The sequence below is a fragment of the Flavonifractor sp. An91 genome (assembly GCF_002159225.1).
Taxonomy (GTDB): Bacteria; Bacillota; Clostridia; order Oscillospirales; family Oscillospiraceae; genus Flavonifractor; species Flavonifractor avicola.
This window is the reverse complement of sequence record NZ_NFHA01000002.1, coordinates 1-112504: the sequence shown is the minus strand read 5'-3', so window position 1 is coordinate 112504 and position 112504 is coordinate 1. Positions and strand designations below refer to the sequence as shown.

Here is a 112504-nt window from a genome sequence, read left to right as displayed (position 1 = left end):
TGGAGGAACTGGGCTACCTGAACGACGAGGCCTATGCCCGTACGGTGGCTGACCACTATGCTGCCAAAGGCTGGGGCCCGGCCCGCATCCGGGACGAACTCTACCGCCGGGGTGTGCCCCGGGACTATTGGGACGAAGCCCTGGAGGATCTGGAGGCTCCTGACGACGCTATTGACGCTTTTTTGCAGAAAAAACTCCGTGGGGCGGATCTCGCCGACCCCAAAAGTTATCAACGGGCGGCCAACGTCCTGGCCCGCCGGGGGTTCCGGTGGGAGGATATCAAAGAGGGCCTGCGCCGGTACGGCGGGGCACTGGAGGAGGAATTCTGATGGATACCCGCGAAGCCCTGATGACCCGCCGCAGCATCCGCCGCTATAAGGCCGACCCCATTCCGGAGGCCGATTTGAAGGACATCCTGGAGGCCGGTTTGGCTGCCCCGTCCGCTATCAACCTGCAGCACTGGTACTTTGTAGCCGTTCAGAGCCCCGAAGCTCTGGAGGAGGTCAAGACCATCATGGGCGGGGTAGTGGAGAAGTTCACCCCGGTGCTGGAGCAGCGCTTTGCCCGCAACCCGGAGCAGGTGGGTATCACCAACAAGTTCCTGTCCACCCTGGGAGGGGCGCCGGTGTGTGTACTGGTGTTCTTCCTGAAACCTGACTATCCAGACCGGGACGGCGCCATGCAGAGCGTGTCCGCCGCCATTGAAAATGTACTGCTGGCTGCCTGGGACAAGGGGATCGGCTCCTGCTGGCTGTCCGCGCCCCAGCGGATGGGCTTCGGCCCTGCCTTTCAGGAGCGGTTCGCTCCTGACAAGGGAGAATTCGTGGCGGCCATTACCCTGGGCTATCCCGACCAGCAGCCCAAAATGCCTCCCCGCCGGGAGGGCAGATATACCATCGTATAAGGAGGCAGTCTCTTGAAGATTGCATTTGTATCCCTTGGCTGTGCCAAGAATTTGGTGAATACCGAGCAGATGATGGCCCTGGTGAAGGCTGCCGGCCATACCGTTACCGGCGACCCCGAGGGGGCCGATGTGGCGGTACTCAACACCTGTGGTTTTATTGACTCCGCCAAGAGCGAGGCTATCCAGAATATTTTGGAGCTGGCTGCCCTGAAAGACCAGGGTAAGCTGGGCAAGCTGCTGGTGGCGGGCTGTCTGACCCAGCGCTACCGGGATGAGATCCTGGAGGAACTGCCCGAGATCGACGGCATTCTGGGTACCGGCAGTTATACCGACATCGTGCCCGCTATCGAGTCTGTCATGGAAGGGGATACCCCCACCTACTTCGGGGATATCGACCATACCATCGAGGACGGTGCGCGCATCGTCTCCACGCCCCCCTATACCGCGTTCCTGAAGATTGCCGAGGGGTGCGACAACCGGTGTGCCTACTGTGTCATCCCCTCCCTCCGGGGCCGGTACCGCAGCCGTACCATGGAGTCACTGCTGGCTGAGGCCAAGAAGCTGGCCGACGACGGGGTGAAGGAGCTCATCGTCATCGCTCAGGACATCACCCGGTACGGCACCGATCTGTACCGTAAGCGGATGCTGCCGGAACTGCTGACCGAGCTGTGCAAGCTGCCCTTCCACTGGGTGCGGCTCCACTACCTGTACCCCGATGAGCTGGATGACGCCCTCATCGACGTCATTGCCCGGGAGCATAAGATCCTCAAGTATATTGACATCCCCCTCCAGCATATCAATGACCGTATCCTCAAGGCCATGAACCGGCGCTCCACCAAGGCGGAAATCATCGCCCTGCTGAAGAAGCTGCGGGAGCGGCTGCCCGGTCTGGTGCTGCGTACCTCCCTCATCTGCGGCCTGCCCGGCGAGACGGAGGAGGAGTTTGAGGAGCTGTGTGACTTCCTGCGGGAGAGCGGTATTGAGCGGGCGGGTATCTTCCAGTTCTCTCCTGAGGAGGGGACCCCCGCCGCCGTCATGCCTGATCAGGTGGACCCGGATACCGCCAAGCGGCGTGTGGAGCTGCTGGTGGAGCTCCAGAGCCGGGTGATGGACGCCTGGAACGAGAGTCGCCTGGGGGAGACCCTGGAGGTGCTGTGCGAGGGCTTTGACCAGGAGATGGGTTGCTACGCTGGCCGCTCCTATGCCGATTCCCCCGACGTGGACGGCAAGGTGTTCTTTACCGCCGCCGGTCTGGTGCCTGCGGGGACCTTTGTCAACGTGCGTATTACCGGTACCAGCGATGGTGACCTGACCGGGGAAATAGAGGAGTGACGTGTTTTGAATACCGCCAATAAGCTGACTTTGCTTCGGGTACTGCTCATCCCCGTCTTTCTGGTGGTGCTCTACCTCCAGTTCCCCTTCCATATGTACTATGCCCTGGCTGTGTTCATCCTGGCCAGCGTCACTGATTTTGTGGACGGCTATATTGCCCGTCACTACAACATGATTACCGATTTCGGCAAGTTCATGGACCCTCTGGCGGACAAGATGCTGGTCATGGCCGCCCTGCTGTGGTTCGTGGAGATGAACCGTTTCCCCGCTTGGGCTCTGCTCATTGTGGTGGTGCGGGAGTTTGCCGTTACCGGCCTGCGGCTGATCGCCGTGGAGCGGGGAAGGGTCATTGCCGCTGCCTGGTCGGGCAAGATCAAGACCGCCTCCACCATGGTGTGCATCTGCATTATGCTGGTGTTCCACAACCTGACCCTGGATGTGGTATGCGTGGCCATTATTTTGGCTACCACCATCTATTCCGGTATCGAGTATTTTGTAAAAAATAAGGACGTTATCGACTGGAGTAAGGTATAATGCTGGACTTTACCAGAACTTTGGAGGAGGACCGGCCCCTCATCCATCCCACCTGTGTGGTGAAAAACTGCACTTTTGGCCGCTATGTGGAGCTGGGGGACCACTGTATCGTGGAGGAGACCCATGTGGGGGACTACACCTACCTCTTCGGGTCCAACGATGTGATCTACTCCCACATCGGTAAGTTCAACTCCATTGCCACAGGGGTACGCATCAACCCGGTACAGCACCCGGCCAAGACTCGGGCGGCAGCCCACCATTTCACCTACCGCTGCGCCCACTACGGCTTCGGGCCGGATGATCAGGCTCTGCTCCAATGGCGGCGGGACAACCACCATGTGACCACGGGCAACGACGTGTGGATCGGCCACAACGCCGTCATCATGGCGGGGGTCACCCTGGGCCATGGCGCGGTGGTGGGGGCAGGGGCTGTGGTCACCCACGATGTGGCCCCCTATGAGATCGTGGGGGGCGTGCCCGCCCGCCACATCGGCTGGCGGTACGATGAGGACACCATTGCCGCCCTTCTGCGCATCCAGTGGTGGGACTGGAACCATAAGGAGTTGCAGGAGCGACTGCGGGACTTTGACGACGTGGCTTCCTTCTGTGCCAAGTATGACACGGGTGTTCGTTGACTTGACACCAAATGGGAAACGTGGTAGTATACTATGGTAATGGAATAGCGCGAGGAACGGAAATAGTATCCAGCGAGTACCCGCCAGAGAGGGAACGTCACCGGCTGAGAGCGGTCCCAGGGAGTAACTGGAGAATGTGCGTCCGGGAGCGCGGGGGATGTGGATGCCCCCCGGCTGGCCCCGTTATCGGCCTTCGAGTGAGAAATGAGAGTGGAACCGCGATTTTATCGCCTCTTATGCGTATGCGTAAGAGGCGTTTTTCTTTGGAGGTGTTTTCCCTGACCCGACTTGGCGAGACCCTGCGGGCCTATCAGGCCCGCGACCCGGCGGCACGGAGCCGTCTGGAAATCTTTTTGCTCTATCCTGGCGTACACGCCATCATCTATCACCGGCTGGCCCATTTCCTCTACCGGCACCACCTGAAGTTCCTGGCCCGGTTTGTCAGCCAGTGGAGCCGGTTCTGGACCGGTATTGAGATCCACCCCGGGGCCAAAATCGGCCGCCGGTTCGTCATTGACCACGGCATGGGCATCGTTATCGGCGAGACCGCCGAGATCGGCGACGACTGCCTCATCTACCACGGCGTCACCTTGGGCGGTACCGGCAAGGACCAGGGCAAGCGCCACCCCACCCTGGGCAACAACGTGCTGGTGTCCACCGGCGCTAAGGTGCTGGGCCCCTTTAAGGTGGGAGACAACTCCCGCATTGCCGCCAACGCGGTGGTGCTCAGCGAGATCCCGCCCAACGCCACCGCCGTGGGTGTGCCCGCCCGGGTGGTGCGTATTGCCGGGGAGAAGGTGGACTACGCCTCCTCCGTGGACCAGATCCACGTTACCGACCCGGTACAGAAAGAATTGCAGGCCATCAGTTCCCGGCTCGAGTGGCTGGAAAAGCTGATGGATGAACAGGCCAGAAGCCAAAATCAATAAGGAGCGAATTGCCATGAAACTGTATAACTCCGCAAGCCACAAAAAGGAAGAGTTTGTCCCCCACGAGCCGGGCAAGGTGACCATGTATACCTGCGGCCCCACGGTGTACCACTTCGCCCATATCGGCAACCTGCGCAGCTACCTGATGGAGGACGTGCTGGAGAAATTCCTCCGCTACGACGGCTATGATGTGAAGCGGATTATGAACATTACCGACGTGGGCCATTTGGCCTCCGACGCCGACACCGGCGAGGACAAGATGGTGAAGGGCGCCAAGCGGGAACACAAGAGCGTCATGGAGATTGCCCAGTTCTACACCGACTCCTTCTTTGCCGACTGCAAGAAGCTGAACATCAAGTACCCCGACGTGGTGCAGCCCGCCACCGGCATGATCGACGATTATATCAAGGTTATCACCAAGCTGCTGGACACCGGCTACGCCTATGTGGCGGGGGGCAACGTGTATTTTGACACCTCCAAGCTGGAGAAATACTATGTATTCAACGACCACGACGAGGAGGACCTGGCGGTGGGCGTCCGTGAGGGCGTGGAGGAGGATACCAACAAGCGCAACAAGAACGACTTTGTACTGTGGTTCACCAAGTCCAAGTTTGAGGATCAGGCCCTGAAGTGGGACTCCCCCTGGGGCGTGGGCTATCCCGGCTGGCACATCGAGTGCTCCTGCATCTCCATGAAGTATGCCGGTGAGTATCTGGACATCCACTGCGGCGGCATCGACAACGCCTTCCCCCACCACACCAATGAGATCGCCCAGTCTGAGGCCTATCTGGGCCATCCCTGGTGCAAATACTGGATGCACGTCCACCATCTGAATACCAACGACGGCAAGATGAGCAAGTCCAAAGGCGAGTTCCTTACCGTCTCTCTGCTGGAGGAGAAGGGGTACGATCCTCTGGTCTACCGCTTCTTCTGCCTCCAGTCCCACTACCGCAAGAGCCTGGTGTTCTCCTGGGAGAACCTGGACAACGCCAAGGTGGCCTACGATAAGCTGGTGGCCCGGGTGGCCGCTCTGTCCGACGACCCCGCCCCGGTGGACGAGGAGGCCGCAGCCAAATACAAGGCCGCCTTCATCGAGGCGGTGGGCAACGACCTGAACACCTCCCTGGGGGTCACCGCCCTGTACGATGTGCTCAAGGCCAACACCAACGACGCCACCAAGCGGGTCCTCATCGACAGCTTTGACCAGGTGCTGGGTCTGGACCTGCTGAAAAAGGCCGCCGCCCTGAACGAGAAGGCGTCCGCTCCGGTGGAGGGTGCCGAGGAGATCGAGGCCCTCATCGCCAAGCGGCTGGAGGCCAAGAAGGCCAAAGATTGGGCCACCGCCGACGCCATCCGGGATCAGCTCAAGGAGATGGGCGTGGAGATCAAGGACAGTAAGGAAGGGACCACCTGGACCCGGGTATAAGTTATGGAATCAGCGCCCGCCGGCATTGCCGGCGGGCGCTTCTGTTTTGTAAATCTGACCTTATAAAATAGAATAAAATTGACACTTTTAAAAAGATCAGATTAGAACTATACTGGAGGCACAGAAGAAAAACAGAAGGAAGGCGTTCCGGTATGGTAAATCAAAAAACCAGACGTATGGTCATGGCGGCGCTGCTTGCAGCACTGACCACCGCGGCTACCATGGTGATCCGGATCCCCACCCCGACCCTGGGGTACGTCCATCTGGGCGACAGCATGGTGCTGCTCTGCGGCATCCTGCTGGGGCCGGGACTGGGCGCGGCGGCGGCCGGAATCGGGTCTATGCTGGCCGATCTGTTCGGCGGCTTCACGGCATGGGCGCCGGGGACCTTTGCCATCAAGGCCCTGACGGCGCTGGTGGGCGGGAGCCTGTACCGCCTTTGCCTGAAGCGGGAGCACATCTCCCTGCCGCTGCGTGTGATTCTGTGCGGCATTCCCGCCGAAGCGGTGATGGTTGCCGGCTATTTCCTCTATGAAGTGGGAATGATGGCGCTGGCAGGCAGTGATTTGACTGCCGCCGCAACAGCGGTGCTGGCGGGCGTGCCCTTCAACGTGGTGCAGGGGCTGAGCGGTATCGTTGTGGGTGTTGTGCTGCTGCCGGTGCTCAGCCATGCCGGGGCCGGAGCGGAGATGCCGTCCCGCAAAAGGAAGAGCCACAATTTCTGATAAAAAAGGTGCCCTCCTATGGAGGGCACCTTTTTGGTTTATCCGCGCAGGTAGGCCAGAATATCGGCGGCGTTGGTGTCCGGCTTCACCTTGGGCATCACCTTTTCGATGACGCCGTCGGGGCTGATAACGAAGGTGGAGCGGACCACCCCCATGGACACCTTGCCGTAGTTCTTCTTCTCCTGCCATACGCCGTAGGCCTGAATGGCGGTCAGCTCCGGATCGGACAGCAGGATGAAGGGCAGCTCGTGCTTCTGGGCGAACTTCTGGTGGGAGGCCACCGAGTCCTTGCTGATGCCAATGACTACCGTGTCAAGGGCCTGAAATTGGTCGTAGGCGGCGGCATAGCCGCAGGCCTGACGGGTGCAGCCGGGGGTGTTGTCCCGGGGATAGAAATAGACTACCACCCGCTTGCCCCGGAACTGAGACAGGGTGACGGGGTTGCCCTCCTTGTCGGGGAGGGTGAAGTCGGGGGCGACGGTACCCACTTCCAGCATATCAGGGTTCCTCCTTCAGGAAAACATAGTGTTGGGGATCGGAATGGGCGGGGGAGAAGGTGTAGCCCAGCCGGTCAAAATCTCGCAGCTCCTCCGCCTGTTGGACGTGATGCTCCGCCATCCAGCGGACCATCTCACCCCGGGCCATCTTGCACATAGTGCCTTTCTCCACCACCTTGCCGTTCTTTTCCTCCCCGAAGGTGCAGGTGAGGAAGGCGACAGCGGAGGGCAGGTGGGGGGAGACAGCTTTGCTGTATTCCTTGGAGGCCAGATTGACCACCAGATCGGTCTGGGCGGCCAGTGCCTCTGCCAGCTTGTTCCCCCAGAAGGCATACAGATCCTTGTGCCCGTCCACCTTCAGGGGGGCAGCCATCTCCAGCCGGTAGGGAGTTACCCCGTCGAAGGGGCCCAGAAGCCCATAGAAGCCGGAGAGGATACGCAGGTGCTCCTTCACATAGTCCAGCTGTTCCCGGTCAAAGACGCCGGGGGCCATGTACTGGTACTGGATGCCCTCATAGGATAGCAGGGCAGGGGTGAGGTTTTTCTCCAGGTCCATATGGGCCAGCCGTTCCAGATTGAGGGCGGCAATGGAGTCGTTGCACTTCCACAGCTTTTGCAGGGCGGGGCCGTCCATGGCCTTCAACGCCGCCAGCAGCCGCCCGGTCTCGGGCAGAAAGGTGGGCAGGCCCTCGGGGGCAAAGCTGTCGGTGTCCACCCGCATTTTCTTGGCGGGGGAGATGATGATGCGCATGGGTCCCTCCCGGCTCAGGCCATTTTCTCCTTGATGTGGGACAGACGGTCCAGGGCCTCCAGCAGCGTCTCGTCCTTCTTGGCGAAGTGGAGGCGGACAATGTTGGGCACGTCCTCCATGAAGAAGGAGGTGCCGGGTACGGCGGCCACGCCCACCTTCTGGGTCAGCTCCTCACAGAACTCCACGTCGGTCTGGCCCTTCTTCAGGTAGGGACCGATGTCGGCCAGCACGAAGTAGGTGCCCTGAGGATCGGTATAGGGGATGCCGATGTTGTCCAGGCCCTTGGTGAAGAGCTCCTTCATGTGGGCGTAGTGGGCTCCGAACTCCTCATAGTAGCTGTCGGGCATCTCCAGGCCGGCAATGGCGGCCTCCATCAGGGGGGAGGGGGCGCCCACGGCGTTGAAGTCGTGGAACTGCTTGATCTTGTCCATGATCTCCTTGGGGGCGATGGCGTAGCCCAGCCGCCAGCCGGTGATGGAGTAGGTCTTGGACAGGGAGGAGCAGGACACGGTGCGCTCCCACATACCGGGGATGGAGTTCATGTAGATATGCTTGTGGGGGGCGTAGACGATGTGCTCGTACACCTCGTCCATAATGGCGTACACGTCGTACTTGATGCACAGCTCCGCGATGAGCTTCAGCTCAGCCTCGGTGAACACCTTGCCGCTGGGGTTGGAGGGGTTGCAGATGAGGATGGCCTTGGGGCGCTGCTTGAAGGCGTCCTCCAGCACGTTGGGGTCGAAGCCGAAGGCGGGGGGCACCAGAGGCACATAGATGGGCTGGCAGTCGGCAAAGAGGGCCTGGGCGTGGTAGTTTTCAAAGTAGGGGGAGAAGAGAATGATCTTGTCCCCGGGATTGGTGAGGGCGAAGATGGTGTCCACCATGGCCTCGGTGGAGCCGATGGTCACCACCATCTCGGTCTCCGGGTCCAGGGTGCGGCCCATGAAGCGGCCGCACTTCTTGGCCAGGGCCCGGCGGAAGTTGGGGGCGCCCATGGTGATGGGGTACTGGTGGGGCCCCTCGTAGGCCACCTGGGCCAGCCGGTCCAGCAGGGCCTTGGGGGGGTCGAAGTCGGGGAACCCCTGGGCCAGATTGATGGCGTTGTTGGCAATGGCGATACGGGTCATCCGCCGGATGACCGAATCGGTAAAGAATTGGGTTTTCTTGCTCAGCGGCTGCATAACGATCTAACCTCGCTTTTCAAGTTAATGGACGCCCAGCGCCTCGCCCCGGGCGGGGGGCATTCCGTTGGCCTGGAGCAGGTTGGCCAGCCCCACGGCGTCGGCCACCCGGAAGATCATGCAGGCCTGGCCGCCCACCTGACCGAAGACGGAGTAGACATACTCCACGTCAATGTGTTCCCTGGCCAGCAGGGTGAGGATCTTGCCCAGGCCGCCGGGCTCGTCGGGCACCAGCACCGCCACCACCGGGGTCATGGACACCACAAAGCCGTGCTCCAGCAGCAGGGAGGCCGCCCGCTGGGGCTGGTCCACGATCATGCGCAGCACACCGTAGTCGCTGGTCTCGGCGATGTGGAGGGCCCGCATATTGATCTGATGTTCGGACAGGATGGCGGTGATCTCCGCCAGCTGCCCCGCCCGGTTTTCCAGAAAGACAGAAATCTGTTGGATGGTCATAACCTTGCTCCTCTCTTAGATCTTCCGCTTGTCGATGACGCGGACCGCCTTGCCCTCGGAGCGCTGGATGGACTTGGGGGCCACCAGACGGACCTTGGCGTAGATGCCCAGCATGGCCTTGAGGGCGGCCACAACCTGCTTCTCCTTTTCGGCCACCTGGCTCAGCTGGTCGGAGAACATCTCCGGGGTCATCTCCACCAGCACCTCCATGGTGTCGGTGTTGTTTACCCGGTCCACGATGATCTGATAGTTGGGGGCGAAGCTCTGGCCCATGAGCACCGTCTCGATCTGGGACGGGAACACGTTGACGCCCTTGATGATGAGCATATCGTCGCTGCGGCCCATGGGCTTGCTCATCTTGATGTGGGTGCGGCCGCAGGGGCAGTCCTCATGGTGAAGCACACAGATGTCCCGGGTGCGATAGCGCAGCAGGGGGAAGGCCTCCTTGGTAATGGAGGTGAACACCAGCTCGCCCTTGGACCCCTCGGGAAGGACCTCCCCGGTCTCGGGATCGATGATCTCGGCGATGAAATGGTCCTCGTTGATGTGCATTCCGCTCTGGGCGGAGCACTCAAAGGCCACGCCGGGGCCGGACAGCTCGGTGAGGCCGTAGATGTCATAGGCCTTGATGCCCAGGGTTTCCTCGATGTTCTGCCGCATCTCCTGGCTCCAGGCCTCGGCGCCGAAGATACCTGCCTTCAGGGGGATCTGGTCGGGGGTGAGGCCCATCTCCTTCATGCTCTCAGCCAGATAGGCGGCATAGGAAGGGGTGCAGCACAGGATGGTGGCGTTCAGGTCCCGGATGAACATGATCTGCCGCTCGGTGTTGCCCGAGGAGGTGGGGATGGTAAGACAGCCCACCTTGTGGGAGCCGCCGTTGAGGCCGGGGCCACCGGTGAACAGGCCGTAGCCGTAGCTCACCTGACACACGTCCTCGTTGGTGCCGCCGGCGGCCGTGATGGCCCGGGCGCAGCAGTCCTCCCACAGGTCGATGTCGTGCTGGGTGTAGAAAGCCACCACACGCTTGCCGGTGGTGCCGGAAGTGGACTGGATGCGCACACAGTCCTTCAGGGGACGGGCCACCAGGCCGTAGGGATAGGCCTCCCGCAGGTCGGCCTTGGTGACGAAGGGCAGCTTGTGCAGGTCGTCCACACCCTTGATGTCCTCGGGGGTCAGGCCCTTGTCCTCCATCTTCTTGCGGTAGTAGGGCACGTTGTCCCATACATTGCGCACCTGCTTGACCAGACGCTCATCCTGCCAGGCGCGGATCTGCTCCCGGCTGGCGCACTCAATGTCTTTTTGGTAGTAACGCTCCATGCTTCTCTCTCCTCGTGGTTCAGGAATTTCTGCCCAGGTGGAAGGCTTTGCGGTTAAGTTCCAGGAATTTCTCCGGTACGCTGCGGGTCAGAGCCTGCTGCCAGGCCTCCTCCGGCAGGTCAAAGTACCGGGACAGACGGCCCATGAGCACCAGGTTCACCGCCTTGGGAGAACCGGCCTCCTCGGCCAGAGCCAGGGCGTCCATGGCGTCCACCAGCACTCCGGCCTCCTTCATCTGGCCCACCAGGTCCTGGGGATAGGCGGCGGCGCCGGTGATAACAGGCATGGGGTTGATCTGCTGGGTGTTGGTGATAATATGCCCGCCGCTCTTGAGGAAGGCGGTGTAGCGGGCGGCCTCCAGCAGCTCAAAGGAGACGATGAAATCGGCCTCCCCCTGGTCGATGATGGGGGAGTATACCTTGTCGCCGAAGCGGACATAGGTAACCACGCTGCCGCCCCGCTGGCTCATACCGTGGACCTCGGATACCTTCACGTCATAGCCCTGGTCCAGCAGCAGACGGCCCAGCAGCTTGCTGGCCAGCAGGGAACCCTGGCCGCCCACGCCTACGATCATAATATTTTTCGTATCCATGTTCACACCTCCTCACCCGTCTGGAGGGCGTCAAACTTACACAGCTGCTGGCACACGCCGCAGCCCACGCACAGGGTGGCGTCCACCCCGGCCTTGCCGTCCGTCACCGAAATGGCGGGGCATCCGATCTTCATGCAGGCCTTGCAGCCCACGCACTTGCCGGTGTCCACCGTCAGGGGCGCCTTGTGCTTGACATACTTCAGCAGGGCGCAGGGACGGCGGGAGATGACCACCGACGCCTCGGGAGCAGCCAGCTCTTCCTTGATAACGGCCTCGCACTGGCTCAGGTCGTAGGGGTCCACCACCCGCACCCGGCGGATACCCACGGCCTTGCACAGGGACTCCAGGTCGATCTTGGTGCAGGGGTCTCCCTTCAGGTTGAAGCCGGTGGTGGGGTTCTGTTGATGGCCGGTCATGCCGGTGATGGAGTTGTCCAGAATGATAACGGTGGCGTTGGACTCGTTGTAGGCGATGTTGACCAGGCCGGTGATGCCCGAGTGCATGAAGGTGGAGTCGCCGATGACCGCCACCGTCTTGCCGTCCATCTGGCCGCCGGAGGCCTTCAGGAAGCCGTGGATGCCGGACACCGAGGCCCCCATGCAGATGGTGGAGTCAATGGCGGACAGGGGAGCCACCGCGCCCAGAGTATAGCAGCCGATGTCGCCCAGCACGGTGAGCTTCATCTTGTTGAGGGTGTAAAACAGACCACGGTGGGGGCAGCCGGCGCACATGACGGGGGGACGGTTGGGGATGTCGGTCTCCAGGGTTTTGCCCGCCTCAGGTTCGGTACCCAGCTTGGCGGCCACCTTATTTTGGCTGAGCTCGTCGATGAGGGAGAAGGAGGCCTTGCCCTCTACCTCCAGGCCCAGCTCCCGGCACCAGGTCTCCAGGAAGCCGTCCAGCTCCTCCACCACCACCAGCTTGTCCACGCCGGCGGCGAAGTCCCGGATTAGCTTGGAGGGCAGGGGCCACACCATGCCCAGCTTGAGGACGGGGTACTTGTCTCCCACCACTTCCTTTACATACTGGTAGCTGGTAGAGGAGGTGAGGATACCCATGCTGTGGTCGGCGCCTGCCTCGACCCGGTTGAAGGGGCAGCTCTCCGCCCAGTCGGCCAGGGCCTGGGTGCGCTGCTCCACCACCGGGTGGCGCAGCTTGGCATAGCCGGGCATCATGATGTACTTGGCGGGGGTCTTCTCGTAGGGCCGGGCGGGAGGCTCTACCCGCTCTCCGGTCTCCACCACGCTCTGGGAGTGGGACACACGGGTGCACATCTTGAGGAGCACCGGGGTGTCGAACCGCTCGGACAGCTCATAGGCCGCCTTGGTGAAGGCCAGAGCCTCGGCAGAGTCGGCGGGCTCCAGCATGGGCAGCTTGGCCGAGCGGGCGTAGTGGCGGGAGTCCTGCTCATTCTGGGAGGAGTGCATCCCGGCGTCGTCGGCCACGGCGATAATCATACCGGCGTTGACGCCGGTATAGGCGATGGTGAACAGGGGATCGGCGGCCACGTTGAGGCCAACGTGCTTCATGCCGCAGAAGGACCGCTTGCCCGCCAGACAGGCGCCGAAGGCGGTCTCCATGGCCACCTTCTCGTTGGGGGCCCATTCGGCGTACACCTCGGGGAACTTGGCTACCGCCTCGGTGATTTCGGTGCTGGGGGTGCCTGGGTAGCTGGAGACAACGGCGCAGCCTGCCTCATAGAGGCCCCGGGCCACGGCTTCGTTGCCGAGCATCAGGGTTTTCATGGTGCATTTCTCCTTTTCCAGAGGCTATCGGAAAATAAAAAACGTCCTCTGCATCGGATGCAGAGGACGAAGATTTTCCGGCGAAACGGCCTCTACCTGGTTCCGTTCTCGCAAATTTGAACGGTATTACTTTATCACTTTTTGTCGGTAAAGTCAAATCTTTTTTACAGGACCTTCCTCTGCCAGATCGTCCCTGGGACCGATGGAGTCGGTGACTGCCACGGTGACGGTGCGCTCATAGCAGGAGAAGATCTCCTTCACCCGGCCGGAGCCGGGGGCGGGGGTAAACAGGCTGACCACCGGCACGATGATCAGGCCTGCCAGCATACAGAAGGCGCCGCAGTTGATGGGGGACTGAAGTACCGGCGGGAACCAGGCCCCGGCGAAGATGTTGGCCAGCATGACCACGGTAGAGAAGAGGAAACATACGGCGCAGGCGGCCTTGGTGGTGCGCTTCCAGTACAGTCCGTAGAGGAAGGGAGCCAGGAAGGCCCCGGCCAGTGCGCCCCAGGACACGCCCATAAGCTGGGCAATGAAGGTCAGGTTGGACCGGTACTGAACAATGGCCAGTACCACGGAAATGGCGATGAACACCACCACCAGGGCCCGCATCCAGCGGACCTGCCGCTTCTCATCCATGTCCTTGATGAGGTTGTCCTTGATGAAGTCCAGGGTGAGGGTGGAGCTGGAGGCCAGCACCAGGGAGGACAGGGTGGACATGGAGGCTGAGAGAACCAGAATGACCACCACCGCAATGAGGATGGAGGGCAGACCGGAGAGCATGGCGGGGATGATGGAGTCGTAGCCTTGGGCAGCCACCGTCTCCGGGGTGGAGAAGAGCCGCCCGAAGCCACCCAGGAAGTAGCAGCCTCCCGCCACCACCAGGGCAAAGGCCGTAGAGATCACGGTACCCTTGGTGATGGCCGACTCGCTTTTAATGGCGTAGAACTTCTGCACCATCTGGGGCAGGCCCCAGGTGCCCAGGCTGGTGAGCACCACCACGCCCATGAGGCTGGGCAGGTCGGGGCCGAAGAAGGAGGCGAACACGCCGGGGGTATCGGACACGGCAGGGTCGCTGACCCGGGCCAGGGCGTCCAGGGCTCCGGTCAGACCGCCCTGGGTGTTGAGCACCGCGGCAATGACGGCGATGATGCCGAAGATCATGATAATGCCCTGGATGAAGTCGTTGATGGCGGTGGCCATATAGCCTCCGGCGATGACGTACACCCCGGTGAGCACCGCCATTACTACCACGCACACGGCGTAGTCGATGTCGAAGGCCATGGCGAAGAGCCGGGACAGGCCGTTGTACAGGCTGGCGGTGTAGGGGATAAGGAAGATGAAGATGATGACGGAGGCGGTGATCTTCAGCCTGCTGCTGTCAAAGCGGCGGCCGAAGAACTCGGGCATGGTGGCGCTGTCCAGGTGCTGGGTCATGATGCGGGTGCGGCGGCCCAGCACCACCCAGGCCAGCAGGGAGCCCAGAAAGGCGTTGCCCAGGCCTGCCCAGGTGGCGGCGATGCCGAAACGCCAGCCGAACTGACCGGCGTAGCCCACAAAGACCACAGCGGAGAAGTAGCTGGTGCCGTAGGCAAAGGCGGTGAGCCAGGGGCCCACCGACCGGCCCCCCAGCACGAAGCCGTTGACGTTGGTGGTGTGGCGGCGGCAGTACAGCCCGATGCCCACCATGACGGCGAAAAACAGGACAAGTAGAGATACTTTGATGAGCATATCGGTCACAGGGGAACACTCCTTGTTGCCCGGCTGACTGGATCAGTTGGAGATCTGAGCCTCCACCAGACGGCCGTGGCAGTATTTCTCCCGCAGCACCGGCTTTTCGATCTTGCCGGTGGGGTTGCGGGGCACATGGTCGAAGATGATCTTCCGGGGCCGCTTGTACCGGGGCAGCTCCTGACAGAAAGCGTTGATCTCCTCCTCGGTGCAGGAGACACCCTCCTTCACCTCCACAATGGCGGCGGCGATCTCGCCCAGCCGGGGATCGGGCAGGCCGATGACCGCCACGTCCTTCAGCTTGTCAAACTTCCGCAAAAAGTCCTCGATCTGGACGGGGTAGAGGTTCTCGCCGCCGGAGATGACCACGTCCTTCTTGCGGTCCACCAGATAGATAAAGCCGTCCTCATCCACCTCGGCCATGTCGCCGGTGTACAACCAGTCTCCCTTGAGAACCTCGGCGGTGGCTTCCGGGTTTTTGTAGTAGCACTGCATCACGCCGGGGCCGCAGACGATAAGCTCGCCCACCTGGCCCTGGGGCACCTCCACACCGTGCTCGTCCACCACCTTGGCGGCCCACAGATAGCCCGGCTTGCCGATGGCGCCCACCTTGTCGATGTTCTCCACCCCCAGATGGACGCAGCCGGGACCGATGGACTCGGACAGACCGTAGTTGGTGTCGTACTGGTGGTGGGGGAAGAACTTCTTCCACCGGTGGATCAGGCTGGGCGGTACCGGCTGAGCGCCGATGTGCATGAGCCGCCACTGGTCCAGCAGGTAGTCGTCCAGATTGACCCGGCCGCTGTCGATGGCATCCAGGATGTCCTGGGCCCAGGGTACCAGCAGCCACACGATGGTACACTTTTCCTCGGTGACCGTTCGGAGGATCCACTCCGGGGACACCCCTCGCAGCAATACCGCCTTGCCGCCGCTGGCCAGGGAGCCGAACCAGTGCATCTTGGCGCCGGTGTGGTACAGGGGCGGAATGCACAGGAATACGTCCTCATGGGTCTGGCCGTGGTGGTGCTGCTCGGTGAGGCAGGAGGAGAGCAGGGCCTTGTGATTATGTAGAATGGCCTTGGGGAAGCCGGTGGTACCCGAGGAGAAGTAGATGGCCGCCAGATCGCTCAGCTCCAGATGGACCGGAGGGGGCTCAATGGTGCAGTACATGACAAGCTCCCGATAACTTTCAGCGAAGGCGGGGGTGTGGTTGCCCACATAGAACCACTGGCGCACCCGGCCCAGGTCGGGAAGGATGGGCTCCAGCCGGTCGATGAACTCAGGGCCGAACACCAGCGCCTCCACATCGGCCAGATCCAGACAGTAGCGGATCTCGTCGGAGGAATAGCGGAAGTTCATAGGAACGGCCAGACAGCCCGCCTTCAGGATGCCGAAATACACCGGCAGCCACTCCAGGCAGTTCATCAGCAGGATACCCACTTTGGTGCCCCGCTTCAGCCCGCGGCTGAGCAGCAGGTTGGCAAAGCGGTTGGCCTTCTTATCAAACTGGCCCCAGGTGATCTCCCGGCGGTAGGGCTCGTCGGGACGGTTGCGCTCGATGAGGCTGAACTCCCGCCAGGTGGTGGCCTTATCCCGCTCCTCCGAGGGGTTGATCTCCACCAGGGCGGGCTCGTCCCGGTACAGCCGGGCGTTGCGCTCCAGAAAGTCTGTGATAACCATGACAGCTGACTCCTTTGCGCCTCCCGGTTCCGCACAGCGGGGGAGGGGAGGCGGATGTTTTTCCAACTGGAAATTGTATCGTTGTGTATTTTACTGCTTTAAAGCGAAAAAGTCAAGAGGGAACCGGACAGTTTGCTCCGGTTGAAAAAGAGGGGCGGCTATGTTATATTGTGAGGGAAATCAAATCCAGGCCCCACCTGGAGGTGGGGAGAAAGGAGCATGAGTATGTCTCAGTTTTTGGATGGGATCGGCAAGCGGCTGTCCGACGCAGGGCAGGGCGTGGCCAAGCACACCAAGAACTTTACGGAGGTGACCCGGCTCAACGGAGCCATTGCCGAGCAGGAGCGGCAGGCAGCAGCCCTGCTGCGGGAGCTGGGGCAGGCCTGCTATGACCGGCACCAGAACGACCCGGACTATGAATATGCCGCTCAAATTGAAGGAATCCGGGCCGCCTATGCCCAGATTGCCCAGTATCAGGCCCAGATCCGTCAGATCAAGGGCATCCGCATCTGCCCGGAGTGCGGGGCAGAGGTGGGACCGGATTCTGCCTTCTGCGGCGGCTGCGGTGCCAAGATGGAGCCGCCTGCCGCCGAAAGCGGACGGGTATGTCCCAAGTGCGGCAGCCCGGTAGATGGGGACAGCCTGTTCTGCGCCACCTGTGGGACACGGCTGGAGTAATGCCGCCGGACCGGTGATCAAAGAGAGAGGTGAGTCTGATGCGGAATGCGGTGATTTCCCGGGACGAGATCCTGGAGGCCAGCCGCCTGATGCTTCAGGAGAAGGGATGGTCAGCCATCCATATGCGCTCGGTAGCGGTACGCTGTGGTGTGTCCGTGGGATCGCTGTACAACTATTTTCCCTCCAAGACAGAGCTGGTGGCGGCCACGGTGGAGAGCGTATGGCAGGAACTTTTCCATGTACCGGAGGATCTGACGGGGGAGGAGCGTTTTTGCAAGGTAATCCAGTGGCTGCATGACAGTATACAGGAGGGAAACCGCCGTTATCAGGGATTTCTGACCCTCCATGCCATGGGCTTTACCACCGGGGAAGGCAAGGTGGAAGGCCGGCGGATGATGGAACGGATCCAGGGCCAGCTGCGGAAGTCCCTGTGCCGGATGCTCCGGGAGGATGAACAGGTTAACCAGTCGGTATTTGACAGCCGCCTGACCCCGGAAGGATTTGTAGAGCTGGTATTTTCCATGCTGATTACCGCCCTGCTGCGGGGGGAGGAGGATTGCGAACCCCTGCTGGCGGTGGTCCGCCGGGTACTCTATTAAAGAAAAAGCCGGATGGCCATGCCATCCGGCTTTTTTGGTACAAATCAGTTGACGAACAGGGAAGCGCGCTTTTTGAAGTAGATGTTGTTCACCACGATCATCACGATAGAAACCACGATGATCAGCAGATACTGGCCCATGACTTCTCCGGTAAGCACCATATCGCCTACGATAATGGTGACCAGGATCAGGTAGATCACGGAAGCGGCCATATTGATGACGTAGAGCATCAGCAGATAGGTGGGGCCGTCCTTCCGGAACTGGGCCAGCTTCTGCCGGGTCAGAATCGCCAGAACAGCCATAGCCGCCATAACGAGGCCGTACAGGATATCCACGATCCGCAGGCCACCGAAGATGGCATACACCAGACCGCTTGCGTCACCATAAATCATACCGGAAAACATACCGATGGCGCTGCAGGCGTTGAGTACACAGGACGCAAACAGGGCGAAGTAAATCAGGAATTTGTACCAGCCCATAGGATAGCCGCTGAAATTGGCGGCATTGTTGGGGCTCTGGTAACCGCCGTTGGGACGGTAGCCGCCGGCAGGCGGGGGCGTAGTGGGGGTGTAGTTGGGGTAGCTACCGGGCTGGCTGGGGGGCGTCTGCTGGGTAGGGGGAGTCTGTTCCTGCGCGGAATCCAGGCGATTTCCGCAGCCAGGGCAAAACAGACTGCCGTCTGCGATCTGACGACCGCAATACTTACAGAACATGATATGACCTCCTGTTCTCTCTCTTAGTCCTCCCAATGGGAGTATCCTTATTTTAAACACTTTGACGAATTTTGTAAATAGCTAGAAGAAGATTTGCAGAAAGACCGTGCCGGAAGAATGTGCGTTGCCACAGGCGAGCGGGTGCGGTATAATAAAAAATAACTCTGTACCAAGAGAGAACAACCTTCTGAATGAAGGGTGAAGAGAAGGCAGGAGAAGAGACACCATGGCCAACATTATTGAGATCACCGACTATTCCGATCCTCAGCTGGACTGCTACGCCCGGCTTACCGAGGCCCAGCTGCGCAACCGGCTGGAGCCGGAGAAGGGCATCTTCATCGCCGAGAGCCCCAAGGTGATCCTGCGGGCCCTGGACGCCGGGTATGAGCCCCTGTCTCTGCTGATGGAGCGCAAGAAGATCGACGGGTCCGCCAAAGAGGTGGTGGCCCGGTGCGGTGACCTGCCCCTCTACACCGCCGACCGGGAAGTGTTGGAGGGTCTCACCGGCTATGAGGTGACCCGGGGTGTGCTGTGCGCCATGCGGCGGCCGGTGCTGCCCACAGTGGAGGAGCTGTGCGCAGGTGCCCGGCGGGTGGCGGTGCTGGAGGGTATTGTGGATTCCACCAACGTGGGGGCCATCTTCCGTTCCGCTGCCGCCCTCCACATGGACGCGGTGCTGGTTACCCCTACCTGCTGCGACCCCCTGTACCGCCGGGCGGCCCGTGTGAGTATGGGCACCGTATTCCAGATCCCCTGGACCCGCATCGGGGACGACCCCTCCCAGTGGCCCCAGCCGGGGCTGAGCCGCCTGAATGCTCTGGGCTTTAAGACAGTGGCCATGGCCCTCAGCGATACTGCCATCAGCATTGAGGACCCACGCCTGCGGCAGGAGGACAAGCTGGCCATCGTGCTGGGTACCGAGGGGGACGGCCTGTCGGATCACACAATCGCCGCCTGCGACTACACCGTGTGTATCCCCATGTCCCACGGGGTGGACTCCCTCAACGTGGCGGCGGCTAGTGCCGTAGCTTTCTGGGAGCTGCGAGCCAGGTAAGGATCAAAAACGCCTGTGACGCTTGTCACAGGCGTTTTTTCAGGCCCTGAGGGTCCGGTAGGTGGACCGGGTGAGTACGACTGCAATGAGAAAAGTCAGCAGGTCAGATACCGGCATGGAGTAGAGCACACCGTCCAGGCCGAAAAAGCGGGGAAGCAGCAGGGCGAAGCCCATGCCGAATACCACCTCACGGATCATGGAGAGGGCAGTGGAGGCCAGGGCCTTGCCCAGGGACTGGAGGTAGATGAAGGTGCCCTTGTTGACGCAGGCCAAGATCATCATGCACAGGTAGATGCGGAAGGACTTAACGGCAAATTCGGTGTAATAGCTGCTCTCATTGGCGGCACCGAAGATGGCGATGAGCTGGGTAGGGAGGAGCTCCACAATGAGCAGGGCTACCGCGCCTACTGCCGCCTCGGCCAGCAGCAGGTGGGTAAAGAGGTTCCTGGCCCGGTCCTTCCGCCCGGCGCCGATGTTGTAGCCCACAATGGGGATGCACCCGGCGGCAAGCCCCACGGCGATGGAGATGACGATCTGGAAGAACTTCATGACGATACCAACCACTGCCATGGGGATCTGGGCGTACTGGGTCTGGCCGAAGATGGGGTCCAGGGCACCGTATTGCCGGATCATGTTGTTAATAGCAGCCATGGCTGCCACCAGAGAGATCTGGGACAGCAGGCTGCATACCCCCAGGGAGAGAAACTTTGCGATGACGTTCCACTGGAGGGCGAAGCAGCTTCGGTTCAGGGATACCGCCTTCATATGGCACAGGTACCACACAGCCAGAGCGGCGGTGAGGATCTGGCCCAGTACGGTAGCCACGGCGGCTCCCATCATGCCCCACTGAAAGCCGAAGATGAACACCGGGTCCAGAATCAGGTTGACCACCGCTCCCGCCAGGGTGGAGGCCATGGCAAACCGGGGGCTGCCGTCGGAGCGGATGATGGGGTTCATGGCCTGACCGAACAGATAGAACGGTACGCCCAGGGTGATGTAGAAGAAATACTCCTTGGAGTGGAGGAAGGTCTCCTCGTTGACCCGCCCGCCGAACATGGTGAGGATAGGGTCCTGGAAGAGGAGGTAGAGGGCGGTGAGGATCAGACCGGCGGCCAGGCTGAGTACCACGGCGTTGCCGACGCTGCTGCCCGCCCGCTTGTGCTCGCCGGCCCCCAGGCAGATGCTAACCAGAGCACAGCAGCCGTCGCCGATGAGCACGGCAATGGCCAGAGCTACCACGGTCAGGGGAAACACCACCGTGTTGGCGGCGTTACCGTAGGAGCCCAGATAGGACGCGTTGGCGATGAAGATCTGGTCCACGATGTTGTACAGGGCTGCTACCAGCAAGGATATGACGCAGGGCACGGCGTACCGGGCCATCAGTCTGCTGATGGAGTCGGTGACCAGAAAGCTGTTTGCACGTTGTTCCATTTCCATAGACCTCCCAAACAAAAAACGTGCAGCGATCAACCGGATTTACGCGGTTGATCGCTACACGTTGTATCTTTATTATAGCGGAAGAAGGAACAGAGGGGCAAAGGCGTTTTTGCACAAAATTCAGCCCCGGTTTTTTCCGCCTCCAAGGGACATTTTGACGGTGCTACAGATCTACCCGCCGGAAGCGTCGGACGGACAGCTGCCGGGTCAGGGCAAGGGCGGCGACAAAGAGAAGGGCCCCAAAGGCCGTCACAGGCAGCTGCCGGAGCAGGTCGGCAGGGGCGCTACTGTCCAGAAAGGACAGGCCGGGCAGGCGGAAGGACAGCTCCGCCGCCCCCATGACTGCCAGCAGAGGCGGGAGGGCCAGCAGAAAGGCCCGGCCCGTCCGGAAGCCGGAGCCGAACCAGACCGGGAAGAACACCAGGTCGAAGGCGGCATAGGCCATCAGGCCGAAGCCGAACCAGGCGGCGGTGGGGTCCAGCCCCACTGGGTTGTTGGCCGCGCCCAAGGCGTGGCGCAGCAGGGCCCAGGGCAGGGTGAGCGCCAGCTGGCTCAGCTGGGCGGCGGCTGTCAGGGTTAGCTTTCCAACCGCCACCTGAGCTTTGGTTACTGGCAGCAGGGCAGTGTACCACAGGTCGTTGGTTTCCCGTGCGTAGGTACAGGTGAAATAGGGCCCCAGGCAGCCGAAGAAAAAGACCATGCTGTAGGGGTAGGAGGGTACCAGCACCAGTGCCCCAAACAGGATAAACAGGAATAAGGTCGGGTGGGCGGCCAGGGTGATCTCCTTACAGAGCAGTTTCATCCCAATCCCTCCTTTCCGTGCGCAGCATGATCTCTTCCAGAGTGAGGGGCTCCTGCTCCTCCGGGGTTCTCAGCTGATCAAAGGCACGCTGGAAGGCGTCCTTTGGGGCGCTGGCCAGCACCTGCCCGTTGTGGAGGTAGGTGATGTCATGGGCGCAACGGTCCAGGTCGGAGGTGATATGGGTGGAGAAGAGGATGGAGCAGCTGCCGTCGGAGACGATGCGGGTGAAGAGATGGAGAATCTCGTCCCGCGATACCGGGTCCAGGCCAGAGGTGGGTTCATCCAGCAGAAGCAGCCTGGCGTGGTGGGAGAGGGCCAGGGCCAGCAGATATTTGACTTTCATGCCGTTGGAGAGAGCCTTGAATGGCTTTTCTTCCTCCAGGCCGAACCGGTGCAGGCAAGTCTCATAGCGGTCCTGATCCCACTGGGAATAGAACCGCCGGGTAGCCCGGGTGATGGCCGACAGCCGTTTGAGTGGATAGTAGTCCAGACCGCCGAACACCACCCCCACCTGGGCCTTGCAGGTCAGTTCCCGCTCCCGGACGTCCTGGTCCAGCAGGGTGACGCTGCCGCCGTCGGTGGGGATGAGATTCAGGATGGCCTTGAGGGTGGTGCTCTTGCCTGCGCCGTTTTTGCCGATCAGGCCCATGATCCGGCCGGGCGCCACCGAGAAGGACACGCTGTCCAGGGTAAAGCCGGGGTAGCGCTTGGTCAGGCCCCGGACGGAGAGCAGCTCGTTCATGGCGCATCCTCCTCATCCACCGCCCGCAGGGCCCGGCGCAGCAGGTCCGTGCTCTGAAGGATGGTCTCTCCTTTGACCAAAGCGATACCCGCCATCTCCGGGTTTTCATCCCCCAGCACCACAATGATGTCGCCGGGCTGGATGTGAAACACCTCTCTGGCCCGCTTGGGCAGTACAATCTGGCCCCGCTCACCCACCTTGACCGCCCCGAACATATGCTTTCCCTTGGGCGGGATGGACATGGAGGTCTTGCGGTCGTCGTAGTGGATCAGATTGTCCAGGGAGACCTGATAGAGCTGGGCCAGGGCGTCGCAGTTGACAATATCCGGGGCGCTCTCGCCGCTCTCCCACTTGGCCACCGCCTGCCGGGATACCCCGACGGCCTCGGCCACCTCCTCCTGGGAAAGCTTATGCAGCTGCCGCAGGACGGTGAGGTTGCGGGCCAGGAAGCTGGTTTGCTTTTTCATGTTTTTCACACCTCCTTGCTCTCTATGATAGCACGGCCGGGCGGGATTACCACCAACCGGAGGTGACAGAAACGGTTCGTTTCAGTTGCGCCGCCTCACCCCGGCAGACGGTGGCCCTCCAGAACAAACTGCCCCATGCCCAGGGCGGTTGGGAGAGAGAAGGGCTTTACCGTGCCGTCGTCAAAGCGGACGGTGATCCGGTCCCCGTCCCGGGTGGTGAGCAGGCCGGGACCGTAGCGGGCGTGGCGTACCTGGGTGCCGGGGATATAGTCCTTAGCGGCGGCAGTAAGCTGGGCGGACAGGATCGCCGGATCGGGACTTTTACGGACAGGAGCCTTTCTTTTTGGGGGTTCTTTCTGCGGAAAGAGAAAGGAAGAAAAAGTGGAGGCCAGCTCGGGACGGCGGAAGGTCATGACCCACAATTCCTGGCGGGCCCGGGTCATGCCTACGTAAAAGAGCCGCCGCTCCTCCTCCCGCTGGTTAATCTCCTCCTCGGTTTCGTCCTCCTTGGGGGTGGGAGGCAGCTTGGGCAGTAGTCCATCGGCCACGTCCATTAAAATCACCCGGTCGTACTCCAGGCCTTTGCTGGAGTGGATGGTAGACAGAATGAAGGGACAGTCCGGGTGGGCTGAGCCCCGGCGCACCACCTCCTCCAGCACCTCCAGCCGGGCCAGCAGCCCGGCAGGGGTGGATTCGCCCGCCCCCAGGGCCTCCAGAATGGGCAGCTTGCTGTTGTCCGCCCCCCGCTCCTCCAGGTATGCCCCGTAGCCCATGAAGTGGACAATGCGGTACACCGCCTTGTCCGCCCGCTCCTCCAGCAGGTTGTTCATGTGAGCCTGAAGGGCTTTACACTGCCTGCGGCTCCAGGGGGAGAGGGTGGAGCAGCCCGCCAGATATTCCAGCAGGGTCTCCCCGGTGGGGGAGCACTGACTGACGGCCTCCTGGGCGGCGGCCCGGCTGATGCCCGCCCCCAGCTTGTAATAGAGGTCCAGGAACAGCCCCCCGTTCCAGGGGTTCTGGGCCAGCCGGATAATGTTGGTCACGTCCCGCACCACCCGGTGGGTGAAAAAGCTGCTGTCCACCTGGCGGCAGCGGTAGGGGGTGCCGGAGCGCTCCAGCAGGTCCATGAGGGGGAGGGCGCTGTCGTTGTCCCGGTAGAGCACCGCCGTCTCCTTGTCGCAGTTTTCCGCCACCTTGGCCAGATACTGATACTGCCGCTGCCGGTCGTACACCTCCACCTGCCGGAGGGCGGGGCCGTCGCCCCCGGCGGCGTGCATGGTCTTGGGGCGGCGCTGGGTGTTGAGCCGGATAAATTTGTCCGCCGCCGCCACGATCTGGCGGGTGGAGCGGTAGTTCTGCCCCATCAGCAGCACACGGGCGCCGGGGTAGGTGGCCTCAAAGGAGTGGAGGGCCTGGGGGCAGGCGGCCCGGAAGCCGTAGATGCTCTGGTCCTCGTCCCCCACCATGAAGAGCTGGACCTGCTTTCCCGCCAGCAGGCGGATGATGGCGTGCTGGATCTGGGAGGTGTCCTGGGCCTCGTCCACACACAGGTAGGGGTAGCGCCTCTGCCACTCCTGAAGTATGGTCGGGTAGCGGCGCAGGATCTGATAGGCGTAGCCCAGCTGGTCGTCGTAGTCCATGAGTCGCCGCTGCCGCAGGGCTTGGTTGTAGGCCTTATAGACAGCGGGAAATTCCACCCCCTCCACCTCAACGTCGTTCAGATCGATCTGGCCGGGAAGATGGTTTTTTACATAGGTGATGGCAGTTTGAATGGCCTTGATGGTGGCCTCCGGGGCGTACTCCTGGGTGAGATTGCGGCAGATCTCCCCGATGAGGGCGGCCTGCCGCCCGGTGTCGTCCAGCAGATCGAAGGCCTTCTGGCCCACCAGCTGCTCACACCGGCGGATGACGGAGGAGCACACCCCGTTGATGGTGCGGAAAGCAAGCCCCTCCGCCAGCTCCTGGCCGAAGAGGGCGGCAAAGCGGGCCTTCATGTCCCGGGCGGCGGAGACGGTGTAGGTCATGGTGAGGATGCGCCGGGGGTCCACTCCCAGGCCCAGCACCAGGTAGCCGATGCGGCTGACCAGCACGGTGGTCTTGCCGCTGCCCGGTACCGCCAGCAGCAGCACCGGGCCGTCCACCGCCTGGACGGCGGCCTCCTGCTGTTTGTCCAGACACAGGCCGTAGGCCTTTTTGAATTGGGCGAAGTTCATCATGGTTTCTCCTGTGGCAGGTAAGGGATTCCCACGAAAAATGGCCGCCATCGGCGGCCATTTTCTCGGAGTGACAGGGTGTGGGGGGCTCAGGGCTGGGAGACCCCGCCCTTGCCCAGGGCGTGCTCCTTGATCTTCTGGAAGGTCTCGTCGCTGAGGTCGTGCTCCACCTTGCAGGCGTCGGCGGCGGCCACCTCGGGGCCCACCCCCAGATGGATGAAAAACTGGGTGAGCAGCTGGTGGCGCTCGTAGATCCGCCTGGCGATCTCCTCCCCGGCGGGGAGGAGGGAAATGAGCCCGTCCTTGTCCATCTCGATATAGCCGCTCTCCCGCAGCTTCTTCATGGCCACGCTGACGCTGGGCTTGGAGAAGTGGAGCTGATTGGCGATGTCGATGGAGCGAACCATGCCGTGCTCTTCCCGCAGGCTGAGGATGGCCTCCAGATAGTTTTCCGAGGATTCATAAATATTCATCGCTTCATCATTCCCATCTATGCCTTTTTTCTAAAATAACACAGAACGGCGGGCTTGGCAAGGTCAACCGATTCCCTTGCCGTCGTTCCACTTCCAGTCCCGGATCTCAGGCATATCCTGGCCGTGGGCGGTGATGTACTGCCGGTGCTCCACCAGCTTGTCCTTCATGAGCTGGATGAGGAAGGCCCCCCGGTTGCCCAGCTGGGGTAGACGTTTGACGGTGTCGATCACCAGGTCGAACCGGTCGATGTTGTTCTGCACCCGCATATCGAAGGGGGTGGTGAGGCCGCCCTCCTCCTTATAGCCCCTGACGTGGAGGTTCTTGTTGTGCCGCCGGTAGGTCAGCTCGTGGACCAGGGAGGCATAGCCGTGGAAGGCGAAGATGATGGGTTTGTCGGTGGTGAAGAGCACGTCGTAGTCCTCGTCGGTGAGGCCGTGGGGGTGCTCGGTGTGGGGCTGCAGCTTCATCAGGTCCACCACGTTGACCACCCGTACTTTTAGCTCGGGCAGGTAGCGCCGCAGAATGGTGACGGCGGCCAGAGTCTCCAGTGTGGGGGTCTCGCCGCAGCAGGCCAGCACCGCGTCGGGCTCGGCCCCCTGGTCGTTGGAGGCCCACTGCCAGATACCGATGCCGTGGGTGCAGTGCTTGATGGCCTCGTCCATAGTGAGCCACTGGGGCCGGGGGTGCTTGGAGGTCACCAGCACGTTGATGTAGTTGCGGCTTTTGATGCAGTGGTCGAAGCAGGACAGCAGGCAGTTGGCGTCGGGGGGCAGGTAGAGCCGCACCACGTCGGCCTTCTTGTTGGCCACGTGGTCCAGAAAACCCGGGTCCTGGTGGGTGAAGCCGTTCTGGTCCTGCTGCCACACGTTGGAGGAGAGGACGTAGTTGAGGGAGGCGATGTCCTGCCGCCAGGGCAGCTGGCCCGCCACCTTGAGCCACTTGGCGTACTGGCTCACCATGGAGTCCACAATGCGGATGAAGGCCTCATAGCTGTTGAGGAAGCCGTGGCGGCCGGTGAGCAGGTAGCCCTCCAGCCAGCCCTGGCACATATGCTCGGACAGCATCCCGTCCAGAATGCGCCCGCTGGGGGACAGTCCCTCATCGGAGGGCAGCCGGTCGGCATTCCACCGGCGGTCGCTGGCCTCCAGGGCGGCCCACAGCTTGTTGCTCATGGTTTCGTCCGGGGAGAAGATACGGAAGTTTTTGGCCTTCTGGTTCAGCTTGAGCACGTCTTTGACATACTTGCCCAGCTCGGCCATGTCCTCGGCCTCCGCCTCACCGGGGGCGGGGACCTCCACCGCGTATTTGGAGAAATCGGGGGTGCGCAGGTCACGCAGCAGCAGACCGCCGTTAGCGTGGGGGTTGGAGCCCATTCGCCGTTCTCCCTGGGGAGCCATAGCCCGCAGAGCAGGGATGGGTGCCCCTGCTTCATCGAAGAGTTCCTCCGGATGATAGGAGCGCAGCCACTCCTCCAGAATCGGCAAGCGCTCCGGGTGGGCATCGTCCACCGCCAGGGGCAGCTGGTGGACCCGGCTGGTGCCCTCCAGGGCTACCCCATCCGCCTCTTTGGGACAGGTCCAGCCCTTGGGAGAACGAAACACCACCATGGGCCAACGGGGACGCTCGGTCTCTCCAAAGGAACGGGCGCTCTCCTGGATGCGCTGGATCTCACGCACTGCCCAGTCCAGGGCGGCCGCCATCTTCTGGTGCATTTGGGCCGGGTCGTCCCCCTCCACGAAACGGGGGGTCCAGCCGCAGCCCTTGAAGAAGTCCTCCACCTCCTCGGCGGAGATACGGGCGAAGAGGGAGGGGGTGGCGTTCTTGTAGCCGTTGAGGTGCAGAATGGGGAGCACCGCCCCGTCTCCCACCGGGTCCAGGAACTTGTTGCCGTGCCAGGCGGCAGCCAGAGGGGCGGTCTCGGCCTCGCCGTCGCCCACCACGCAGGCGGCGATCAGGTCCGGGTTGTCCATGACAGCGCCAAAGGCGTGGGCCAGAGAGTAACCCAGCTCGCCGCCCTCGTTGATGGAGCCGGGGGTGTCGGGGGCACAGTGGCTGCCCACGCCGCCAGGGAAGGAGAACTGCTGGAAGAGCTTGCGCATTCCCTCCTCATCCTGGCTTACGTTGGGGTAGACTTCGCTGTAGGTCCCCTCCAGATAGGTCTGGGCCAGCACGGCGGAACCACCGTGGCCGGGGCCGCAGACGTAGATCATGTTCAGATCGTACTTGGTGATGACCCGGTTGAGGTGAGTATAGATAAAGTTCTGGCCTGGTACTGTGCCCCAGTGTCCCACCGGGGTGTGCTTCAGGTGCTCCGGCTTCAGAGGAGTACGGAGCAGGGGGTTGTCCCGCAGATAGAGCTGGCCGGCGGCCAGGTAATTGGAAGCCCGCCACCAGGCGTCCAGTTTCCGCAGAGCCTCAGGGCTGAGCGGACCTTTTTTGGACATACGGGCCGATGTTTTGACTGTAACTTTGGTGCGGGGTCCGGAGGATTTTGCCAAAGGGATGCACTCCTTCCACAAAAAACAGACTGACGCCGCCGGACAACAGAAGGGGCTGTTGCAGCAGACTGCAACAGCCCCCATGCCCGCGCGGCGGGGTTTTTATTTCTCGTCCAGGGGCAGGGGCGCGGGGGGCGCAAATTGATCCGCGCAGTCCTGAGCCAGCTTGCGCAGGTGCTCGTCCTGACTGCTGAAGTTGGAGGACAGCTGCTCCAGCATCTGGTGCAGCTTGTCCAGCTCCTGACCGGTGCGGGAGATGGCCCCGTCCATATCCGAGCGCAGCAGGTCATAGCCTGCCTGCACCTTATGGAGCCACTGAGTGACCTCGGTGTGGGCCCGACGGACCTTTTCCTCCGCCTCCTGTTGCACCTCCTGAGCCCGGCAGTGGGCCTCAAGCTCGATGCCGGCGGTGCGGTCCTTTACCTGCTGGTAGGCGGCGGCGTCGCGCTCGGCCTGAGCCAGGCGGGCATTGGCGTCAGTCAGCTGGGCGGCGGTCTGCTCGGCCTCTCCACGGACCTGAGTCAGCTGGGCCCGCAGCGCGTCCGCTTCTTTGCGTGCCTCATCCAGCTGGGCAGTCAGGGCCTCCTTTTCTTTGGCCAGCGTCTCAGCCTGCTCTTTGGCCTGCCCGGCCTGCGCCGCCAGCTCCTCCTTTTCGGCCGCCAGCTCATCCCGCTCCCGCTGAAGCTGGGCCAGCTTTTCCAAGTGGGTCTGGTTGGAGGATTCAATATAACTCAGCACATCCTGCTTCTGGAAACCGCCGAAGGTGGCGGTACGAAACTGAAGCTCTGTGGCGCTCATAGGGGACACCTCATTTCCACAAATTCATGCCTATTATAATGCGTATGGAACAAAGCCTAACGCCTTGAAGGCCCCGGCCTTCAAGGCAAATCAGCTTTGTTCATGTGCAAGGTTTTGGGTAGTTTGCGCCCAAAACCTTGCACCTTTCGCTGGCGCGTTCAGACGCACCAGCGAAAATACGCATTGTAACAATGGCTGAATTCCATAAAACGGCCATTTTGAGCCGTTTTTATGGAATGGCGCGGCTATCCGCCGCGGGAATAAACCGCCATGCGGTTTATTCAGTAGACATTATTTTAACACAGTTTTCTCCATAACACAATCCGCTCTTTTCGTTGACTCGACAGGGGTAGAATGATATAATAGGATGATTATGACAACAATGACCGGGAGGATGACTATGTGGGTCTCTGACGGATGGAAAGATTATGAGCTGCTGGACTGCGGCGGGGGAGAGCGTCTGGAGCGCTGGGGCAAGTTTACTCTGGTGCGCCCGGATCCCCAGGCTATTTGGCGCCCCGAAGGGCGGCATCCCGGCTGGAACCGGTACGACGCCCGGTACCAGCGGTCCTCCACCGGCGGCGGGCGCTGGGTGAAAAAGGCCCTGCCCGAGCGGTGGACGCTGGGCTATAAGGAGCTTACCTTTAATATTAAGCCCATGAACTTCAAGCACACTGGCCTGTTCCCCGAGCAGGCTGCCAACTGGGACTTTGCCATGGAGCGTATCCGCTCCGCCGGCCGGCCGGTGAATGTGCTCAACCTATTTGCCTACACCGGCGGAGCCACCGTGGCCTGTGCCGCGGCGGGCGCCAGTGTGTGCCATGTGGACGCTGCCAAGGGTATGGTAAGCTGGGCCCGGGAGAACGCTGCCTCTTCCGGCCTCACCGACGCCCCCATCCGCTGGATCGTGGATGACTGCGGCAAATTTGTGGAGCGGGAGATCCGCCGGGGACGGAAGTACGATGCCGTCATTATGGACCCGCCCTCCTACGGACGGGGCCCCTCCGGCGAGATCTGGAAGCTGGAGGAGAACCTGTTCCCCTTTGTGGAACTGGTGACCGGGGTGCTGTCGGACAACCCCCTGTTCTTCCTCATCAACTCTTACACCACCGGCCTTGCCCCCTCGGTACTCACCTACCTGCTGGAGACACTGGTGGCCCGGAAATACGGCGGCCATACTGAGAGCCAGGAGCTGGGCCTGCCGGTGACCGCTACCGGCCTGGCGCTGCCCTGCGGTGCTACCGGACGATGGATCTGCGACTAAGAAGGAGACGCTATGGGACAAGCCATTCTTGAAACAAAGGACCTGCGCTTCCGCTATGACGAGGAGGAGGGACCATCCCCGGTGGTGCTGGACGGGGTGGACCTCCAGATCCAGGCGGGCACCTTCGTGGCGGTGCTGGGCCACAACGGCTCGGGGAAATCCACCCTGGCCAAGCATATGAATGCCATTTTGCTGCCCACCGGCGGCAAGGTTTATGTGGACGGTATGGATACCGCCGACGAGGAAAAACTGATGGATATCCGGCGTACCGTGGGCATGGTGTTCCAGAACCCGGACAACCAGATCGTTGCCAACGTGGTGGAGGAGGACGTGGCCTTCGCTCCGGAGAATCTTGGAGTCCCCCCGGAGGAGATCCGCCGCCGGGTGGACGACGCCCTGAAGGCGGTGGGGATGTATGAGTATCGGGAGTACGCCCCCCATCTGCTCTCCGGCGGTCAGAAGCAGCGGGTGGCCATTGCCGGCGTCATCGCCATGCAGCCCCGGTGCATCGTGCTGGACGAGCCCACCGCCATGCTGGACCCCATTGGCCGTTCCGAGGTACTGAAAACCATCAAGGAACTCAACCGCACTTCCGGGGTGACGGTGGTACTCATCACCCACCACATGGACGAGGCCGCTCAGGCCGACCGTCTGGTGGTTATGTCCAAGGGCAAGGTCATTGCCGACGGTGCCCCCCGTGAGGTATTCAAGCAGGTGGAGGCGCTGAAGGAAGTGGGCCTCACCGTCCCCGAGACCACCGAGCTTCTGTGGGAGCTGCGAAAGGCAGGGGTGGACGTCTCCCTGGACGCCCTCAGCGACGAGGAGTGCGCCCAGGAGTTGTATCAGCTGCTGAACCAGGGCGTTACCCCGTAAGGGGAATGCACCATTGTGATAAAGGACTGAAGCAAATTGGAACCGATTATTCAGACGGAGCGCCTGAGTCATATCTATTCCGCCGGCACCCCCTTTGAGCACGGGGCCCTGGTGGATGTGGACTTCACCGCCTACCGCGGGGAGTACCTGGGCATCATCGGCCACACCGGCTCGGGCAAATCTACCCTGATCCAGCACCTCAACGGCCTGTTGAAGCCCACCTCGGGCAGAGTGCTCTTTGAGGGCAAGGACATCTGGGAGAGCAAGGAGCGTACCCGCCAGACCCGCTTCCAGGTGGGCCTGGTGTTCCAGTATCCCGAGTATCAGCTCTTTGAGGAGACCGTTTATAAGGATATTGCCTTCGGCCCCGGCAACATGGGGCTGGAGCCAGACGAGATCGACCGCCGGGTGCGGCAGGCCGCCCAGTTCGTGGGCCTGAAGGAGGAGACTCTGGAGAAGTCTCCCTTTGAACTCTCCGGCGGTCAGAAGCGCCGGGTTGCCATTGCCGGCGTCATTGCCATGGAACCCTCGGTGCTCATTTTGGACGAGCCCACCGCCGGCCTGGACCCGGTGGGCGTGGAGTCCATTCTGGGCAACATCCACGACTACCATGTGGCCAAGAATGCCACCATCATCATCGTCTCCCACTCCATGGAGGAGATGGCCCGGACGGTGGACCGCATCGTGGTGGTCAACGACGGCAAGATTCCCTTCTCCGGCGCTCCCCGGGAGGTATTCGCCCACGGGGACGAGCTGGAGCGCATGGGACTGGGTGTGCCCGCCATGACCCGGGTGTTCCACCGGCTGCGTGCCATGGGGGTGGACATCGACCCCTCGGTGTACACCATCCAGCAGGCCAGAGACGCGATTCTGGCCAAACTCAATGGGGCCCCCCGCAAAGCCGGGCAGCGGCTTTGCGGGGAGAGGAAGAAGGAGCCTGTGGATATGGAATTTTCAGCCGGTCTGGCTGGAAATGGAATGGAGCAGGCTGCTTCTGACGAGAAGGGGGTGGTGTAAATGGCGCTGAAAGACATTACCCTGGGCCAGTACTTCCCGGGCAAGACCATCATTCACCGGCTGGATCCCCGCACCAAGCTGATTGGCACCATTGCCTATATCGTAGCCCTGTTTCTGGCTGCCAATGTGGTGACCTACGCCATTCTACTGGTGCTGCTGGCCGCCCTCATCGCCATTTCCAAAGTGGGGCTCAAGAGCATTCTTCGGGGCATGAAGCCCATCTTCATCATCATCCTCATCACCGCCATTCTGAACCTGTTCTTTACCCCCGGTGAGGGGGAACCGCTGGTGTCCTGGTGGGTGTTTACCATCTACGCGGAGGGCATCCGGGCAGCTGTGTTCATGATCCTGCGGATTATGATGCTCATCACCTGCACCTTCCTGCTGACCTACACCACCTCGCCCATTATGCTCACCGACGGCCTGGAGAAACTGCTCAGCCCCCTGAAGGTGATCCGGGTGCCCATCCATGAGCTGGCCATGATGATGTCCATTGCCCTGCGGTTCATCCCCACCCTCATTGAGGAGACCGACAAGATCATGTCCGCTCAGAAGGCCAGAGGCGCCGATTTTGACAGCGGCAACCTGATCCGCAAGGCCCGCGCCCTGGTGCCCCTGCTGGTGCCCCTGTTTATTTCCGCTTTCCGCCGGGCCGACGAGCTGGCGGTAGCCATGGAGTGCCGGTGCTACCACGGCGGCAGCGGACGCACTCGCCTGCGCCAGCTGAAGATGAAGGGTGTGGACATTCTCTCCCTGCTGCTGTCGGTGGCTCTGTGCGTGGGTATCGGCGTGCTGGCTCACTACGGTTGGTAAGGGACCACAATTTTTACCAAAATTTAAGGTTTACTGAAGGACTTATGAGAAATATTGCGTTAAGATTGATGTATGTGGGCACGGCCTACCACGGCTGGCAGGTCCAGAAGAACGCCGTTACCGTGGCTGAAACTCTGGAAAAGGCCCTGGCCACGGTGGTGGGCCATCCGGTGAAGTGTGCCGGCGCAGGCCGTACCGACGCCGGGGTCCACGCCGAGACCTATGTGGCCAACTTCCGCACCACCTCCCGCATCCCCTGCGACCGGCTGCCCCTGGCGGTGAATACCCGGCTGCCCGATGACATCGTAGTGGTGAAGGCCACCGAGGCGCCGGATGAGTTCAATGCCATCGGCTCCTGCCTGAAGAAGGAGTATACCTACCGGATCTACAACTCCCACATCCGCAACGCCTTCTATGTAGACCGGGCCTGGTTTTATCCCAAGCATCTGGACGAGGGGATTATGCAGCGGGCGGCCTCCCACTTTGTGGGTACCCATGACTTCGCCGCTGTCCGCAGCGTAGGTACCGAGACCCGCACCACCGTGCGGACGGTCCACTACTTCAATATCACCCGCAGCGGTCTGATGATCGAATGCAAGGTGTGTGCAGACGGTTTCCTGTACAACATGGTGCGGGCCATGGTGGGCACCTGCGTCTATGCCGCCGAGGGCAAGTTCTCTCCCGATGACGTGCCCGCCATCCTGGAGGGCAGGAACCGCACCGCCGCAGGCCCCACGGTGCCCGCCGGCGGCCTGTATATGACAAAGCTATGGTACCATGAGGATGTGTTGTAATGCCTCGCCACATAATTTCCAAGAAGGCGCATAGACTGAACGAGGACAAGGACGCCAATCCCTCCCGCAAGAAGGAGAAGCGGCCCAATCCAGTGCTGCGGCTGCTGGCCTTTCTGCTGACCGTAGTCATGGTGCTGGGCGCCATCTTCCTCATCGTCAACTATGATAAATTGAATTTTGACTCCATCAAGCGGTGGTTTGCCTACCGGGATCTGGAGCGGGGAGACAGCGGACAGGCTGAATCTTTCCCATTTGACGGGGACAGCAGCAGCACCTTTGCCAGCCTGGACGGCGATCTGCTGGTGTGTTCCACTACCGGTGTGCGGCTCTATTCAGCCAGTGGTCAGGTGTATGTGGACCGCACGGTCACCATGGAAAACCCGGTTGCGGTAGCTGCCGGGTCCACCGCTCTGGCCTACGATGCCGGCGGCCAGACTCTGTTGGCCTGCCGGAACCGGGAGGAGGCCTTTACCCTGGAGCTGGCGGAGGACGAAGAGGTGCTCTCCGCCGATGTAAACGGGAAGGGCTGGATGGTGACGGTGACCCAGGAGAGCGGTTATAAGGGCGTGGTTACGGTGTACGACAGTCAGTTCCAGCCCCAGATGCAGGTGAGCCTGTCCAGCCGCTTTATCATGGATGCAGCCCTGTCGCCGGACAACAGTACGGTGGCGGTGCTCACCATGGGCCTCACCGACGGCACCTTCACCAGTCAGGTGGAGCTCTATCCCACCGCCGGCGCCGCTTCCGATGCCTCTCCCCAGACTACCTGCACGGTGGGCGGCCAGGTGATCCTGGACATGACCTGGGACGACAGCGGAATCTGGGCCCTGGGTGAGGATGAGATCTATCATCTGGATGATTCCGCCGCCCTGACGGGCAGCTATTCCTATTCCGATCGCTATCTGAAGGGCTTTTCCCTGGCAGGAGACGGTACCGCCGTTCTGCTGCTGGGCAAGTACCGGGCAGGCAGTACCGCTGAGCTAGTGGTGGTGGACACCCAGGGCGAGGCCCGGGCCACCATGGCTCTGGACGAGCAGGTGCTGTCCATCTCGGCGGCCGGGCGGTATATCAGCCTGCTCACCGCCGACCAGCTGAACATCTATGACCAGGATCTGTCGGTCTATCATTCCCTGGAAGAGACCCAAAGCGCACGCAAGGTGCTCCAGCGCTCCGACGGCAGTGTGCTGCTCATCGGCAACGACACCGCGCGGGTCTATTTGCCCCAGTAATCACGGAGGAACCCTATGGCAATCGTATTTGAACTGATCGTTGTGGCCATCCTGGCGGCCTTTGTGCTGCTGGGTATCAAGCGGGGACTGGTTTTGTCCCTGTGCGGCCTGGTGGGCGTGCTCATCGCCTTTGGCGGCGCCGGCGTGCTGGCCCGTACCCTGTCTCCCATGGTGGCAGACGCCCTGGAGCCCAAGTTTGCTGCCGCCATTGAGGAGCAGCTGGACCAGCAGATCCAGGCCAGCCTGGAGGAGAACGGCCAGACAGGGGAGGAGGCCCCCACACCGGATACCCTGCCTCTTCAGGACGTGCTCAACGCCCTGCGGGACATGGGTTTCTATGAGCCTCTGATCAACAGCGTCAACCAGGCGGTAGAGAACGGTATGACCGAGGTGGCCGCCAGTGCCGCAGCTAAGGTGGCGGCGGCCATCGCCCAGTCAGCGGCCTATCTCATCCTGTTCCTGGTAGGTTTTGTGGTTATTCTCATTCTGTGGAAGCTTGTAAGCCGGGCTTTGGATTTGGTGGCCCGCCTGCCGGTGCTCCACTTCCTCAATAAGACTCTGGGCGGCGTGTTTGGCCTGCTTCAGGGCTGCCTGATCCTGTTTATCGCCGCCTGGGCCATCCAGTTCATGGGTAATCTGATCCCGGCGGAGACGGTGGAGCACACGGTACTGCTGAAATTCTTCATGACCACCAATCCTATGAGCCTGCTTTCCGGCGTGTAACCGGCAGCGATCTGAGAAAAAGAGAGAAATTCAGGTGAATCGACATGACAGTCCCCAATATTCTGTCCCTGTTCCGGCTGTTTCTGGTGCCGGTGTTCGCAGTGGTGTTTTTCCAGCCCATGCCGGACGCCCATACCTGGGCGGCCCTCATCTATCTGGTGGCCTTCCTCACCGATATTGCCGACGGCTGGATCGCACGCCACTTCAATCAGGTCAGCAAGCTGGGCCGTATCTTGGACCCTGCAGCTGACAAGTGGATGACCTTTACGGTCATTATCTGTATTACAGTGGACGGCATTATCCCCCTGTGGGCAGTGATCGTGTTCTTCTGCAAGGAGCTGTGCATGGCCATCGGCGGTTATCTCATGTATCGCCGTCTGGGGGATGTGATCCCCTCCAACTGGCTGGGTAAGCTGTCTACCGGCGTGTTCTTTGTGGTGTGTGTGGCCCTGATGCTGTTCCCCGCCATCCCCAGAGTGGGGCGTACCGCCATGATCGGCGGAGCTCTGGCACTGACGCTGCTGGCGCTGGCAGGGTATGTGTACCAGTATTGCAAGACCATGCGGGAAAGAAAGCCGGCCTGATTCATACCCAGTTCATAATTTCGGATTAGAATCATCTCTCCGGGGAGAGGGCCCGTACGGCCGTCCCCGTCAAAGGAGCTGAACATATATGCAACCCACACTTTGTTCCAGATGTCATAAGAATGTAGCCGTCATCTTCATTCAGAAGATGGAGGGCGGCACCACCAAGAGTGAGGGGCTGTGCCTCAAGTGCGCCAAGGAAATGGGCATCAAGCCCGTGGAAGATATGATGCAGAAGATGGGCATCACCGATGAGGACCTGGAGGGACTGACCAACGAGATGATGTCCGCCTTCGGGGGAGCCGAGGGCATGGAGGGCCTGGTGCCCAGCGACGACGGCGAGCAGGATGAGGAGGACGAGGGCAAGACCGCCACATTCCCCTTCCTGAACAAGCTGTTCGGCGGCGGGGCCCAGAACCCCCAGAACCAGCCTCCCGAGCGGGAGAATAACCGCTCTGAACGGGCTGATAAGGACAAGAAAGGCGACAAGCCCCCCAAGCGGAAGTTTTTGGAGAACTACTGTATCTCTCTGACCCAGAAGGCCGCCGAGGGCAAGCTGGACAAGATCATCGGCCGGGACGAGGAGATCCAGCGCACCATTCAGATCCTCAACCGCCGGCAGAAGAACAACCCCTGTCTCATCGGCGAGCCCGGCGTGGGCAAGACTGCCATTGCCGAGGGCCTGGCCCAGAAAATCTGGGCGCGGGACGTACCCTATAAGCTGCTGGACAAGGAGGTCTATCTGCTGGACCTGACCGCCTTGGTGGCAGGCACCCAGTTCCGCGGCCAGTTTGAGAGCCGCATGAAGGGCCTGATTGAGGAGATCAAGAAGCTGGGCAACATCATCCTGGTCATCGACGAGGTCCACAACATTGTGGGCGCCGGCGATGCCGAGGGGTCTATGAACGCCGCCAACATCCTCAAGCCCGCCCTCAGCCGGGGGGAGATCCAGGTCATCGGCGCCACTACCCTCACCGAGTACCGCAAGTACATCGAGAAGGACTCCGCCCTGGAGCGGCGGTTCCAGCCGGTGATGGTGGAGGAGCCCTCCATTGAGGACAGCATTAAGATCATCAAGGGCATCGCCCCTTATTATGAGAAGTACCACTTTGTCTCCATCTCTCCCGAGATGTGCCGCCTGGCGGTGACCATGAGCGAGCGGTATATCACCGACCGGTTCCTGCCTGACAAGGCCATCGACCTCATCGACGAGGCCTGCTCCGACGTGAACCTCCACAACAAGGCTCTGGCCCGTGAGGTGGAGGTGAAGAAGGAACTGGAGCAGCTGGGTCAGGAGCGGGAGAACCTGATGGTGGAGGCCAACGACCGGGACTACAAGCGCCAGACCGCCCTCAAGAACAACGAGAGCCGTCAGGGCGAGATCCGCCGGGAGCTGAACAAGCTTACCGCCGAGCACGACTCCCTCATGGGCAACCCTGCCACCACTGAGGCCCTGGGGGCCAACGAACGCCGTCAGGCCAATTTCCGCAAGGAACTGGACAACCTGGCCGCCGAGCGGGAGAAGCTGATGGCCGACCAGGGCAGCAGCAAGGACTACGAGCGGCTGGCCTCGATCAAGAGCCGGGAGATCCAGCTCCAGGACGAGCTGAGCAAGCTGGACGCCCAGAGCGCCCCGCCCCTGACGGTGGAGCACCTGGCCCGGGTCATTGAGCTGTGGACCAAGATCCCCGCCAGCCAGATCCAGGAGGCCGAGTACGAGCGCCTGGCCAAGCTGGAAGACCGGCTGAAAGAGCACCTCATCGGCCAAGACGAGGCGGTCCACGCCGTGGCCGCCGCCGTCCGCAGGGGCCGGGTGGGCATCGCCTCCAAGCGCAAGCCCGTGTCCTTCATCTTTGTGGGCTCCACCGGCGTGGGCAAGACCGAGCTGGTCAAGCGGCTGGCCATGGATATGTTCCATTCTCCCGAGTCCCTTATCCGGTTGGATATGTCGGAGTTTATGGAGAAATTCGCTGTTTCCCGCATCATCGGCTCCCCTCCGGGCTATGTGGGCTATGACGAAGCCGGCCAGCTCACCGAGAAGGTGCGCCGCAAGCCCTACTGCGTCATTCTCTTTGACGAGATCGAGAAAGCCCACCCCGATGTGCTTAATATTCTGCTGCAGATCCTGGACGACGGACACATTACCGACGCCCAGGGCCGCAACGTGAACTTCGAGAATACCGTCATCGTTATGACCTCCAACGCGGGCAGCGACGCCCGCACCTCCGCCGGCAGCGTGGGCTTTGGCCGTACCGCCGACCAGCAGGGAAGGGAGCGGGCCATGAAGGCCCTGGAGTCCTTCCTGCGGCCTGAGTTTATCAACCGGGTGGACGAGATCGTCTACTTCAACAAGCTCACCGAGGACAACTTCAAGTCTATCGCTGCCATCATGCTGGGCGAGCTGCGGGATACCCTCAAGGAGAAGGGCATCACCTTCACCTGGGACGACGCTCTGCTGGACCACCTGGTCCGCAAGTCCTACTCCCAGACCTACGGCGCCCGCAACCTGCGCCGCCAGATCCAGAAGGACCTGGAGGACGACATTGCTACCAAGCTCATCGACAGCTATCTCCATCCCATCTCCGCCATCCACGCCACGTCGGACGGGGAGAAGGCGGTTATCACAGCGGAATAAGCGTAAAAAACCAGGGTGTGCCCTACGGCACACCCTGGTTTTCTGTTTGTGGGGTTATTACACTTTTCCCAGATCCACCGTCTTATGGTAGGCAGCCTCCACCGCCTCAATGGCGGCAGAGCGGAAGGCCCGGGCCTCCAGGGCGGCAACACCGGCGATGGTAGAGCCGCCGGGGGAGCACACCTCATCCTTCAGCTGGCCGGGGTGCTTGCCGCTCTCCAGCACCATAGCGGCGGAGCCCAGCACCATCTGGGCGGCGTATACCATGGCCTGCTGCCGGGGCAGACCCACCTTCACCGCACCGTCGGCCAGAGCCTCGATGAAGGGATAGACAAAGGCAGGGCCGCAGCCCGCCACGGCGGAGAAGGCGTCGATCTGGCCCTCCGTCAGCCGTTCCACACGGCCAGCCTTGGCCAGAATGGCCTCCACGGCCTGATAGTGTTCCTCACGGGCATCGGGCTCGCCGGTGAGGGCCAGCATTCCCATACCGATGGAGGCGGGGGTGTTGGGCATGATCCGCAGGATGGCGGGGGAGCAGTCTCCCAGCCAGCCCCGCAGGGTGGCGATCTGAATACCGGCGGCAATGGTCACCAGTACGGTGTCCGGCTTCTCCCGCAGAGCGGGAACCAGGGCCTTCACCACCCCCTCCATCACCTGGGGCTTGACGCACAGAAAGACGTACTCGGCCTGCCGAAGGGCGTCCCCGTTGTCCTGAACCGCGGTACAGCCCAGCTTTCCGGCCAGTTCCTCCGCCTTGGCGTAGGCGTGGTCGGTAATGACCACCTGGTCCGCTCCCAAAGCCTCACAGGCCGACTGAATGAGGGCGCCGCCCATGTTGCCTGCGCCGATAAATGCCGCTTTTTTCATAAAAGATCCCAGCTTTCTTTGATAATCTGCGATGAGCGCCAGCTTGTCCCGCCGGCGCAGCTGCTTGATGGCGTATTCCCGCCGGAGGGCCGCCCCCTTGTCAGGACAGGCCTCCCGGTAGACCACCTCCACCGGCAGGCGGGAGCGGGTGTATTTGGCCCCTCTGCCGGAGTTGTGGACCGCCACCCGCTTGTTTACGTCGGCGGCGGTGCCGGTGTACAGGCTGCCGTCGGCACACCGGAGGATGTAGACCCAGTATTCCATGGCCCTCACCAGTCGGGCCGGAGCACGGGGGAGAGTTCCAGGTCCGAAAAGACGGAGCGTACCGCAGACTCGTAGTCCAGCGGGTCCCGGGCCTTCTTGATGGCCTTGGACAGCTTGTCCCCCTCCAGAAACAGGCGGATCAGGTAAAACCAGACCTCCTTCATACGCAGCATGGCGTTGCGGCGGCTGCCAAAGGCTTCCGCATAGCTCTCATACACCTGGTCCACAAACCCGGCCAGTTCCATCTTGCTGGCGGCGGAACCGCCCTTGAGGCGGCGGGCCAGGGCGGGGTCTCCGGCTAGCCCCCGGCCCAGCATGAGCCGTTCTGCCGCTGGAAAAGCGGCCTGGAGCCTGGCGGCGTCATCAGGGGTGTAGATGTCTCCATTGTAGCAAACCGGGAAGGGGGAGTTCTCCAGCGCCGCCCCGAAGCAATCCCATCTAGGGGTATTTTTATACATATCCGTCCGTACCCGAGGGTGGACGATCAGCTCCGCCAGAGGATATTTTCGGTAGATGGCCAGCAGAGCGGCAAATTCCTCCGGATCCTTCAGGCCGATCCGGGTCTTGATGGAGAGGGCACAGGGGGCCTTTGAAAAAATCTCCTCCAGAAAGGCATCCAGTTCCGCCGGATGGCCCAGAAAGCCGGAGCCCTTGCCCTTGGCCACCACCGTGCCTGAGGGACAGCCCAAGTTCAGGTTGACCTCCTGGTAGCCCATGGCGGCCAGTTCTCCCGCCGCCCAAAGAAAGTCCTCTGCGTTTCGGGTGAGCAGCTGGGGCACCGTGGGAAGGCCGCCGTTGTGCTCCTGCAGGATCTCCCGTAATTCCCGTTTGGTAAAGCGGTGGTCCTGAGTGGGAGTCAGAAAGGGAGTGAAGTACCGGTCCACCCCGCCGAACCAGCGGGCCAGGGCCTGCCGGTAGTAAACTGTGGTCAGCCCCTCCATGGGGGCGAGGGATACCATCAAACAACTCGCTCCTTTTGTCATGCTAAAGAAAATTGTAGCAGGACGGGCCGCCGCCGTCAAGCGGCGGGAAACGCAAAAAGGGGTTGACAGGGAAGAGGAAGTATGGTATTTTTATGACGTGGTTAGCAATGGCTAACCAAAAATAAAGCAAAGTAGTTAGCTAAAACTAACCTCGAAAGGAGTACCAATGATGTCCCTGCAAGCCGCACTTGTTGAGCATGGCGCTCCCACCCTGGCGGGGCTGAAGCCCGCCAGTCTGTTTCGATTCCAGCCCCAGGAGGGGGGAGACTTTGCCGGGGAATTTCTTGCCTGCCGGAGGGCGCTGGAGGGGCGGGGACTGGTACTCACCCTGTTGAAGGGCTGCCGGAGGACGGGGGCCTATCTGGTCTACCTCTACCGGAAGGAGGCCCTGGCGGGGCTGCTGGATCAGCCGGATCACCGGGCCTTTCTCCGGGAGATGGGGTATGAGCCCTGGACGGAGAGCCGGGGTTGTCTGCGTCAGCTGGCCGCCCGTTTGTGCCTGGAGGGGGAGTTCCCCCATGAGATCGGGGTGTTCCTGGGCTATCCGCTCTCCGATGTGAAGGGCTTTATCCGCCACAAGGGGAAGAACTTCACCCTCTGCGGCTGCTGGAAGTGCTACGGCGATCCCAGAGAGGCCCAGCGGCAGTTCCGCCGGTTCAAGGAGTGTACCAATGTTTACCGCCGCCGGTTTGCGGCAGGGGCGACCCTGAGACAGCTGACCGTGGCGGCCTGAATACAGATCCATCATAGATGAAAGGATGATTGACATGAGCAAGATCGCAGTAGTTTATTGGAGCGGCACCGGCAACACCGAGGCCATGGCCAAGCTGGTGGAGGAGGGCATCGTGGCTGCCGGCGGTCAGGCCGACCTGCTGCCTCCCGCCCTCTTTACTCCCGATCTGGTGAGCGGCTACGATGCCATCGCCTTCGGCTGTCCCTCTATGGGGGCCGAACAGCTGGAGGAAGGGGAGTTCCAGCCCATGTTTGACGCCGTTAAGGGCAGCCTGGGGGGCAAGACCATCGGCCTCTTTGGCTCCTACGGCTGGGGAGACGGCGAATGGATGCGTACCTGGGCGGAGGAGTGCGAGGACCTGGGGTGCAAGCTGGCCGACGAGCCGGTGATTGCCCACGAGGCCCCCAATGCCGACGCCGCCGACGCCTGCCGGGATCTGGGCAAGGCTCTGGTTAGTTAAGAAAAAACGGGCGTGCCGCCTTGTGCGGTACGCCCGTTTGCTGTGTTATGCCATTTCTCCCGCCAGGGAGCGCTCCATGTAGTCCCGGATGATCTCCGGGTCGTCAGTCTGGCCCAATACCCACATGAGCTTGGTGACCGCCGCCTCGGTGGTCATGTCCCGGCCCTGGATGACCCCCTGAGCCAGCACCTTCTGGCCTACCTCGTACACCGAGAAGTCGCTGGGCTCATACAGGCACTGGCTGCATACCACCACCGTCATGCCTGCCTGGGCCGCTGTCTGGAGCTTGGAGATCAGGTCCCGGCGGACGAAGTGGAGCCCGCCGGCGCCGAAGGCCTCGATGACGATGCCCCGGTAGTGCATCTGCAGGAGCATATCGAAGATCTCCGGGTCCAGACCGGGGGTGAGCTTGATGAGAAACACCTTGTCGCACAGCCTGTCCCGCAAAGTACAGGCCCCGGCGGTGGTGGGGATGGCCTCCCGGTGGATCTGAAGGCCTTTGCCGTCCACCGAGGCGGCCAGGGGCCAGTTGACGCTCTCGAAGGCATCAAAGTCGGTGGTACGGGTCTTGACCGCCCGGCAGCCCAAAATCACCTTCCGGTCGAAGGCCAGGAATACACCAGCCACACCGGAGGCTGCCATAGCCAGAGCGGTCCGCAGGTTCTCCATGCCGTCGCTGAGAGGGTGGGTCATGGGCAGCTGAGCCCCGGTGAGTACCACCGGGATGGAGATGCCCCGGAGCATGAAGGACAGGATGGAGGCGGTGTAGGCCATAGTGTCGGTGCCGTGGGTGATGACGATACCGTCATAGGCGCCCCGCTGCTCAAAGACGTGGCGGGCGATGGTCTGCCACTCCTCGGGTTGGATGTTGGAGGAGTCCAGATGGAGGATGTCCCGGATGGTGATGTCGTAGGAGTCGGTAACGCCCCGTGGGAGAAGTTCTGCCAGACCCTCCCCGTCTAGACCGGGGGCCAGGCCGTCGTCGGTGGGCAGGGAGGCGATGGTGCCGCCGGTGGTAAGCAGGAGAATGCGGCTCTTCACTTAAAACACCTCCGCCATGGCGTCCGCCCGACCCATGGCCTCGGCCAGAATGGCCTCTTTGTCGTTGCGGATGTCGTCCAGTCCCTCGGCGGCCAGACACTGGAAGGAGTCAATGCCGTACATGGCGCACAGAGCCTCCAGCTGCCGGGCGCCCATCTCCATCCATGCCGTTTCAGGCAGAGAGAAGTTGCCGCCCCGGGTGGTGATGAGCAGCAGCTTGTCCGCCTTGCACAGGCCCACGTTGTTGCCCTGCTCATCGTAGCCGAAGGTGATGTTCGTCACCGAGATCCGCTCCAGATAGATCTTCAGGATGGCGGGGAAGGACAGGTCCCAGAAGGGGGCAGCGACTACAATCCGGTCGGCGGCGGCAAACTGGTGGGCCAGGTCAAACATAGGATCGTCCAGCTTGCCCGCGTTCCAAAGTTCATCCCGCTCCGCCAGTACCTCGGGATACTGGGGTACCGGACGGTCCTTGCACAGGTCCACCTCGGTGACGGCTCCATCGGGGTGGGCCTTCTGCCAGCTTTCCAGGAACCGGCGGGCCAGCTTCAGGGTGCGGGACCGCTCACCCCGCACACAGGCGTTGATAAAAAGAAGTTGTTCCATGGTGTTCACGCTCCTGCGTCTGTTTTCCTGTCTATGCTATCACAGATTCCAGAAGGGCGCAAGCGGACCGGTCCAATTCCCCCAGCAAGGAGGATACTGTATTGTTATCCGTAAGGTTCAGTTTTTCCGCCTCGATGTGGACCACCCGGTCCCCCTGCCGGAAGATCAGGCCGTTGCCTTCGTCCCAGTGGTAGGTCCAGGCCTGGTCGTAGCCCAGTTCCGCCTGGGTCAGCGCTGCAGGGTCGTGCAGGTGGAAATAGCGGTCCAGGCGGCCCTGGTCGCCCTCGATGGCCCGCAGATCGTCACAGATGATACCGGCCAACCAGCTTGTGCGGCAGTCATAGGATTCCACCCACAGATCCCCATCTTTCTCTGAGAACCGGCGATACTCTGCTGTCTGTCCGAACACGGAGTCTCCAGTGGTCAGGGTGCTGCCTCCTTCAAAGGTTGTATGGCTGTCGGAGATACTTATGAAAAGGCTGATCCCGATGCCCAAGGCTATGAGAGCATAGCACAGGGGTGCAGCGCCCCGGAATCGGGCAGTGCTCCGGCTGGGAATCGGTATGGGAGCGTTATGTTCCACTGCCCGGCGGCATTTCCTCCGGTAGCGGACCACACGCAGCCCCAGATACAGTACCAGGGCGGCCCATGCCAACAGAAGCAGCTGAGCTAACATAGCCCCGTTGGAGAAAAACATCTCCCACACCCGGGGCTGATCCCGGAACAGGTTGATTGCCCCATAGACCGACCAATAGATCACCAAGTAAAAAAAGGTATTGGCCTGATTCCGAAGGCTCTTTTTTAAAACCTCTTCCCATTCCATGCTGCCGTCGGTCTGAATGGGGGCGGGATGGGTACCGGGTTTGGCCTGGAAATAGAACAGACCGCCTGCCTCATCCAACAGATCCCAGCCTGCCTCATTACACAGGGCCAGATAATCCGCCCGGGACTGTTCGTCCTTCCGGCTGCTGCTCTTCCACCGGGCGGGCTCCACCCAGCAGCGGCGGGGCTGCTCTGAGCGGTGGAAGGCGGCGGTGAAAATGCCCAGCTCCGCCAGCTCCCAGCCGTTGTCTGCCAGCTGGTCCAGCTCCGCCTGAGCGGCTTTGGCGTCCTCGACAGTGTAGCGGAACCAGCGGATACAAGTTTGTTTCTCCTGTTTCATGCCGTGGAAGCCTCCAAATGAATGAGTACCTGATCCAGCCACTGGCTGGCGGGTGGTCCGCTCTCCACCCACAGGATCGTATTACCCCGGCGGAGCACGTAGCTGTCCCCGTCAGTCCATACGCCGTCATAGCCGGGGAGGGGGGCCATATTCTGTTTTGTCAATGCGTTCTGCACATCGTTGGCCAGCCAGTTCCAGGGCAGCACCCAGCCCTGGCCCTCCAGCGCAAGCGTGTAATCTGTCCCATCCGGCGACCACCACTCGGTCCATTCCGTATGGGAAGCCAGGAAGGTAGTACTGTCCTCCCGGAGGGTAGCCTCCGCGGTTGGGAGGAGCTGTTGTCCTGCCAGGGGAGGAGCCACCTGGAGCCGGGCGGTCAGGGGAGACAGGGGTAGCAGACTGACTGCCAGCAGAACCGCCGCACCCCCGGCCATGATCCAGTTTCCCCGCCGGGCCCGGCGATAGGCGGGGTCCTGTTTGAGCAAGCCATAGAGCAGAGCGCCGATGACAATGCCAACCATCCATGCACGGGAGTATACTCCGGCATTCGCATCCAGCAGCAGGGCCAGGAGGAAAAGGGGGATCAGCAGGCAGCCCAGCACCACCAGCAGGCGGGCCGCCATGGCGCTTTTAGGTCCCGGCGTGGGGAAGGGGAGGCCTGCGCTTGCCGCCTGCCGCCACTGGATCAGCCGCAGCAGCAGCCGTCCGGACCACAGCAGTCCTCCGGCCAACAGGAGGGGCAGACACAGAAAGACCAGCGCCGCAGTGTTGTACCTGGTAAGAATCCATACCCAGAAGAGCAGGGCCGTCCCTGTACCTGTCCAGTTGGTGGCCACGCCCAACAGGGGCAGCAGCAGAAAACAGATCAGGCAGACCGCCCAGCCGAACATCATACGGTGAAGGGATTTTTTCCGGAACCGCCGGTACTCCAGTTCACCGTCTGTCTGGATGGGAGGTGTGCCCGCCGGGGCCTCATAGATGTTCCAGTAGCCGGTCTGGGCCGCCTGATACCACCCGGCGTCGGCCAGCAGGCGGAGGTAGTCCGGCCCATCCTCCCGAGCGGGGTCGTACCAGTCCAGACTGTAGGTCACCGGCTTCTCCGCCGGAACAAATCGGGCCAGCAAGTTGAGCCACAGCTTTTCCAGCCGCCAGCCCTCCCCGGCCCGGCGGTTGAGCATAGCCTCCGCCGCCTTGATGTCTATGACAGGATAGGCAAAGAGCGTCCATTTCCGCTTCATGTCGTTTCCTCCTCACGCAATACCTGTTCCATATCCGCCGCCTGCTGGCGGATGCGCTGGTACTCGTCCTGAAGCACCTTGTCTCCCTGAGGGGTAAGCTGATAGTATTTCCGGTTGAGTTCCGTCCGGGTGAGCAGGATCAAACCATCCTTTTCAAATCGCTCCAGCAGGGCGTACAGGGTGCCGGCTCCCACGTTCACCCGGCCATTGGTGAGGGCGGTGATGGCCTGCATGATGCCGTAGCCGTGGCGCTCCTGCCGCAGGACCAGCAGCACATAGAACATCTGCTCTGTCAGCGTCTCCAGCTTCTTGCGTGCCAATGGTAACCACCCCCCTTTGTCAGCTTCATTGTATAGCGATATTCGATACAAAGTCAATAGCGAATATCGATATAAAAAGAAATTTGAAAAAAGTGAAAAAGAGTGTTGACAACCTGGATTCGACGTGGTAGTATATATCTCGCGCTGAACGACAGCGCAACGCCAAATGCGCGAGTGGTGGAATTGGCAGACTCGCTAGATTCAGGTTCTAGTGTGCATTACGCACGTGCGGGTTCAAGTCCCGCCTCGCGCACCAATGCGAATGGTGATACAGTATTTGAAAGATGCTGTATCACCATTCGCTTTTTTATTGCTACAAGCAAATGGTGAAAGCGGTCAGTATGGCTTGATCTTTTATAGACACCAAGCTGACACCGAGTTCTTGCAGGCGATTGATGTACGCATAGGTGTCCAAGTAATTGCGGCACAACCGGGTCATGCTCTTTATGACAACGGCGTCCATCCATCCCTCTGCGGCGGCCTGTGTGACATCCCTCAGTCCGGGCCGGTCCGGGGAAATACCGCTTCGGATCTCCCGTGTCTCGCCGGCAATCACCCATCCCTGCTCTTTGGCCCAGCAACGCAGATACTCCATCTGGCAGTCCAGCACTTGGTTTGTGCCGCCCCGGTCAATCCGTCCGTAAAGCCAGACACGCTTTGGTGCTGCCATGCGCTCACCCCGCTTTCTCGGCAGGGACGTAGCTGACATATACGCCCTTGCGCGTGTTCATGGTGATGTCCGGCATGGGGAGCGGTAGGGCCTGTGGGATGGAGACGACGCCGACACAGTGATAGTGAATGGTGAGCTTCTGTTGCCATACGCCGTCCACCTTTTCCGCCTGATGAACTTCGATTTTTTCAATCAGCTCATTGAGCATCCTCGGGGTCAGCTTTCTGGCCCGCGTATATTTGCGGACGGCAGAGATAAACATATCCGCCGTGACAGCCTTGCTTTTGGTGCGCTCCACAGCGTCCTGCAAGGCTTTTATTTTATCCCGCAGCTCCTTTTGCTCCGCCTCATACTTGGACGACATCCGGGCAAACCGCTCGTCGGTGATCTTGCCCGCCACATTGTCCTCATAGAGCCGTTCAAACAGGCTGTCCAATTCTTTGTCGCGGTAGATGGCGGCGTCCAATTCCCGGTGCATGGTGCGCACTTCATCCGCAGCGGCTTTCTGAGAAAAGCCCATCATCAGTTTGGCGAACTCCTTTTCATACTGGCTGACGAACTTTGTCAAGCGCCGGATTTCCGCCAGAACGACCTGTTCCAAGAAATCGGCCCGGATATAGTGGGTCGAAGTACAGGTTCCACGGTTGCCCTTGTAGTTGGAGCAGTTGAAGTAGGTGATTTCTGGATTCCCCTGGTTGAAGTGGAAATGCAGATTGTTTCCGCAGTCGGCGCAGACCAGCAGGCCGGAAAACATATTTTTTTCGCCCTCATGGGTCCGGCGCTTGCGGATTTTCCCGCGCTTTTCCTGGACCTTCTCCCATGCGGCCCTCTGGATAATTGGCTCATGGACATCCAGGAAGATGGCCCAATTCTCACGGTCATTCTCCAGCCGCCGCTTGTTCTTGTAAGACTTGGAGTAGGTCTTGAAGTTGAGCACGTCCCCGCAGTATTCTTGAAGCGTCAGGATGCGGGTGATAGTGGAACCGTTCCAGTGGCACGGGCCGTACTTGGGCGCTTTGCCGGGCCGGTGGATACCCTTTTGCTGCCAGTAAAAACGCGGCGTCAGGATGCCGTCCTTAGAGAGCGCATCCGCAATCTGCTCCACACCGTAGCCGTCCAGGCTCATGCGGTAGATGCGGCGAACCACAACAGCGGCATCCTCGTCAATGATCCAACGCTTGGGGTTGTGCGGGTCTTTCCGATACCCATAGGGGGGCTGCCCCATCGGTTCCCCGGCGTTACCCTTGATCTTGTTGCTGATACGGCGCTTCTTGCTGATGTCACGGCTGTACCATTCGTTAAATAAATTCTTTATCGGAGCAAGCTCGTTTTCGCCCTCATCCGTGTCGATGTTGTCAGAGACGGAAACAAAGCGGATGTCGTGCTCCGGGAAAAACTCCTCCATCAGCTTGCCGACCTCAATGTAGTTTCGGCCCAGGCGGGAGAGATCCTTCACAAACACGGCGGATGCCTTGCCCTGTTCGATTTCTGCCAGCATCGCCTGGAAGCCGGGACGTTCCATCGTAACTCCGGAGATGCCGTCGTCGTAGAAATGGATCAGGTGGGTATAACCTTTCTCCTTGGCGATTTTCGTCAACAGCTTCTTTTGGTTCTGGATACTGTAACTGTCACCTTCAAGATTATCGTCACGGGAGAGACGTTCGTATAAAATCGCCGTGTTCTCTCGGGCGATTCTGCTTTTTGACTGTTTCATGGAGCCTCCTTTCCGGCAGTCAAACAAGCAGTATTTACAACATGGTTATACCACAGCAGACTGCCGTTGTCACGGATGCGGCGGGCTATTCGGCGCAAGCCTCAGCCCGCAGCAGGTTGAGCAATAGAGAAGTGAGCGTTTCCGCCCCCTCCTCTTGAAAGATAGGCTCTACAAGAAACGTCCGGCCCTGGATGTGGTAGGTGGCGGACGAGGCAAGTTCTTTGTTTTTGGGGGCAGGCGGCTGTTTGTCCTGCCCCTGCATGGATTTGAGGGGATATGCCATAATCTACCTCCCAAACAGATAAGCAGCTGCGCCGGAAAGGGACGTGTCCGCATTAGCATAAAGCGACAATTCTCCGGCGCAGCTGCGCATAATTTTCATTGAACGTATTCCGCCGTATTTGCCACGCACCCCAGCGGGAGGGGATATTGCAGGCCGCCCCTGGCAGGGCTGTCATAGCTCCACAGCGTCGCTCGAAACGTGCGCCGCAGGGCTCCCCCTCTGATGTGGGAGGTCGTTACGAAAGTCTCATTATGCGTCCGCGCTGTCGTCGCGCCCGGTGTGCCTGTACCGGGTCCAAGGACTGCGTTGATCGCTCGGCCAGCTTGTCCATCACCTCCTGAAGCTGGCTGTCGTGGCGGCGCTCCTTGTGTCGCTGTTCACGCGGGGTTGTGCCTGCAATACCGTGTATTCAATTTTCAATTTACAGAGAAGGCGGCAGGGAAAGCGCGCCCTTCACTAAACACAAAAAAAGACTTGATTTTAGCCCCTGTTCCACCCACTTTTCTCAAAAATTTTTGCAAGATTTTTTCTGCCTCGTGTAAGTGAGGTGGAAATACGGCGCTGACCAACCCCTTCCATCTTGGCAATCTCATGCTCACTCCTGCCCTCCAGATAGTAAAGGGACAGGCGGCGGAACTGCTTCTCCGTCAAGCTAGTTCTGATCCGCAGCACAAGGGCATCCCTGACCTCATCCTGCTCCGTTGTATTGGTAGCATCCAGAAGAAGTTCCTCCACAGAGGGGGCGCTGGGGACAGCCCAATCCTCCAGGGGCAGGCGATTGTCGTGATAGGCACGTCCGGCCTTCTCCGTGGTGTGATAGTCTCGGTCAGACCATGCTTTCCACTTTTGAAATTCCTCCTCGCTGGCGAAGTCAGAACGGGTCAGCCGGATATGTACGCCGGTGACGCTCCCACACACAATGGCGTCCCGATCTTGCTTGTTCAAGGCGTAGTCACTCTTGCGATCATACATGAGTATTCCTCCCATTTTAGTCTTTTTCGCAGGGGTGGCGCAAAAAGCCAAAACAGGTCGGTGGGGAGCGACACCCGACTGAACTGACACGCTTCCGCTTTTCTCGACAAAAAACATCGCCGGACTGCCCACGAAGGCATCCGGCGCATTTCCTGGGGCACGAACGATTTTTCTGTTTATTTCCGCCTAATCGTTCCTGCTGATAGGTATAATACCAGGATAAGGTCCCTGGTATTTTTTTGACCGCTCACCTAAAGAATATGGGTGTGGCGCGTATCGAATCCCGTAAAAAAAGGACATAACTGCCTCCCTACGGCAGTTATGTCCTTTTGGGCGCACAAAACCCTCCTGAGAGCTGCCGTTTTTTTTATAAGCTCTCAGGCATCAGAAAGCGTATATTACAAACAAACCGGAATAATAATACTGATTAACCCGTCAGACTAGGTGATTAAAAACCTCCTTCCAGAACGATAGAATGGTATCGAGGTGAACAATCATGCCAGATAAGTCTCTGGATCGGCTTGCAGCTGCCATAAGGACCGCAAGAAATCAGCGAGAGATGACACAGGAAACTCTGTCTGACCTATCGGGCGTGTCTGTCCGCCACATTGGAAAAATAGAGAACGGGGAGATTAACCCGTCTTTTGAGGTGCTCCTGTCCTTGGTAACTGCTTTGAAGATTTCCTTTGATACGTTGTTTTATCAAGATAGTACAGACGAGCAGAACAATATAAACGAACTTGGGACACTATATCGCTTCTGCCCGGAACAGGGCCGGAGGGTAATGATGTCAGCGGCACGAGCCATAGCAAAAGAATTTGAGAACATTTGAGAAGAATGGTCAAGACATGAACTGATAGTAGCTATACAGATAGCATAGTAGACAGGCGGCCTAAATATGGTCGCCTGTCTTATGCTTTCTAATTGATGCTTTAGATGTTTGCGCTCTCCCTTATGTATCGCATATAATCTTACCCTTGCAATATTCCAGATTGTGCATTTGTGTTGTATCAGAGACTACTACAATCTCGTATCCCGTCCAACGGAATACCTTATAGAGCCGTCCTCCTTGCAGATAGTAGATGTAGTTCCCGTCTACGACAAAGGATGTAATGGAGCCTACATCTGCCAGCAGTTCATCCACTGTCGGTTCATGGTCAAGCAGCCCCCAAAAGGTCGCTGTGTTATCAGAGCCGGTGCTGAAATAAAGCCGTGTGGAGAAATCCTTGAAGTCGATTCGGTAAATCTGAAAGCCATCCCCCACCTCGCCGCTGGAGGCATAATAACAGGCATCCTCGTCAACATAGATGCTGGAGATAGACCCGGATTGTCCAAAGGGATTACGGGTCAGCAGGATAGCCTCGCCTGTGGCCTTGCTGGTCGCAGTGATGGTGTTCTCCACCATATCAAGCTCTACCGTGTAGGCGCTGTTTTCTCCTTCGGACGCATCGGCCAGAAAATCATGCGTAATCTCACTGGAATTGCTGTGCCCGCAACCAGTCAATGAAACGGTCATACAGAGTATGAGTACCACTGTCAGGACCGGGCGGGCAGAAATTGCCTTCCGCCTGCCAATATAAAACCTGAGACAGAGCCAAATCAGCAGACAGACGATTGCCAAGAACAGAATCGCCAAAAATCCAAACTGCTCCGGTGTGATGCCCGGAAAGGTTACTATATCAATCAAGTTCCAGTCCTCGTCATATCCAACCTCTGTCAGTGTCCCCCACACATAGCCGGTTCCGGCCAGCAGACCCGCCGGAAGCGGAAGAACATATTTGAGAAAGCTGCCGCCAATCAAATGTGGTAGGATAGAAACCGCGATGCCGGAAAACGTAGTCAGTACCGTCTGCCGGAACAGGATGGAAAGGAGGGCAATCAGGATAGCAAGCCAAGCAGCGCCCAAGCACCTGGACAAAACTACAATTCCATACGCCTGCCCAACGGAAATAAGGTAGGGAGAATTTTCAAAAAAGGACAGGCTTTGCAACGGATAGGATGCTCCGTCCAGGCCGACCGACAAGGAGACAACAACAAACTGCACCAACTGAAACAGAGCCGTCGCCAGAACCGCCAGGGCCGCCATTACGCCTAATTTGATTCCAGCCAGCCGCCCTCGGCCATTTCTGCAAGAGCGGAGGATCTGCGCCATCCCACACTGGTATTCCCCACAAAATACTGGGACACAGAGCGCCAGCAGGAACAACAGCAGGATTACATTCACCCCATCGTGGGTCAGGAGTGTGTCCCATCCCCGCTCATCCATCAGGAAGCGATGGGCGGGGTCCTCTTTTGCGTAGTAATACTGGTTATAGATGGTCAAGAAGGCGGCTTTTCTGCCGTCATCGGAGCGGGTGGCTTCTGCGTATTCCGTCTCCATCTCCTGCGCCTTTTCCTCTGTTACCTCGCCTTGCCAGCGGTCCATGTAGGTCAGGTAGGTATCTTCGTTCCGATCAATCACATAACTGCTGTCGTAGCCGCTGCCGATGCAAAAGACTGCATAAGCCGCCAGAGCAATCAGAAGAAGTAAAAGCCCTTTATGATGAAACAATATCTTTTTTAACTCTACTTGCAGCATGATTTCCTCCTGATTGCTATGACCAGCAGACACGCGATTACAGCTTGAACGATCAGAACGACAAGAAGCTGGAGCAAATATACCCCGCCGATGCTCACCCCGGACAGGCTTTCCAGTAGTTTACTGCCGCTGGTCAAGGTGAATGGGCTGATGCAGGAAAGAGCCTGTTTCCACCACACGGAGGAGAGCGCCCAGCCAGCGCAGTAGTTCAATGCCGCACCGAGCCCCAATCCAATCAGACAGGGATAAAGTGATTTTTGGAAACAGGCGGACAGGAAAATCAGCAAAAGTGCTGTCACACTGAAACCGATGGCTTTCAGCCCGCTCATCAACCCATAGAACAGCAAAATGGAGCCGGAGAATGGTGTAAATTGATAACTCTCGATGGCATAGAGCGGGCTGGACCAGCCTTCAAAGCCGCACAAAAGCCCAAATACCAGCAGGTTTACCAAGGCGAACAGAATCGTCAGTATCCAGGCAAATATCACTCCAGCGCCGCATTTGGAAAAGAGCAGAGGCCATCTGCCTCGCTTGCAGGAGGATAGGATCAGGGTCATCCCATTTTCTCTCTCCCGCGTGAATGTGGGCGCTACCGCCAAAATGAGTAAAAGCAGGATCAGCAGATCGGAAAAGTCATAGGACAGCAGGGTCTCCCAGCCGTCATACAGATAAAACGCAGGGATCGCTCGGTCTGCATAGTGCTGGAGAATATAGGCATTTTCTGCCGCTCCCGCTACATTTCCGCTCTCCTGATAGAAGACCACGTTTTCTTTTGCCTGGGCCAGGATTTCCTCCATATCAGAGGAATATTTGACACTGTACTCCATGTGGGGATAGAAATAGCTGTGGAGCAGATAGTAGTCGCCAAAGATATAGCCGCTGTACGTCCCCTCCTGCGGTTCCCGGCTATATGTGCCATCTGCCGTCAAATCGTCCAGCCGCTGGTACTCTGACGTGAGGAAGCGCACGGTTTCCTCTGTAATGGGGCCTTTGATCCGCTCATAGATGGTGTTATAGCCTGTCTGCATCCCACTTGTATTGGCCGCAACAGGCCGTATCTCGCCGGCGCGATAGTCTGCGATGATTTTGACCGTATTCAGGCATAGGAACAGCGCCAGCGCGATCAGCGTATAGCGCCGCAGGATGCCTTTCCTTGCCTCCAAATAGAGAAAACTCATGGCTGTTCCTCACTGGGCTGGAAGAAGGTATGCAGGAACAGGTCGTCCAGATTGGGGGGCACCGGCCTTGCGCCCCGGAGCGGTTTCCCGTCATCTACAATGCGCAGCAGATAGGAGCCGTCCTGCTGCTTGATGTTGCTCACGCAGTAGGTGTCCACTATCAGGGCCATATCCGCCTCGTTGGCCGACACCTCCCACACCTTCCCCTGGATGCTCTGTTCCAGTTCCCTGGGCGTACCCTGCATGACCAGTGTACCCCTCCGAAGCAGGAGGATCTCTTTGGCGATATATTCCACATCGGAAACAATATGGGTAGCTAAAAGGATAATGCGCCCCTTGGCCAGACGGGAAATGAGATTGCGGAAGCGAATCCGCTCACCAGGGTCAAGGCCCGCCGTCGGCTCGTCCAGCACCAGCAGTTTGGGGTCGTTCAGAATGGCCTGGGCGATCCCCAGCCGCTGCCGCATCCCACCGGACAGCGCCCCGATCCGCTTGCTGCGGTTTTCCTCCAGGTTGACGAAAACCAGGGCCGCGTCGATGCTCTCTTTTACGTTTGCCACCCCTTTTACTTGACACATATAGTCCAAAAATTCCTGTACGGTAAAATTTGCATAGAACTGAGGGTACTGTGGCATATAGCCAATCTGGTCGAAGTAGCGCCCGCCCATCTGGACGGTGTTTTCACCGTCCAGATGGATCACGCCGCTACTGGCAGGCAGTATTCCAATCAAAATGTTGATCAGTGTCGTTTTGCCGGCTCCATTTGGCCCCAACAATCCATAAACCCCTTCTGTCAGAGCAGCGGAAACATTTTGGAGCGCGGGATATTTTCCATAATATTTTGTGATTTGCTCAAGTTCCAGTTTCATCATATATTCCTCACGGAAGTTCCACTGCCTGCGAGAGAGCATAGCCGTCATCCGTACCCAGGGCTGCATAGGCGAAATGGCCAATGACCCAAATCTCATAGGGCTTGCAGTTTGTATCCATCGTATAGGTTTCATCCGCAACTTTCGTGCCATCGCTGACCTGATAGGCCCGCAGAGTGCCGCTTGGGCTGTCCCCACCCGCACAGGTTACAATATACTGGCCGTCTGCGGATACAGCGGCGATCCCACTTTCATCTCCACTCTCCACGCTGATTACTTTTCCCTGCTGCTGAGCCAAGTCCAAAAAGAGAACAGAGCCGGTCTGCTTTGCGCCGCCCATGCTGGCGGGCAGAATCGTATCGGAAACAGCGGCATATTCTCCGTTTACAGAGAGCATGGAACCGGAAAAGCCTTCGGCAGTAAAAATGGTTGCTGTGTTATTGCTCAGATCAATCGAGCCGTAGGCCGTGGCGTTTTCCTGCCCGTCCAGACTTCCAAAATAGGCCAAGTAGCTCCCGCTGTCACTGTACCCGACCGCCTCGAAATAAACAGTCTTACTCATGGGGGGAGTTATTTTGGTCAATTCCTGCGTGTCAAAGATATATTGATAGAGACTGGGGCCTTCCGCATATACAAGGGATTTCCCATCCGGCGCGGCGGCAAAGACAGAGCCCCAAAGCCCGTTTACCAATGCCTCGTCCGTCAATTCATAGGTATTCACCAGATTAAGGCTTTGATCGAACAGCCAGTAATACAGTGTCTCCGCAGAACTGTCGCCGGAGATCACCGTGACCCCGCCGGTATCCTGCACATCCGCCGCAGTCTGGCTGGACAGCATAACGATGGCCCCCTGGCTGGTCTTGTCTGTCAGCAGGGGCGTTTGGGCGGCGTCAAAAGCGTAGGTGGCTGTTGCTCCGCCGGTAGATAGGTCGGTCAGTTTCAACTCATTGGTGGTATAATCGTACTCCGGCGAGAGAAAATCGGTCCCGATGCCGGTTATCTGCTCCGCCGATTCGTCAGTAACCTGCTGGGAGTCCGCTGAGGGATCGCTGGACGGATTTCCAGTGCTTGCCGCCGGTTCGTTGCCCCCGCAGGCGGAAAGCAGAGAAAGACTGAGTGCAAGCGCAAGTAAAATACTGATTCTTTTCATGTTCGTCAAACCTCCCCATTGACCAAAAGTACAGATGCTGTCTTAACTGGATTGTTGATTTCAAGCTCCCCATCTTCCGGGGTACCGGCAATGGCATAGACTGTGTTCAGCGTACCAAGTGCAGAGGTATCAATCTGGAATGTGGCTTCCACCATCTGGTTTTTCACCGTCCGAACAGAGAGATAGTCCGCTCCATTGAGTTGGACAGGCTGGTGGTTGATAAACAGAGTGATATTGAAATCCGTCTCCGGCCCGCCGTAGAGTTGCACAGTAATCGTTGCCGTTTTCCCATCGGCCTGAATGTAATTTCCATCTTCTACACCCAGGGACAAGGTTGCTGTCGTGTCCAAGCTATCAGTCGCACCCCATGCGGCCAGGGTATCTAATATGTCCTGCGGCAGATCCACCACATTGTAGTCCGTACCGGCTGTCGCCAATGTCTGCGCGGGGGCGTCTGCTACAAAAGAAATCTGGCGGGATGTGGTTGCAGATTCCTGGTGGTGGAAGCCATAACGCGGATTATCCGGCCCCTCTGCTACAAAACTGGGTTCCAGAATGGTGACAGCCATAACAGGGACGGTTTCTCCCGCTTTGCCTGTCACGGGCTGGAATACCATGTTGAAATTCTCCTGCTGTTCATAGTCCAGGTTAAAGACCTGCATATAGCTTTCCTCAAGCTCTGTACCATCCTCATAGACTGCGGAATAGGGCTGGGCCACCCCATCCACAAATAGGAGGACGCCAATCTCTGTGGTCTTTCCAGAAGAAGCGCCAGTTATGGAGAACGGAATTTCCAAAGACTCACCATCGTAGGTATAAACCGTGTCCATCGGGTCTTGCAGGCCAAATTCCGCAGAGCCCATCTCATTGTCCGCTGGTTCTTCCTCAAAATAGGCGTCCAGGTTGTCCGATTCGTCCGTGGCTGGGTCGCTGGTCTGCGGCGCGCTGCACCCAGCCAGCAAACATACAAGTGCCAATGAAATAAAAAGAAATCTGTGCATAAAAATACTCTCCTTATCGGTAGGATAAGGAGAGCATAATGGGAAAAGGTCTACGATTGGTCAATCGGCATCAATTTTTTCTGCTTGTATCTGCATTTCTACGCAGGCCCCGTTGCGATTGCTCAAAGAGAGCGTTCCACCTTGTTTCTGGCAAAGGGTGTTGCAGATCGAGAGGCCAAGCCCGAAGTGGTCATTTTCCGTATTTTCCTTGTAAAACGGCCTCGTGGCGGAGCGGAGGGATTCTTCTGAAAAGCCCTTCCCATCATCATGTACTTGAATTGTAAGCAGACCTTCTTGCCACCCGGCCTTTAATGTGATCTCACGGCGGGCGAAACGCAGGGCATTAGAAATCACATTGTCGATCATGCGATGTACCAAGGTCCCATCCAGCATGACCTGAAAATCCGGGACCCCACTAATATCCATAGAGAATTGAAGCTGGTGCCGCTGCGCCAAAACGGTGTATTCGTCCTCCTGTTCCTCAAAAAATTCCCGCAAAGGGCAGGCTGTTGGCTTCACTGGGATAGCGTCCATCGCCTGTATTTCGCGCACCTGGTCTGCGTACTGCTCCAACCGCTCCGTTGCCAAGGAAAGATTGTGGATCGTGTCCAGCAGTTTGTCCTCGCTGATGCGTCCAAGTGGGACATTATGCGAGAGATATTCTGTGTATCCTTTCATCACAGTGATGGGGGTACGGAGGTCATGGGCGATGGATGCGCTGAGTTTGCGCCGCTCCTCCATCATAGCCCAGGTCTCTTGATTATTTTTTAAGAGGGCGACTCGCATGGTGTCCATAGCCCGACAGAGCTCGCCCATTTCATCCGAAGCCGGATAGTCCAAACGAAAATCCAGGTCGCTTTGCGATATGCGGTCGGCGCTCTGTAAGAGTAATGACAGCGGCTGTTTCAGTTTGATGGAATAAAACATCCAGGCACAGAAGATCGTGCCAAGCACGAAAAGCAAAGTCGGCACCAGGATCACGGCTGCTTTTGCCGCATAGTAGGCGACCCGCTGTGTATCGCTCAAGTTGGCGATTTGGTACTCCGTGGATAAAATCACAAGCTGTCCATTTTCCCCCGGGACAATCTGTTCATCATCCGCAATCACTAGGTTATATTCATCCTCAGTTTCCTGGGGTGGCAGCACCTGATAGTCCGTTACACTTTCCAAGATGTGATTTTGCACGTTGACACAGGTAAAAATGGTCGCTGCCGAAATACCTGCTACAAGCACCGCCATGACAAGAACAAGTGATACGAAAGCCCGGCGGAGAGGCATGGAGCGAAGCCAGTGTTTTATTTTACCCATTTATAGCCGCACCCCCAGACTGTTTCGATATACTGCGCCCCCAGTTTGTTTCGGATGCGGCGGATGTGTTCCTTCACCACAGTATTGTCAGCGGTGCCATCAAAACCCCGCACCTGTTCATAAATTGCCTCCCGGTTGAACACTTGTCCAGGGTGGAGAGAAAGCAGTTCCACTATATCAAATTCTACCTTGGAAAGTTCTATGGGCCGGCCATTTCGAGAGACGGTCCTTGCGGCGTAGTCCACCACAATGTCTCCAAAGCCCCGGACGCTGATTTTTTGCTGGATACGGCTCTCCCTGCGCAGATGGGCCTCCACCCGAGCAGTCAGTTCGACAAGACTGAACGGTTTCAAAATGTAATCATCCCCACCGGCCCGCAGACCAGCGACACGGTCCGCCTCCTCAATCCGGGCGGTTAAGAATAGGATGGGGCAGGCCACATGGTCGCGGATTGCCCGGCACAGCTCAAGGCCATCCATCCCCGGCATATTGATGTCCAGCAGAATAATATCCGGCTGCTGGATCAACTTTTGCAGGGCTTCCTCACCGCTTTTTGCCGTGATTACTTGATACTGTTCCATTTCAAACTGATCCCGCAGCATATCTAAAATCATCTGCTCATCATCTATGACCATAATCGTATAGTTCATGGTTTCACCTCGCTCGTTGGTATCATAATAGGAAAAAGTCTATAAACAGTCAAGTAAACTCTTTATAATGGCCCATTTATGAATTCATATAGAGCTTTTCTCGTTTTTCAAATCGTTTCGTTCTGGTTTAATCAATTTCTGATGCGCTAAAAGTACTTTTTTCTGCTTTACAGCAATTTTGTATGAGTCTGTTTGTTTTATAACCTGTTGGATTGTTTGGATATAGAGCCTTTTCAAGTTCATAATACAAGCCTCCTTATCTTTTTTGTCCCTATAACAAGACGGAATACAACGCTCAATCTGACGTTCACACGCATTTTAAGAAATTGGCAAGCAGGGCAAAGCGGGACCCACTTTGCGAAATGCTTGTTGGGGGAGCCCCCCAATCCCCCGGAACGCACCGTATCCGGCGCGGCTGCGCGTCCCGTGGACGCTATGAGAGCACGGTCAGCTCACCGCTGGCCGTGCTCTTTTTCCTGGGCGCTGCCGCGCTCATCCTGGCCCATGATCTGATCCACGTTGGCCTTGACGGCCAGCAGTTCCCGCATCTCATCGCGGGCCTTCCGGTAGTCCGTGTAGGCGGCCTTTTTCTCCGCCAGGAGGGCGGCATACTCGGCCTGCAAGTCCTTCATCTTGGGCAGCTTCTTGACGGCCAGCTCGTCAAAGGCCCGCTTGGCCGCCTGGTGGAGCAGGATGTCGGCCTCATGCTCGGCCCGGAACTTCTTGGAATACCCGGCCTTGCGGTAGGCGACATAGACCTCACGGGTCTTGGCGTAGTTGACGATGTAAGTGCGCAGCACGGCGATCTCCGCCATGCGCTTCTCCGCCGCCTTGATTTTGTCCCCCAGCTGGTGATAGCGGTCGGTGGCCGCCGCCGTCTTTTCAGAGAGTACCTGATAGTCCAGAAGCTGGTGCTGGTTGAGGTAAGCCAGGGTCTGTGCCGTCTGCTTCAGATTGAACTTGCTGACCCACCGGGCGTACCCGGCCCCCTTGCCGGAGCGCAGCTTGGCCTCGATGTCCACCAGCAGGCTGACCCTCTGCTCAGGCCGCCGGACCTCTTGCTTCCGGCCCGGCCTGTGCTCCTTCTCACCGGCCAGGACGGCCCGCAGGTCTGCTTCCCCATAGCCCTCTCCCAGCCGGTCCAGGCGGAGGAATTTCTTGCCTGTCTCGGTTCGGAGGGAGATGGATTTGCCCCGGCGCTGGACCTCGACCCCGGCCCCGGCCAGCAGCGCCAGCAGGGCCTCCAGGTCCGCCGGGCGGCCCTCCAGAGCGGCGTCAATGGCCTGCCGGAGCTGCTCCCGCTGGGAGGGCTTGGCCTCCTTCTCCAGCCACTTGTCATAGGACAGGCTGCCCCGCTTGGGGTTCTCAATGACGGACAGCCGGTGCTCCAGGCAGACCAGATCACTCAGCCTCCGCACCGCCATGGCCGAGCGGCGGAAGTCCCGGAACTTGCCCTTGCAGTCCAGGGTGGTGGAGTTCCAGATGATGTGATTGTGGATGTGGCGGCGGTCGGTGTGGGTGGCGACGATGAAAGCGTGCCTGCCTTTCAAGAACCGCTCCGCGAACTCATAGCCGATGCGGTTGGCCTCCTCCGGCGTGACCTCGCCGGGCTTGAAGGATTGGCGCACCTGATAGGCGATCACATCATTTTTCTGGTCCCGCCCGGTAACGGCCCGGTACTGCCGCTTGGCAAACAGGAACTCCGCGTCCACGGTGGCCGGGTCACAGGCGAAGGAGGAAATCAGCTCGCCGCCCTGGGTTTTCTCCGGGTTCTTGGCGTAGCTGGTGCGGTCGGTGAGGCATTGGGCGACGGTTCGGCCCTTGTTGATGTGCATGGAGATGATGCGTGTAGTCGCTATGATCTGTCACCCCTTAAAAAAGAGAAGCGGCCCCGCAGGGCCGCCTCTCTGTCAGCGCAATTCGTTTGTTATCCATACACCCGATCCTGGATGGCATAGCGCAGGTCCTGTAGCTTGCCCAGCAGCCACGCCGCCCCCATGGGCAGGCCCATCGGGCTGACCAGGAAGGCGATCACCAGAAGAATGACGCCGTTCTGGACTGAGTAGGTCACCAGTACCGCCAGCCCCAGCAGGCCCACGATGGTCCCGGCCAGGCCAAAGAGAAAAGCGGAACAGTATAAAAGCCGGAAGCCAATCCAGATGAACAGGGCCAGGGCCAGCACCACCGGCGCGGCCAGCAATTTCAGCAGCAGTCTCATTTAATGTCCTCCTTTTGGCACCGCTCCAGCATCACATCCCGGGCGGCTTGAATCATCCGGGCCTCGGCCTGGGTCAGGTCCCGCTTCCCCTGGGTCAGCTCCGCATACTCCAGGTAATTGGCGTAGGAATCCAGCAGGGTGTCCCGCAGCTCCTCCGGGGTCCGGCACAGGTGTGCGTCGCACCAGGAATCCCCCGGCGGGTTCCACTCCAACACCGTGAGGCCACGGCTGGTCTGGACCACCTCATAGGCCGGGTCCTTTTCCAGATATGCCTGGAATACCGTCAGGACCGTTTCAAATGTCAGCATGGCTATCACGTCCTTCCGTCGGTCCCTCTTTCTGGTTCCATCATACCGGGAAACGCCCCTGTCCGCAACGATGCGGAAATTCGCCGAAAATTTCGGCGAATTTTTTTGCCCCGCTATTTGATCCTGGAAAGGCCCGTAAGAACGTGCCGGGCGGCCTCCCACAACTGGTCATAGTTCTGCCGCAAATCCTCCAGGTCGGCGTCGTAGAAGCGCCCGGTCTCATGCACCCGTCTGGTAAGCTGGTTGAGGTTGTTGCTGGACCGGCGCAGCAGGGACACCAGCTCCCGCAGCTCCGGCAGGTCCAGCCGCACCACATAGCCGTCAATGGCCATCTTGCGCAGATAGGCGGCCATGTTCTCCGTGCCGTACTGCTCCATCTTCTGATGGATCAGCGCCTGCTCCTCCGGGGTGACGCGGAATTTCAGTTGAATCTCCCGTTTCCGCTTCGCCATGGTCAGCGTTCCTGTTCCTGCCGCCTGCCGGGGGTGGGCAGCTTGGGCTCGGAGGCCCTGGTCTCATTCAGTTTTTTGCGCACCGATGGCTTGCGCAGCCGCAGAGACTGGGTGCGATCCTCGTCTTTGGTTATCAGGGCATAGGTGCCCTTTCGCCCCTCCAACGTGGAGACAGACAGGGAGCGGAAGGGCAGCATGGAGACAAGCCGGTTCCGGTTCTTGCTGTTTGCACGGGCCAGGAAGTCCGGGGAAACCTGGACCATGAAGTGGGTTCCGCTGGGGCTGTTGGGCTCCCGCGCCGCCTGGAAGGCGGAGAGGATACGGGCGGCCTCGGCACGGATGTCGTCTTTGGTGAGGGGCTGGGTCAGCAGATACTCATGCCGGGCCACATTGATAAATAAATCAACGAGGCCAGGATTGTGCCCGTCCACCACGAACTCCACGTTGCGGTCGTGTCCCCAGGCGTCCGGGTCCTCAAAGACGGGGATGGTCCTGGCCCACGCCTTGTTGTCAAGGGAAATCCGTCCGTCATGCTCCTTGTGGCGTACTGTGTTGGCGAGGACGTAGAGTGTCCGGTCATAGCCAAACTGCTCTGCCACCTGGGAAACGGCCTCCCGTCCCAGGCGGTCGTTCCGGTAGTGCTCCGAGATAGCCGCGTCAATGGCCTCCGCACAGGCGATATTGGCCTTGCGGGAGGCACGGTACTGCTCCAGCTCCCCGTGCTCATGGGCATAGCCTCCGGGATAGCGGTACACCGGCAGCTCCCGCTGGGCCTGGAGGGCGGTATAGGCCCGGTCTGAAATGCAGTCCAGCAGCGGGTCCAGGTCGGGGCTCTCCCGGTCCTTCCATTCCCCGTAGATGGCCGCCATGGGTGAAGGCACGGCCAGCAGCGCGGCGGCCTGAGCCTGGGGCATATCCATAAGCTCCGCCGCCGCCAGAATGTCCTCCCGGATGGCATACTCGTATGCGTGGTTCAAAATCTCCTCCGGGGGCTGGCCCATCAGCCAGTCCCGGTACTTGGTCTGCTCGGCGGCCAGTTTTTCATAGAGCTGTGTGTTCATTTCCTCTTGATTCATGGTCAGACACTCCTTCCGAAATCAGTTTCAGCATGGTATAATGAGCCAAAAATGCTGGGGGTAATTTTATGGCGTACAGTGAGCAGATGTGGCAGGAGGCAAAAAAGAAATGCCGCCTAAGCGATGAGGACATCGCGCGGGCCAAGCGCCTGGGCCTCAATCCCCGCAGTCTGGTGAAAAATATCCCCAGCAAAAGCGAACCGTGGAAAGCGCCGGTGAATGTGTGGCTGCGTGAGATCGAGGAAAAGCGCCAGAAGAAGGCGGCACAGAAACAGCGCCGCCGGGAAAAAGCGAAGCGGGCGGAGGCCGGCCCCAGCGCCAAGGAAAGCTCCTGAGAGACGCTGGGGCCGCGTTTCCTTTACCGCTCCATCGTGTGGCTTTTGTCCCGTTTCTCCACCGTCCTGGGCGGTACAGGCCGCCGCAGGCCCTCCAGCACGGAGGGGCGCTCCGCCTTTGCCACCGTCTGCCCGCGCTGGGCTGTCCCGTGATTGCTGTCTATATCCAGCTGCACATTCAGCTCTGCCAGCCGTGCGCTCTTTTCCGCCAGCTCCGCCTCCTGGGGAAAGGGCTTGCCCAGCTCGGCCTTGGCGTCCTTCAGCTGCTCCCGCAGGTTGCCCAGCCGGACCTGGAGGCTTTTCACTCGGTCCGGCATACCGGCCAGGGCGTTGTCGATGCGGGTCAGGTTGCCCCTGGCATCGGTGCCCAGGGTGGCCCGGTGGGACATCTCCCCTTTTAGGGTCAGGATGAAGTCGGAGCCAAAGTTCTCCACAGACAGGAACATGGCAAAGCCCCGGTAGCTGCCGATCTCCACCGGCTTGTTGTCCTTGACCTCCTTGCAGGCTTCCAGGATGGCGGCCCCGGCATTGTCCTTGTCGGTGAGGGTGTCCCCCCGTATCAGCATCCCGGCGAAGCCCTTCTCCACCTCCGCCGCCTTGCCGTTCCCGGCCTCCTTGACCGTGACCGGATGGGGGTGGGCGGCCAGGGTAGCCATATCCTTCTCCAGCGCGGCGATGAAGCCCTCTGCCTCCTTGATCTGCTCCGGGAAGTAGCGCAGCACGTTGTCCTCCATGCGGAACTGCCTGCTCTGGTGGTCCGCCTTGAGGACCTTCAACCGGGCTACATCAACCTCCAGATTCATCTTCTCCTTGATGAGCGGATTTCCGGCGCACAGGGCTTTGATCTCGGCATAGGACAGGGTTGTCTCGTCCACATCCTTGCAGGAGCGCACCGGGGATTTGGAAGTCATGATCTGAGAGATGAACTTCTGTTTGTTTTCCACCGTCTGCCACAGATAGCTGTCGAAGGTGCCCTCGGTGACGTAGCGGTAAATATGTACCTTCTTGTTGCGGTTGCCCTGGCGGACGATGCGGCCCTTGCGTTGCTCCAGGTCGCCGGGCCGCCAGGGACAGTCCAGGTCATGGAGGGCGATGAGGCGGTCCTGGACATTCGTGCCTGCCCCCATCTTGAAGGTGCTGCCCATGAGCACCCGCACCCGGCCCTGCCGGACCTTGGAAAACAGCTCCTTTTTCCGGGCTGGGGTGTTGGCGTCGTGGATAAAGGCGATCTCCTGGGCCGGAATGCCCCCAGCGATGAGTTTGTCCCGGATGTCCTCATAGACGGAGAAGGGCGCGTCCGGCTCCACGCCGTCCAGCAGATTGGTCAGGGCGTGAAGGTCCCCGCCGGTCTTATCACCCGCCGCCATAGCGGTCTTGTCCCGCTGGGCGGCGGCCTTGGCCTTGGGGGTGGAGATGTCACAAAATACAAGCTGGGTCAGCCTGTCCGCCGTGCCCTCCTTCCAGATGCGCAGGATGTTGTCCACGCAGCGATTGACCTTGCTGCTGGGGTCGTCGGGCAGCATGGGGTTGATGATCCGCTGGTCCAGGCCCAATTTCCGCCCATCCGACGTAATCTTGAGCATGTTGTCCCTCCTGGGGTCCACCCGCCCGGTGTGAACCTGGGCAGCCCGCTTGGAGAGCTCCTGCACCATGGCCTTCTGGTGGCCGGTGGGCTCGGACTTCTCCACATGGTACTCCACCTCCGGGGCGGGGAGGTGCAGCTGGTCGGCGGTCTTGATGTCTGCTGTCTCATGGAACATGGCCATGAGTTCCGGCAGATTGAAGAAGTTGGCGAAGCGGGTCCGGGCCCGGTAGCCAGTTCCCTCGGGGGCCAGCTCGATGGCCGTCACCGTCTCCCCAAAGGTGGAGGCCCAGTTGTCAAAATGGTTAAGCCCCTGATGTTCCAGCGTGGCCTGTTGGAGATACCGCTGCATGGTATATAACTCTGTCATGGAGTTGGAGACCGGGGTGCCGGTGGCGAACACCACGCCCTTGCCGCCGGTGATCTCATCCAGATAGCGGCATTTTAAGAGCATATCGCTGGATTTTTGGGCGTCGCTGGTGGACAGGCCCGCCACGTTGCGCATCTTGGTGTAGAGGAACAAATTTTTATAGCTGTGAGCCTCGTCCACAAAGAGGCGGTCCACGCCCAGCTGCTCGAAGGTCACAACATTGTCCTTGCGGCGGGTAGAGTTGAGCTTCTCCAGCCGGGCCTGCAAGGATTTTTTGGTGCGCTCCAGCTGCTTGATGGACACCCGTTCCGCGCCGCTGGCCCGCAGCTCCTCAATGCCTTCCTCGATCTCCGCGATCTGGTCGTGGAGCAGCCGCTCCCGGCGCTCCCAGGAGACCGGCAGGCGTTCAAACTGGGAGTGGCCCATAATCACCGCGTCGTAGTCTCCTGTGGCGATCTTGGCACAGAACTTCTTGCGGTTCTTGGTCTCAAAGTCCCGCTGGGTCGTCACCAAGATATTGGCGGCGGGATAGAGGCGCAGGAACTCCGAAGCCCATTGCTCCACCAGATGGTTGGGGACGGCGAACAGAGACTTGCGGCACAGCCCCAGCCGCTTGCTCTCCATGGCGGCGGCCACCATCTCGAAGGTCTTGCCCGCGCCTACCTCATGGGCCAGGAGGGTGTTGCCGCCGTAGAGGATGTGGGCCACGGCGTTGAGTTGGTGTTCCCGCAGCTTAATCTCCGGGTTCATGCCGCCAAACACGATATGCCTGCCATCGTACTCCCGTGGGCGGATGGAGTTGAACAGATCATTGTACTTACGCACCAGGGCGTGGCGGCGCTCCGGGTCCCTCCATATCCAGTCCCGGAAGGCGTCCTTGATGGCCTGCTGCTTCTGCTGGGCCAGGGTGGTCTCCTTCTGGTTGAGCACCCGGCGCTCCGTGCCATCCGCCTCCTTGATGGTGTCATAGACGCGCACATCCCGCAGATTCAGCGTGTTCTCCAGGATATAGTAGGCGTTGGCCCGGCCTGTGCCGAAGGTATCGTAGGCGGCCACATTGTCCGAGGAGACCGCCCCCTTGTGAGTGATGCTCCATTCGGCGGTGTAGGCGGAGAAGTGAACGCGCACCTCGTTTTTGACATAATTAGGAGTTCGGAAGGTCTCATACATGAACTGCTGGATGTACTTAGCGTCGATCCAGGTAGCGCCCAGGCGCACCTCAATTTCAGAGGCGTCCAGGTCCTTGGGGAGCGCCTGTTCCAGCGCCTCCACGTTATCCTGGAACACGGGGTCGGCCTCCGCCGCCCGCCGTGCCTGGGCCAGCTTTTGGCGCACGTTGCCGGAGAGGTATTCGTCCGCCGCCACATAGACGGCCTTGCCGTCCTCCTGGTCCGGCAGGCGGAAGATAACGCCACGCAGGTCTGCGGCCAGCTCCGCCTCGCTCTTGCCGGAGAGTTGGGCCATGTAGGCCATATCCACCCTGGCCCGCTCTGAAATGGAGACGGCCAGGGCCTCGGAGGCTGTGTCCACATGGGTGACGGCCCGGTGGGGCTGGATGGTCCGCTTGGTGAACATATCCGCCTTTTCCTGGAAGTTGCCGTCGTCGTCCAGCACCTCCAGGGAGCAGAGCAGATAGTAGGAGCTGTCCTCCGAGAAGGCCAGCTCGTTGGCCCGGCTGTTGATGCGGCCATATTTGGCGGTGAAGGCGTCATAGAGGTTGTTGAGGCGCTGCTGTTCCCCCCGGATGGCAAGAGGGTCCCCGTCCTCCATCTGGAGATCAATGAGCCTGTGGGCGCAGTCCCGCAGCTCCACCATGCCCAGGACGCGGGCCGCAGCGGTGGCGTTCAGCTCGGGCTTCACCATGATGCTGTTCTCCCGGAAGTACACTTCCCCGTCCACCACGGTATAGGAGTAGTTGCGCACATTGGGGTCCGCCGGGATGCTGTGCTCCACGGGAGCGTCCTCGTCCCCGCCGCCCAGCTCCGGCAGCTCCACCGCTGTAATCCGGCCCTGGATATGGCTCACCGCCTCGTGGAGTTGTTGGGCAAGGTCCGCGCCGGGGATGGGCTTGCAGACAAGCTGCGGCCCATAGGGGCCGGATTCAACCTCCAGATTGCCCAGCACCATCTCCGGGTGTTCCTGGAAATAGCGGTTGATGGTGACGAAGTTGCGCCGGGTCTCGCCCCGGCTGTTGGTGTGCTCCTGCTCCATCAGGGTGTCCGTCTGCACCCAAAGGGGCAACTCCGCCCCCAGCTGGCGGGGCATCTCCAGCTTCTGAAGGATCACCAGGTCCGTGGTGATGTCCGTCCCCGCGTTGGACAGGAAGGCGTTGTTGGGCAGACGGATGGCCCCCAGCAGCTCACACCGCTCCGCGAGGTAGCGCCGGGGCCGGTCGTCCTTCTTGTCCATGGTGCCGCCGCTGATGCCGTTGGAGGTGAGGAAGGCGATGATGCCGCCCGGCCGCACCTGGTCAATGGCCTTGGCAAAGAAGTAGTCATGGATGAAGAAGTTCTGTTTCTCGTAGCGGCTGTCCGCCAGCCTGAATCCGCCGAAGGGGATATTGCCGATGGCCACGTCAAAGAAGCCGTCCGGGAAGTGGGCCTTCTCAAAGCCCCGGACCAGAATGTCGGCGTCCGGGTAGAGCAGGGTGGCGATACGCCCGCTGATGCTGTCCAGCTCCACGCCGTAGAGCTTGCTGCCCGCCATGGCCTCCGGCAGCAGGCCGAAGAAGTTGCCCACGCCGCAGGAGGGCTCCAGAATGTTGCCCTTCTGGAAGCCCAGGCTGCCCAGGGCCTCGTAGACCGCGCTGACGATGGTGGGGCTGGTGTAGTAGGCGCTGAGTGTGGAGGCCCTGGCGGCGGCATACTCTGTATCTGTCAGCAGGCCCTTGAGCTCCTGGTATTCCCGGGACCAGTCCTCCTTCCCGGCGTCAAAGGCGTCCGGCAGGCCGCCCCAGCCCACATACCGGGACAAGACCTCCTGTTCTGCCGCCGTGGCACCGCGCCCCTCGGCCTCAATCCGTTTCAGAGTGCGGATGGCCTCGACGTTGCGCCGGAACTTCTCCTTGGGACCGCCCTCGCCCAGGCGGGGGTCTGTGATGCGGAAATTCCCGGCTTCGGGCTGGGGCGGCTCCGGCTCCGGGTCATGGGAGGGCGCTGGCGGCTCCGGTTCGCTGGTGCGGATGGTCTGGATCACCACATCGTAGGGTAGATGGTTTTCCTCCGCCGGATAAAGCGCAGCAGTTTTTATCTGCACAGATTTATCCACCTCTGACTGCGGTTCTCTCTGCCCGCGCACATGAGCGGGATCTGCCTGTTCCATCTGGTACACAGCGCGGAGGACAGCGGCAGCTTCCCTCCATGAGAACGAGGCCGCATTTTTCCCGTTGGCATGGTCATCCAGGACATTGATTTCCACACCATCGGTCGAGGTGTAGTAATCTGTCTGGCCTCCCGCAGAAAGCGTCAAGTGCTCTGCATGGTCAGAGGCCATTTCAGATAAAAGCGCGGCGATTTGCGTGTTCCCTTCGCCAGCTCGGAAACGGGAAGCGATTTCATCCCGTTCCGCCTGTGAGAGCAAGCCGCCGTCAGCGGTCAACACTTCCCGCAAGTCGCGGTCAACCGAATCCAAATCAGCATACATAAACTCTGTGAGATGGCTGTTGCGCTCATCCTGTCGCAGCCACTCCTCAAACTGTTCCCGCTGGACCGTCTCGTGGCTCCAGACATACGGCCCGGTGTCGATGCGGATTTCCTGTTCCCCGATGTAGCCGATGGTGCCGCTGATCACATGGTCCGGGGCGGGCAGCGTTACCTGGTCGCCCACCTGATAGGCCGGGGTACCCTCCAGACGTACCGCCTCCCGCTGGACCGGCGTGTGGGAAAAGCCATCCAGCTCCTGTTGATACAGGGCGCGGAGAACGGCGGCCAGCTCCCGCCAGGAGGCGGAGGCGGTGGCAAGTATCTTGTCATCGTCCCGGATGATCTCCACCTCCAGGCCGGTAGTCGCGGCCCGGTAGTCTGCCGCCTCGCCGGTCACAATGTCCATGGTCTCCACCCGGCCAGCAAGCTGTGTGGAAAGGCGCTGGGCGATTTTGGTGTTGCCCTCGCCGTTTCTCAGCCATTGGGAAACATAGTCCTTGTCCCGGTCTGTCAGCAGGCCGGAGGTCAGCACCTCCCGCAGGTCTTGGTCGAACCGCTCTAAATCAGCGGGCAGAAACTCGGTAATGGGGCCGTTGCGCTGGTCCTGCTTCAGCAGCCGCTCAAAGTCCTCCCGCGTTTCCAGCCGGTAGACGGGGTAGGACAGCGTGGGGTCCAGGAGCTCCACCCGCCCCCGCTCCAGGGCGGCAATCTTATACTCCCTATCCTCCAGATAGACGAAATCCCCCACGCCATAGGCGGAGGAGAGCGGATTGCGGGGCTGTCCATCGAGGGTCACAACCTCCGGCTCAAGCTGATTTTCCGGGACCGCTTCCTGTATCTCCGCCCAGTCCCCGTCAGAAACCGAAATGTCTATTTCATGGGTCGGCTCTCCCTCCCCAATGGTGATGGTGTCGCCGTCGCGGGCCATTGGCTGTTGGGATAAGTCCGGCGGGGCGGGGTGGGCCAGGATGGGGTAGGTCTCGTCCAGCACCGCCTGATGGAGGCGGTTGTGGAAGCTCGCCAAATCATAATAGAGGCGGAGGAAGGTCGTGTCCTCCATGGTGCGGACCGCCCGCTTGATGGCCTCCGTGCCCTCCAGCATGGCGTTCTCCCGGTCTGAGTTCCGGCAGGCGTTCTGATAGGCTTTGTCTGCCAGCACCTTTTCCCGCACGATGGGAAGATATTGTTCATAAATCTCCCGGACCGTAGGTGTGGGCTTCCGCTCTGACGTTTTCTCCGGCACCGGCGTTGGTACAGGTTGGAACTCGCCATTGTCCAGGTATTTCTCAAATATCTCCCTGCGCATCTGTACCGGCTCCTGGCCGGGGACACTGGGCATGGTGTACCAGATGTAGTCCTCGTCCACATGGTCAAGGACCATACGAACCACGGAGCTCTTGTCATCAACGAAAGCGTCTATGGCGTCCCCAGGATGATAGGTGTGACCACCCGGACTGGTGTAAGCCTCCGACTTCTCCATTCCGGCAACCCGCTCCGCATCGGCCATGACTTGCTGGATGAAGGGGTCATTGTCCAGCTTCTCCGGGTCCACCACCTGGCCGTTGACGATGCCCCGCCGGGCCAGCTCCTCCCGGATGGCGATGGGATCAATGCTGTCAAAATTGTCCTGCTCGGCCTGGGTATAGAAGCGGTCCTCCCGGATGAGCTGGGCAATCCGGCGCTGGACCTTGGGCCAGGGTACGTCAGCCGCCGCACCGTCCACCGTCACAGGGAAGGCGGGCAGGCCGTCGCCGTATTCCTGCCGCAGCCAGGCGGCGGTGTCCTTTTCCCGTCCGTGCTCCTTCATGTAGCGGACAACGGCGTGTTTGCTCTCAATGCTGCCGTTCCACTCCTGGATGGCGGCGTCGATGTCGGCCTGTGTGACCGCTCTGGACGGCTGGGGCCGCTCCGGCACCTCCGGCGGGACCTCCTGGGTCGGTGGCTCCACAATGGTCTCCGGCGGGGCCTGTTCCGGGGCAATCTCCTTTTCTGCCAGCAGACAAACCTCCGGCCAGGTCAGCCGGGTCTCGGCAGCCGGGTTGCTGATGCTGCCCTCCCACACATGGAGCTGGTCCGAGAAGCCCTGAAAGCCGATGGTGGTCCCATCCTCAGCTGGATATTGATGTGGAACCTCACCAAACCGCAGGCGCAGGTAGCTGGCCCGCAGCGTTTCCTCCGGGTGGTCCGCGAAGAACTTGACCAGGGCCTCCCAGGAGGCCGCCCCATCCTCGTGGCGCAGGATTTCCGGGAGATACTGCCGGTGGAAGGGCGGCGCGGGGATAGGGTCTGGCGTGGGCAGCGCCGGTCCCGCCGCCGAAGCGTCCAGGGTCAGCTGCTCCGTGCGGTAGGGCGGCGGATATGCCACACGGGGTACCGGCTGGGGCAGCGCCTCTCCCCGCTGTTGGAACTCCCGCACAATGGCGTCCCAGCGTTCTTTTTCCGCTGGTGTGAAATAGTCCTGGCCGGAGATCAGCTCCTTCAGCCGGGCGGCGGCCCTGCTCCAGGGAATGTGTACGCTGCCGCCGGGGGAATACCGCCGAAACTCAATATCCTTCGCGGTATAAATGACAGTCCCGTGGCTGCCGTCCTGATAGGTCTGGCTGTGTGCGTAGTAAGAGCCATATTCCTGTTTCAGAAAGGCCACGGCGGCCCTGGTATCCGGCATCCCCAGGTACATGGCGTAAATGCGCAGCTTGCTGTCCTGAGTGCCGGACCCGCGCCGCAGCTCCACATCCCATTCCTCACCAGAGATGGAAAAAGCGGAGGGCGTTTGTACGCTCTCCGCTTCCAAAATGGATTCCCGCTGCTCCCGCTCTGTGGGGAACAGACTGAATTGCCCGGCTTGTTCGGTTAGCTGAACACCAGCTCGCTCAGGATGATCTCCTCCGCCTGTGCCTTGCAGTTGTTCATCAGGCCCACCCAGCTCATCGGGGCGGCTGCCTTCAACGCCTCCGTCGCCCCCGCCTCCTTCGCCAGCTGGGGCATCATCTCGTCCAGCCTCCGCCGGGCCGTCTCGTCGGTCTCCCGCAGGTGGGGGTACAAGCTCTCCTCCAGCAGCATCTTCTGGAACAGGATGGGCCGGTGCTTCTCCAGGTAGTTCTTCCGCATCCGCCCGTATTTGCCCAGGGGCGCGGCCTCCGGCGGTTCGCTCAGGGTCAGGTTGGGGATCAGGTAGTCCCCGTTCTGGATGTAGGTCAGCTCGTTGGTCATGGTTCTGGCTCCTTTCTGCGATTTTCTCGCGCTCATAGTGCTTGATGGTGATTTCAATTCTCCGCAGGACCTGCTCACTGGCCTCGCTCACCGCTGTGCCCAGGGCGGCCACGGCGGCGGGGGTATTCCAGTCAAATACGCTCAGGAAGTCCTCATGCTCAAAATACCGCGCTGGCTCCAGCCCACACCGGGACAGGAGAGCGTAGGCGGTGCTCACAGAGGCGGCGCTGCGGAACGCCGCCCCGATGTTGAACTCATCATATTCCTCCAGAAAGGAACCGTCAACGATGCCGAGGATTTCCTGTTGATGTTCCTCCCAGTAGTCTGTTGCCAGACGGCTGGCTATCTGCTCCAGCTGGGAAACAAGCGGCTGTGCGGGGTCGTCCGGCACGTCGAAGTGATCCGCCAGGGCCTGCCGCACCGCCGCCTCGTGCTCGGGCCGGAGCTGCCACAGATAGGGGCGGCGGGCACGTTCTCCGCCGCCGGTATCCGCCACATCAAACACATAGCGCAGGCTCGGCTTGCCGCCGCTGGTGTCCACCAGGGCGATGCCCCTGGACCCACGGCGGACATACCGGCCCATCCGTCGGTTCCAGAAGTCGTACTCCGCGCAGGCGGTGGCCTCCGGGCGCTGGGCGTAGATCATCAGCTGCTCATGGTATGGGTACTTATAGAGGCGGGCGGCGGTGGTGAGAAAGGCCGTCCACTCCCGGTAACTGCCCGTAATCTGCCGGGCGGTCTGGTCTGCCATTTGCGCGAAAACCTGGGCGTTAGCCGCCACGGTTATCTCCCCCTTTCATTTTGGATCAAAAATGGGGCGGCACAGCGGCCGCCCCATTCCAGTCAAATTCAGTCCTCAAAATCCGGCATGAGCTCCAGCTGCTCATACTCGGCGTCGCTGATGCCCCGCAGCTTCTCCAGGGCGCTGTCCGTCAGCTCTCGCAGCTCATCCTCGTCCGGTTCCAGGTATCCCCGCATCTCCTCCAGGTTGGCAATCAGGCCCTCCCTGGTGCCGGGGTCATAGATGCTCATAAGCTCCTGTTCCTCATAGGTAAATGCGTTCATCGCTCCATGTCTCTCCTTCTCTTATTTTTGTGTTTGGATGGTTTGGCGGACCTCGCCCGCTGCCGGAGGTCCTGCTGGTGCCGGCTCTGGTAGGTGAAGCGGAGGTCGGCCATCAGCCGGGTGCAGGCGTCGGGCGGCACTTGGGCCAGCTTGTCCCGTGTGCTGGCGAACAGGGTGTGGAGGCGGGGCTCCTTGATGACACGCATGGCCGCCTCCAGGTCCGAAAGCAGGTTTTCTTGAGTGTTCAGCGCATACTGGGAAATCAATTTCTGCTCCTCATCGGTGAAACGGGGAGCAAACGGGCTAATACGGCGAAAGGCCGTCACGCGCCCATCCTCATCCCGCACCGGCTCATAGCGGGCGCTGGTTTTCAGGTACATTCCGTCCATCCCCGCCCCGCCGAGGTAGAAGCCATTTTCGTCCTTCTCTGCCTCCAGCAGCGCCGTGCCATCCTCCAGAAGATAGCCCGCCTCGGTCCGGTTCTGGAACAGCCCCACCGGAACACCCTCCCGGAGGATACCCACCAGCTCCGCCGGAGTGTCCGCCAGGGTCATGGCATATCGGTCATGTCCCATCTCATCGCTCCCTTTCTGCGCCCTTGTCCGGCGCTGTTTTTTTGCGTCCCGGCTGGGGCGGCTGCTTCAGCCGCTCCACCACGGACTTTCTCTCCCGTTCCTTTTGGACGGCGTTCGCCAAGTCCAGAAGGGAAATCTGCTGGCCGGCCTTGACCTGGGCCTCCAGCTCCGCCACGCTGGGGGTGTTGTTGATGATGCCGTCCAGCTGGTTGTCGTTCTGCTCGATGCTGTCCTCGGCGGCCCGGAGGGGATTCCTGGCGGAGAAGAAGCCGGGCAGCTCAGAAAAGGCGTACTGGTCCACATAGTGGCAGGATACCACGCCGCCCTGCTTGAGCGCCACGATGTCGCTGATGCTCATACTGGGGCTGTGGTAATCCGCCGGGTGAGCATTGTTAAACTGCTTCCAAAGCTGATTGAGCTGCTGGAGGGTATCCCCCTGGCCGGTGAGGGGGGCGGTGTAGACCAGATCGTAGTTGCCTTTCCGCGGGGATTGCCCCTCGGCCCGCAGCCGCTCCAAAGGGATATAGCGGATGTCCCGCAGGTCTGGCCCCCGGTGGAGCTGGTAGATGGCGAAGCAATCTCCCTGGTGATCCAGGAAGGCGGCCTCCCGTTTCTCCTGTTCTGCCTCCCCCAGGCGGGCCTGGATGGCGTCGTCAAAGTCCAGGCTGGCCTCCCATTCCTCCCGTGGGATGGCAAAGAGGCCGTCGTGGTGGTCAAAGTCCGTCTCGTCAAAGACCATCTCCGGGTTCTCACCGGGGCGGATGATGTAGACCGTGAAGTCGCCGCCATACATGAGCGCCGCCGTGTCCAGGGAGACGGGCAGAAGGTCCCCCTCCGCATAGCCCGCTTCCGCCAAGTCCTCCATGGTGCAGTTCGGGTCTGGCATGGGGTAGGTGTCCAGCTGCGTGTCCCAAAGCGCCGCGTCCTCCTGCTCAAAGTGCTCCCGCAGCTGCTCAAGGTAGGGATTCTCAGGCGGTTCCAGCTGCGCCTCCTGCAATTTCTCCACCAGCTCCAGCGGGACGGCCTCCACCTTCTCCGGCCTGTCGCCCATGGCGTCGAAGATTTCCTCCCGGACAGCGGGCAGGGGGTGCTTGATGGGGGACAGGGCCACGTCCTCCAGGTCGATCACGCCGCCGTCCAGCTGCCGCAGGGTCGCTTTATCGTAGAGGGTGCAGTCGTAGCCCTCGTCTCGGAGCTGAATATGAAGGTAGGTGGCGTCGTCCAACAGGTAGAGACCCTCCAATTCTTTCGGCTCAGTCTGGTCCAGTTCCCGCACCTGCCGGGCGGTCAGTTCCCCCGCCTCCAACTGGTACAGCAGCTCCCGGCATCGGTCGGTCGGCCCCACATAGACCACTTCACGGGGGATATAGTCCTCGCCGGTCCACTCGGCGGCCTGGAGATAGCCCTGGTCCCGATAAGAGGCCGCGTGGGGATTGGCCTCCAGGCGGAAGGTCAGGCCCTTGTCCCTCTCGTCGCTCAACTGCTCCAGCCGGTCCAGCAGCACCACAGCGGAGGGCAGCCCCGCCTGCTCTCCCACATGGTTCAGGGTATCCCGGATGCCGGAAAAGTGGCCCGCCCGCAGTTCCTCCGTGATGTCCGTGATGGCCTGTTCCCTGGGGTCCAGAGTATAGGGGTGCTCCAGCAGACCGGCGGCTTTCGCCATGTAGTCCAGGAAATCGGCGGCAAACTGCTCCGGGGTATCTGCCTCCTGGAAATTCGCCGAAATTTTCGGCGAATTTTCTTCCCGAGACAATTCGATCCCCTTTTCCCTGCAAACCTCCGCAAAATGGCGGTCAATGTCGGTAATCAGGCCATTGGCGGTTTTGGAGATGGTATCCAGACAGGCGCGCAGCTCGGACAGCTCCCGGTTCTTGCTCCAGGAGGCCAGATAGCCGAAGCTGTTGGCCCCGGTCTCGATGCCGTAATACTGGCAGACCACATAGGACACGCTCTCGGCCTCCAGTTCCTCGGTAGAACGGCTCTTTTCGTCCTTCTGCCCGTGGAGGATGGAATGGGTGATCTCATGGACGGCGGCGCTGATGGTCTGCACCTGGCTCATGCCCTCCCGGATGGCGATGCGCTGGTCGTCCAAACTGAAATAGCCGTCCATGTTCGCCGCCATGGGTATGAACTCCATGGGGACCGGCGCGGTCCGGCGCAGGGCCTCCAGAAATGCCTCATATTGCCGCACGTCGCCGGTCAGGTCCTCCGCCAGCTGCGGGAGGGGCCTGCCGCTGGTCTGAGATACGTCGAACACCGTCACCGGGCGGAACAGGGGCACCTGGAACTCCTTTTCCTCCATCACGACGTGGCCGTTCTCGTCCAGCATGGGCGCTTTGGTGTCCGGGTCGATCTTCTGCCGCTCCACCTTTCGGACGATGGGGGTGGGCGCGATGATGTAAATGGCCTTTTCGCCCCGGTTGATGTGCCGTCCAAACTCCTCCCGCCACTTCTTGGCGCTGGCCACGCGGGTGGCATTGGGCAGCTGCATCTGGATGAGGAGGACGTTTCGGGCGGAGTAGCGGTGAAAGCGGGACATGGCGGCCAGGTAAGCCGTGTACTTCCCGCTGTCGAATACTTCGCGGATGCCCTGCTCCAGCTGGCGGGTCAGGTCCTTCATCCGCTGCTCCCGGCTGGGATAGTCTTTCTTTGGCATGGTGGTCTCCTTTCTGAGAGCATAAAAAATGCCCCCACACGGGGCGGGAAATTCCCTCCCGTGTGGGGGTGGTTGGTAGTGATATGTAGAAAAAGCCGCCGCATTTTGGGCGGTCAGGGTGAAAGGATATGCCTTACGCCGTTTACGGCAGAAAAGCCCTTGGAAATACAGGGACTTCCGGCCTCACTTTTTCTACGCTCTGCCCCGGTTTTTGGCCGCCCAGGCCCGCTTGTGCCGCCGGGTGCGCTTTGCGGCGCAGTCCGGGCAGTAGCGGGTATTGGGGGACCGGGGCAGGAAGGGCTGGCCGCACTCCGGGCAGCGCCGCCGGTGGTCCGCGCCCAGGACCTCCCCATACAGCTCCCGGTCTACCGGTAGGACGGCGGACCGGAAGTAGCGGCAGAGGACAGAGTAGGTCAGCATCTGCGGGCAGGGACAGGGGGCGTCCCCGTCGTCCAGCAGCAGGCAGCAGCCATGGTCGCAGTTGGCGCACAGGGCGCGGATCAGCCGCTTGGCCCGGCGTAGCTGGGCCTCGGTCATGCGCAAATATGGCTCATTATTAGGCTGTTCAGTCAACTATGCTTAGCACCCTTCCTAAAATATAAGGGGAACAATCATAGATTGACTGCTCCCCTTTATAATTTATTCGATTATTCCAAAAGATTCGCACTTAATTGATGCTTTTTTCCCAGCAGAAAGTTCGCCAACAATTTCAATATGTGCGCCACGCTCATGAGCCTCGATTGCCTTATCATAGTCAACCTTTTCTAATTCTGAGGTAACTGTTCTAGGCTTTTCATTTTCATCCAAGTAAACCACAGTGATCTTTCCAGTTGTCCTCTTTTTAACATCTGGAGAAGACTCGAGTTTCTTTATTCTTCCAATTATCTTTGTGGATTTACTTGTCTGCTCTTTTAATTTTCGAATAGTTTCAACTATTGGTTGATAATAGTCATGAGTGAGCGAGACTCTATTAGTCTTTGATTCTTTGTTCTTCACTGTGGGAGACCACTCAGCAATAATTTCGATATTTGAGTCCTTTGAGTCAAGATTCAATCCAACGAGGGCCTCATAAAAATTAGCGCTGATTATTTGGTCTGATGGTTCTGCCAGCAGTTGCTCTTCGCCTTCATCAATGTGGTTCTTTATTAAAACCAAATTATTTATGACGCGATTCGTGACCTTCCTTGTTAATGATTTTTGACAATCTTCCTCATCAGAAAAAATACTTAGTTGTTTATATCCTTCCTCTTCACTAAATTGAGCAAATGGGCAAACAACAGAAATAACATAGCTTCCAATTTCTGTTTGCCCAAATCTACAATTTGATAAAAAATTCAAAACTGTGTCATCAATTCTACCCTGATGATACTTCTTAGGATGTAATATATCTAATGCCGTTGCAGCTAATAGTTTTTTAGTATTCTCATACATCCTTATTGCATCATCAAAAGTAATGCTACCAGTTTCAATCTGCTTTTTGTCCAGCCGTATTTTTAGAATATCTGTATTGGGATTAAGCAAATATAACATAATCTGTTCAAAAGACCTGCACTCAACTTCAGATACAGTCTTTACAGCACGATACATTGCTTCTTTATAGTCGGACAACTGCTTGTCCATGGGTAGTGTAATTTGGTGAAAAGAGCCCCCCATTTCTTTTTGAAAGACTCTAATATTTTTTCGCATAATTTGAAAAGAGTTCCATCCAGTATCTTTTAGATACTTAACAAAAGCGAGAGGATTTATCTGTTCAGTTAATTCTAAAAAATCGACTGAATATATCATACCGCCCCCTCCTTTGCAATTTTATCCAAAAGGCACAAAAGGCTCTCACTATTAAGAACATTCTTTTTGTCCAATTTAACGCTTACCCAATTTGAATTATCACTCATTTGCTTTTCAGAAAAACTGGCCCAGTACATACATCCTTTAATTAGCAAATCTTCCTGCGTCCAATGCACCCATTCGGAATAGTCCTCCGGCAAAATCAATAGACCCAAAATTATAGGGGTCGTGGCTGGGCAACATAAGTCATTATAATTTTTAACTTTTAGCTTATAGTTGATATAATCTCCCTTATCTTCATACTGTGACGGAGATGAAGTTGCTTTTAATTGGATTCTCAATTCCGAATAAAACTTTTTCCCGTCATTTATTTCGATACATTTTTTTAGTAAGCCATCAGTGCTATCATCATCGTGTCTTAAGATTTCGTAAGCAATACCAGCATGAGCACATATTGCAGATATGTAGCTTATACTGATGTCCTCTTTAACTTTTGATTCGTGCATAATGCCTCCCCCTTTTATTATATTATAGCACATCTATTGTGTCCGTCTACACTTTTAACCATGCTGAAGGCTTTTTCATAGCTTGAACAGGCATCAATAAAACTCTAATGAAAAAGTGACATATTTTTGTCGGTCTGTCATTTTAATCACCGCGTCGTAGGTCTTGCCCGCTTTCTCAGACCACAGGCCGGTGACAGGGGCCTTCCCGTCTTTCAGAAGGGCCGCCACGATGGCACGGGTGGGCGTTTTCTTCCTGGTTTCCCACCAGCGGTTGTTTTTCCAGATGGCAAAGCCGCAGGTCCGGTCCTCGCAGAAGAAGCCCTGTTTCCGTTCCGTGACGGCTTTCCCGCACCGGGGGCACCGGCCCACCGCCTCACGCTCCGGTGGGAACAGCACGTCCCCGCCCTCCACCGGGCGGACCGTCCCCACCAGCTCCCGCAGCATGGCGGAAATCTCCGCCATAAAATCCTCCGGGGCCAGGGTTCCCCGCTCCACCTCCTTCAGCCGGTGCTCCCACTCGGCGGTGAGGGCCGGGGATTGCAGGGCCTCGGGCAGCACCGTGATGAGGGCGGTGCCGGTGGGCGTTGGTAGAAGGGAGACCACCTTCTTGGCCTTTTTCCGCTGGATGAAGCCGGCGGAAACCAGCTTCTCCAGGGTGGCGGCCCGCGTGGCCGGGGTGCCGATGCCCCGTCTCTCGGCATCCTCCGGCATATCCTTTGCCCCGGCGGTCTCCATGGCGGAGAGCAGGGTGTCCTCCGTGTAGTGCTTGGGCGGCGTGGTCCTGCCGGCCTTGACCTGGGCGGCGGACACTGGGAGAGGCTGGCCCTCGGCCAGGTTCTCCGGGACAGTCTGGCCCGTCTCCGGCTGGCCGTAGGCCCTCCAGCCGGGCTCCAGGACCAGCCTGCCCTTGGCGGCATAGGTCTGGCCGCCGCATTGGACGGTGATGCGAGTCTCCGCACAGCGGTGCGGCGGGGATACCGCCCGGAGCAGGCCCAGGGCGGCCAGCCGCAGCACCTCCCGCTCCCCAATGGGCAGGGCCTCCAGGTCCGCCTTGCCCGCGCTGGCCGTGGGGACGATGGCGTGGTGGTCGCTGACCTTGGCGCTGTCGCAGACCGGACCGGTCAGCACCGTCTCCGGCGCGTCCACGCCGCAGAGGGCGGCGGCCGCAGCGGCCAGTGCCGGGACCCCAGCCTCCATGTCGTCCGTCAAATACCGGCTGTCTGTCCGGGGGTAGGTGCAGAGCTTCTTTTCATAGAGGGCTTGCAGGTAGTCCAGCGTCTGCTGGGCGGTGTAGCCCAGCGTTCGGTTGGCCTCCCGCTGGAGGGTGGTCAGGTCATAGAGGGCGGGGGGCTTCTCCGTTTTCTCCCGCCGCTCCACCGACTGGACCACGGCGGCGGTGCCCTGGCACCGGGCGGCGGCCTCCTGGGCCTCCTCCTTGCTGGCCGTCCGCTCCCCGGAGAGGGTGAGGCCGCCGCAATCCAGCTCCACTGTGTAGAAGGGCTCCGGCTGGAAAGTGGCGATCTCCGCCTCCCGCTGGACAATGAGGGCCAGGGTGGGTGACACCACCCGGCCAATGTTGAGGGTGCGGCCATAGAGCAGGGAGAACAGCCGGGTGGCGTTGATGCCCACCAGCCAGTCCGCCTTGGCCCGGCAGAGGGCCGCCCGATGCAGGCCGTCATAGTCGCGGCCAGGGCGGAGCTGGGCGAAGCCCTCCCGGATGGCGGTATCCTCCATACTGCTGATCCACAGTCGGGAGATGGGCTTGGAGCAGCCGGCCAGGGCATAGACCGTGCGGAAAATCAGCTCGCCCTCCCGCCCGGCGTCGCAGGCGTTGACCACCTCGGTCACGTCCTCCCGCCGCAGGAGGGTGCGCAGCACATCGAACTGATCCCGCTTATCCTTGGCAATGGTAAACCGCCAGCTCTCCGGCAGGATGGGCAGGTCCTCCTTCCGCCACTTGGCGTAGTCCGGGTCATACGCGGCGGCGTCCGCCAGCTCTGCCAGATGCCCCAGGCACCAGCTCACCAGCCAGCCGACGCCCTCCAGATAACCGGACCGCCGCTGATTTGCCCCCAGGACGGAGGCCAGACTTTGGGCCACCGAGGGCTTTTCGGCAATCACAAGGCGCATGGGTTTCACTTCCTTTTTCAAATTTTATGTTTGCGCTTTCCGCATTCTCGTGTATAATGGAACTACAAGGAGGTGCTGAAATGGTTCATTCAATCTCAGATGTGCAGTCCATTTTGACCCCCATCTTTGACCGCTATGGCATTTCACGCGCCGTCCTGTTCGGCTCCGTTGCCAAGGGCACAGCGACAGCGAAAAGCGATCTGGACCTGCTGGTGGACAGCAAGCTGCGCGGCCTGAAATTTGTGGGTTTCATGGAGGATGTCCGGCAGGCCGCCGGGATGCCGGTAGATGTGTTCGACATATCCCATATTGAACAGGACTCACTGATTGACCGTGAAATCCGGTCTACCGGGGTGACAATCTATGAGAAATGAGATTGTCGTCCAGAAGATGGCTGGATATGTGGCAAAAGTCCTGGACTATTGCCGGGGCTACACCTATGACAGCTTTGCGGCGGACATCAAATTGGTGGAGGCTTGTGTGTTCAATCTCAGCCAGCTTGGGGAGCTGTGCCGTGTGGCTGACGACGCTTTTACCAAAGCCCACCCGGAAATCCCCTGGCGGGAGATGTATGGCCTGCGCAATCGCATTGTCCATGACTATGAGGGGGTCAATCTGATGCTGGTATGGGAAATCATCAGTGAGGACCTGCCGGAACTGCAAAACACATTGAAACAGCTGTTGTAACAGCACCAAACGCCTGCCGGTTGGCAGGCGTTTTTGTTATGCTGTGGCCGAAGGTGCCCGGTTGATCCCCCGGTAGCAGGGCAGGATGCAGCCCTCCCCATACCGCTTGCAGCCGTGGCAGGGGTGGCCCTTGGGAGCCGGGGCCGGACGGGAGGGCCTGGGGCTGCGGGGGACCTGCATCATCATCCGCTCATAAGGGCTGTTGGTGAAGGTTCTCATGTGCCATTGTCCTCCCCATCCTCGTCCTCATCACCGGCCAGGCCATCCGCGTATTCCTCGTCGTCCTCGCCGTAATCGTAGTCGTCCAGGTCGTCGGGGCCCTTGGTGCTGGCCTTCTTGTCCTTCACCAGCTTGAAGTAGGCAAACGCACCGCCTCCGCCCAGCACCAGCAGGACCACCAGCAGCACGGCGGGGTTGAGGCCGCCCGCATCCGCCTCCTTCTCTGGCTCCGGCGTATCCTCCGGCTCAGGGGTGGGTTCCGGCTCAGGCTCTGGCCCCACGCATTCGGTCATGTTCACGGCGCACACCGGGCAGGCGGTGTTTACCGCCCCGGCGGCGCATTTGGTGGTGCAGTCACAGGCGGCGGGCTCCCCGTCCTCCATGAGGGCCATCAGGTCGGCCTCGTCCACGGCGTTTAGAAAGTAGACGGTGTTCTCGCCGTCCGCCGCCCGGTCAATGATAATGTAAAAGGTGTTCCCGGACTTGGTCTGGACGGTAATGAACTGCTTATCCCCGGCGGCCTCTCCCTCAATGTCGTCCACAAGGGTCAGGTTGCCCTCCGGGGTGAGGGGCTCCGCGCCCCCGGTCACAGGGACATCATCCTCCGGGGTATCCGTTTCCTGGATCGTCCCGGCGGTCTCCGCTGTCTCCGGGTCGTCGGCATAGGCAAAGGCAGCGGGGGTCAGGGCGGCGCAGCACAACATCACCGCCAGCAGGCCGGTGAGCAGGCGCATTTTTCTCTTAATCATGCTCCGGTTCCTCCTCTCTATCGGCCAGCACCGGCAGCGGGCCGGATTGACGGGCGGCCTCCATCAGGGCGGCCAGCTGGTCCGGGGTCATGCCCACCCGGCGGACCATACCCACAATGTCCAGGTTCTCCAGCTCCGTCACCTGGCTGTCGATTTCCTCATTGCGGGCGGAGAGCTTGGCGATCTTCTCGCTGTTTTTCTCCTTCTCCGCCAGCAGCTTTGTGATTTTCGGATTCAAAATAAACGCTCCCTTCATGGTAATCTTCCGTAGGAATACAGATGCTCCTGCCAGTAGCTGGAGCTGAGGTCCGCATAGGAGATGGGCGACCCACAGTGGATCATCATGCCCCCGCCCACATAGATGCCGCAGTGGGACACCGGCGTACCGCTGTCATAGGTGCCGGTGAAGAACACCAGGTCCCCCGGCTTGGCGTTGGCGGCGGAGACGGGGGTGCAGAGGTTGAACAGGCTCTGTGCCCCCAGGCGGCCCACGTCCCAGCCGGAGTGATTGATGACCCACGACACAAAGCCGGAGCAGTCAAAGGAGGTGGACGGGCTGGACCCGCCCCACACATAGGGGAAGCCCAGGTACTTCTCCGCCTCGGCCAGCATGGCGGCAAACTGTTCATCCTCCAGGGCCTCCGGGGGCACGTCGTAGTCCAGATAGTCCTCCACCACCGACGCACCGGGGTACTGGTCCTGGGGGAACAGGTCCGGGCGGTTGCCCAGGGTGGCCATGTAGGTGGCGTACATGGAAAGCTGGTCCTCTCCCATGATGTAGACCGGCAGGTGGGACAGGTCTGTGACCTCCAGCGTCACATAGCAGATATAGTAGGTATAGGGCTCGTCGTCTGCGTCGTACCGGGTCTCCGGTACCACCGATTCCGTCAGATGGTACTGGCGGTCGAACAGCATTTCCAGAGTGGGCTGTACTTGCTCCAGCGTCCACGCCCCCTGGTGGTAGGCGGTGAGCAGGGAGATGAGCACATAAGGGTCGTGGCCGATCTCCCCCAAATCATAGTGGTACTCGTCATAGTCGTGGGTATCCTCGTAGCTATCCAGATAGGCTTGCAGTTCGGCCTCCATCCCGGCATAGGCGGCCTCGGCCCCCAGCATGGCCTCGTCGGTGGAGGGATAGGTGGAGCCAGCGACACCGCTTCCGACGCCGGAGAACAGCACCGAGCAGGAGGACATACAGTTGAGGAAAAATGCCACGGCCAGCAGCAGGCCGCCGGCGGCCAGAAAGCCCTTCTTGTGCCGCCGCACGAAATCCGCCGTCTGCTTGCTCTTTTTGGCCGCCGCCTTGGCAGAACGGGCGGTTTGGGCGGCGGCCTGACCCGTGGCGGTCCCGGCCTGGCCGGCCCGCCGGGCGGCGGCATATTGCTGTTTGATGGCCTGTTTCTGCCGCCAGCGGGAGACGGGATTGCTGGCAAGCTGGGGATTCTCCCGCAGGCTCTTTTGGTACAGGGCGTTGATATTGGCCTTTTCCAGCTTCCGCTCCGCTGCTGCCGCCTTCCGGTAGGGGCGGAGCTTGTGGCTGTGATACCCCTCCCGGACCAGCCGCCCGGCGGTCTCTGCCGCCTGTTCCGACTTGTGGGCGGTCTCCACCCCCACGTTGTCCTCCTGGGCCTCGCCAATCTCCCGGTGGACGAGGCCCAGCACGGTGCCGCTGGGCGCGCCCCGGAGGGTGTGGGTCAGCTTGGAGGGGGGCTTCTTCTTGTCCTCAAAGCGCAGGTGTACCGTCACCGCTCCTGTGTCCGGGTCAACAGCCAGCTCCTTGACCTTTTTCTTGGGGATGGCAGCCTGGGCCTTGTCCGCCCTGGCTGCCGCCCGGTCTGTCCGGCGGATGGGTTTCTCCAGGGCCGGGGCCTCCCGTTCCTCCTTGGTAAAGTGCAATCGGGGCTCTTTTCTCACCCGGACACCTCCTGGGGCTTGGTGGTCATGATTCCATAGAGCTCCGTGTCCTTGGGGAAGCGGTCCACGAAAGGCAGGATCACATTGCCGTAGAACAGCAGCCCCTCGCCCTCGCTGGAGTGGGTCACATAGGAGAGCTGGTGGGGGCTAATGTTGAGCTGCTTGGCTAAAATCTGCCGGTCGCCCGCCGCCTGGTTGAGCATATAGATGAAGTCTGAGTTCTCGAAGATGTTCTCGATCTCGCGGGAGGCCAGCAGGTCCTTGATATTCTGCGTGATCCCGGTGGGGATGCCGCCCCACTTGCGAAATCGCTTCCAGATTTCCACGCTCCAGCTTGCCAGCTCCCCCTTGAGCAGCAGGTGGAACTCGTCTACATAGTAGCGGGTGGTCTTTCCCGCCGCCCGGTTGACCGTGACCCGGTTCCACACCTGGTCCTGGATGACCAGCATCCCCAGCTGCTTGAGCTGCTTGCCCAGCTCCTTGATGTTAAAGCACACCAGCCGGTTGGTCAGCTCCACGTTGGTGCGGTGGTTGAACACGTTGAGGGACCCGGTGACATACAGCTCCAGCGCCGCCGCGATGCGCTGGGCCTCTGTCTCCGGCTGGGCCAGCAGTTCGTCATAGAGGTCCTGGAGAATGGGCATCCGGGCCGGGTCCGGGTCTGCCAGGTAGGGGCGGTAGACATTGCGCACACAGCGGTCAATGACGGTTTTCTCCACCGGCTGGAGGCCGTCCTTGCTGCCCACCACGATGTCGCAGAAGGAGAGCAGGAAGTCCACCTTGAGGGCCAGGGGGTTGTCGTCGTCCGAGTAGTTGAGGTTGATGTCCATGGGGTTGACGTACTGGGTGCTGGTGGGGGAGATTTTCACCACCTGCCCGCCCAGGCGCTTGACCAGGGGGGCGTACTCGTCCTCCGGGTCGCAGATCAGCACGTCGTCCTCCGTCACCAGGACTACATTGGTGATCTCCCGCTTGGCGGAAAACGACTTGCCGCTGTTGTGGACCACCAGGCCGTTTTCCAGCACGAAGTTCAGATGCCGGGGCACAGACAGGTCATAGACCGGGACCTTCTCCGCCAGCTTCTGGACCGACACCTGGACGACCGTGTGGCCCCCGCTGAGGCGCTGGCCCTCCCGGATGTGTTTCGCCTCCACATATTGCCCGCCGCCGTCCATAATGAGGTGGGTGCCGGTACAATGCAGGGCGCTCCCGTCCTCCAGCCTGATGGTCCAGAGCTCGTCCGTGTACTTCTCTACCCGGATGTCCCTGGCCCTGGCCGCCACGATCTGGCCGGTCCGCTCATCATAGGCTTGCACCATGGCCGACGTGACGCCCTGCTCCACCAGCTCCGCAAAGCTGGCGGTGGAACCGTCTGCCATGCGGATACGGGTCTCCCCGGAAAAGCAGCCGGGGGTGCCGAGGATTAGGCCGTTGGGGTTTTTCAACAGCTTCCGGTCCACCATGATGAGGTTGTTGGACAGGGCGTTGATGCCGTAGTACAGGGCCTCCGGGCTGGTCTGAAACAGCTCCTGGGTGGTGAAGGGGACAAAGATGGCGGTGGAGCTGGTGGTGAGGCCCCGCTGAATCTCAATCTGGTTGAGGCCCAGGGGCAGGCAGCTCATCAGCCCCTCCTCCGGCTGGAGGTCCAGGGGGATCAGACGGCAGTTATGCTTCTGAGCGATGGAATTGGCCTGGAACAGGTTATTGTCCAGCTGCTTCCGGCTGTCCGCCGTGTTCATCAGCAGGAACGTCACCAGGAACATCCGCTCATTCCGGCTCTGGAGGTCTTGCAGCAGCTTCTTGGCCTCCGCGCCGTAGGTAGCCAGGTCCGAGGGGATGATGTCCATGTCGTACCCGGAGCGCACCGCCTTTTTCTGTTCCTCGATTTTGGTCCGGTCTAGGTCGGTGATCTTCCGTTTGATGGTCTTGATGGCGCTGACCTGATCCACAGACTGGACGTGCATGGACACTACCAGGCTGGATTCCATGTCCAGGAAGTCCGCCAGGATGCGGTCATTGAGCTCCGGGGCCAGGATTTGCAGGAAGGACACCGCCCCCCATTTCCGGCCCATGCGGAAGGCACGGCTGCCGGGGAACTCCAGGGAGGACGGGGCGATGAAGTCCTTGGTGCTGAGACCAGATGGGGCCAGCCAGTCCCAGGAGAAGCGGAAGGGCGACTGGTCGTCCATGTGGAACATATCGTAGAGCAGCCGCAGCCGCTCCGCGCCGTTGAGCGGTGTAGTCACCACCCCCAGGCGTTTGAGGTTGTTGATAATGTCCGTTTCGATGCGCTCCAGCCGGGGCTTGGCCGCCCTGACGCTCTCCGCCTCCACGCCAAAGGTGAGGTACTTGGTCTTGACAAGGCCGTTGTTGCCCCTGGCGAGCTGGTTCTGGAGCATAGCGGTATACTCTGCCCGGATGGTGTCGAAGCTGTCCCCCTGGGGTGGGATCACGATGCGCTTTTCGTAGTTCTCCCTGGTGGCTGCCAGATTGAGGAAGGAGAACTGGAAGCGGATGGAGCTGTCAAAGTAGTTGAGGCAGTCCGACCACCCCTCAAAGATGGCGTTTTTATCCTCGTTTTGTGATAACTGATAGTTAATATCCTGGAACTGCACCGTCTTGGTGTAGTAGGTATCTGTCACCCGGCACACGCCGTCCGGCCACATCCGCTGATAGGGGATGCTGTCCTGGGCGGACAGCTCCTTTTTATCGGTCCGGGCCGCCCGGCGGATGGCCGCGTCGATCTCCCGGCGCTGTGCCCGGGTCAGCTTCCGCCGGGGCTGGGCGTCTGCCCCGGCGGCGGTCTGCTTGCTTGCCTTGAACAATGTGATACACCTCCCGATCTAATCGGTCCTGCCGCGCAAGGGCGGCATAGAAGTTGTTGGTTCGGTAAGGCCGCTTCTTGGGGCGCAGGAAGTAGAGGCGCAGGACCTGAAGCGCCACCTTCTCCATGGGCTGGCCGTTGCGCTCATACATCGCCAGGAAGAAGAAGGGCAGCATGACCAGCATCATCAGCAGGGCGGCGGTGCTGGTGCCCAGGCTGCCCCGGCACAAAAAGAACAGCGGCACGCCGATGAGCGCCCCGCCGCCGAAGCAGATCAGCTGCCGCTTGGTCAGATTGAAAGCGACCTTGGATTTGATTTTCGTCAGGTCCTTGGGGACCGGAACATAGGCCATTTACAACACATCCTTATAAATATAATGTGGGTCCTGATTATAGCTCCTTTTCATAGCGCAGCTTCTTTTGCGGCGGGTACAAATCCACAGCCGGACGGCGCTGGCCGGTCCAGCGTTCCCCTCCTGCCAGCCCGGCGCAGGCCCAGCCCGCTGCCCGCAGGCTGGTGCCGGGCTCGGTATCCAGGGTATAGGTGATAATCTTCCGATAGCCCAGCGCCTTGGCCGCCCTGGCCGCCGCGCCGTAGAGGAAGCTGCAAGCGTTTTTCTCCCCAGTGGTACACAGGCGGTTGACCTCCAGGGTCTTGCCGTCGTCCAGATACCGGCTCACGGGCCGTCCCACAATGGCGACCCCCACCAGCCGCCCATCCTGTTCACAGCCCAGGGAGAACTTGTGGCCGGTCACAGGCCGGTGGTGCCGGTGATGGGCGGCTACAAAGGCGTTGGCGTCGGACAATTTGATGGAGATAAGGTTCAGCATCTGGCCCTCCGTCAATGGGCGTTGAAGATGGAGCGGGCCATGCTGCTGGTCTTGAACAGGGTGAAGCAGAGCAGCACCGTGTAGCCCATGCACGTCCAGATGGCGTAGATGATGTCGCCGTCCAGGGCAATGTTCTGCACCAGGGCGGCGTAAATGCCCACGCAGACGATAATCAAAAACGCCTGGAAGCCCAGGGCGAACAGGCTGCGCAGGTAATTCTGGCCGATCTGGCCCCACTCGTGATTCATCATGGTAGCCATGGGGATGGGCGCGATGGACGTGACCAGATATATCTCAATCATCCTCCCGAAGGTAACGAGGAAGATGCAAATGACCAGCGCCCAAATGGTGATGCCCACAAAGAGGGATTGGAACCACAGGCCGAACAGCGGCCCCAGGTCCATCTCCATCAGCCGGGCCTCCAGGTCCGCCGTCACGCTGGAGATGTCGATGGCCGCGTCCCCGATGATGACCCCGGAGGCGTTGCTGACTACCCCTTGGGCCAAATCAAAAATCCCCATCACAATGTCCCAGGTGTTGGTGACGATGAGGATGGCGCAGGCGCTCTTGAAAATCCACTTGAAAAAGACCGCGCTTTCGATGTCGTGGAAGTTGTTCTTGTCTACAATGAGCTGGATGAGCTCCATCGTCATAACAAAGGCCAGAATGACCCCGGCAATGGGGACCATAAGCGTCTCTGACAGGTTTTGCACCATGTTGAATACGTCCCCATTCCACGCCTGGGGGGTCAAGCCGACCTGGGTGGAAATCTCACCGACCTTCTGATTGACCGTGTTGAACATCCCGGACAGGTTGCCCATGATGCCGCCCACCAGAATCTCCTTCAGCCAGTCGGTAAGGGCTTGCACCAGGAAATCCATAAGGGGTGTCACCTCCTCTCAGGCTGTTGGGATTAAGAGGGGCCGCGCCCGGCCGCAAAAGGGCCGGGCGCGGCTTTGCCGCTTTCCCATCAGGTGGTGAACAGACCAGAGAGCAGGGGCACCAGCACCATGCCAACGATGGCGACACCCGCGCCGGCCATCAGTTGCTTCATTCCCTGTGATTTGGCCCCTGGGTTGTCGTTTCCGTATCCTTCCAGGAGGTTAATCACGCCCCACACCCCCAAACCAGCGCCCAAGGCGATCACCAGGGTCTGGAGCACTTCGATTGCGCTGTTGAAAAATTCCATAGACAAATTTGCCGGAATCCCTGTGTCAGGTTCAGTCATGTTTCATAGGCATACAAAAGCCGGAACAGTCTGCCACGCTATACGGCGGCCTCGATTCCGGCGTCCTCCTTTTTCAAAATTTTGTTGTGACTGTCCGCTTTGTACGCCAGAGCCTCCGGAGAGGCGTTTGCGGCGAGTAGATCAAATCACTCCCTTCTCAGCGGAACATCATTCCTCGTCTGCGGCGTCGATCTCGTATACGTCGCAGACCTCGTTGGGCTTGAGCTTCAGTCTGGTGGACAGAAAACGCTCGATGTCAAAGGTGTTTTTCTCGTTGTAGTCAGCCAGATAGATGTAGTTGGGGTGCTTGGTGATGTCGTACTTGTTCGACAGGAAGGGACGGACGCCACGGAGCTGGAGGATGCACTTGCCGCCGTCCAGCACGGCCAGCTCGTCCACGCTGGCAAGGTCCTTCCCCAATTTTTGATAGTTGAGGGAGTGGGACAGCTCCCGGCCCCGGCTTTCGCCGGTGTTGAACGTATCAATCGTCTCCTTGCCCAGGGCGGCGGACAGCTCCTTGAGGGTGGTGGGCTCCGACCCGCCCAGGAATAGCCGCGCGTCCATGTTTCCGATGATGGTGTCGGCGTTGTCCTTATAGAGGGCTTTTAACTGAGACTGTGCCTGGAGAAACAGGCAGGCGGAAATCTCACGGCTGCGGATCGTTGCCACCAGCTTCTCCAGCCGGGGAATCTGGCCGATGTTGGCCGCCTCGTCGATGAGGCAGCGCACATGGACCGGAAGCCGCCCGCCGTACACGTCGTCGGCTTTCTCGCACAGCAGGTTGAAAAGCTGGGTATAGGTCATGCTGATTAAGAAATTAAAGGTGTCGTCTGTGTCGCTCATAATAAAGAACAGGGCGGTCTTGCGGTCCCCCAGGGTATCCAGCTCCAGCTCGTCATAGGCGGTCAGCTCCCGCAGCTCCCCAATGTCGAAGGGAGCCAGCCGGGCACCGCAGCTCACCAGGATCGACTTGGCGGTTTTGCCCGCCGCCAGCTTATATTTGGCATATTGCCGGACAGCAAAGTGGCCGGGGTCCCGCGCCTTCAGCTCGTCAAACATCAGGTCTACGGGATTCTTGAACTCCTCGTCGTCCTCCCGCACCTCCATGGCGTTGATGAACTCCAGCAGGGTGGCGAAGTTCTGCTCCTCCTCCGGGGCCTCGTAGTGGATGTAGCCGATGAGGGCCGTGTAGAGCAGGGTCTCGGCCTTCTGCCAGAAATCGTCCCCGGATTTGCCCTCCCCCTTGGTGTTCACCATGAGGCAGTTGACCAGCTTCAAAATGTCCTTCTCGCTGTGAATATAGGCGAAAGGGTTGTAGTGGTGGGACTTTTTGAAATTGATGGTGTTCATAATTTTGATGCGGTAGCCCTTGCGGCGCAGCATCTTCCCACACTCCACCACCACGCTGCCCTTGGGGTCTGTGACCACGAAGGAGCAGGGGTATTTTTCACTGTCACACTGCATCAGGTTGGGCTTGAGCACGAAGCGGGTCTTGCCGCTGCCGCTCCCGCCGATAATGAGAAAATTTTTGTTCCGGGCGGTCTTGGGGTCCTTGGGCCGGTTGTTCATGGTCAAAAACTCCGTGGCCGTCAGAATCACGTTGTTCTCAAAGATGGGGTCCATGAAAGGGCGGATGTCCTCCCTGGTGCCCCAGCGGGCGCTGCCGTACTCTGCCCCCTTGCGGTATTTCTTGGCGTTCTTGCCCTTGAGATAGACCGCCAGCCGCAGGGCGGCCCCACAGCACAGCCCCACCAACAAGTCCAGGGGATGGAAGCTGGGGAGCGCAGATTGGAACGCGGCGGCAAGGCCGTCCAGCAGCCCCAGCAGCTTGGCTGAGGCGTCCGTGCCGGGAGCCAGCCGCCACGCCTGCCCCAGCTTGGTGGCGTAGAGGGCAATCAGCACATAGGGCAGGTTGGGAAGAAGGTGCTTTTTCAGATTGATCTGCCTCATCGCTCCAGCACCTGCTTTCGCACCTTCTCGGCGGTGTCCCGGACCAGGCCCTTGAACCGCTCCAGCCGTTCCAGCACCGAGGGGCGGGAGGCCCGGCGGACCTTCCGGCCCAGGTACTCCTGGAACGCGGCGTTGATGGCGTCGGTGTCCCGGCCCTTGAAAAAAATCAGGTACTTGGGCGGGGTGGCGCTCCGGTCCCTCCTGACCGCGTAATCCACGCCATATTTCCGGGCGATCCGCTCAAAGCGGCGGATGTCCCTGTCCTGGAAGTCAATGCTGCTGACCCCCTGGTTCTGGTTGGTGAGCTGCTTTACCGTCTGCCTACCCCGGTGGACCACCGGCGTCTCCCGTCTGCGCTGCTTATCCAGCTTCACATTGCGGCGGTGGGCGGCATACTTGGAGATAGCCGCCTTGAGCAGCCGTCCGGTGAATTTGGTGCCGCTGATAATCAGCGTCAGTGTCTTGTTCTCCACTTCCTCCTGCATTTTTACCACCTCCCTCGCTCAGGAGGAAGGGCGGCCCTGCCGGGCCGCCCTGGAGAACCTCACTTCACCTCATGCCAAGTCTCGTCCTCCGCCCCAGTGACGATGGTGTGGCCGTTGGCGGCCTCCATCAGGTCGTAGTAGGCCCAGTGGTGGGGATTCTGGAGGTCATAGAAGGTGTTCAGCTCGTCCTTATTGCGGCGGATATAGGTCTCATCCGCCACCCGTCCCAGCATCCGATTGACGATAGTAACCACCTCGGCGCGGGTGATCTCGTCCCCGCCGTGGAACAGGCCGTCCGGGTAGCCCACAACCCAGCCGTTTCGGGCAGCCTCCCGGACATACCGGGCCGCCCAGTGGTCCCGCGTCACGTCGGGGAAGGAGCCCTGATCCGTCTCATAGGTCTCCAACTCCATCCAATCGGCCAGCCGGGCACAGACGGTGACGAACTGCTCCCGGGTGATGCTGGCTTCGGCGTGGAACTTGCCATCATCGTAGCCGACCACCACGCCCAGCTTCTCCAGATAGGCCACATAACCGGCATACCAGGCGTTGGGGTCCACATCGGGGAACCGGCTGGAGCGCCCGTCCGGCAGGTCCTCGCCCCTGGTCTCGGAGAGAATGCGGGCGAAAATGGCGGCAGCCTCGGCGCGGCTCATGTTGCGATCCGGGCCAACCGTGCCATCCCCATAGCCCACGATGTAGGCGAAGTGGTACTCGTCCGGCAGGGTCACAGCGCCGTCCTTGCCCGTCTCACCGGCGGCGGTGGTGCCGGTGCCGTCGGTGACAGTGACAGGCACACCGGGCTTGGCCTCGCCCTGATTGTCTGTGACAGTGACGGTCACAGGGCCGTCCTCGTCAAAGTCGAACGCATCGGGCAGGGTGACAGACACCTCGCCGTCCTCGTCAACCGCGATCTCAGCGCCATTCACCGGCTTGCCGTCCTGGTCTGCCACGTCCACATTGACCGTGTTGGACTTGTCCTCATCACCGGTATCCGTGCCGATGATCTCGCCGGCGGTGCCGGTGGCATCCGGGACAGTGATCTGGCCGTTCTTATCGGTATCCCTGGCGGCATGGTTGCCCTTGGCGTCGGACACCTCCACATTCAGCCCCTTGGCGGGGGTGGTATCGGGGAGCAGGACCGTCACCACAGTCTGGTCGTTGCCATCCAGCAGGCGGCCAGAGGGCAGGAGGATGGTAAAGGCATCCTTGGCCTCATCCTCACCGGGCAGCAGCGTCACCAGAGCGCCCTCCACCGGCTGTTCCTCGATGGTGCTGACAATGACGGTGTACTGGCCCACCACGGCTTCGCCGTTCTCATCGGTGTAGGCGCTCTCCACCGAGGGGACCGTCAGCTTGCCGTCCTTGTTGGTCTGCCCCTGGGCCGTGCCGCCCAGGTCAGCCTTGATGATCACGGTTTTATCAGGTAGAGGCGCTTTCTCGTTGTCAGTGACTGTGACGGTGACGCGGTTTTTGGCGTCCATATCCTGGCCGTCCGGCAGGTTCACGGTGATGTTGCCGGTGGTGCCCATGCTGACCTTGCTGCCCTGGATGGGCCGCCCGGTCTCGGTGCGCTCCACCTTGACCGTGAGGGTGTGGCGGCTGCCGTCGGCGTCCTCCCAGCCCACGGTGGCGCTGCCGTCGCCGTTGGTGGTCCCGGTGGTGCCGGGGACGGTGATCTGGCCGGCGGCATCGGTGGTGCCGCCGCAGGAATTGGCGTTCTTGTCGGTGACGGCGACAGCCATGCCCTCCACCGGCGTCTCCTCCTCAGACAGCAGGACGGTTACGGTGGTCTGGTCCGCATAGTCCAACAGGCGGGAATTGGGGAGGCGGATAGAGAAAGAATCATCGCCGCTCAGGGTGACGGCAGCATTGGCAACGGGGTCGGTGGTGTCGGTGTCGGTGACAATCACCAGATACCGGCCCACAACGGCCTCGCCCTGGGAATCCGTGGTGGCCTGGTTGTAGAGCTGTTCCAGCTCCTCCGTCTCCAGCACCTTGCCGCAGACGGTACACTCCTTGTGGCGGCTGCCCTCCACGCCCTGGGCGGCCTCCTGGTCTACAATCCAGTCGCCGGGGGTGTGGCCGGTGGGGTCAGTGTAGGCCCCGTCATAGGCATCGCCACAGCGGGAGCAGGTGTAGGTGGTATGGCCCATTTCCGTGCAGGTGGGCGCGGTCACTTCCTCCTGGTAGTCGTGGCCCAGGGCGTTGGCAATCACCGCACCGCAGTTGGTGCAGAGCTGGGGTTCGGTGCAGGTGGCCGCCTCGCCGGGCACATGGTCCGCCGCCGGGTCGCCCTCCAGACGGGTCGCGCCGCAGCGGACACAGGTGTACTCGGTCATACCCTGGCCGGTGCAGCTGGAGCCAATGACCTCCGTCCCCTCATCCCAGGAGTGGCCCAGGGAGGCCGTGTAGTCTGTGATAAAGCTGGAACCGCACCCCTCGCAGAGATGGATGGTCTTGCCGCCGCCCTCACAGGTGGCCGGGGTGGTACGGCTGACATAGTTGTGGGCCAGGGCCGGTGTGATGTCCTCAATGTGCCGCTCCCCGCAGATGGAACACTCCCGCAGGGTATAGCCGGGGCTGGTGCAGGTGGCGGAGATTGTGGAAGTGGAGAACTCATGCTCCCCCTGGGGGATGGTGGTCTCCTTGGTATCCCCACACCGCTGGCAGATGTCCAGGGTCTTGCCAGGGGTCTCACAGGTGGCCTCTCGGATGACGGAGCTCTGGTAGGCGTGGCCCAGGGCCGCCTCATAGTCCCGCTTCTCGATCTGCCCACACTCGATGCACAGATAGCGGTCATAGCCCAGGGTCAGGCAGGTGGGGTCTACGCTGTCCAGCAGTACCCAGTTGTGATTCTCTCCGCAGCCCTTGTCCTCACAGCAGCAGCCGTCACAGTCCGGGTTCTGGCAGCCACAGTCGGGATTGCCGCAGCCGCAGGGGCAGGAACCGTCCCCGGCAACCGTTTCATCCCGCAAATGGACAAAGGCCACGCCGTCCTCCACCATGTCCGTATCGTGGTAGGTGTAGGTGATCTCGTAGTACACGGGATAGTCCCCAGCCTCGGTGTAATTGGGGGCGGAGGTCAAGGTGCAGGAATTGGCCTCGTTGCCGTAGCGGATGGCGGTGGTCACGCCCGCGTCGGAGAGGTCAGACACGGTGACGGTGTGGGGCTGGCCGTCCACCACGCCGAAGTAGTCTGCCACAACGCTCTTTGCGGCGGTGTAGGCGGTCTCTGCATAGCCACAGCCGGCGCAGGTGCCCATCTCCACAAAGCGGTCGTGGGCCAGCTCCGGGCGGATGGCGCTGTCCATATTGTGGCGTACCAGGGAAGAAGATTCCTCCTTGAACGTGCCAAAGCAGAAGCCGCAATACTCGCCGCTGGTGGTGGTGACACGGTGATAGGTGTCGTCTACCTGGTCAATGGTCTGCGTCTCCGGCAGGTCCTCGAAAAAATTGGCCGCACAGTCATAGAGCCAATACACGTTTTTATCACAGGAGTAATTGGTGGCTCCCATGTTGGTGTTAAAGGTGCCGCAGGTTTCACAGACTGCTTTGGTCCAGTGGTAGCCGGTGTAGCAGGCGTCCTTGCCGGGGGTGCCGTCCAGCAGGTCGCCCTTGCTCTCCCCGTCCAGGCAGGTGCCGTCTGAATACTTGACGCTGCGGGTCAGGGCCGTCTCCCCGTTGCGGGTGTACTCCGGGACACGGAACACCTGGAATGAAGTGTCCTGGTCGCACACGCAGCAGTGGAAGGTCTCAATGGTCACGACCGAGTTGGCGTCCAGCTCATTGGTCCGGTTCAGCGCCTCCTGCCAATGCTCGGCGGGGTCATGGTAGCCGTCCTCCTGGCCCGCGAAGGCCGTGGGCATCAGGGAGGCCAGCATTGCCACAGCCAGGATTGATGCCAGCAGGGAGCGCAGCCGGGTATGTTTGGGTTTCATGGGTGATTTCCCTCCTTATCGTGAAATGTTGGCTGATACAGAGCGGTGGACGGGGCCGGGGAGGCCCACGGACCCGGGGCCGGAAGTGGGTCACTGGCCCCGTCCCTGGCCCTTGACAGTGAGGATACCGTCCAGGGTGGTGGCGGTGATCCGCAGACGCTCGGCGGTGGCGATGTCGTTCTTTACCGTCTCGTCCACCTTGCCGCCGCAGACCACCAGCACACGGGAACGCCGCAGGTAATCCCGCGCCATGTCGATGCCGTCCTTGTGCTCCTGGGGGATACTGTCTTTCAGGAACAGCGGCAGGAACAACAGGGGGCACACCGGGGAGAAGCCCGCGTCGTACACCTGGCGGCACCAGCGGGCGGCGTTCTCCGTGTTCTCAAACTCGTTCTCGCCCCAGGGGGCGGTGATATAGGCCAAAGGGCGTTTCATAGGCAATCCTTTCTCCCAAAGATGGGCAGCAAAAAAGCGGCCTTTCAGCCGCCGTAGTCGTGGTGGAAATCGTGGTTGACCAGCATGGTGTAGTGGTTGTCCGTAGAGGACGGAGCATTGAACAGGGCGGCCAACAGATAAGCCTTGGTATTCCAGACCCGGGTGGTGTTCTCGCTGATGCCGTCCAGCACCTTCTCGATGTGGCTGGAGGTGATTTGCTCAAACCGCTGCTGGACAAAGGCGGTGGAATACTCCGCGTCCCGTCCGATCTTGATGGTGGGGCTGCGGGTCATGGCTACCTCCAGCATAATCTCCACGAACTCGTCCACCTGGGCCCGGTTGATGGAGGTGCAGATGAGGTCATACTCAATCTGCTCCCGAATTTCCTCTCGCTTCTCATACACGTCCGTCCTTCCCTCCGCCGGAGGCGTGGGAGGAAGGAAGGAATGAGTATTTGCTCGATGAGTATTTGATTTTTTCGTATTTGATCTCTTAGTATTTAATTCTGCGGGCATATCCGTATCCGGTCCTACCATATCCGGCTCCACCAGATACGGGTTTTCCGTATCTGGTGAATCCGTATCTGGCGGAGGCGTATCTGGTCCCGGTTCCTCTGGCGGTTCCTCCGCAGCGGGGCGGGGCTTCTCGTAGATGGTGTACTCGGTGTCGCTGATGCGCCCGCCGGGGCCGCGCAGCTGGCGGCGGACGATGTAGCCCGCCTTTTCCAGCTCCTTCAGCGCCCCGCCGATGGCGTCCACCCCCTCCTTGCAGATTTTTGCCAGCCCTCTGGTGGTGTAGTTCCACTCCTCCGGCAGGGAGAGCATCATGGACAGCAGCCCCTTGGCCTTGAGGCTGAGGGCGCTGTCCTTGAGGTGGTGGTTGCTCATTACGGTGTAGTCCCGCGTCCGTTCAATGCGGAAAACTGCCATTTGATTCACTTCCTTGTGTCATTGGGGGCGTTGGGCTGGATGGGGGCGGTCTGCGCCTCCTCACGGGCAAACCGTTCCTCCAGCCGTGCCACGCTCCAGTTGGATTTGAACTGCCCCAGGGGACCGGGGCCGAACTGTGCCCTGGCCCGGTTGTCCAGGTCCAGCAGCCGCGCCCACAGCTCCGGGTGGTGCCGCCGCAGGCTCCGCAGCTCCCCAATCCGCTGGAAGGGGCAGCACCAGCAGGAGGCCCGGTGGTAAATCTCGTAGAGGCCGCCGAAGTCAAAGCCCCGGTCATAACAGATTTGCAGGGCCTGGGCCTCGGTGATACCCCACTCCACAAGAGGGTAATGGAGGCCCTTGCACCGCCACGCCTCGTCTGCCGCGATGCCCACATACTGTTGAAGGCGGTGCCGGCCCTTGAGGCGGTTGAGCTCCTTGCTGATTTGGTGGGTCTTGAGCTGGCCCGTACACCAGCGGACCTTGATGCCCGGCCAGCCGTTGCCATAGGGCGGAACGCCCAGCCGCGCCCGGTTCTCCAGGGCGGAGGGCTTCTGCTTGGGCTCGTCGAACATCATGTACTCGAAGCTCTTGGGGGAGCGCAGGGCGGTGATGTGCAGGCCCCGCTCCCGGTACAGATACTCGTCCACCTTGGCAATGTGGTCGTACATTTCCGGGAACTCCATGCCGGTATCCGCCCAAATCACCGCGTCAACGGGCAGACCGCGCTCGATCATCAGCAGAGCAAGACAGGTGGAATCTTTGCCTCCACTCAGGCTGATGGCGTGAAAATCATCTTTGGGTGTAACGGCAGCGCCCATTTATGGGCACGCCTCTCTCAGACCTCCTTTTCCGCTTACAGCTCATAGACCGGCTGCTCACACTCGTAGCAGGGCCAGCACATTTGATCCAGGTCCTGGGCCAGTTCCTCCAGGTCCAGGCACATCTCGCTCTCCGCCGGGCCGCCCTTGATGGCCCGGTACTCCGTGACATACCCGCCATCTTCGTAGTCCACAGCGACGCAGGCCACGGCCACCAGGCTCATGTCCTCCAGCAGCCACAGCTCCATCGTCCGGGTGGTGACGGCGATCTCTGCCGTGCTCTGGTCGTCCTCCACATACAGCCGGGTGGCCCGCTGGTGGAACAGCTCCTCCCCCCGATAGTTGAAAGACTTCTCATGCTGGCCCTGGGTGGTGTAGGCATACACCGTCCGGGCCTTGTCCCGCACGGCCTGGGTCAGGGCGTGGAAGTCAATGCCGCCCAGGAACTGCCGGATTTCCTCCGGCGTGTGCCCATCCATGCGGGCGTGAAACAAGCTGGTAATCTCCGCTTCCAAACGGTCCATATCGTACATAAAAATTCCTCCTCATTCGTAAATCAGCGATGTTTTTTCTTTTTTGGCCGGATCAGGTGGCCCTCCACCACCAGGTCATGGCGGGTGATACGGATTTCCCGCAGCGCCGCGCTCCTGAGCGCCCGCTGGTAATCGTCCTCACTTAGAAACAATCGGGCGGTTTCACCCCGCAGGCCGATAGGGTTTCCGTCTTTCAAAACCTCAAACTCAACCATGTGCCGGGTGTCGTCCCGGAACCGCTCCACGGCCAGCAGGTCGTGGCCCCGCGTCGTGAACCGCCTCATAGCTGGGACCTCCGTTCCCGGATGTTCAAGGCGGGCAGCCCATACCGGGCAATCAGGGTGGCGTTGACGATCAGGCGCAGGGTCTCGTCGTCCACAATGTCCCTGTCTGGCAGGTCCTGGGACGTGGGAACCGTGCCGCCATAGAGGTCCCGCGCCGCTGCCAGGAGGACGTAGTTTTGGAGGGAAATCTCCCGGCGGTCCGCGTAGGCGGCCTCGAAGCCCTGCCGGTAGAAGCAGTTGGCGGTCCTCCGCCACAGCTCCGCGCTGGAGGTCAGCAGGAACAGGGCGGCGTAGTAGGCCGGGGTGTCTCGACGGCGGTAATAGCCCAGGCGGGCCTTGGCCCGCTCCATCCGTTCCGGGTGCTGGCCGTCCCGCCAGAGGGTGCCGGGAAAGCCGGCAATCAGAGGCCAGAGGCGGACGGGCAGAATACCTTGCTGCCCAAAGGTCTCCTGGACGGCCTCATAATAGCCCACCACACCGGCCTCAATCCGCTCGGCCAGCCAGGGGCAGCCCTGGGCGGTGCAGCCACGCTTGCGGCTATACTCGGTGCAGAGATGGCAAGCGACGTGCTCCGGCTTATATCGAAATGTGCAGATAAACATGGTGTCCTCCTGATTTTGGGCGCAAAAAAAGCCGGACAACATCAATGTGGTCCGGCTGTGCTCCCAGTATTGAATTATCGCTCCTGACTGCGCTGGCGCTTCTTCTGCCATGCCTCCAGCAGTTTGATGATGGTCTCCTGCATCCGCTTGGGAGTATAGGACCGGGGGAAGTATTTGCGGATGGTGTCCATGGGGAAGCTGACCTTCTCCGTCTCCGCCTTTTTCTCCTCCGACAGCACACTCCGCATGATTTCCAGCGAGAGCGTCCCTTCCTTGCTGGCTTTTTTCAGCCGCTGGGCCTGGGAGAGCGAAGGTGTGTTCAGCGAATACTCCATCGCGTCCAGCAAAAGCACCTGCTCGTCTTTGGTGAGGGCGGCGATCTGATAGGCGATGGACAGGCCGATCTCCTGGGCGTCTACCTTGTCCATAAGCTCCTGCCGCAGTTCTGTGAGTTGGATATAATTACGCAGGGTGTCCCCGCTGATGCCCAGGGATTTCCCCACCTCATCGTCGCTGCGGAAATTCGCCGAAATTTTCGGCGAATTTTTCTCAGGCCGTCCAGCCCGCCTTTTTTCCACCTCCAGGCGCATACGGTAGGCCCAGGCCCGCTCACTGGGCAGCACGTCCTCCCGGTTCACGTTGCTGTCTATCATTTCTGTGACAGCTTCCTCGTCGTCCAAGTCCCGGACGATAACGGGCATATCCGGGATGCCTGCCAGCTCACTGGCCCGGTGCCGCCGCTGGCCGGAGATGATCTCATACCCGCCCTCCGGGTCCGGGCGGACCACGCCGGGGTAAGTGACACCCCGTTCTTTGATGCGGGCCACAAGTTGAATCATGGTGGGGTCGTCGTCCCGCACCAGATAGGGCTGGTTCCGGGGCATGACGCCCCGGAGGGTGGGGTAGCCCTTAAAGGGGTGCAGGTCTGTGAGCGGCAGACGCACCACAGTCTCATTCTGCTGAGAGGTATGGGATTCAGAAGAAGGGGGCTGAAAAGGGTCAATCTTATCACGCAATCAATGCTACCTCCTCCAATAGGAAAAGGGCGCTCCAAAACGGAACGCCCTTAAAAATCGGTTTGTGATATTTGATTTTTGACTGTAAATACTGTTTGTCGATTGCCCTCAAACCATTGATATTACTTGCTTTCTGAGATAAATCCTATAAGGCCACTCGCACCAGATGAAAGGACATCCGAAAGGATGTCCTTTTGTTTTTACTCTGATGATGTCGCAGGAAAGGAGATTGATCTATGCCTGAGCTGAATGAGATCCGGAGCCGCTTTGCAGGGGACCGTTTTGCCACCGAGGCCGCCGGCGCTGCCATCCGGGAGGCCGAGCCCGGACGGGCGGTGTGCGTGATGCCCATCCGGCCGGTTCACCTGAACGCCAACTCCGCCCCTATGGGAGGCGCGGTGTTCACCTTGGCCGACTTTGCCTTTGCGGTGGCTGCCAACGGATTCAGTGACCGTATCACCGTTACCCAGCAGGTGTCGGTCAGCTTTCTCTCCGCCGCCCGGGGGAGCACCCTGATCGCTGAAGCCAGATGCCTGAAGGCCGGCCGTACCACTTGCCTCTATGCCGTGGAGGTGACTGACGATCTGGGGGCCAAGGTGGCCTACCTCACCGTCAACGGCTATACCGTGGGGGGCGCCCCCGGGGCCGGGAAAAATCCTGTCTGAGCGCAAAAAATGGCTGCCGCCGGCAGCCATTTTTTGCGTTTCAGCGTCTCCGGGTGAGGTGCCGCCAGGTCCAGCAAGTACCCTCCGCCTCCTGGACGGCGTCGTAGTCCCACTGGTGGTCGGTCTGCCGGAGAAAATCGCTGGTCACATTAAAGTAAGTGTGGTGCCCAGACTCATTGGCGGCGGGTACATCCACAAAGCCGCCCAGAGGATCGTCCCAGGTGGTGTCCACTGCGTACCAGTCCCCATCCAGCTGTACCAGGTTCCAGGCGTGGTCCTGCCGGGAGTCGCTGGAGGCCCCGATCACCGTGACGCAGGGGATATCCAGCAGGTCCATAAACAGCTGGAACGTGTTGGCGTACCCCATGCAGATGGCCTGCCCCTCCACCAGAAGGCCGTAGGGATGGCTGCGGTTGGGGGAGGAATGGGTCTCGTCATAGGCGGCGTGGTCAATGATCCAGTCGTGGACCGCCAGTTCCTGCTCCGCCGGGGACATATCGTTGTCAATCTCCGCCTCCAGCACCTGCCGGCATATCTCCAGAATGGCGGCGTCCTCTTCGGACAGGGCGGAGGTATCCCCAGTGCGGTAGGCCTCCACCACAGGGGCGGTGTCGTAGAGGGGCATCTCCTCCTCATTGGGAGGATCAAAGACCACATAGCCCCGGCTGTCCCGCTCCACCGTATAGGGGCGGGCCGCTGTCTGGGAGGTCTCGCCGTCAAAGCGGGTCAGGAAGGCATCCTTGGCGGCCTCGGGATCGGGGCAGATGGCCAGCAGAAGCCAGCGTCCCTGCCGGAGCAGCAGAGCGTCCTCCACCAGGGCAGCCTGGTCGGGGGCGTAGCCTGTAAAGTCGGCCTGGCGGCCTTCCAGATATGCCAGCAGCAGCTCCTCCGCCGATCCGGCATCCACGCCGTCAGCCAGCTGGATCACCGCCAGCTCATAGGCCTGGAGCCCTTCAGAGTAGGCTGCTACGGCGTCCACCCAGTCCTCCCGGTCCAGGCCGTAGGCCGCCGTCAGATAGGCCTCCAGCCCCTCTGGGTCCAGTTCGCTGGAGAGAGGCGTCAGGCCATTGTAGAATTCCTCCGGCTGGGACTCCGCCACCACGCCTCCCAGATCGATGGCGGAGGCGTCTGTGGTGGGTTCCTTGGGGGCGCAGCCCGCCAGCAGCAGAAGGGACAGCAGAAGCAAAGTCACTCGTTTCATGGTGACACCTCCGGTTGGGGTCTGGTCTGGGTCAGGGGGAAGGTTACTGACGCGGTGAACAGATCGGCCTGAGTGCGGATGGAGAAGGAACCGCCGCAGGCCTCGGTAAAGGTACGGGCAATGGACAAGCCCAGGCCGCTGCCCCCATCGGTGCGGCTCTGGTCCCCCCGGACAAAGCGCTCGGTGAAGTCCACGCCGTAGGGAAGCTCCTCCCGGGAGGTGTTCTGAATGACAGCGGCGGCCCTGTCCCCCTCCACGGAGAGGGTGAGGTAGATCCGGGAGCCGTCCAGAGCATATTTCAGGGCATTGCCAATAAGGTTCTGGAACACCCGGTACAGCCGGTCCCCGTCAGCCATAATCCACACCGGTCCATCGGGCAGATTGGAGCGGAGCGCAAGGCCGGAGGCCTGGATGTCCTCGTCCAGGTCGGCCAGAGTCTGGCGGAGCAGCTTGGCAAAGTCCAGGGGCCGTATGGTGACCGGCAGGTTGCCGGTGGCCGCCTTGCTCACGTCAAACACATCCTGCACCATGGCCTGGAGCCGCAGAGTCTTTTGATAGAGCACCAGAATATAGTCCCGAACATGGTCAGGCAGGTCCTCCTCCTGCCGCAGCAGCTCGGTGTAGCTCACCATGGAGGTGAGGGGGGTCTTGAGATCGTGGGACACGTTGGTGATGAGCTCCAGCTTCAGCTTTTCACTCTTCATCTGCTCAGACAGGGCGTCTTTCAACCGTACCTCCATCTGGTCCAGCCCCTCCACCGCAGCCCGCAGATCAGAATCTTGGGGCAGAGGTGCGGCGGAGGCTTGACCAGTCCCAGCGGCCTGGATGCGGGAGAGCAGGGCATCCACATCGGCGGCGGTGCGGCGGTTCTGGCTCATGAGCCACAGCTGGGCGGCGATGAGGAAGAGCCCTGCCAGGGCCAGCAGCAACAGGAGAAAGAAAATAGGGAGGCGGGACATGGTGGGGCCGAACAGAAGAAAAAAGACCACGATACAGCCCAGAATAAAGGGCACAGCCGCCAGGAACTGTAGGGCAGAGCGGCGCATCATCCGCTGTCCGGCGGGCCAGGACAGCTCCCCGCCCCGGTACAGCCGGGCCAGAAGGGCGCACAGGCTGTTGGCGGTGATGTGGCCGAAGTTGTATCGCAGGTCGTTGAGGTAGAGGTAGGCCCACCATAGGGCCACCGGTACCGACAGATAGAACCAGATGGTGTAATAATGAGCGGTATACAGGCTCACCAGACAGAAAAAGGCGGCGATGCAGGCCAGAAAAAAGGGAATGAGCAGCACCAGCTTGACCTCTAGCCAGATCTTTCCGGTGAACCAAGCGATGGCCTGGTCTGCCCGTACCTTGTGTTTGTGCCACAGGATGGACCAGAGCAGCAGCACAGCTCCCACCGCCAGCGGGACCACCACGAACAGGATCAGGGGAAACTGCAGGCGGGCGGCATAATCCATTGTGGAGTAGAGGCCGCTGTCAGTTATGACATCGCCGGTCAGAGCAGCGGTGTCCGCAATATAGGCCACCGGTTCTTTGGCCACAGCCATAGTGATGGTGAGCCCGGCGTAGGACTGGGGGACCGGTATATTGCGGTAGCCGGGCAGGTTCCACTGGTCCTCCTCCCGGTAGTAGCCGTCGCCGTAAATGTCTATTTCCTGGCCGTCCTTTTGAATGGTGACGGTCTCCCCGTTAAAATAGAGCAGGAAGTTGTATCCCTCCGGCAGGGCGTCGGGGGAGAGGCCGTCGGCGTTGGTGGTCACCGTCTGACCGTCTCTGGTTACCTTGTAGAGCAGATTTTGATCGCTCAGCTGGTAATGTTCCTGCCAGTCCGGGTCGGCAAAGCTGTAAAACCACTGTGAGATGGTGCGCCGAAAGTCGGCGGTATTCTGATAATCGGACTGGAAAGCGTCGCTGATGCCGTGCCAGCCCAGGGTGTGGACTGCTGAATAACCGGCGGCCAGGGCCAGTATAAGCAGATTGACGCCGAAAAACAGGGCCCAAAAGGCCAAGGCGGGCTTAATGCTTCTCGATTTTGTATCCAATGCCCCACACCACCTTTAAATATTCCGGCTCTTTGGGATTGAGCTCGATTTTCTCCCGAATGCGGCGAATATGCACCATCACCGTGTTTTCTGCGGAATAGGGCTCCTCGTTCCACACCCGGCGGTAGATCTCCTCGGCGGGGAACACCCGGCCCAGGTTGCGCATCAGCAGGTCCACGATCTTCAGCTCGGTGGCGGTGAGCCGCACCGGCACGCCGTCAGCCAGCAGCGTCTTTTGGTCGGGCAGGTAGCACAGCCGCCCGGTGACCAGTTCCGCCTTCTGGCTGGGAGCGTTTACGTCCCCCAGTTGGGTGTACCGCCGCAGGTGGCTGCGCACCCGGGCCACCAGCTCCTGGGGGTGGAAGGGCTTGGCGATATAGTCGTCCGCCCCCATGGACAGGCCCAGGATTTTGTCGGTATCCTCTCCCTTGGCGCTGAGGATGAGAATGGGCAGGTTGCGCTGCTCCCGGATCTTGAGCACGGCAGACAGCCCGTCCAGCTTAGGCATCATCACGTCCATCAGGATGAGCCGCAGAGACGGGTCCATAGCCAGATCCAGGGCCTGGAGGCCGTTGTAGGCCTTCAGCACCCGGTAGCCCTCTTTTTCCAGCAAAATTGCGATGGCGCGGACGATCTCGGCGTCGTCGTCCACCACAAGAATGACTTCATTCATATTGATCCCTCCATGGGTACAGCATAGCAGAGGTTTCTTTCAAAGTCGGGGAGGAAACCTTTCGTATTTCTTACGATTTTATCATACCCAAGGAGGGATGGGCAATAACAGAAGCCCCCGGACAGCAAAAGCTGTCCGGGGGCTTGCTCAGTCGGCAAAGATGGTTTCGGCGCCCACCTTCACGCAGCCGGGGGGTGCGTATTTCCAGTGGTCCAGCCGTCCCTCCCGGATGAAGTAGTGGAGAGGCTGGGGGTCTCCCAATGGAGGCAGGGGCTCAATGGCCAGCAGCTTGATCTTCATCCGCTCGGGCAGGATGGCCTTGATGTACACCGACACCCGAGCGCCCTCGGTGAGGCGGCAGTCCTGCTCTGCCAGCCCGGACAGGTTGGGGGTCAGCTCCACGAACACGCCATAGTCCTTGACCCCACGCACCACCCCCGGCACCGTCATGCCCGGCTGGAAGGGGGCGGCGTTCTCTGCCCAGGTGCCCAGCAGCTCCTTGTGGGTCAGGTAGATCCGGCCCAGGGCCGGGTCCAGGTCCAGCACCGCCGCCAGAATGTCCTGCCCCACCCGGAACCGGACGGCGGGGTGGGGGATGCGGGACACCGAAATATTTTCCACCCCAATGAGGGAGGGTACCCCGCAGCCTATGTCCACAAAGGCGCCAAAGGGCTCCAGATGGGTGACCCGGGCGGAAATGACCTGACCGGACTTCCAGTGCTCCAGCAGGTAGGACAGCGCCTTCTGCTGGGCCCGCCGCCGGGAGAGCAGGGGGCGGGGCTCCCCGTCGGATTCCTCCATAGAAGTGACTGTAAAGCAAACTGGCTTGCCAACTCTGGAGAGGATGGCAATGTCCCGGGTGACCCCCTCGGCAATGCCCAGGGCGGCCTCCGTCCGGGGAATGAGCCCCCGATAGGGGCCTACGGCCACGACGAGATCGTGCTCCGGCGTACACAGCAGGGCGGTCCCCTCCAGCACCGCCTCCGACTCCATAGCCTGCCTGAGCCCTTGGGCGTCGGCGCAGGCAGCCTGATTTTCCGGGGTGTGGAGCAGCCGCCCCTCGGGTGGAAAACGGTTCGTCAATATGACCAAATCCTTTCTGCGTTGGGGTGATTTTTTTCTTACCAGACAATGATATGCAATGGGGAACCTTGAATTGACAGAGGGGGACCGGGAATTTATAATATTCTTTACACGGATAAAGTGAAGCAAAAAGGGGGAGGACCTATGGACATCCACGTGGGCGACGTGCTGGAGCTGAAGAAGGAGCACCCCTGCGGCAGCCGGCGGTGGCAGGTGCTGCGGGTAGGGATGGATTTCCGCCTGCGGTGCGCGGGATGCGGACATGAACTGATGATCCCCCGGAGCAAGGCGGAAAAAAGCATTAAGAAGATCATTCGGCCGGGGGAGGACGAGACATGAACCAGTATTGGAGCGCGCGGGCCAGAGCACTGACCCCCTATGTGCCGGGGGAGCAGCCCCGGGACCGGAAATTCATTAAGCTGAACACCAATGAGAACCCCTATCCGCCCTCTCCCATGGCCCTGGCCGCCATCCGGGAAGCGGCCTGCGACACCCTGCGGCTCTATCCCGACCCGGATTGCACCACCCTGCGGGAGCTGCTGGGGGCCACTTACGGCCTGAAACCCTCCCAGATCTTTGTGGGCAACGGTTCCGACGAGGTGCTGGCTATGTGTTTTCAGGCCTTCTTTGACCCGGACCGGCCTATCCTCTTCGCGGATATTACATACAGCTTTTACCCCGTCTATGCCGACCTGTACGGCTTGACCTACCGGGAGGTGCCGCTGGACGAGCATTTTGCTCTGCCTCTGGAGCCTTTCCTGGAGCCCAACGGCGGCGTAGTGATTGCCAATCCCAACGCCCCCACTGGACGGGAGCTGTCCCTGTGCGGCATCCGGGCGGTGCTGGAGGCCAACCCCGATGCTGTGGTGGTGGTGGACGAGGCCTATGTGGACTTCGGCGCCCACTCCGCTGTGGAGCTCATCGACCGCTATCCCAACCTGGTGGTGGTACAGACCATGTCCAAATCCCGCTCCCTGGCCGGACTGCGGGTGGGCTTTGCCATGGGCAACGAGGAGCTGATCGCCGCCCTCAACTGCGTGAAGAACTCCTTTAACTCCTATACCCTGGATCGCCTGGCACTGGCGGGAGCCGAGGGGGCCCTGCGGGACCGGGATTATCTGCGGGCCACCTCTATGAAGATCCAGAACACCCGGGAGTGTACCGCTGTCCACCTGAAGAAGCTGAGCTTTGTTGTCACCGACTCCGCCGCCAATTTCCTCTTTGTCTCCCATCCCGATGTGCCCGCAAAGGAGCTGCTGGACGGCCTGCGACAGCGGGGGATTCTGGTCCGCTGGTGGGACAAGCCCCGCATCCGGGATTATCTGCGGATCACCGTAGGCACTGACCAGGAGATGCAGGCTCTGTGCGCCGCTATGGCGGAACTGGTGGGAGGAAAGTGACTATGGACGAAAATCATCTGCATATTTTATGGACCAACGCCGACCCCACCGTCTTTGACAAGATGGTGCTGATGTATGCCGTCAACAGCTTGGTCCGGGGCTGGTGGGAGAAGGTGACCGTCATCCTGTGGGGGGACACGGCGGCCCTGGCCGCCCATGACCCGGCGGTTCGGGAGCGCATCGCCCTGGCTATGGAGCAGGGGGTGGCTTTCTCCGCCTGCGTCACCTGCGCCCGAGAACTGGGCGTGGAGCAGGACCTGCGGGACATGGGCCTGGAGGTAATCTCCTGGGGCCCGCCCCTTACCGAGCTTATCAAGAGCCGGGCGCCTCTGCTCACTGTCTGATCCGATCGAATCCTGTCATAATATGGCCCGCCGTGGAGATTCAATCCACGGCGGGCCATTTTTGTGCCCTGTCCCGGATTTGACCTTTTTTATGGAGACAGGCAGATATAATAATGCCTGCTGAATAAACCACGATGCGGTTTATTCGCGCGGAGGTAGCTGCACGCCGGAAGGGGGGAGCGGCATGACGGTGGTCTATCTGGACGAGGTGTTTTTGCTGAATTTTGTGGTGGACTATCTGCTGCTGCTGGCTGCCGGACGGCTGGCGGGGGAGATACTCCGCCGGAGGCGTTTGGCCCTGGGGGCCGCCCTGGGGGCGGCTTACGCCGGGGCGGTGTTCCTGCCGGGGCTGGGCTTTCTGGTCCATCCCCTGTGTAAAGTGGGGGTGGGGGTGCTGACGGTACTGATCGGCTACGGCGGCAGCCGGCGGCTGCTGCGGGTGTGCCTGGTGTTCTTTGTGGTGTCCGCTGCCTTTGGCGGAGGTATCTTTGCCCTTCAGATGCTGGGCAGCCGCAGCCTTACCATGGCCAATGGGGTGTTGGCGTCTCCTCTTGATTTAAAGTTGGTGCTGCTGTCGGCGGCGGGGTGCTATGGGCTTGTTACCCTGCTCTTTCAGCGTGCCGCCCGCCACAGCTCCCGGCGGGAGCTGGCCCCGGCAGTCGTGGAGCTGGGGGGACGACGGGCGGTCCTCACCGCATTGGTAGATACGGGCAACACCCTCACCGACCCGGCCACCGGCAGGCCGGTATTGGTGGCGGAGGGGGAGAAGGTAAAGGCCCTGTTTCCGCCGGGGACCGCCCCCTGCCAGGCAGAGCTCCGCGACCCTTCCGCAGCTCTGGAGCGGCTGAGCAACGCAGGTCTGCGGTGCCGGCTGTTGTCCTATCAGGCGGTGGGGGTAGAGTGCGGGCTGCTGCTGGCCCTGCGCAGTGACAAGGTAAAGGTGGGCGGGGAGGACTACGGTCCTTTGCTGGTGGCGCTGTCGCCCACCGGGCTCACCGACGGGGGCGGCTACTGTGCCCTCATCGGAGCATAAAGGAGGATGGCTATGAAGAGCTGGAAGACGCGCTGGTATGGGCGCATACAAAAGCTGCTGGCGCGGCTGGGGCTGAGGCTGCCGGGCAAAATCATGTACATCGGGGGGAGCGACACCCTGCCGCCCCCACTGTCCCGGGATGAGGAGGCGGAACTCATCCGCCGCCTGGATGAGGGGGACGAGGGGGTGAAATCCCAGCTTATCGAGCGCAACCTGCGGCTGGTGGTGTATATCGCCCGCCGGTTTGAAAATACGGGGGTAGGTATTGAGGACCTCATCTCTATCGGCACCATCGGGCTTATCAAGGCCATCAACACCTACCAGCCTGCCAAAAACATCAAATTGGCTACTTATGCCTCCCGATGTATCGAAAATGAGATTTTGATGCATCTGCGCAAGACCACCAATCTGAAAAGCGAGGTATCCTTTGACGAGCCGCTAAATACCGACTGGGACGGCAACGAACTGCTGCTCTCCGACATTCTGGGCACTGACAGCGATCTGGTGATGAAACCCATCGAGGAGGATGTGGACCGCAAGCTGCTCTCCGACGCTCTGGAGCGGCTGGAGGAGCGGGAGCGGCATATCATCACCCTCCGCTTCGGCCTGGACGGCAAGCCGGAGCGCACCCAGAAGGAGGTGGCCGACAGCCTGGGCATCTCCCAGTCCTACATCTCCCGGCTGGAAAAGCGGATTATCGCCCGGCTCAAGCGGGAGATTTTACGGCTGATGTGACCAGCCGCCTTGACAAACCGCAGGAAGTGATATAATATGTAACTAGTTACTTATTTGGATGAGGTGGAAGTATGACGGGAAGGATGCCCTTTGGCCTGAAGATCGCAGTTATCAGCCGGGAATTCCGCAGGCGGATGGATGAGAAGGCAGCTGACATGGGTCTGACCTGGGCCCAGCTGCGGGTACTGGGATCGGTGAGCCGTCTGGAGGCGGCCGGGAAAGAGGAGATCCACCAAAACGACCTGGAGCACATTGAGCACGTGACCCATCCAGCTATGACCAAGATGCTCCAGCGGCTGGAGAGCAAGGGCCTGGTCCGGTGCGTGCCCAGTGAGAAGGACCGGCGATATAAGAAAATTACCTGTACCGAGCGCTCTGCGGGAATCCATGAGACCATTCTGGAGCAGGACAGGGAGGTATTGGAGGAGCTGTGCCGGGATTTTACGCCCCAGCAAAAGGAAATGCTGGGGGAGGCCATTGATCTGATCTTGAGCAATATCGATCTGGAGTGACCCTTTCGGTCAGAAAAAGTGAATTCCCAGGCAGTGTGCTGAGGAGATAACTCAAGCGCGCTGCCTGCTTTTTTATCGCTAAATAAGTAACTAGTTACCTAAAAGGAGCGCAAGTCAAGATGGAAAAAGAAGTACCAGAGCGCGAGAGTCCCTTTGCCACGGAGCCCATTGGCCGGTTGATCCTGAAATTTGCCGTTCCCAGCGTCATTGCCCTGCTGGTCAATTCCCTGTACAACATCGTGGACCAGATATTCATCGGCTGGGGCGTAGGCTACCTGGGCAACGGCGCCACCAATGTGGTGTTTCTCATCACCATCATTGCCCTGGCACTGGCTATGATGATCGGCAACGGCGGCGCGGCCTTCCTGAGCCTGAAGCTGGGTGAGGGCAAGGTGGACGTGGCCAAGAAGGGCGTGGGCAACGCGGTTGCCCTGGTGACCGTGGTCAGCATCGTCCTGGCTGTGGTGTTCCTGCTGTTCATCGACCCGATCCTGACCCTCTTCGGCGCAACCGACCTGCTGCGGTCTCTGGCCTTGGAGTATGGCTTCATCATTGGCCTCGGTTTGCCTTTTATGATGATATCAGCCGCCATCAATTCCATGATCCGTGTGGATGGCAGCCCCAAATACGCCATGTTTTCCATGATCATCGGTGCGGTCCTCAACGTGATTCTGGACCCGGTCTTTATCTTTGTTTTTCATATGGGGGTACAGGGTGCTGCCATCGCTACGGTGATCGGGCAGGTGGCCTCCTTTGTGGTGTCGGCGGTCTATCTGCCCCGGTTCAAGACCGTCCATCCTGATGCCGCCTCCTTCCGCCTGAACGGCCGGACCTGCGGCAATATCCTTACCTTCGGCCTGAGCAGCTTTATCACCCAGTTTGCCATCACCTGTGATGAAGGTCAACCAGATCATGATTGCCATTCTGCTGGGCATCGCCACCGGTACCCAGCCCATCATCGGTTTCAACTACGGTGCCAAGAACTTCAAGCGGGTGAAAAAAGCCCTGGAAATTTCCCTCATCGCCTCTGAGGTGGTGTCCATCGTAGCCTTTTTGATTTTCCAGTTCGCGCCCATGAGCGTAGTCATGCTGTTTGGCTCCGAGGAGGGGCTTTATAACGAGTTTGCTGTAAAGGCCTTCCGCATTTTCCTGATGCTCTGCCCCCTTACCGGGTTCCAGACGGTGGCGGCAGTCTATCTCCAGGCGGTGGGCAAGCCTGTCAAGTCCGCCATTCTCTCCCTGGCCCGTCAGATCATTTTCTTTGTGCCCGCGGCTTTGATCCTGCCCCTGTTCCTGGGGGTGGAGGGGGTGCTGTGGACCGGCCCTGTAGCCGACGGCCTGGCCTTCCTGCTCTCTCTGGGCCTGCTGATCCATGAGCACAACCACCTGAAGCGGGAGCACCGGCTGCAATCCGAAGCGCCTGAGATCGCATAAAAGGAGTGGATCAATCATGAAAAACCGGATCATCACCATCAGCCGTGAATTTGGCAGCGGCGGCCGTACCATTGGCAAAAAGGTGGCCGAAGCTCTGGGCATTGCCTGCTATGACAGTGAGCTGATTGAGAAGATTGCGGCGGAGAGCGGTTTTCATAAAAATTATATCAAGGAGGCGGGGGAGTATGCCCCCGGCGGGATACTGGCCTCTGCCTTTGCCCACGGTACTGCGGGCCCCACCAACGAGGACTATATCAGGAAGATCCAGTGCAGGATCATTACCGAACTGGCGGAGAAGGAATCCTGCGTTATTGTGGGCCGGTGTGCCGACTATATCCTTCGGGACAAGGCCGACTGCCTGCGGGTATTTATCCACGCGGATATGGCCTTCCGGGCCAAACGGATCGTGGAGGTGTACGGGGAGCGGGAGGCCTCTCCGGAGCAGCGGCTGAAAGAGAAGGATAAGCGCCGGGCGGCCTACCACCGGTTCTATACCGATATGAAGTGGGGCCACGCCCAGAACTATGACCTTACCCTCAACAGCGGAACCCTGGGCATCGACCGCTGTGCGGAGCTGATCCGGCAGCTCTACTGAGTAATTGCAGCAAAAAAGACCGCCAACGGCGGTCTTTTTTGCTGTTTTTGGCTTAAAAGCCCATGGTGTCGGCCAGATCATCCTTCATCTGGTCCATCTTCCGGGTGGCCTTTTTGGCCATGCGGCGCATTTTGGGATTCTGCATCCCCTTGGCGGCTACCGCCATGCCCATAGCGGCCCCGGCCAGAATGCCAAGGCCCATGCCGCCTAAAAAGGTGTGATTAGTCATTTGCTCAGCTCCCTTCCTTGGATGTCCGTATTTATTATTGCCCGGAATGCTGAAAAATCCATTGCTAAAATATGCGATTCAAGTTATAATGAAGGGCGAAGAACAGAGTGGCTTGCAGGAGGGGACGGGGGAAGGACCTGTACCCTTTTTTGCTGTGCAAATGTGGGTTTCGGCCACAGAGCCGGCCCGCGGAACGGAAAGACCTGCTAATAAAAGTCAAGTAGAAATTTCAGATTTTTAGGGAGGCGAAAAAATGCAATACAAAATCAAGCCGCTGAGCATCTCAAAATTAAAACGGCGGCCAGCCAGATGGTA

111 protein-coding genes, 1 tRNA gene and 1 pseudogene (1 of these 113 cut by a window edge) are annotated in these 112504 nt (G+C 60.2%); 37 read left to right on the top strand and 76 right to left on the bottom strand.

The window, feature by feature from the left end; genetic code table 11:
- The 8 genes from B5G42_RS02275 to B5G42_RS02240 form a co-directional block, all read left to right on the top strand.
- On the top strand, nt 1-329 hold the 3' portion of the coding sequence (locus B5G42_RS02275; RefSeq protein ID WP_087266266.1) for a regulatory protein RecX. Its footprint begins 322 nt before the window's first position; only the last 329 of its 651 coding nucleotides appear in the window; its start codon lies off the left edge, out of view; the stop codon is at nt 327-329.
- Nucleotides 329-904: a nitroreductase family protein gene (locus tag B5G42_RS02270; protein ID WP_087266264.1), complete on the top strand. Its 576-nt coding sequence runs from the start codon at nt 329-331 to the stop codon at nt 902-904. The genes B5G42_RS02275 and B5G42_RS02270 overlap by 1 nt, the downstream gene beginning before the upstream one ends.
- A gap of 12 nt (nt 905-916) precedes the next feature.
- Nucleotides 917-2236, top strand: coding sequence for a 30S ribosomal protein S12 methylthiotransferase RimO (rimO, locus tag B5G42_RS02265; RefSeq protein ID WP_087187353.1), 1320 nt, complete (start codon nt 917-919; stop codon nt 2234-2236).
- A gap of 6 nt (nt 2237-2242) precedes the next feature.
- A complete protein-coding gene (gene pgsA, locus B5G42_RS02260; protein ID WP_087266262.1) occupies nt 2243-2770 on the top strand; it encodes a CDP-diacylglycerol--glycerol-3-phosphate 3-phosphatidyltransferase in 528 nt (175 codons plus the stop codon).
- Nucleotides 2770-3405, top strand: coding sequence for a DapH/DapD/GlmU-related protein (locus B5G42_RS02255; RefSeq protein ID WP_087266260.1), 636 nt, complete (start codon nt 2770-2772; stop codon nt 3403-3405). Before pgsA ends, B5G42_RS02255 begins: the two co-directional genes overlap by 1 nt.
- Before the next feature lie 242 nt (nt 3406-3647).
- Nucleotides 3648-4334: a serine O-acetyltransferase EpsC gene (gene epsC / locus B5G42_RS02250; protein ID WP_191433340.1), complete on the top strand. Its 687-nt coding sequence runs from the start codon at nt 3648-3650 to the stop codon at nt 4332-4334.
- A gap of 13 nt (nt 4335-4347) precedes the next feature.
- Nucleotides 4348-5760, top strand: coding sequence for a cysteine--tRNA ligase (cysS, locus tag B5G42_RS02245; RefSeq protein ID WP_087266258.1), 1413 nt, complete (start codon nt 4348-4350; stop codon nt 5758-5760).
- Between the two features lie 152 nt (nt 5761-5912).
- The gene (locus B5G42_RS02240) at nt 5913-6485 is read left to right on the top strand and encodes an ECF transporter S component (RefSeq protein WP_087266256.1); all 573 of its coding nucleotides are present in this window, start codon (nt 5913-5915) and stop codon (nt 6483-6485) included.
- Between the two features lie 38 nt (nt 6486-6523).
- On the opposite strand, the gene bcp is transcribed toward B5G42_RS02240, so the two are convergent.
- The 9 genes from bcp to B5G42_RS02195 all read right to left on the bottom strand — a co-directional run bounded on the left by bcp (nt 6524) and on the right by B5G42_RS02195 (nt 16435).
- The gene (gene bcp, locus B5G42_RS02235; RefSeq protein ID WP_087266254.1) at nt 6524-6982 is read right to left on the bottom strand and encodes a thioredoxin-dependent thiol peroxidase; all 459 of its coding nucleotides are present in this window, start codon (nt 6980-6982) and stop codon (nt 6524-6526) included.
- Between the two features lies 1 nt (nt 6983).
- Nucleotides 6984-7733, bottom strand: a complete 750-nt coding sequence (yaaA, locus tag B5G42_RS02230) for a peroxide stress protein YaaA (protein WP_087266252.1) — start codon at nt 7731-7733, stop codon at nt 6984-6986.
- Between the two features lie 14 nt (nt 7734-7747).
- On the bottom strand, nt 7748-8914 hold the full coding sequence (locus B5G42_RS02225) for a pyridoxal phosphate-dependent aminotransferase (RefSeq protein ID WP_087266250.1): 1167 nt from the start codon (nt 8912-8914) through the stop codon (nt 7748-7750).
- A 24-nt stretch (nt 8915-8938) separates the two neighbouring features.
- Nucleotides 8939-9370, bottom strand: coding sequence for an ACT domain-containing protein (locus B5G42_RS02220; protein WP_087266248.1), 432 nt, complete (start codon nt 9368-9370; stop codon nt 8939-8941).
- 15 nt (nt 9371-9385) lie between these two features.
- Nucleotides 9386-10687 carry a phenylacetate--CoA ligase family protein gene (locus B5G42_RS02215; RefSeq protein ID WP_087266246.1) on the bottom strand — a complete coding sequence of 434 codons (1302 nt, stop codon included), beginning with the start codon at nt 10685-10687 and terminating at the stop codon, nt 9386-9388.
- A gap of 19 nt (nt 10688-10706) precedes the next feature.
- On the bottom strand, nt 10707-11279 hold the full coding sequence (locus tag B5G42_RS02210) for an indolepyruvate oxidoreductase subunit beta (protein ID WP_087187146.1): 573 nt from the start codon (nt 11277-11279) through the stop codon (nt 10707-10709).
- Nucleotides 11280-11281: 2 nt separating this feature from the next.
- Nucleotides 11282-13024, bottom strand: coding sequence for an indolepyruvate ferredoxin oxidoreductase subunit alpha (gene iorA, locus B5G42_RS02205; protein WP_087266244.1), 1743 nt, complete (start codon nt 13022-13024; stop codon nt 11282-11284).
- A 153-nt stretch (nt 13025-13177) separates the two neighbouring features.
- Nucleotides 13178-14755 carry a sodium:solute symporter family protein gene (locus tag B5G42_RS02200; RefSeq protein ID WP_087266423.1) on the bottom strand — a complete coding sequence of 526 codons (1578 nt, stop codon included), beginning with the start codon at nt 14753-14755 and terminating at the stop codon, nt 13178-13180.
- A 42-nt stretch (nt 14756-14797) separates the two neighbouring features.
- Nucleotides 14798-16435: a class I adenylate-forming enzyme family protein gene (locus B5G42_RS02195; RefSeq protein ID WP_087187144.1), complete on the bottom strand. Its 1638-nt coding sequence runs from the start codon at nt 16433-16435 to the stop codon at nt 14798-14800.
- 225 nt (nt 16436-16660) lie between these two features.
- Between B5G42_RS02195 and B5G42_RS02190 the strand changes: the two genes are divergently transcribed.
- Both B5G42_RS02190 and B5G42_RS02185 read left to right on the top strand, forming a co-directional pair.
- On the top strand, nt 16661-17113 hold the full coding sequence (locus B5G42_RS02190; protein WP_158094642.1) for a zinc ribbon domain-containing protein: 453 nt from the start codon (nt 16661-16663) through the stop codon (nt 17111-17113).
- Between the two features lie 38 nt (nt 17114-17151).
- Nucleotides 17152-17712, top strand: a complete 561-nt coding sequence (locus B5G42_RS02185) for a TetR/AcrR family transcriptional regulator (RefSeq protein WP_087266242.1) — start codon at nt 17152-17154, stop codon at nt 17710-17712.
- A gap of 44 nt (nt 17713-17756) precedes the next feature.
- Here the strand turns inward: B5G42_RS02185 and B5G42_RS02180 are convergent, their stop codons facing one another.
- Nucleotides 17757-18425, bottom strand: coding sequence for a zinc ribbon domain-containing protein (locus tag B5G42_RS02180; protein WP_087266240.1), 669 nt, complete (start codon nt 18423-18425; stop codon nt 17757-17759).
- A gap of 226 nt (nt 18426-18651) precedes the next feature.
- Here B5G42_RS02180 and B5G42_RS02175 point away from each other — a divergent pair, with 226 nt between their 5' ends.
- Nucleotides 18652-19479 carry a TrmH family RNA methyltransferase gene (locus tag B5G42_RS02175; RefSeq protein ID WP_087266238.1) on the top strand — a complete coding sequence of 276 codons (828 nt, stop codon included), beginning with the start codon at nt 18652-18654 and terminating at the stop codon, nt 19477-19479.
- A 39-nt stretch (nt 19480-19518) separates the two neighbouring features.
- Here the strand turns inward: B5G42_RS02175 and B5G42_RS02170 are convergent, their stop codons facing one another.
- The 8 genes from B5G42_RS02170 to B5G42_RS02135 all read right to left on the bottom strand — a co-directional run bounded on the left by B5G42_RS02170 (nt 19519) and on the right by B5G42_RS02135 (nt 28910).
- Nucleotides 19519-20910, bottom strand: a complete 1392-nt coding sequence (locus tag B5G42_RS02170; protein ID WP_087266236.1) for an MATE family efflux transporter — start codon at nt 20908-20910, stop codon at nt 19519-19521.
- 169 nt (nt 20911-21079) lie between these two features.
- Entirely contained in the window at nt 21080-21718 is a 639-nt protein-coding gene (locus tag B5G42_RS02165; RefSeq protein ID WP_087266234.1) for an ABC-2 transporter permease, read from the bottom strand.
- Entirely contained in the window at nt 21702-22460 is a 759-nt protein-coding gene (locus tag B5G42_RS02160) for an ABC transporter ATP-binding protein (RefSeq protein WP_087266231.1), read from the bottom strand. The genes B5G42_RS02165 and B5G42_RS02160 overlap by 17 nt, the downstream gene beginning before the upstream one ends.
- On the bottom strand, nt 22457-22927 hold the full coding sequence (locus B5G42_RS02155; protein WP_087266229.1) for a helix-turn-helix domain-containing protein: 471 nt from the start codon (nt 22925-22927) through the stop codon (nt 22457-22459). Before B5G42_RS02155 ends, B5G42_RS02160 begins: the two co-directional genes overlap by 4 nt.
- 95 nt (nt 22928-23022) lie before the next feature.
- Complete coding sequence (locus tag B5G42_RS02150; RefSeq protein WP_242961103.1) at nt 23023-25143, bottom strand: ATP-dependent helicase; 2121 nt, start codon at nt 25141-25143, stop codon at nt 23023-23025.
- An 86-nt stretch (nt 25144-25229) separates the two neighbouring features.
- Nucleotides 25230-25613, bottom strand: coding sequence for a metal-dependent transcriptional regulator (locus B5G42_RS02145; RefSeq protein ID WP_087266225.1), 384 nt, complete (start codon nt 25611-25613; stop codon nt 25230-25232).
- A gap of 63 nt (nt 25614-25676) precedes the next feature.
- The gene (locus tag B5G42_RS02140; protein WP_164475007.1) at nt 25677-28058 is read right to left on the bottom strand and encodes a phosphoketolase family protein; all 2382 of its coding nucleotides are present in this window, start codon (nt 28056-28058) and stop codon (nt 25677-25679) included.
- Between the two features lie 156 nt (nt 28059-28214).
- Nucleotides 28215-28910, bottom strand: a complete 696-nt coding sequence (locus tag B5G42_RS02135) for a hypothetical protein (protein ID WP_087187133.1) — start codon at nt 28908-28910, stop codon at nt 28215-28217.
- Nucleotides 28911-29310: 400 nt separating this feature from the next.
- Here B5G42_RS02135 and B5G42_RS02130 point away from each other — a divergent pair, with 400 nt between their 5' ends.
- The 9 genes from B5G42_RS02130 (at nt 29311) to B5G42_RS02090 (ending at nt 38842) form a co-directional block, all read left to right on the top strand.
- Nucleotides 29311-30174 carry a class I SAM-dependent methyltransferase gene (locus tag B5G42_RS02130; RefSeq protein WP_087266221.1) on the top strand — a complete coding sequence of 288 codons (864 nt, stop codon included), beginning with the start codon at nt 29311-29313 and terminating at the stop codon, nt 30172-30174.
- Between the two features lie 12 nt (nt 30175-30186).
- Entirely contained in the window at nt 30187-31047 is an 861-nt protein-coding gene (locus B5G42_RS02125; protein WP_087266219.1) for an energy-coupling factor transporter ATPase, read from the top strand.
- A 36-nt stretch (nt 31048-31083) separates the two neighbouring features.
- A complete protein-coding gene (locus B5G42_RS02120; protein WP_242958776.1) occupies nt 31084-32064 on the top strand; it encodes an energy-coupling factor transporter ATPase in 981 nt (326 codons plus the stop codon).
- Complete coding sequence (locus B5G42_RS02115) at nt 32065-32877, top strand: energy-coupling factor transporter transmembrane component T family protein (protein WP_087187129.1); 813 nt, start codon at nt 32065-32067, stop codon at nt 32875-32877.
- A 44-nt stretch (nt 32878-32921) separates the two neighbouring features.
- Nucleotides 32922-33671 (top strand): tRNA pseudouridine(38-40) synthase TruA, encoded by a 750-nt coding sequence (gene truA / locus B5G42_RS02110; RefSeq protein WP_087266217.1) that lies wholly within the window; start codon nt 32922-32924, stop codon nt 33669-33671.
- Nucleotides 33671-34900, top strand: coding sequence for a DUF5711 family protein (locus B5G42_RS02105; RefSeq protein WP_087187127.1), 1230 nt, complete (start codon nt 33671-33673; stop codon nt 34898-34900). Before truA ends, B5G42_RS02105 begins: the two co-directional genes overlap by 1 nt.
- A gap of 15 nt (nt 34901-34915) precedes the next feature.
- Complete coding sequence (locus B5G42_RS02100; RefSeq protein ID WP_087266215.1) at nt 34916-35623, top strand: CvpA family protein; 708 nt, start codon at nt 34916-34918, stop codon at nt 35621-35623.
- Between the two features lie 44 nt (nt 35624-35667).
- Entirely contained in the window at nt 35668-36207 is a 540-nt protein-coding gene (locus B5G42_RS02095) for a CDP-alcohol phosphatidyltransferase family protein (protein ID WP_087266213.1), read from the top strand.
- Nucleotides 36208-36295: 88 nt separating this feature from the next.
- On the top strand, nt 36296-38842 hold the full coding sequence (locus B5G42_RS02090) for an ATP-dependent Clp protease ATP-binding subunit (RefSeq protein ID WP_087266211.1): 2547 nt from the start codon (nt 36296-36298) through the stop codon (nt 38840-38842).
- A gap of 57 nt (nt 38843-38899) precedes the next feature.
- Here the strand turns inward: B5G42_RS02090 and proC are convergent, their stop codons facing one another.
- Both proC and B5G42_RS02080 read right to left on the bottom strand, forming a co-directional pair.
- Complete coding sequence (proC, locus tag B5G42_RS02085) at nt 38900-39973, bottom strand: pyrroline-5-carboxylate reductase (RefSeq protein WP_087266209.1); 1074 nt, start codon at nt 39971-39973, stop codon at nt 38900-38902.
- A 5-nt stretch (nt 39974-39978) separates the two neighbouring features.
- Nucleotides 39979-40932, bottom strand: a complete 954-nt coding sequence (locus B5G42_RS02080; protein ID WP_242961109.1) for a tRNA dihydrouridine synthase — start codon at nt 40930-40932, stop codon at nt 39979-39981.
- Nucleotides 40933-41122: 190 nt separating this feature from the next.
- Between B5G42_RS02080 and B5G42_RS02075 the strand changes: the two genes are divergently transcribed.
- Together B5G42_RS02075 and B5G42_RS02070 are read left to right on the top strand one after the other, a co-directional pair.
- Complete coding sequence (locus B5G42_RS02075; protein WP_242961102.1) at nt 41123-41689, top strand: DUF3793 family protein; 567 nt, start codon at nt 41123-41125, stop codon at nt 41687-41689.
- A 34-nt stretch (nt 41690-41723) separates the two neighbouring features.
- Nucleotides 41724-42149 carry a flavodoxin gene (locus B5G42_RS02070; RefSeq protein ID WP_087266205.1) on the top strand — a complete coding sequence of 142 codons (426 nt, stop codon included), beginning with the start codon at nt 41724-41726 and terminating at the stop codon, nt 42147-42149.
- A gap of 45 nt (nt 42150-42194) precedes the next feature.
- On the opposite strand, the gene B5G42_RS02065 is transcribed toward B5G42_RS02070, so the two are convergent.
- From B5G42_RS02065 to B5G42_RS02045, 5 genes are read right to left on the bottom strand one after another with little or no spacing between them, the layout of a single operon-like run.
- Nucleotides 42195-43190: an asparaginase gene (locus tag B5G42_RS02065; protein ID WP_087266203.1), complete on the bottom strand. Its 996-nt coding sequence runs from the start codon at nt 43188-43190 to the stop codon at nt 42195-42197.
- On the bottom strand, nt 43191-43796 hold the full coding sequence (locus B5G42_RS02060; protein WP_087266201.1) for an FMN-dependent NADH-azoreductase: 606 nt from the start codon (nt 43794-43796) through the stop codon (nt 43191-43193).
- Between the two features lie 31 nt (nt 43797-43827).
- Complete coding sequence (locus B5G42_RS02055; RefSeq protein WP_087266199.1) at nt 43828-44958, bottom strand: DUF2812 domain-containing protein; 1131 nt, start codon at nt 44956-44958, stop codon at nt 43828-43830.
- Nucleotides 44955-46196: a DUF2812 domain-containing protein gene (locus B5G42_RS02050; protein ID WP_087266198.1), complete on the bottom strand. Its 1242-nt coding sequence runs from the start codon at nt 46194-46196 to the stop codon at nt 44955-44957. Before B5G42_RS02050 ends, B5G42_RS02055 begins: the two co-directional genes overlap by 4 nt.
- Nucleotides 46193-46516, bottom strand: coding sequence for a PadR family transcriptional regulator (locus tag B5G42_RS02045; protein WP_087266195.1), 324 nt, complete (start codon nt 46514-46516; stop codon nt 46193-46195). The genes B5G42_RS02050 and B5G42_RS02045 overlap by 4 nt, the downstream gene beginning before the upstream one ends.
- A gap of 168 nt (nt 46517-46684) precedes the next feature.
- On the opposite strand from B5G42_RS02045, the gene B5G42_RS02040 reads away from it, so the two are divergent.
- A tRNA-Leu gene (locus B5G42_RS02040) sits at nt 46685-46772 on the top strand.
- A 57-nt stretch (nt 46773-46829) separates the two neighbouring features.
- Here the strand turns inward: B5G42_RS02040 and B5G42_RS02035 are convergent.
- The 4 genes from B5G42_RS02035 to B5G42_RS02020 all read right to left on the bottom strand — a co-directional run bounded on the left by B5G42_RS02035 (nt 46830) and on the right by B5G42_RS02020 (nt 50155).
- A complete protein-coding gene (locus B5G42_RS02035; RefSeq protein ID WP_162611027.1) occupies nt 46830-47186 on the bottom strand; it encodes a recombinase family protein in 357 nt (118 codons plus the stop codon).
- Nucleotides 47187-47190: 4 nt separating this feature from the next.
- Nucleotides 47191-48900 carry a recombinase family protein gene (locus B5G42_RS02030; protein ID WP_087266191.1) on the bottom strand — a complete coding sequence of 570 codons (1710 nt, stop codon included), beginning with the start codon at nt 48898-48900 and terminating at the stop codon, nt 47191-47193.
- A gap of 85 nt (nt 48901-48985) precedes the next feature.
- Entirely contained in the window at nt 48986-49183 is a 198-nt protein-coding gene (locus tag B5G42_RS02025) for a hypothetical protein (RefSeq protein ID WP_087266189.1), read from the bottom strand.
- 480 nt (nt 49184-49663) lie between these two features.
- Nucleotides 49664-50155: a sigma-70 family RNA polymerase sigma factor gene (locus tag B5G42_RS02020; protein WP_087266187.1), complete on the bottom strand. Its 492-nt coding sequence runs from the start codon at nt 50153-50155 to the stop codon at nt 49664-49666.
- Nucleotides 50156-50651: 496 nt separating this feature from the next.
- Between B5G42_RS02020 and B5G42_RS02015 the strand changes: the two genes are divergently transcribed.
- Entirely contained in the window at nt 50652-50987 is a 336-nt protein-coding gene (locus B5G42_RS02015; RefSeq protein WP_087266185.1) for a helix-turn-helix domain-containing protein, read from the top strand.
- Between the two features lie 120 nt (nt 50988-51107).
- Here the strand turns inward: B5G42_RS02015 and B5G42_RS02010 are convergent, their stop codons facing one another.
- The 13 genes from B5G42_RS02010 to B5G42_RS01955 form a co-directional block, all read right to left on the bottom strand.
- On the bottom strand, nt 51108-52733 hold the full coding sequence (locus tag B5G42_RS02010) for a hypothetical protein (protein WP_087266183.1): 1626 nt from the start codon (nt 52731-52733) through the stop codon (nt 51108-51110).
- Nucleotides 52721-53911, bottom strand: coding sequence for a hypothetical protein (locus tag B5G42_RS02005; protein ID WP_087266181.1), 1191 nt, complete (start codon nt 53909-53911; stop codon nt 52721-52723). The genes B5G42_RS02010 and B5G42_RS02005 overlap by 13 nt, the downstream gene beginning before the upstream one ends.
- Nucleotides 53908-54780: an ABC transporter ATP-binding protein gene (locus tag B5G42_RS02000; protein WP_087266179.1), complete on the bottom strand. Its 873-nt coding sequence runs from the start codon at nt 54778-54780 to the stop codon at nt 53908-53910. The genes B5G42_RS02005 and B5G42_RS02000 overlap by 4 nt, the downstream gene beginning before the upstream one ends.
- A gap of 10 nt (nt 54781-54790) precedes the next feature.
- Nucleotides 54791-55930 (bottom strand): hypothetical protein, encoded by a 1140-nt coding sequence (locus B5G42_RS01995; RefSeq protein ID WP_087266177.1) that lies wholly within the window; start codon nt 55928-55930, stop codon nt 54791-54793.
- Nucleotides 55931-55935: 5 nt separating this feature from the next.
- Nucleotides 55936-56931 (bottom strand): hypothetical protein, encoded by a 996-nt coding sequence (locus tag B5G42_RS01990; RefSeq protein ID WP_087266175.1) that lies wholly within the window; start codon nt 56929-56931, stop codon nt 55936-55938.
- 60 nt (nt 56932-56991) lie between these two features.
- The gene (locus B5G42_RS01985) at nt 56992-58239 is read right to left on the bottom strand and encodes a HAMP domain-containing sensor histidine kinase (protein WP_087266173.1); all 1248 of its coding nucleotides are present in this window, start codon (nt 58237-58239) and stop codon (nt 56992-56994) included.
- A complete protein-coding gene (locus B5G42_RS01980) occupies nt 58227-58889 on the bottom strand; it encodes a response regulator transcription factor (protein ID WP_087266171.1) in 663 nt (220 codons plus the stop codon). Before B5G42_RS01980 ends, B5G42_RS01985 begins: the two co-directional genes overlap by 13 nt.
- 84 nt (nt 58890-58973) lie before the next feature.
- A complete protein-coding gene (locus tag B5G42_RS18055) occupies nt 58974-59132 on the bottom strand; it encodes a hypothetical protein (protein WP_162611026.1) in 159 nt (52 codons plus the stop codon).
- 209 nt (nt 59133-59341) lie between these two features.
- Nucleotides 59342-60748 (bottom strand): relaxase/mobilization nuclease domain-containing protein, encoded by a 1407-nt coding sequence (locus tag B5G42_RS01975; RefSeq protein ID WP_087266169.1) that lies wholly within the window; start codon nt 60746-60748, stop codon nt 59342-59344.
- A 68-nt stretch (nt 60749-60816) separates the two neighbouring features.
- Nucleotides 60817-61107 (bottom strand): CD1845 family protein, encoded by a 291-nt coding sequence (locus tag B5G42_RS01970; RefSeq protein ID WP_087266167.1) that lies wholly within the window; start codon nt 61105-61107, stop codon nt 60817-60819.
- Nucleotides 61104-61415, bottom strand: a complete 312-nt coding sequence (locus B5G42_RS01965; protein WP_087266165.1) for a hypothetical protein — start codon at nt 61413-61415, stop codon at nt 61104-61106. Before B5G42_RS01965 ends, B5G42_RS01970 begins: the two co-directional genes overlap by 4 nt.
- A 113-nt stretch (nt 61416-61528) precedes the next feature.
- Nucleotides 61529-61867: a plasmid mobilization protein gene (gene mobC, locus B5G42_RS01960; RefSeq protein ID WP_087266163.1), complete on the bottom strand. Its 339-nt coding sequence runs from the start codon at nt 61865-61867 to the stop codon at nt 61529-61531.
- A gap of 2 nt (nt 61868-61869) precedes the next feature.
- A complete protein-coding gene (locus B5G42_RS01955; protein WP_087266161.1) occupies nt 61870-62943 on the bottom strand; it encodes a DUF3849 domain-containing protein in 1074 nt (357 codons plus the stop codon).
- A 68-nt stretch (nt 62944-63011) separates the two neighbouring features.
- On the opposite strand from B5G42_RS01955, the gene B5G42_RS01950 reads away from it, so the two are divergent.
- Nucleotides 63012-63278, top strand: coding sequence for a hypothetical protein (locus B5G42_RS01950; RefSeq protein WP_087266159.1), 267 nt, complete (start codon nt 63012-63014; stop codon nt 63276-63278).
- A 23-nt stretch (nt 63279-63301) separates the two neighbouring features.
- On the opposite strand, the gene B5G42_RS01945 is transcribed toward B5G42_RS01950, so the two are convergent.
- From B5G42_RS01945 to B5G42_RS01905, 9 genes are all read right to left on the bottom strand, one after another.
- Entirely contained in the window at nt 63302-71536 is an 8235-nt protein-coding gene (locus B5G42_RS01945; RefSeq protein ID WP_242961108.1) for an SNF2-related protein, read from the bottom strand.
- A 185-nt stretch (nt 71537-71721) separates the two neighbouring features.
- Entirely contained in the window at nt 71722-72081 is a 360-nt protein-coding gene (locus B5G42_RS01940) for a TnpV protein (RefSeq protein WP_087266157.1), read from the bottom strand.
- Between the two features lie 849 nt (nt 72082-72930).
- Nucleotides 72931-73146, bottom strand: a complete 216-nt coding sequence (locus B5G42_RS01935; protein WP_087266155.1) for a transposon-transfer assisting family protein — start codon at nt 73144-73146, stop codon at nt 72931-72933.
- A complete protein-coding gene (locus tag B5G42_RS01930; protein ID WP_087266153.1) occupies nt 73143-73721 on the bottom strand; it encodes a transposon-transfer assisting family protein in 579 nt (192 codons plus the stop codon). Before B5G42_RS01930 ends, B5G42_RS01935 begins: the two co-directional genes overlap by 4 nt.
- Nucleotide 73722: 1 nt before the next feature.
- On the bottom strand, nt 73723-76377 hold the full coding sequence (locus B5G42_RS01925) for a YodL domain-containing protein (RefSeq protein ID WP_087266151.1): 2655 nt from the start codon (nt 76375-76377) through the stop codon (nt 73723-73725).
- A 192-nt stretch (nt 76378-76569) separates the two neighbouring features.
- Nucleotides 76570-76914, bottom strand: coding sequence for a cysteine-rich VLP domain-containing protein (locus B5G42_RS01920; protein WP_087266149.1), 345 nt, complete (start codon nt 76912-76914; stop codon nt 76570-76572).
- Between the two features lie 102 nt (nt 76915-77016).
- Nucleotides 77017-78162: a hypothetical protein gene (locus B5G42_RS01915; RefSeq protein WP_087266147.1), complete on the bottom strand. Its 1146-nt coding sequence runs from the start codon at nt 78160-78162 to the stop codon at nt 77017-77019.
- Nucleotides 78159-78668: a DUF4365 domain-containing protein gene (locus tag B5G42_RS01910; RefSeq protein WP_087266145.1), complete on the bottom strand. Its 510-nt coding sequence runs from the start codon at nt 78666-78668 to the stop codon at nt 78159-78161. Before B5G42_RS01910 ends, B5G42_RS01915 begins: the two co-directional genes overlap by 4 nt.
- A 93-nt stretch (nt 78669-78761) precedes the next feature.
- Nucleotides 78762-80798 (bottom strand): type IA DNA topoisomerase, encoded by a 2037-nt coding sequence (locus B5G42_RS01905; protein WP_087266143.1) that lies wholly within the window; start codon nt 80796-80798, stop codon nt 78762-78764.
- An 80-nt stretch (nt 80799-80878) separates the two neighbouring features.
- Here B5G42_RS01905 and B5G42_RS01900 point away from each other — a divergent pair, with 80 nt between their 5' ends.
- Both B5G42_RS01900 and B5G42_RS01895 read left to right on the top strand, forming a co-directional pair.
- Entirely contained in the window at nt 80879-81172 is a 294-nt protein-coding gene (locus tag B5G42_RS01900; RefSeq protein ID WP_087266142.1) for a nucleotidyltransferase family protein, read from the top strand.
- Complete coding sequence (locus tag B5G42_RS01895; protein WP_087266139.1) at nt 81162-81485, top strand: HepT-like ribonuclease domain-containing protein; 324 nt, start codon at nt 81162-81164, stop codon at nt 81483-81485. Before B5G42_RS01900 ends, B5G42_RS01895 begins: the two co-directional genes overlap by 11 nt.
- A 36-nt stretch (nt 81486-81521) precedes the next feature.
- On the opposite strand, the gene B5G42_RS01890 is transcribed toward B5G42_RS01895, so the two are convergent.
- The 20 genes and pseudogenes from B5G42_RS01890 to B5G42_RS01800 all read right to left on the bottom strand — a co-directional run bounded on the left by B5G42_RS01890 (nt 81522) and on the right by B5G42_RS01800 (nt 100243).
- A complete protein-coding gene (locus B5G42_RS01890; protein WP_087266137.1) occupies nt 81522-81704 on the bottom strand; it encodes a hypothetical protein in 183 nt (60 codons plus the stop codon).
- Nucleotides 81701-82453: a DUF4366 domain-containing protein gene (locus tag B5G42_RS01885; protein ID WP_206406155.1), complete on the bottom strand. Its 753-nt coding sequence runs from the start codon at nt 82451-82453 to the stop codon at nt 81701-81703. The genes B5G42_RS01890 and B5G42_RS01885 overlap by 4 nt, the downstream gene beginning before the upstream one ends.
- The gene (locus tag B5G42_RS01880; RefSeq protein ID WP_087266415.1) at nt 82446-82691 is read right to left on the bottom strand and encodes a DUF4315 family protein; all 246 of its coding nucleotides are present in this window, start codon (nt 82689-82691) and stop codon (nt 82446-82448) included. Before B5G42_RS01880 ends, B5G42_RS01885 begins: the two co-directional genes overlap by 8 nt.
- A gap of 14 nt (nt 82692-82705) precedes the next feature.
- On the bottom strand, nt 82706-84367 hold the full coding sequence (locus tag B5G42_RS01875) for a C40 family peptidase (protein ID WP_087266135.1): 1662 nt from the start codon (nt 84365-84367) through the stop codon (nt 82706-82708).
- The gene (locus B5G42_RS18925) at nt 84364-85542 is read right to left on the bottom strand and encodes a VirB4-like conjugal transfer ATPase, CD1110 family (protein ID WP_343286684.1); all 1179 of its coding nucleotides are present in this window, start codon (nt 85540-85542) and stop codon (nt 84364-84366) included. Before B5G42_RS18925 ends, B5G42_RS01875 begins: the two co-directional genes overlap by 4 nt.
- Nucleotides 85543-85551: 9 nt before the next feature.
- A pseudogene (locus tag B5G42_RS18920) lies at nt 85552-87033 on the bottom strand (hypothetical protein); the annotation flags it as partial.
- A gap of 40 nt (nt 87034-87073) precedes the next feature.
- A complete protein-coding gene (locus tag B5G42_RS01865) occupies nt 87074-87544 on the bottom strand; it encodes a PrgI family protein (protein WP_087266133.1) in 471 nt (156 codons plus the stop codon).
- 37 nt (nt 87545-87581) lie between these two features.
- Nucleotides 87582-88022, bottom strand: coding sequence for an XF1762 family protein (locus tag B5G42_RS01860; protein ID WP_087266131.1), 441 nt, complete (start codon nt 88020-88022; stop codon nt 87582-87584).
- Between the two features lie 11 nt (nt 88023-88033).
- Nucleotides 88034-88903 carry a VirB6/TrbL-like conjugal transfer protein, CD1112 family gene (locus tag B5G42_RS01855; RefSeq protein ID WP_087266129.1) on the bottom strand — a complete coding sequence of 290 codons (870 nt, stop codon included), beginning with the start codon at nt 88901-88903 and terminating at the stop codon, nt 88034-88036.
- Nucleotides 88904-88992: 89 nt separating this feature from the next.
- A complete protein-coding gene (locus B5G42_RS01850; RefSeq protein WP_087266127.1) occupies nt 88993-89211 on the bottom strand; it encodes a Maff2 family mobile element protein in 219 nt (72 codons plus the stop codon).
- 207 nt (nt 89212-89418) lie between these two features.
- Nucleotides 89419-91200, bottom strand: a complete 1782-nt coding sequence (locus B5G42_RS01845) for a VirD4-like conjugal transfer protein, CD1115 family (protein ID WP_087266125.1) — start codon at nt 91198-91200, stop codon at nt 89419-89421.
- On the bottom strand, nt 91197-91685 hold the full coding sequence (locus B5G42_RS01840; protein ID WP_087266123.1) for a PcfB family protein: 489 nt from the start codon (nt 91683-91685) through the stop codon (nt 91197-91199). Before B5G42_RS01840 ends, B5G42_RS01845 begins: the two co-directional genes overlap by 4 nt.
- Nucleotides 91686-91744: 59 nt before the next feature.
- A complete protein-coding gene (locus B5G42_RS01835) occupies nt 91745-95626 on the bottom strand; it encodes an S-layer homology domain-containing protein (protein ID WP_087266121.1) in 3882 nt (1293 codons plus the stop codon).
- A 90-nt stretch (nt 95627-95716) separates the two neighbouring features.
- Nucleotides 95717-96061: a hypothetical protein gene (locus B5G42_RS01830; RefSeq protein WP_087266119.1), complete on the bottom strand. Its 345-nt coding sequence runs from the start codon at nt 96059-96061 to the stop codon at nt 95717-95719.
- A 44-nt stretch (nt 96062-96105) separates the two neighbouring features.
- The gene (locus tag B5G42_RS01825; protein ID WP_087266117.1) at nt 96106-96990 is read right to left on the bottom strand and encodes a DUF6017 domain-containing protein; all 885 of its coding nucleotides are present in this window, start codon (nt 96988-96990) and stop codon (nt 96106-96108) included.
- 5 nt (nt 96991-96995) lie between these two features.
- A complete protein-coding gene (locus tag B5G42_RS01820) occupies nt 96996-97808 on the bottom strand; it encodes a phosphoadenosine phosphosulfate reductase family protein (protein ID WP_087266115.1) in 813 nt (270 codons plus the stop codon).
- Nucleotides 97809-97843: 35 nt separating this feature from the next.
- Nucleotides 97844-98341: a hypothetical protein gene (locus B5G42_RS01815; RefSeq protein WP_087266113.1), complete on the bottom strand. Its 498-nt coding sequence runs from the start codon at nt 98339-98341 to the stop codon at nt 97844-97846.
- A 23-nt stretch (nt 98342-98364) separates the two neighbouring features.
- Nucleotides 98365-98625, bottom strand: a complete 261-nt coding sequence (locus tag B5G42_RS01810; RefSeq protein WP_087266111.1) for a DUF5720 family protein — start codon at nt 98623-98625, stop codon at nt 98365-98367.
- The gene (locus B5G42_RS01805; RefSeq protein WP_087266411.1) at nt 98622-99227 is read right to left on the bottom strand and encodes a hypothetical protein; all 606 of its coding nucleotides are present in this window, start codon (nt 99225-99227) and stop codon (nt 98622-98624) included. Before B5G42_RS01805 ends, B5G42_RS01810 begins: the two co-directional genes overlap by 4 nt.
- Nucleotides 99228-99301: 74 nt before the next feature.
- Nucleotides 99302-100243: a ParB/RepB/Spo0J family partition protein gene (locus tag B5G42_RS01800; RefSeq protein WP_242961101.1), complete on the bottom strand. Its 942-nt coding sequence runs from the start codon at nt 100241-100243 to the stop codon at nt 99302-99304.
- A gap of 236 nt (nt 100244-100479) precedes the next feature.
- Here B5G42_RS01800 and B5G42_RS01795 point away from each other — a divergent pair, with 236 nt between their 5' ends.
- Nucleotides 100480-100908: a PaaI family thioesterase gene (locus tag B5G42_RS01795; protein WP_087266109.1), complete on the top strand. Its 429-nt coding sequence runs from the start codon at nt 100480-100482 to the stop codon at nt 100906-100908.
- Nucleotides 100909-100948: 40 nt separating this feature from the next.
- Here B5G42_RS01795 and B5G42_RS01790 read toward each other — a convergent pair whose 3' ends face one another.
- The 4 genes from B5G42_RS01790 to B5G42_RS01775 all read right to left on the bottom strand — a co-directional run bounded on the left by B5G42_RS01790 (nt 100949) and on the right by B5G42_RS01775 (nt 105916).
- Nucleotides 100949-102109: a DUF4358 domain-containing protein gene (locus tag B5G42_RS01790; protein ID WP_087266107.1), complete on the bottom strand. Its 1161-nt coding sequence runs from the start codon at nt 102107-102109 to the stop codon at nt 100949-100951.
- Nucleotides 102106-104118: a sensor histidine kinase gene (locus tag B5G42_RS01785; protein WP_242961100.1), complete on the bottom strand. Its 2013-nt coding sequence runs from the start codon at nt 104116-104118 to the stop codon at nt 102106-102108. Before B5G42_RS01785 ends, B5G42_RS01790 begins: the two co-directional genes overlap by 4 nt.
- A 7-nt stretch (nt 104119-104125) precedes the next feature.
- A complete protein-coding gene (locus B5G42_RS01780) occupies nt 104126-104824 on the bottom strand; it encodes a response regulator transcription factor (protein ID WP_087266103.1) in 699 nt (232 codons plus the stop codon).
- 147 nt (nt 104825-104971) lie between these two features.
- A complete protein-coding gene (locus tag B5G42_RS01775) occupies nt 104972-105916 on the bottom strand; it encodes a S1 RNA-binding domain-containing protein (RefSeq protein ID WP_242961099.1) in 945 nt (314 codons plus the stop codon).
- 135 nt (nt 105917-106051) lie between these two features.
- Between B5G42_RS01775 and B5G42_RS01770 the strand changes: the two genes are divergently transcribed.
- From B5G42_RS01770 to B5G42_RS01735, 9 genes are all read left to right on the top strand, one after another.
- Nucleotides 106052-106246 carry a DUF951 domain-containing protein gene (locus tag B5G42_RS01770; RefSeq protein WP_087266101.1) on the top strand — a complete coding sequence of 65 codons (195 nt, stop codon included), beginning with the start codon at nt 106052-106054 and terminating at the stop codon, nt 106244-106246.
- A complete protein-coding gene (hisC, locus tag B5G42_RS01765; RefSeq protein WP_087266099.1) occupies nt 106243-107307 on the top strand; it encodes a histidinol-phosphate transaminase in 1065 nt (354 codons plus the stop codon). Before B5G42_RS01770 ends, hisC begins: the two co-directional genes overlap by 4 nt.
- Before the next feature lie 2 nt (nt 107308-107309).
- Nucleotides 107310-107651 (top strand): DsrE family protein, encoded by a 342-nt coding sequence (locus B5G42_RS01760; protein ID WP_087266097.1) that lies wholly within the window; start codon nt 107310-107312, stop codon nt 107649-107651.
- Nucleotides 107652-107835: 184 nt separating this feature from the next.
- The gene (locus tag B5G42_RS01755) at nt 107836-108684 is read left to right on the top strand and encodes a sigma-E processing peptidase SpoIIGA (protein ID WP_087266095.1); all 849 of its coding nucleotides are present in this window, start codon (nt 107836-107838) and stop codon (nt 108682-108684) included.
- A 12-nt stretch (nt 108685-108696) separates the two neighbouring features.
- Nucleotides 108697-109419: an RNA polymerase sporulation sigma factor SigE gene (gene sigE, locus B5G42_RS01750; RefSeq protein ID WP_087187107.1), complete on the top strand. Its 723-nt coding sequence runs from the start codon at nt 108697-108699 to the stop codon at nt 109417-109419.
- Between the two features lie 71 nt (nt 109420-109490).
- Nucleotides 109491-109931, top strand: a complete 441-nt coding sequence (locus tag B5G42_RS01745; protein WP_087266093.1) for a MarR family winged helix-turn-helix transcriptional regulator — start codon at nt 109491-109493, stop codon at nt 109929-109931.
- A 119-nt stretch (nt 109932-110050) separates the two neighbouring features.
- Nucleotides 110051-110962, top strand: coding sequence for an MATE family efflux transporter (locus tag B5G42_RS01740; protein ID WP_343286681.1), 912 nt, complete (start codon nt 110051-110053; stop codon nt 110960-110962).
- A complete protein-coding gene (locus B5G42_RS18915) occupies nt 110844-111365 on the top strand; it encodes an MATE family efflux transporter (RefSeq protein ID WP_343286680.1) in 522 nt (173 codons plus the stop codon). The genes B5G42_RS01740 and B5G42_RS18915 overlap by 119 nt, the downstream gene beginning before the upstream one ends.
- Nucleotides 111366-111381: 16 nt before the next feature.
- A complete protein-coding gene (locus B5G42_RS01735) occupies nt 111382-111960 on the top strand; it encodes an AAA family ATPase (RefSeq protein ID WP_087266091.1) in 579 nt (192 codons plus the stop codon).
- Between the two features lie 52 nt (nt 111961-112012).
- Here B5G42_RS01735 and B5G42_RS18350 read toward each other — a convergent pair whose 3' ends face one another.
- Complete coding sequence (locus B5G42_RS18350) at nt 112013-112189, bottom strand: hypothetical protein (protein WP_164475006.1); 177 nt, start codon at nt 112187-112189, stop codon at nt 112013-112015.
- Nucleotides 112190-112504: the final 315 nt, after the last annotated feature.

Excerpts from the sequence above, each read along its gene's own strand:
- B5G42_RS02270 (WP_087266264.1), top strand. The coding sequence starts at position 329 with ATGGATACCCGCGAAGCCCTGATGACCCGCCGCAGCATCCGCCGCTAT.
- B5G42_RS02255 (WP_087266260.1), top strand. The coding sequence starts at position 2,770 with ATGCTGGACTTTACCAGAACTTTGGAGGAGGACCGGCCCCTCATCCAT.
- epsC (WP_191433340.1), top strand. The coding sequence starts at position 3,648 with ATGCGTAAGAGGCGTTTTTCTTTGGAGGTGTTTTCCCTGACCCGACTT.
- cysS (WP_087266258.1), top strand. The coding sequence starts at position 4,348 with ATGAAACTGTATAACTCCGCAAGCCACAAAAAGGAAGAGTTTGTCCCC.
- B5G42_RS02240 (WP_087266256.1), top strand. The coding sequence starts at position 5,913 with ATGGTAAATCAAAAAACCAGACGTATGGTCATGGCGGCGCTGCTTGCA.
- bcp (WP_087266254.1), bottom strand. The coding sequence starts at position 6,982 with ATGCTGGAAGTGGGTACCGTCGCCCCCGACTTCACCCTCCCCGACAAG.
- yaaA (WP_087266252.1), bottom strand. The coding sequence starts at position 7,733 with ATGCGCATCATCATCTCCCCCGCCAAGAAAATGCGGGTGGACACCGAC.
- B5G42_RS02225 (WP_087266250.1), bottom strand. The coding sequence starts at position 8,914 with ATGCAGCCGCTGAGCAAGAAAACCCAATTCTTTACCGATTCGGTCATC.
- B5G42_RS02220 (WP_087266248.1), bottom strand. The coding sequence starts at position 9,370 with ATGACCATCCAACAGATTTCTGTCTTTCTGGAAAACCGGGCGGGGCAG.
- B5G42_RS02215 (WP_087266246.1), bottom strand. The coding sequence starts at position 10,687 with ATGGAGCGTTACTACCAAAAAGACATTGAGTGCGCCAGCCGGGAGCAG.
- B5G42_RS02210 (WP_087187146.1), bottom strand. The coding sequence starts at position 11,279 with ATGGATACGAAAAATATTATGATCGTAGGCGTGGGCGGCCAGGGTTCC.
- iorA (WP_087266244.1), bottom strand. The coding sequence starts at position 13,024 with ATGAAAACCCTGATGCTCGGCAACGAAGCCGTGGCCCGGGGCCTCTAT.
- B5G42_RS02200 (WP_087266423.1), bottom strand. The coding sequence starts at position 14,755 with ATGCTCATCAAAGTATCTCTACTTGTCCTGTTTTTCGCCGTCATGGTG.
- B5G42_RS02195 (WP_087187144.1), bottom strand. The coding sequence starts at position 16,435 with ATGGTTATCACAGACTTTCTGGAGCGCAACGCCCGGCTGTACCGGGAC.
- B5G42_RS02190 (WP_158094642.1), top strand. The coding sequence starts at position 16,661 with ATGTCTCAGTTTTTGGATGGGATCGGCAAGCGGCTGTCCGACGCAGGG.
- B5G42_RS02185 (WP_087266242.1), top strand. The coding sequence starts at position 17,152 with ATGCGGAATGCGGTGATTTCCCGGGACGAGATCCTGGAGGCCAGCCGC.
- B5G42_RS02180 (WP_087266240.1), bottom strand. The coding sequence starts at position 18,425 with ATGTTCTGTAAGTATTGCGGTCGTCAGATCGCAGACGGCAGTCTGTTT.
- B5G42_RS02175 (WP_087266238.1), top strand. The coding sequence starts at position 18,652 with ATGGCCAACATTATTGAGATCACCGACTATTCCGATCCTCAGCTGGAC.
- B5G42_RS02170 (WP_087266236.1), bottom strand. The coding sequence starts at position 20,910 with ATGGAACAACGTGCAAACAGCTTTCTGGTCACCGACTCCATCAGCAGA.
- B5G42_RS02165 (WP_087266234.1), bottom strand. The coding sequence starts at position 21,718 with ATGAAACTGCTCTGTAAGGAGATCACCCTGGCCGCCCACCCGACCTTA.
- B5G42_RS02160 (WP_087266231.1), bottom strand. The coding sequence starts at position 22,460 with ATGAACGAGCTGCTCTCCGTCCGGGGCCTGACCAAGCGCTACCCCGGC.
- B5G42_RS02155 (WP_087266229.1), bottom strand. The coding sequence starts at position 22,927 with ATGAAAAAGCAAACCAGCTTCCTGGCCCGCAACCTCACCGTCCTGCGG.
- B5G42_RS02150 (WP_242961103.1), bottom strand. The coding sequence starts at position 25,143 with ATGATGAACTTCGCCCAATTCAAAAAGGCCTACGGCCTGTGTCTGGAC.
- B5G42_RS02145 (WP_087266225.1), bottom strand. The coding sequence starts at position 25,613 with ATGAATATTTATGAATCCTCGGAAAACTATCTGGAGGCCATCCTCAGC.
- B5G42_RS02140 (WP_164475007.1), bottom strand. The coding sequence starts at position 28,058 with ATGTCCAAAAAAGGTCCGCTCAGCCCTGAGGCTCTGCGGAAACTGGAC.
- B5G42_RS02135 (WP_087187133.1), bottom strand. The coding sequence starts at position 28,910 with ATGAGCGCCACAGAGCTTCAGTTTCGTACCGCCACCTTCGGCGGTTTC.
- B5G42_RS02130 (WP_087266221.1), top strand. The coding sequence starts at position 29,311 with ATGTGGGTCTCTGACGGATGGAAAGATTATGAGCTGCTGGACTGCGGC.
- B5G42_RS02125 (WP_087266219.1), top strand. The coding sequence starts at position 30,187 with ATGGGACAAGCCATTCTTGAAACAAAGGACCTGCGCTTCCGCTATGAC.
- B5G42_RS02115 (WP_087187129.1), top strand. The coding sequence starts at position 32,065 with ATGGCGCTGAAAGACATTACCCTGGGCCAGTACTTCCCGGGCAAGACC.
- truA (WP_087266217.1), top strand. The coding sequence starts at position 32,922 with ATGAGAAATATTGCGTTAAGATTGATGTATGTGGGCACGGCCTACCAC.
- B5G42_RS02105 (WP_087187127.1), top strand. The coding sequence starts at position 33,671 with ATGCCTCGCCACATAATTTCCAAGAAGGCGCATAGACTGAACGAGGAC.
- B5G42_RS02100 (WP_087266215.1), top strand. The coding sequence starts at position 34,916 with ATGGCAATCGTATTTGAACTGATCGTTGTGGCCATCCTGGCGGCCTTT.
- B5G42_RS02095 (WP_087266213.1), top strand. The coding sequence starts at position 35,668 with ATGACAGTCCCCAATATTCTGTCCCTGTTCCGGCTGTTTCTGGTGCCG.
- B5G42_RS02090 (WP_087266211.1), top strand. The coding sequence starts at position 36,296 with ATGCAACCCACACTTTGTTCCAGATGTCATAAGAATGTAGCCGTCATC.
- proC (WP_087266209.1), bottom strand. The coding sequence starts at position 39,973 with ATGGAATACTGGGTCTACATCCTCCGGTGTGCCGACGGCAGCCTGTAC.
- B5G42_RS02080 (WP_242961109.1), bottom strand. The coding sequence starts at position 40,932 with ATGGTATCCCTCGCCCCCATGGAGGGGCTGACCACAGTTTACTACCGG.
- B5G42_RS02075 (WP_242961102.1), top strand. The coding sequence starts at position 41,123 with ATGATGTCCCTGCAAGCCGCACTTGTTGAGCATGGCGCTCCCACCCTG.
- B5G42_RS02070 (WP_087266205.1), top strand. The coding sequence starts at position 41,724 with ATGAGCAAGATCGCAGTAGTTTATTGGAGCGGCACCGGCAACACCGAG.
- B5G42_RS02060 (WP_087266201.1), bottom strand. The coding sequence starts at position 43,796 with ATGGAACAACTTCTTTTTATCAACGCCTGTGTGCGGGGTGAGCGGTCC.
- B5G42_RS02055 (WP_087266199.1), bottom strand. The coding sequence starts at position 44,958 with ATGAAACAGGAGAAACAAACTTGTATCCGCTGGTTCCGCTACACTGTC.
- B5G42_RS02050 (WP_087266198.1), bottom strand. The coding sequence starts at position 46,196 with ATGAAGCGGAAATGGACGCTCTTTGCCTATCCTGTCATAGACATCAAG.
- B5G42_RS02035 (WP_162611027.1), bottom strand. The coding sequence starts at position 47,186 with ATGGCAGCACCAAAGCGTGTCTGGCTTTACGGACGGATTGACCGGGGC.
- B5G42_RS02030 (WP_087266191.1), bottom strand. The coding sequence starts at position 48,900 with ATGAAACAGTCAAAAAGCAGAATCGCCCGAGAGAACACGGCGATTTTA.
- B5G42_RS02025 (WP_087266189.1), bottom strand. The coding sequence starts at position 49,183 with ATGGCATATCCCCTCAAATCCATGCAGGGGCAGGACAAACAGCCGCCT.
- B5G42_RS02020 (WP_087266187.1), bottom strand. The coding sequence starts at position 50,155 with ATGTATGATCGCAAGAGTGACTACGCCTTGAACAAGCAAGATCGGGAC.
- B5G42_RS02015 (WP_087266185.1), top strand. The coding sequence starts at position 50,652 with ATGCCAGATAAGTCTCTGGATCGGCTTGCAGCTGCCATAAGGACCGCA.
- B5G42_RS02010 (WP_087266183.1), bottom strand. The coding sequence starts at position 52,733 with ATGCTGCAAGTAGAGTTAAAAAAGATATTGTTTCATCATAAAGGGCTT.
- B5G42_RS02005 (WP_087266181.1), bottom strand. The coding sequence starts at position 53,911 with ATGAGTTTTCTCTATTTGGAGGCAAGGAAAGGCATCCTGCGGCGCTAT.
- B5G42_RS02000 (WP_087266179.1), bottom strand. The coding sequence starts at position 54,780 with ATGAAACTGGAACTTGAGCAAATCACAAAATATTATGGAAAATATCCC.
- B5G42_RS01995 (WP_087266177.1), bottom strand. The coding sequence starts at position 55,930 with ATGAAAAGAATCAGTATTTTACTTGCGCTTGCACTCAGTCTTTCTCTG.
- B5G42_RS01990 (WP_087266175.1), bottom strand. The coding sequence starts at position 56,931 with ATGCACAGATTTCTTTTTATTTCATTGGCACTTGTATGTTTGCTGGCT.
- B5G42_RS01985 (WP_087266173.1), bottom strand. The coding sequence starts at position 58,239 with ATGGGTAAAATAAAACACTGGCTTCGCTCCATGCCTCTCCGCCGGGCT.
- B5G42_RS01980 (WP_087266171.1), bottom strand. The coding sequence starts at position 58,889 with ATGAACTATACGATTATGGTCATAGATGATGAGCAGATGATTTTAGAT.
- B5G42_RS18055 (WP_162611026.1), bottom strand. The coding sequence starts at position 59,132 with ATGAACTTGAAAAGGCTCTATATCCAAACAATCCAACAGGTTATAAAA.
- B5G42_RS01970 (WP_087266167.1), bottom strand. The coding sequence starts at position 61,107 with ATGAGACTGCTGCTGAAATTGCTGGCCGCGCCGGTGGTGCTGGCCCTG.
- B5G42_RS01965 (WP_087266165.1), bottom strand. The coding sequence starts at position 61,415 with ATGCTGACATTTGAAACGGTCCTGACGGTATTCCAGGCATATCTGGAA.
- mobC (WP_087266163.1), bottom strand. The coding sequence starts at position 61,867 with ATGGCGAAGCGGAAACGGGAGATTCAACTGAAATTCCGCGTCACCCCG.
- B5G42_RS01955 (WP_087266161.1), bottom strand. The coding sequence starts at position 62,943 with ATGAATCAAGAGGAAATGAACACACAGCTCTATGAAAAACTGGCCGCC.
- B5G42_RS01950 (WP_087266159.1), top strand. The coding sequence starts at position 63,012 with ATGGCGTACAGTGAGCAGATGTGGCAGGAGGCAAAAAAGAAATGCCGC.
- B5G42_RS01945 (WP_242961108.1), bottom strand. The coding sequence starts at position 71,536 with ATGCCGGATACCAGGGCCGCCGTGGCCTTTCTGAAACAGGAATATGGC.
- B5G42_RS01940 (WP_087266157.1), bottom strand. The coding sequence starts at position 72,081 with ATGACCAACGAGCTGACCTACATCCAGAACGGGGACTACCTGATCCCC.
- B5G42_RS01935 (WP_087266155.1), bottom strand. The coding sequence starts at position 73,146 with ATGAACGCATTTACCTATGAGGAACAGGAGCTTATGAGCATCTATGAC.
- B5G42_RS01930 (WP_087266153.1), bottom strand. The coding sequence starts at position 73,721 with ATGGGACATGACCGATATGCCATGACCCTGGCGGACACTCCGGCGGAG.
- B5G42_RS01925 (WP_087266151.1), bottom strand. The coding sequence starts at position 76,377 with ATGCCAAAGAAAGACTATCCCAGCCGGGAGCAGCGGATGAAGGACCTG.
- B5G42_RS01920 (WP_087266149.1), bottom strand. The coding sequence starts at position 76,914 with ATGACCGAGGCCCAGCTACGCCGGGCCAAGCGGCTGATCCGCGCCCTG.
- B5G42_RS01915 (WP_087266147.1), bottom strand. The coding sequence starts at position 78,162 with ATGATATATTCAGTCGATTTTTTAGAATTAACTGAACAGATAAATCCT.
- B5G42_RS01910 (WP_087266145.1), bottom strand. The coding sequence starts at position 78,668 with ATGCACGAATCAAAAGTTAAAGAGGACATCAGTATAAGCTACATATCT.
- B5G42_RS01905 (WP_087266143.1), bottom strand. The coding sequence starts at position 80,798 with ATGCGCCTTGTGATTGCCGAAAAGCCCTCGGTGGCCCAAAGTCTGGCC.
- B5G42_RS01900 (WP_087266142.1), top strand. The coding sequence starts at position 80,879 with ATGGTTCATTCAATCTCAGATGTGCAGTCCATTTTGACCCCCATCTTT.
- B5G42_RS01895 (WP_087266139.1), top strand. The coding sequence starts at position 81,162 with ATGAGAAATGAGATTGTCGTCCAGAAGATGGCTGGATATGTGGCAAAA.
- B5G42_RS01890 (WP_087266137.1), bottom strand. The coding sequence starts at position 81,704 with ATGAGAACCTTCACCAACAGCCCTTATGAGCGGATGATGATGCAGGTC.
- B5G42_RS01885 (WP_206406155.1), bottom strand. The coding sequence starts at position 82,453 with ATGATTAAGAGAAAAATGCGCCTGCTCACCGGCCTGCTGGCGGTGATG.
- B5G42_RS18925 (WP_343286684.1), bottom strand. The coding sequence starts at position 85,542 with ATGGACGGCGGCGGGCAATATGTGGAGGCGAAACACATCCGGGAGGGC.
- B5G42_RS01865 (WP_087266133.1), bottom strand. The coding sequence starts at position 87,544 with ATGGCCTATGTTCCGGTCCCCAAGGACCTGACGAAAATCAAATCCAAG.
- B5G42_RS01860 (WP_087266131.1), bottom strand. The coding sequence starts at position 88,022 with ATGCTGAACCTTATCTCCATCAAATTGTCCGACGCCAACGCCTTTGTA.
- B5G42_RS01855 (WP_087266129.1), bottom strand. The coding sequence starts at position 88,903 with ATGGATTTCCTGGTGCAAGCCCTTACCGACTGGCTGAAGGAGATTCTG.
- B5G42_RS01850 (WP_087266127.1), bottom strand. The coding sequence starts at position 89,211 with ATGGAATTTTTCAACAGCGCAATCGAAGTGCTCCAGACCCTGGTGATC.
- B5G42_RS01845 (WP_087266125.1), bottom strand. The coding sequence starts at position 91,200 with ATGAGGCAGATCAATCTGAAAAAGCACCTTCTTCCCAACCTGCCCTAT.
- B5G42_RS01840 (WP_087266123.1), bottom strand. The coding sequence starts at position 91,685 with ATGCAGGAGGAAGTGGAGAACAAGACACTGACGCTGATTATCAGCGGC.
- B5G42_RS01835 (WP_087266121.1), bottom strand. The coding sequence starts at position 95,626 with ATGAAACCCAAACATACCCGGCTGCGCTCCCTGCTGGCATCAATCCTG.
- B5G42_RS01830 (WP_087266119.1), bottom strand. The coding sequence starts at position 96,061 with ATGAAACGCCCTTTGGCCTATATCACCGCCCCCTGGGGCGAGAACGAG.
- B5G42_RS01825 (WP_087266117.1), bottom strand. The coding sequence starts at position 96,990 with ATGGCAGTTTTCCGCATTGAACGGACGCGGGACTACACCGTAATGAGC.
- B5G42_RS01820 (WP_087266115.1), bottom strand. The coding sequence starts at position 97,808 with ATGGGCGCTGCCGTTACACCCAAAGATGATTTTCACGCCATCAGCCTG.
- B5G42_RS01815 (WP_087266113.1), bottom strand. The coding sequence starts at position 98,341 with ATGTACGATATGGACCGTTTGGAAGCGGAGATTACCAGCTTGTTTCAC.
- B5G42_RS01810 (WP_087266111.1), bottom strand. The coding sequence starts at position 98,625 with ATGAGGCGGTTCACGACGCGGGGCCACGACCTGCTGGCCGTGGAGCGG.
- B5G42_RS01805 (WP_087266411.1), bottom strand. The coding sequence starts at position 99,227 with ATGTTTATCTGCACATTTCGATATAAGCCGGAGCACGTCGCTTGCCAT.
- B5G42_RS01795 (WP_087266109.1), top strand. The coding sequence starts at position 100,480 with ATGCCTGAGCTGAATGAGATCCGGAGCCGCTTTGCAGGGGACCGTTTT.
- B5G42_RS01790 (WP_087266107.1), bottom strand. The coding sequence starts at position 102,109 with ATGAAACGAGTGACTTTGCTTCTGCTGTCCCTTCTGCTGCTGGCGGGC.
- B5G42_RS01780 (WP_087266103.1), bottom strand. The coding sequence starts at position 104,824 with ATGAATGAAGTCATTCTTGTGGTGGACGACGACGCCGAGATCGTCCGC.
- B5G42_RS01770 (WP_087266101.1), top strand. The coding sequence starts at position 106,052 with ATGGACATCCACGTGGGCGACGTGCTGGAGCTGAAGAAGGAGCACCCC.
- hisC (WP_087266099.1), top strand. The coding sequence starts at position 106,243 with ATGAACCAGTATTGGAGCGCGCGGGCCAGAGCACTGACCCCCTATGTG.
- B5G42_RS01760 (WP_087266097.1), top strand. The coding sequence starts at position 107,310 with ATGGACGAAAATCATCTGCATATTTTATGGACCAACGCCGACCCCACC.
- B5G42_RS01755 (WP_087266095.1), top strand. The coding sequence starts at position 107,836 with ATGACGGTGGTCTATCTGGACGAGGTGTTTTTGCTGAATTTTGTGGTG.
- sigE (WP_087187107.1), top strand. The coding sequence starts at position 108,697 with ATGAAGAGCTGGAAGACGCGCTGGTATGGGCGCATACAAAAGCTGCTG.
- B5G42_RS01745 (WP_087266093.1), top strand. The coding sequence starts at position 109,491 with ATGACGGGAAGGATGCCCTTTGGCCTGAAGATCGCAGTTATCAGCCGG.
- B5G42_RS01740 (WP_343286681.1), top strand. The coding sequence starts at position 110,051 with ATGGAAAAAGAAGTACCAGAGCGCGAGAGTCCCTTTGCCACGGAGCCC.
- B5G42_RS18915 (WP_343286680.1), top strand. The coding sequence starts at position 110,844 with ATGATTGCCATTCTGCTGGGCATCGCCACCGGTACCCAGCCCATCATC.
- B5G42_RS01735 (WP_087266091.1), top strand. The coding sequence starts at position 111,382 with ATGAAAAACCGGATCATCACCATCAGCCGTGAATTTGGCAGCGGCGGC.
- B5G42_RS18350 (WP_164475006.1), bottom strand. The coding sequence starts at position 112,189 with ATGACTAATCACACCTTTTTAGGCGGCATGGGCCTTGGCATTCTGGCC.